96 protein-coding genes and 1 tRNA gene (1 of these 97 cut by a window edge) are annotated in these 107,387 nt (G+C 52.7%); 56 read left to right on the top strand and 41 right to left on the bottom strand.

The window, feature by feature from the left end:
- Positions 1–254: 254 nt before the first annotated feature.
- From AC2FNE_RS04925 to pyrH, 9 genes are all read right to left on the bottom strand, one after another.
- A tRNA-Ser gene (locus AC2FNE_RS04925) sits at positions 255–344 on the bottom strand.
- Positions 345–401: 57 nt separating this feature from the next.
- Positions 402–2,828, bottom strand: coding sequence for a DUF3772 domain-containing protein (locus AC2FNE_RS04920; protein ID WP_496804886.1), 2,427 nt, complete (start codon positions 2,826–2,828; stop codon positions 402–404).
- On the bottom strand, positions 2,828–3,862 hold the full coding sequence (locus AC2FNE_RS04915) for a cysteine synthase A (RefSeq protein WP_170608165.1): 1,035 nt from the start codon (positions 3,860–3,862) through the stop codon (positions 2,828–2,830). The genes AC2FNE_RS04920 and AC2FNE_RS04915 overlap by 1 nt, the downstream gene beginning before the upstream one ends.
- 195 nt (positions 3,863–4,057) lie before the next feature.
- Positions 4,058–4,210 (bottom strand): hypothetical protein, encoded by a 153-nt coding sequence (locus AC2FNE_RS04910; protein ID WP_170475416.1) that lies wholly within the window; start codon positions 4,208–4,210, stop codon positions 4,058–4,060.
- 696 nt (positions 4,211–4,906) lie between these two features.
- A complete protein-coding gene (locus AC2FNE_RS04905) occupies positions 4,907–5,347 on the bottom strand; it encodes a TrgA family protein (RefSeq protein ID WP_170475418.1) in 441 nt (146 codons plus the stop codon).
- A gap of 17 nt (positions 5,348–5,364) precedes the next feature.
- Positions 5,365–6,573 (bottom strand): class I SAM-dependent methyltransferase, encoded by a 1,209-nt coding sequence (locus AC2FNE_RS04900; protein WP_496804885.1) that lies wholly within the window; start codon positions 6,571–6,573, stop codon positions 5,365–5,367.
- 61 nt (positions 6,574–6,634) lie between these two features.
- The gene (locus tag AC2FNE_RS04895) at positions 6,635–8,068 is read right to left on the bottom strand and encodes a cryptochrome/photolyase family protein (protein WP_170608166.1); all 1,434 of its coding nucleotides are present in this window, start codon (positions 8,066–8,068) and stop codon (positions 6,635–6,637) included.
- A gap of 46 nt (positions 8,069–8,114) precedes the next feature.
- Positions 8,115–9,341 carry an aminotransferase class V-fold PLP-dependent enzyme gene (locus AC2FNE_RS04890; protein ID WP_170608168.1) on the bottom strand — a complete coding sequence of 409 codons (1,227 nt, stop codon included), beginning with the start codon at positions 9,339–9,341 and terminating at the stop codon, positions 8,115–8,117.
- 104 nt (positions 9,342–9,445) lie between these two features.
- Positions 9,446–10,198, bottom strand: coding sequence for a UMP kinase (pyrH, locus tag AC2FNE_RS04885; protein ID WP_170475426.1), 753 nt, complete (start codon positions 10,196–10,198; stop codon positions 9,446–9,448).
- 97 nt (positions 10,199–10,295) lie between these two features.
- On the opposite strand from pyrH, the gene miaA reads away from it, so the two are divergent.
- From miaA to AC2FNE_RS04860, 5 genes are all read left to right on the top strand, one after another.
- Entirely contained in the window at positions 10,296–11,189 is an 894-nt protein-coding gene (miaA, locus tag AC2FNE_RS04880; RefSeq protein WP_496804884.1) for a tRNA (adenosine(37)-N6)-dimethylallyltransferase MiaA, read from the top strand.
- A 336-nt stretch (positions 11,190–11,525) separates the two neighbouring features.
- Positions 11,526–13,196, top strand: coding sequence for an ABC transporter substrate-binding protein (locus AC2FNE_RS04875; protein WP_496804883.1), 1,671 nt, complete (start codon positions 11,526–11,528; stop codon positions 13,194–13,196).
- A gap of 120 nt (positions 13,197–13,316) precedes the next feature.
- Positions 13,317–14,363: an ABC transporter permease gene (locus AC2FNE_RS04870; protein ID WP_170608174.1), complete on the top strand. Its 1,047-nt coding sequence runs from the start codon at positions 13,317–13,319 to the stop codon at positions 14,361–14,363.
- Between the two features lie 13 nt (positions 14,364–14,376).
- Positions 14,377–15,840, top strand: coding sequence for an ABC transporter permease (locus AC2FNE_RS04865; RefSeq protein ID WP_496804882.1), 1,464 nt, complete (start codon positions 14,377–14,379; stop codon positions 15,838–15,840).
- A gap of 93 nt (positions 15,841–15,933) precedes the next feature.
- Positions 15,934–18,021, top strand: coding sequence for a dipeptide ABC transporter ATP-binding protein (locus AC2FNE_RS04860; RefSeq protein ID WP_170608178.1), 2,088 nt, complete (start codon positions 15,934–15,936; stop codon positions 18,019–18,021).
- A 95-nt stretch (positions 18,022–18,116) separates the two neighbouring features.
- Here the strand turns inward: AC2FNE_RS04860 and AC2FNE_RS04855 are convergent, their stop codons facing one another.
- The gene (locus tag AC2FNE_RS04855) at positions 18,117–18,695 is read right to left on the bottom strand and encodes a lytic transglycosylase domain-containing protein (protein WP_170475437.1); all 579 of its coding nucleotides are present in this window, start codon (positions 18,693–18,695) and stop codon (positions 18,117–18,119) included.
- Positions 18,696–18,901: 206 nt separating this feature from the next.
- Here AC2FNE_RS04855 and ssb point away from each other — a divergent pair, with 206 nt between their 5' ends.
- Both ssb and AC2FNE_RS04845 read left to right on the top strand, forming a co-directional pair.
- On the top strand, positions 18,902–19,381 hold the full coding sequence (gene ssb, locus AC2FNE_RS04850) for a single-stranded DNA-binding protein (protein WP_170475439.1): 480 nt from the start codon (positions 18,902–18,904) through the stop codon (positions 19,379–19,381).
- A 17-nt stretch (positions 19,382–19,398) separates the two neighbouring features.
- Positions 19,399–20,469: a site-2 protease family protein gene (locus tag AC2FNE_RS04845; protein WP_170475440.1), complete on the top strand. Its 1,071-nt coding sequence runs from the start codon at positions 19,399–19,401 to the stop codon at positions 20,467–20,469.
- On the opposite strand, the gene aroB is transcribed toward AC2FNE_RS04845, so the two are convergent.
- The gene (gene aroB / locus AC2FNE_RS04840) at positions 20,470–21,591 is read right to left on the bottom strand and encodes a 3-dehydroquinate synthase (protein WP_170608180.1); all 1,122 of its coding nucleotides are present in this window, start codon (positions 21,589–21,591) and stop codon (positions 20,470–20,472) included. It abuts the gene before it with no gap.
- Positions 21,592–22,179 carry a shikimate kinase gene (locus AC2FNE_RS04835; protein ID WP_170608181.1) on the bottom strand — a complete coding sequence of 196 codons (588 nt, stop codon included), beginning with the start codon at positions 22,177–22,179 and terminating at the stop codon, positions 21,592–21,594. It lies immediately after the preceding gene.
- 217 nt (positions 22,180–22,396) lie between these two features.
- On the opposite strand from AC2FNE_RS04835, the gene AC2FNE_RS04830 reads away from it, so the two are divergent.
- The 8 genes from AC2FNE_RS04830 to AC2FNE_RS04795 all read left to right on the top strand — a co-directional run bounded on the left by AC2FNE_RS04830 (position 22,397) and on the right by AC2FNE_RS04795 (position 33,795).
- Complete coding sequence (locus AC2FNE_RS04830) at positions 22,397–23,923, top strand: hypothetical protein (RefSeq protein WP_496804881.1); 1,527 nt, start codon at positions 22,397–22,399, stop codon at positions 23,921–23,923.
- Positions 23,924–23,925: 2 nt separating this feature from the next.
- Positions 23,926–24,876, top strand: coding sequence for a site-specific tyrosine recombinase XerD (locus AC2FNE_RS04825; RefSeq protein ID WP_496804880.1), 951 nt, complete (start codon positions 23,926–23,928; stop codon positions 24,874–24,876).
- Between the two features lie 69 nt (positions 24,877–24,945).
- Positions 24,946–26,253 (top strand): HlyC/CorC family transporter, encoded by a 1,308-nt coding sequence (locus AC2FNE_RS04820; RefSeq protein ID WP_170608187.1) that lies wholly within the window; start codon positions 24,946–24,948, stop codon positions 26,251–26,253.
- A gap of 100 nt (positions 26,254–26,353) precedes the next feature.
- Complete coding sequence (locus AC2FNE_RS04815; protein WP_170608189.1) at positions 26,354–28,771, top strand: GcvT family protein; 2,418 nt, start codon at positions 26,354–26,356, stop codon at positions 28,769–28,771.
- A gap of 31 nt (positions 28,772–28,802) precedes the next feature.
- Positions 28,803–29,402 (top strand): nucleotidyltransferase family protein, encoded by a 600-nt coding sequence (locus tag AC2FNE_RS04810; RefSeq protein ID WP_170608191.1) that lies wholly within the window; start codon positions 28,803–28,805, stop codon positions 29,400–29,402.
- Between the two features lie 750 nt (positions 29,403–30,152).
- Positions 30,153–31,589, top strand: a complete 1,437-nt coding sequence (locus AC2FNE_RS04805; protein WP_170608193.1) for a DegQ family serine endoprotease — start codon at positions 30,153–30,155, stop codon at positions 31,587–31,589.
- Positions 31,590–31,751: 162 nt separating this feature from the next.
- Positions 31,752–32,432, top strand: coding sequence for a response regulator transcription factor (locus tag AC2FNE_RS04800; RefSeq protein WP_170608194.1), 681 nt, complete (start codon positions 31,752–31,754; stop codon positions 32,430–32,432).
- Positions 32,433–32,469: 37 nt separating this feature from the next.
- Entirely contained in the window at positions 32,470–33,795 is a 1,326-nt protein-coding gene (locus AC2FNE_RS04795) for a sensor histidine kinase (protein ID WP_367648103.1), read from the top strand.
- Here AC2FNE_RS04795 and AC2FNE_RS04790 read toward each other — a convergent pair.
- The 3 genes from AC2FNE_RS04790 to AC2FNE_RS04780 are packed head-to-tail and all read right to left on the bottom strand — an operon-like array spanning position 33,792 to position 36,535.
- The gene (locus AC2FNE_RS04790) at positions 33,792–34,259 is read right to left on the bottom strand and encodes a CYTH domain-containing protein (protein WP_170608196.1); all 468 of its coding nucleotides are present in this window, start codon (positions 34,257–34,259) and stop codon (positions 33,792–33,794) included. The two genes, AC2FNE_RS04795 and AC2FNE_RS04790, sit on opposite strands and share 4 nt — an antisense overlap.
- Entirely contained in the window at positions 34,256–35,011 is a 756-nt protein-coding gene (locus AC2FNE_RS04785) for a ParA family protein (RefSeq protein ID WP_496804879.1), read from the bottom strand. Before AC2FNE_RS04785 ends, AC2FNE_RS04790 begins: the two co-directional genes overlap by 4 nt.
- A gap of 3 nt (positions 35,012–35,014) precedes the next feature.
- Complete coding sequence (locus AC2FNE_RS04780; protein WP_496804878.1) at positions 35,015–36,535, bottom strand: CHAD domain-containing protein; 1,521 nt, start codon at positions 36,533–36,535, stop codon at positions 35,015–35,017.
- 482 nt (positions 36,536–37,017) lie between these two features.
- Here AC2FNE_RS04780 and AC2FNE_RS04775 point away from each other — a divergent pair, with 482 nt between their 5' ends.
- On the top strand, positions 37,018–37,365 hold the full coding sequence (locus tag AC2FNE_RS04775; protein ID WP_170608200.1) for a TfoX/Sxy family protein: 348 nt from the start codon (positions 37,018–37,020) through the stop codon (positions 37,363–37,365).
- A gap of 51 nt (positions 37,366–37,416) precedes the next feature.
- Here AC2FNE_RS04775 and ndk read toward each other — a convergent pair whose 3' ends face one another.
- The gene (gene ndk, locus AC2FNE_RS04770; RefSeq protein ID WP_068334875.1) at positions 37,417–37,839 is read right to left on the bottom strand and encodes a nucleoside-diphosphate kinase; all 423 of its coding nucleotides are present in this window, start codon (positions 37,837–37,839) and stop codon (positions 37,417–37,419) included.
- Positions 37,840–37,957: 118 nt separating this feature from the next.
- Positions 37,958–39,160 (bottom strand): multidrug effflux MFS transporter, encoded by a 1,203-nt coding sequence (locus AC2FNE_RS04765; RefSeq protein ID WP_496804877.1) that lies wholly within the window; start codon positions 39,158–39,160, stop codon positions 37,958–37,960.
- Between the two features lie 108 nt (positions 39,161–39,268).
- Between AC2FNE_RS04765 and AC2FNE_RS04760 the strand changes: the two genes are divergently transcribed.
- The 8 genes from AC2FNE_RS04760 (at position 39,269) to AC2FNE_RS04725 (ending at position 46,603) form a co-directional block, all read left to right on the top strand.
- Positions 39,269–41,119 carry an ABC-F family ATP-binding cassette domain-containing protein gene (locus AC2FNE_RS04760; RefSeq protein WP_496804876.1) on the top strand — a complete coding sequence of 617 codons (1,851 nt, stop codon included), beginning with the start codon at positions 39,269–39,271 and terminating at the stop codon, positions 41,117–41,119.
- The gene (locus AC2FNE_RS04755) at positions 41,116–41,508 is read left to right on the top strand and encodes an ACT domain-containing protein (RefSeq protein ID WP_496804875.1); all 393 of its coding nucleotides are present in this window, start codon (positions 41,116–41,118) and stop codon (positions 41,506–41,508) included. Before AC2FNE_RS04760 ends, AC2FNE_RS04755 begins: the two co-directional genes overlap by 4 nt.
- A complete protein-coding gene (locus AC2FNE_RS04750) occupies positions 41,505–42,125 on the top strand; it encodes a MarC family protein (protein ID WP_170475477.1) in 621 nt (206 codons plus the stop codon). Before AC2FNE_RS04755 ends, AC2FNE_RS04750 begins: the two co-directional genes overlap by 4 nt.
- 41 nt (positions 42,126–42,166) lie before the next feature.
- A complete protein-coding gene (locus AC2FNE_RS04745) occupies positions 42,167–42,754 on the top strand; it encodes a retropepsin-like aspartic protease family protein (protein ID WP_496804874.1) in 588 nt (195 codons plus the stop codon).
- A 58-nt stretch (positions 42,755–42,812) separates the two neighbouring features.
- On the top strand, positions 42,813–43,433 hold the full coding sequence (locus AC2FNE_RS04740; protein ID WP_170475479.1) for an ImuA family protein: 621 nt from the start codon (positions 42,813–42,815) through the stop codon (positions 43,431–43,433).
- A gap of 61 nt (positions 43,434–43,494) precedes the next feature.
- A complete protein-coding gene (locus tag AC2FNE_RS04735; RefSeq protein ID WP_170475481.1) occupies positions 43,495–44,709 on the top strand; it encodes an MFS transporter in 1,215 nt (404 codons plus the stop codon).
- Entirely contained in the window at positions 44,706–45,302 is a 597-nt protein-coding gene (locus tag AC2FNE_RS04730; RefSeq protein ID WP_170608207.1) for a YceI family protein, read from the top strand. Before AC2FNE_RS04735 ends, AC2FNE_RS04730 begins: the two co-directional genes overlap by 4 nt.
- 80 nt (positions 45,303–45,382) lie before the next feature.
- Complete coding sequence (locus AC2FNE_RS04725; RefSeq protein ID WP_170475484.1) at positions 45,383–46,603, top strand: MFS transporter; 1,221 nt, start codon at positions 45,383–45,385, stop codon at positions 46,601–46,603.
- A 116-nt stretch (positions 46,604–46,719) separates the two neighbouring features.
- Here AC2FNE_RS04725 and AC2FNE_RS04720 read toward each other — a convergent pair whose 3' ends face one another.
- Positions 46,720–47,673 (bottom strand): hypothetical protein, encoded by a 954-nt coding sequence (locus AC2FNE_RS04720; RefSeq protein ID WP_496774660.1) that lies wholly within the window; start codon positions 47,671–47,673, stop codon positions 46,720–46,722.
- A gap of 281 nt (positions 47,674–47,954) precedes the next feature.
- On the opposite strand from AC2FNE_RS04720, the gene metG reads away from it, so the two are divergent.
- The 8 genes from metG (at position 47,955) to AC2FNE_RS04680 (ending at position 58,338) form a co-directional block, all read left to right on the top strand.
- Entirely contained in the window at positions 47,955–49,673 is a 1,719-nt protein-coding gene (metG, locus tag AC2FNE_RS04715) for a methionine--tRNA ligase (RefSeq protein ID WP_496804873.1), read from the top strand.
- A gap of 270 nt (positions 49,674–49,943) precedes the next feature.
- Positions 49,944–51,122, top strand: coding sequence for an efflux RND transporter periplasmic adaptor subunit (locus AC2FNE_RS04710; RefSeq protein WP_170475490.1), 1,179 nt, complete (start codon positions 49,944–49,946; stop codon positions 51,120–51,122).
- A 3-nt stretch (positions 51,123–51,125) separates the two neighbouring features.
- Entirely contained in the window at positions 51,126–54,275 is a 3,150-nt protein-coding gene (locus AC2FNE_RS04705; RefSeq protein ID WP_496804872.1) for an efflux RND transporter permease subunit, read from the top strand.
- A 206-nt stretch (positions 54,276–54,481) separates the two neighbouring features.
- Positions 54,482–54,637, top strand: a complete 156-nt coding sequence (locus tag AC2FNE_RS04700) for a DUF5993 family protein (RefSeq protein WP_170475493.1) — start codon at positions 54,482–54,484, stop codon at positions 54,635–54,637.
- Between the two features lie 15 nt (positions 54,638–54,652).
- On the top strand, positions 54,653–55,219 hold the full coding sequence (locus tag AC2FNE_RS04695) for a disulfide bond formation protein B (RefSeq protein WP_496804871.1): 567 nt from the start codon (positions 54,653–54,655) through the stop codon (positions 55,217–55,219).
- Positions 55,220–55,252: 33 nt separating this feature from the next.
- Positions 55,253–55,609, top strand: a complete 357-nt coding sequence (locus AC2FNE_RS04690; RefSeq protein ID WP_170475495.1) for a DUF3302 domain-containing protein — start codon at positions 55,253–55,255, stop codon at positions 55,607–55,609.
- A gap of 21 nt (positions 55,610–55,630) precedes the next feature.
- Positions 55,631–56,776, top strand: coding sequence for an HlyD family secretion protein (locus tag AC2FNE_RS04685; protein ID WP_496804870.1), 1,146 nt, complete (start codon positions 55,631–55,633; stop codon positions 56,774–56,776).
- A gap of 11 nt (positions 56,777–56,787) precedes the next feature.
- Positions 56,788–58,338, top strand: coding sequence for an efflux transporter outer membrane subunit (locus AC2FNE_RS04680; RefSeq protein WP_254442437.1), 1,551 nt, complete (start codon positions 56,788–56,790; stop codon positions 58,336–58,338).
- A 3-nt stretch (positions 58,339–58,341) separates the two neighbouring features.
- On the opposite strand, the gene mprF is transcribed toward AC2FNE_RS04680, so the two are convergent.
- Together mprF and AC2FNE_RS04670 are read right to left on the bottom strand one after the other, a co-directional pair.
- Positions 58,342–60,951: a bifunctional lysylphosphatidylglycerol flippase/synthetase MprF gene (gene mprF, locus AC2FNE_RS04675; protein WP_170608370.1), complete on the bottom strand. Its 2,610-nt coding sequence runs from the start codon at positions 60,949–60,951 to the stop codon at positions 58,342–58,344.
- A 107-nt stretch (positions 60,952–61,058) separates the two neighbouring features.
- Positions 61,059–61,487: an Lrp/AsnC family transcriptional regulator gene (locus AC2FNE_RS04670; RefSeq protein WP_170476567.1), complete on the bottom strand. Its 429-nt coding sequence runs from the start codon at positions 61,485–61,487 to the stop codon at positions 61,059–61,061.
- A gap of 86 nt (positions 61,488–61,573) precedes the next feature.
- Between AC2FNE_RS04670 and rocF the strand changes: the two genes are divergently transcribed.
- From rocF to ocd, 3 genes are read left to right on the top strand one after another with little or no spacing between them, the layout of a single operon-like run.
- Entirely contained in the window at positions 61,574–62,494 is a 921-nt protein-coding gene (rocF, locus tag AC2FNE_RS04665; protein ID WP_170608220.1) for an arginase, read from the top strand.
- Complete coding sequence (gene ctlX / locus AC2FNE_RS04660; protein ID WP_496804869.1) at positions 62,494–63,414, top strand: citrulline utilization hydrolase CtlX; 921 nt, start codon at positions 62,494–62,496, stop codon at positions 63,412–63,414. The genes rocF and ctlX overlap by 1 nt, the downstream gene beginning before the upstream one ends.
- Before the next feature lie 9 nt (positions 63,415–63,423).
- Complete coding sequence (gene ocd, locus AC2FNE_RS04655) at positions 63,424–64,464, top strand: ornithine cyclodeaminase (protein WP_496804868.1); 1,041 nt, start codon at positions 63,424–63,426, stop codon at positions 64,462–64,464.
- A gap of 135 nt (positions 64,465–64,599) precedes the next feature.
- On the opposite strand, the gene AC2FNE_RS04650 is transcribed toward ocd, so the two are convergent.
- From AC2FNE_RS04650 to AC2FNE_RS04640, 3 genes are read right to left on the bottom strand one after another with little or no spacing between them, the layout of a single operon-like run.
- Complete coding sequence (locus AC2FNE_RS04650; protein ID WP_170608226.1) at positions 64,600–66,003, bottom strand: TRAP transporter large permease; 1,404 nt, start codon at positions 66,001–66,003, stop codon at positions 64,600–64,602.
- Positions 66,004–66,006: 3 nt separating this feature from the next.
- The gene (locus AC2FNE_RS04645) at positions 66,007–66,636 is read right to left on the bottom strand and encodes a TRAP transporter small permease (RefSeq protein ID WP_170608228.1); all 630 of its coding nucleotides are present in this window, start codon (positions 66,634–66,636) and stop codon (positions 66,007–66,009) included.
- Positions 66,637–66,694: 58 nt separating this feature from the next.
- Positions 66,695–67,711 carry a C4-dicarboxylate TRAP transporter substrate-binding protein gene (locus AC2FNE_RS04640; protein ID WP_496804867.1) on the bottom strand — a complete coding sequence of 339 codons (1,017 nt, stop codon included), beginning with the start codon at positions 67,709–67,711 and terminating at the stop codon, positions 66,695–66,697.
- Positions 67,712–68,109: 398 nt separating this feature from the next.
- Here AC2FNE_RS04640 and acs point away from each other — a divergent pair, with 398 nt between their 5' ends.
- The 8 genes from acs to AC2FNE_RS04600 all read left to right on the top strand — a co-directional run bounded on the left by acs (position 68,110) and on the right by AC2FNE_RS04600 (position 77,545).
- Positions 68,110–70,074 carry an acetate--CoA ligase gene (gene acs / locus AC2FNE_RS04635; RefSeq protein ID WP_170608232.1) on the top strand — a complete coding sequence of 655 codons (1,965 nt, stop codon included), beginning with the start codon at positions 68,110–68,112 and terminating at the stop codon, positions 70,072–70,074.
- A 7-nt stretch (positions 70,075–70,081) separates the two neighbouring features.
- Positions 70,082–70,765 (top strand): adenylate kinase, encoded by a 684-nt coding sequence (locus AC2FNE_RS04630; protein WP_170608234.1) that lies wholly within the window; start codon positions 70,082–70,084, stop codon positions 70,763–70,765.
- 182 nt (positions 70,766–70,947) lie between these two features.
- Positions 70,948–71,232, top strand: a complete 285-nt coding sequence (locus AC2FNE_RS04625) for a DUF4212 domain-containing protein (protein WP_170475518.1) — start codon at positions 70,948–70,950, stop codon at positions 71,230–71,232.
- Between the two features lie 15 nt (positions 71,233–71,247).
- Positions 71,248–73,032 (top strand): sodium:solute symporter family protein, encoded by a 1,785-nt coding sequence (locus tag AC2FNE_RS04620; protein WP_170475519.1) that lies wholly within the window; start codon positions 71,248–71,250, stop codon positions 73,030–73,032.
- 109 nt (positions 73,033–73,141) lie between these two features.
- Positions 73,142–74,965 carry a DUF294 nucleotidyltransferase-like domain-containing protein gene (locus AC2FNE_RS04615; RefSeq protein ID WP_496804866.1) on the top strand — a complete coding sequence of 608 codons (1,824 nt, stop codon included), beginning with the start codon at positions 73,142–73,144 and terminating at the stop codon, positions 74,963–74,965.
- A gap of 60 nt (positions 74,966–75,025) precedes the next feature.
- A complete protein-coding gene (locus AC2FNE_RS04610; protein ID WP_170608238.1) occupies positions 75,026–75,544 on the top strand; it encodes a hypothetical protein in 519 nt (172 codons plus the stop codon).
- 2 nt (positions 75,545–75,546) lie between these two features.
- Entirely contained in the window at positions 75,547–76,959 is a 1,413-nt protein-coding gene (locus tag AC2FNE_RS04605; protein WP_170608240.1) for a 3'-5' exonuclease, read from the top strand.
- An 85-nt stretch (positions 76,960–77,044) separates the two neighbouring features.
- Positions 77,045–77,545 carry a flavin reductase family protein gene (locus AC2FNE_RS04600; protein ID WP_496804865.1) on the top strand — a complete coding sequence of 167 codons (501 nt, stop codon included), beginning with the start codon at positions 77,045–77,047 and terminating at the stop codon, positions 77,543–77,545.
- Here the strand turns inward: AC2FNE_RS04600 and AC2FNE_RS04595 are convergent, their stop codons facing one another.
- Genes AC2FNE_RS04595 through AC2FNE_RS04585 form a run of 3 tightly spaced genes read right to left on the bottom strand, consistent with a single transcriptional unit; the run spans position 77,546 to position 79,778 of the window.
- The gene (locus tag AC2FNE_RS04595) at positions 77,546–78,025 is read right to left on the bottom strand and encodes a DUF6505 family protein (protein ID WP_170476568.1); all 480 of its coding nucleotides are present in this window, start codon (positions 78,023–78,025) and stop codon (positions 77,546–77,548) included.
- Entirely contained in the window at positions 78,025–78,720 is a 696-nt protein-coding gene (locus AC2FNE_RS04590; protein ID WP_170608244.1) for a biotin/lipoate--protein ligase family protein, read from the bottom strand. Before AC2FNE_RS04590 ends, AC2FNE_RS04595 begins: the two co-directional genes overlap by 1 nt.
- Entirely contained in the window at positions 78,717–79,778 is a 1,062-nt protein-coding gene (locus AC2FNE_RS04585; protein ID WP_170475531.1) for an Mrp/NBP35 family ATP-binding protein, read from the bottom strand. Before AC2FNE_RS04585 ends, AC2FNE_RS04590 begins: the two co-directional genes overlap by 4 nt.
- A gap of 133 nt (positions 79,779–79,911) precedes the next feature.
- On the opposite strand from AC2FNE_RS04585, the gene AC2FNE_RS04580 reads away from it, so the two are divergent.
- Entirely contained in the window at positions 79,912–80,640 is a 729-nt protein-coding gene (locus AC2FNE_RS04580) for a hypothetical protein (protein WP_496804864.1), read from the top strand.
- Here AC2FNE_RS04580 and AC2FNE_RS04575 read toward each other — a convergent pair.
- On the bottom strand, positions 80,634–82,589 hold the full coding sequence (locus AC2FNE_RS04575; protein WP_496804863.1) for a 4Fe-4S binding protein: 1,956 nt from the start codon (positions 82,587–82,589) through the stop codon (positions 80,634–80,636). The two genes, AC2FNE_RS04580 and AC2FNE_RS04575, sit on opposite strands and share 7 nt — an antisense overlap.
- 259 nt (positions 82,590–82,848) lie before the next feature.
- Between AC2FNE_RS04575 and AC2FNE_RS04570 the strand changes: the two genes are divergently transcribed.
- The 10 genes from AC2FNE_RS04570 to AC2FNE_RS04525 all read left to right on the top strand — a co-directional run bounded on the left by AC2FNE_RS04570 (position 82,849) and on the right by AC2FNE_RS04525 (position 91,995).
- Positions 82,849–83,403 carry a DUF3305 domain-containing protein gene (locus tag AC2FNE_RS04570; RefSeq protein WP_170475536.1) on the top strand — a complete coding sequence of 185 codons (555 nt, stop codon included), beginning with the start codon at positions 82,849–82,851 and terminating at the stop codon, positions 83,401–83,403.
- Positions 83,400–83,975 (top strand): DUF3306 domain-containing protein, encoded by a 576-nt coding sequence (locus AC2FNE_RS04565; RefSeq protein ID WP_170475538.1) that lies wholly within the window; start codon positions 83,400–83,402, stop codon positions 83,973–83,975. Before AC2FNE_RS04570 ends, AC2FNE_RS04565 begins: the two co-directional genes overlap by 4 nt.
- A 4-nt stretch (positions 83,976–83,979) precedes the next feature.
- Positions 83,980–84,591 (top strand): TorD/DmsD family molecular chaperone, encoded by a 612-nt coding sequence (locus AC2FNE_RS04560; protein WP_170475540.1) that lies wholly within the window; start codon positions 83,980–83,982, stop codon positions 84,589–84,591.
- 58 nt (positions 84,592–84,649) lie between these two features.
- A complete protein-coding gene (locus AC2FNE_RS04555; RefSeq protein WP_170475542.1) occupies positions 84,650–84,838 on the top strand; it encodes a twin-arginine translocation signal domain-containing protein in 189 nt (62 codons plus the stop codon).
- 105 nt (positions 84,839–84,943) lie between these two features.
- Positions 84,944–87,838, top strand: a complete 2,895-nt coding sequence (locus AC2FNE_RS04550) for a formate dehydrogenase subunit alpha (RefSeq protein WP_170608251.1) — start codon at positions 84,944–84,946, stop codon at positions 87,836–87,838.
- Between the two features lie 11 nt (positions 87,839–87,849).
- Positions 87,850–88,443 carry a formate dehydrogenase FDH3 subunit beta gene (fdh3B, locus tag AC2FNE_RS04545; RefSeq protein ID WP_170475546.1) on the top strand — a complete coding sequence of 198 codons (594 nt, stop codon included), beginning with the start codon at positions 87,850–87,852 and terminating at the stop codon, positions 88,441–88,443.
- Between the two features lie 71 nt (positions 88,444–88,514).
- A complete protein-coding gene (locus AC2FNE_RS04540) occupies positions 88,515–89,720 on the top strand; it encodes a formate dehydrogenase subunit gamma (RefSeq protein WP_170475548.1) in 1,206 nt (401 codons plus the stop codon).
- The gene (locus AC2FNE_RS04535) at positions 89,721–90,983 is read left to right on the top strand and encodes a c-type cytochrome (protein WP_170475549.1); all 1,263 of its coding nucleotides are present in this window, start codon (positions 89,721–89,723) and stop codon (positions 90,981–90,983) included.
- A 13-nt stretch (positions 90,984–90,996) separates the two neighbouring features.
- Complete coding sequence (locus tag AC2FNE_RS04530) at positions 90,997–91,122, top strand: hypothetical protein (RefSeq protein WP_302477855.1); 126 nt, start codon at positions 90,997–90,999, stop codon at positions 91,120–91,122.
- Positions 91,123–91,995, top strand: coding sequence for a substrate-binding domain-containing protein (locus tag AC2FNE_RS04525; RefSeq protein WP_170475551.1), 873 nt, complete (start codon positions 91,123–91,125; stop codon positions 91,993–91,995).
- Between the two features lie 9 nt (positions 91,996–92,004).
- Here AC2FNE_RS04525 and AC2FNE_RS04520 read toward each other — a convergent pair whose 3' ends face one another.
- The 10 genes from AC2FNE_RS04520 to AC2FNE_RS04475 all read right to left on the bottom strand — a co-directional run bounded on the left by AC2FNE_RS04520 (position 92,005) and on the right by AC2FNE_RS04475 (position 101,323).
- Positions 92,005–92,820, bottom strand: a complete 816-nt coding sequence (locus AC2FNE_RS04520) for an ABC transporter substrate-binding protein (protein ID WP_170608253.1) — start codon at positions 92,818–92,820, stop codon at positions 92,005–92,007.
- Between the two features lie 23 nt (positions 92,821–92,843).
- Positions 92,844–93,578: an ATP-binding cassette domain-containing protein gene (locus tag AC2FNE_RS04515; protein ID WP_170608255.1), complete on the bottom strand. Its 735-nt coding sequence runs from the start codon at positions 93,576–93,578 to the stop codon at positions 92,844–92,846.
- On the bottom strand, positions 93,571–94,284 hold the full coding sequence (locus AC2FNE_RS04510) for an ABC transporter permease (RefSeq protein ID WP_170608256.1): 714 nt from the start codon (positions 94,282–94,284) through the stop codon (positions 93,571–93,573). Before AC2FNE_RS04510 ends, AC2FNE_RS04515 begins: the two co-directional genes overlap by 8 nt.
- A 152-nt stretch (positions 94,285–94,436) precedes the next feature.
- Positions 94,437–95,426, bottom strand: coding sequence for an ABC transporter substrate-binding protein (locus AC2FNE_RS04505; RefSeq protein WP_170475558.1), 990 nt, complete (start codon positions 95,424–95,426; stop codon positions 94,437–94,439).
- Between the two features lie 58 nt (positions 95,427–95,484).
- Positions 95,485–96,336 carry an ABC transporter permease gene (locus AC2FNE_RS04500; protein WP_170608258.1) on the bottom strand — a complete coding sequence of 284 codons (852 nt, stop codon included), beginning with the start codon at positions 96,334–96,336 and terminating at the stop codon, positions 95,485–95,487.
- Positions 96,333–97,250, bottom strand: a complete 918-nt coding sequence (locus tag AC2FNE_RS04495; protein WP_496804862.1) for an ABC transporter permease — start codon at positions 97,248–97,250, stop codon at positions 96,333–96,335. The genes AC2FNE_RS04500 and AC2FNE_RS04495 overlap by 4 nt, the downstream gene beginning before the upstream one ends.
- Positions 97,247–97,678, bottom strand: a complete 432-nt coding sequence (locus AC2FNE_RS04490) for a GNAT family N-acetyltransferase (protein ID WP_496804861.1) — start codon at positions 97,676–97,678, stop codon at positions 97,247–97,249. Before AC2FNE_RS04490 ends, AC2FNE_RS04495 begins: the two co-directional genes overlap by 4 nt.
- Positions 97,678–98,475 (bottom strand): ABC transporter ATP-binding protein, encoded by a 798-nt coding sequence (locus AC2FNE_RS04485; RefSeq protein ID WP_170608264.1) that lies wholly within the window; start codon positions 98,473–98,475, stop codon positions 97,678–97,680. The genes AC2FNE_RS04490 and AC2FNE_RS04485 overlap by 1 nt, the downstream gene beginning before the upstream one ends.
- 55 nt (positions 98,476–98,530) lie before the next feature.
- The gene (gene hydA, locus AC2FNE_RS04480; protein WP_170475567.1) at positions 98,531–99,985 is read right to left on the bottom strand and encodes a dihydropyrimidinase; all 1,455 of its coding nucleotides are present in this window, start codon (positions 99,983–99,985) and stop codon (positions 98,531–98,533) included.
- A gap of 87 nt (positions 99,986–100,072) precedes the next feature.
- On the bottom strand, positions 100,073–101,323 hold the full coding sequence (locus AC2FNE_RS04475; protein ID WP_170608268.1) for a Zn-dependent hydrolase: 1,251 nt from the start codon (positions 101,321–101,323) through the stop codon (positions 100,073–100,075).
- Between the two features lie 170 nt (positions 101,324–101,493).
- Here AC2FNE_RS04475 and AC2FNE_RS04470 point away from each other — a divergent pair, with 170 nt between their 5' ends.
- Positions 101,494–102,102, top strand: a complete 609-nt coding sequence (locus tag AC2FNE_RS04470) for a TetR family transcriptional regulator C-terminal domain-containing protein (RefSeq protein ID WP_496804860.1) — start codon at positions 101,494–101,496, stop codon at positions 102,100–102,102.
- Between the two features lie 105 nt (positions 102,103–102,207).
- On the opposite strand, the gene preA is transcribed toward AC2FNE_RS04470, so the two are convergent.
- The 4 genes from preA to AC2FNE_RS04450 all read right to left on the bottom strand — a co-directional run bounded on the left by preA (position 102,208) and on the right by AC2FNE_RS04450 (position 106,537).
- Positions 102,208–103,512, bottom strand: coding sequence for an NAD-dependent dihydropyrimidine dehydrogenase subunit PreA (gene preA / locus AC2FNE_RS04465; protein WP_496804859.1), 1,305 nt, complete (start codon positions 103,510–103,512; stop codon positions 102,208–102,210).
- A 17-nt stretch (positions 103,513–103,529) separates the two neighbouring features.
- The gene (locus AC2FNE_RS04460) at positions 103,530–104,366 is read right to left on the bottom strand and encodes a class I SAM-dependent methyltransferase (RefSeq protein WP_496804858.1); all 837 of its coding nucleotides are present in this window, start codon (positions 104,364–104,366) and stop codon (positions 103,530–103,532) included.
- 45 nt (positions 104,367–104,411) lie between these two features.
- Positions 104,412–105,746 carry an NAD(P)-dependent oxidoreductase gene (locus tag AC2FNE_RS04455; protein ID WP_496804857.1) on the bottom strand — a complete coding sequence of 445 codons (1,335 nt, stop codon included), beginning with the start codon at positions 105,744–105,746 and terminating at the stop codon, positions 104,412–104,414.
- Between the two features lie 158 nt (positions 105,747–105,904).
- Positions 105,905–106,537 (bottom strand): cupin domain-containing protein, encoded by a 633-nt coding sequence (locus AC2FNE_RS04450; RefSeq protein ID WP_170608276.1) that lies wholly within the window; start codon positions 106,535–106,537, stop codon positions 105,905–105,907.
- A gap of 153 nt (positions 106,538–106,690) precedes the next feature.
- On the opposite strand from AC2FNE_RS04450, the gene AC2FNE_RS04445 reads away from it, so the two are divergent.
- Positions 106,691–107,387, top strand: partial view of a GT-B fold glycosyltransferase domain-containing protein gene (locus AC2FNE_RS04445; RefSeq protein WP_496804856.1) — the 5' portion only. Its footprint extends 299 nt past the window's final position; only the first 697 of its 996 coding nucleotides appear in the window; its start codon is at positions 106,691–106,693; its stop codon lies beyond the right edge, outside the window.

Below are 107,387 nucleotides of genomic sequence, written 5' to 3'. Positions count from 1 at the left end.
TCAGTGGGAAATATCTGCGTCAGAGACAACTCAAAGAGCGCCAATGGGAGAAAATTCCCTGTAAATTCCCTGCTAGCAGGGAAATTCCGGGGCAAAACCGACCCCCGGTTTTTGCCGTGCAGAGACGCAGTAGGTCATACGAGAAAATACCGTCTCCGGGTGGCGTCTCCGCGCGTAGGACTACGGCGCAAGCCCCCGGAATAAAGGGACAAAATCCGAGGTCCGTATCAATGTCTCACGATGAATGGGGTGTGTGGCGGAGAGACAGGGATTCGAACCCTGGAGACGGTTTCCCGCCTACACACTTTCCAGGCGTGCGCCTTCGACCACTCGGCCACCTCTCCATGTCGGCGATACTTGGACCATCGAAACGAGATTTGCAAGGCCAGAATAAAGTCGAATTATGCTTCGTCGCCGTCGTCGGATTCCATATCAGTTTGGTTTAGGTCAACAGGCCCGGCTTGCCTATTAACTGCCGCACTTTTCGCAGGCACCTTGGGTTCTCCAACTGATCTTTCGTGAAGAACTTCGGCATTACGCAACCAAATATCGCGCTGGGCAAATGGGATTTCGATGCCTTCGTCGACGAACCTGCGGTTGATCTCATGGTTCATATCGGATTTGACAGATAGAACCCAGTTCACGTCCCGAAGTATCGCGCGGATTTCGAAATCAAGCGAGTCGGCCCCGAATCCTTGAAAGACTATGTTTGGCGCGGGATTGGCCAGAACCATGGGATGGTTGTTGGCAATTTCACGCAGAATATTCTCAACTTTTTTTGTATCAGTGCCATATGCAACACCCACTGGAACGATTACTCGACCAATTGTGTTACCTCGGGTGTAATTGGTTACGACCCCGCTTATCAGGTCTGAATTCGGAACAATCACGTCGGTCCGGTCGAAGGTTTCAATTCGTGTGGAACGAACGGAAATATCCCGAACGTAACCCATCATTCCGTTTACATCGATCCAATCACCCTTTGAGATAGGACGCTCGACCAATAAAATAATACCCGAGACGAAGTTTGAAACGATGGTCTGCAGTCCAAAACCGATCCCGACCGACAGTGCGCCAGCGACGATTGCAAGCGAAGACAGATCAAACCCAGCCACGATAATCGCAGCGAGTGCGGCAAAGAAAATGCCCACATACCCGGTTCCAGCGACAATGGCGTTCTGGCCGCCGGGATCGATACTCGTCTTCGGTAGAAGCGAATTGCGTAATCCGCTTTGCAACAATCGCGTCAGGGTATACCCGATGGCGAACACAGCGACGAATGTCAGAAAGTTGCTGGGGGAAATTGTGACACCGCCAATGTCAAAGCCCAACTTCAAACGTGACCAGGCCTCGCTTAAATCGGATTGTCGTGCGCCCCAATACAACGCGAGTATCGGCAGCGACAAAATTGCGAGTAAAAAGCCGACTAAAACAGAGAACAACGAATCCTGAGATTTTTCACCCTGACCAGTTATCCAACCGTAGATCGCGGTGATGAACCTCTGAAAAATTACGAGCGCTGCAATCAACACCAAAGTTTTGATGGTTGGAAAAACGATTGCCTCGGCAGCGTTTATAAATCCGGCAGCAGCAAGAACAGGCGTCGTAATACCAAGCAAAAACAAAGCGCGACGGATGAACTCAATCACTTGGCTAAAGCCAGCTGCCCTACCGGAATAGGCTTCGTTTTCCGCCATTTCTGTCGTCGATTGGCGAACCTGCCGAATTCGAAGCAAAAGCAGAGAGCTCAGAACAATTACTGGGAACCCGACAACGGCCCGCGTCGCATCCGAAATATTTTCGATTTGTTCGAATAAAACAGCCAGCTCATGCAAAATTAACATCGCAGCGAGCAGATCAATGTAAAGTCGCAATTCTTTGATTTTAGGGGCTGAAAGGCGCTTAAAGTTGTTGGACTGTCCCATCAAGAACGCTTGACGCCCGATCCAATCGAAGTAGAGGATTATCGCTGCCCAATACGGAATTTTCTCGAAAAGCAAGCTTCCACGCAGTCCAAGTACACCGGTCAGAACAACCGCTTCCACTAAGAAAACAACCCCGATCCACGGAAGAACTATACGCAACAGGGACACTATGAATGTCCACACACCGCTGCCCTTGCCACCAAAGCGCCTGAGATATTCGCCGCCTTTTTCGGACCATCGGCGACCATACAAAAGCAGTACCGCTGCGATAATAACCAAGATCAGAATTTGCGGTCCACGATCCTGCAACTGTTCTTTGAAAACGTCTGACCGAACGTTTTCAACTGTTTCATTGACCAAACTCCGCGCCGCTTCGGTCACGTCAATCCAGGCGGGTCCCCAATGAACCGGGTTAAGCGGTGAAGGCCCCCGCTCTAACAGTTCCTTTTTTTGGCGTTCGCGTATGATTTGGTCGATTTCGTTAATCAGACCGTTTGCTCTGCTGTATGCTTCTTCGGAAATAATCCGTGGGACCTTGAGACTATCTAATTGGGTTTCCAGATGGGCCCTCAGCGTGGCGATGTCTTCTGGTTCGGTTGTCCCTTCTTCAGGTTTGGGGCCCAAAGCCTTCAACTGGTTCTCAAGCGTCTGAATGCGATCGGTATTTGCACTGCGGGCGCTGTTAAAGTCTTCCCTGTAACTATTTATTTCTGAACGTAGATTTTCCAGTGAAGCGTTCGATGCTCGGTTGGCCTCGATCACTGCTTCGGCGCGATCCGCAGTACTTACCCACCCTCTATAATAATCGCTTTGCTTATCCGTTAGCTGGGCGAAAACCGGACCGCCCAGCCCGAACAGGCAAAGCATAACAAAGGCTAGGAACAGGCGAACCTGCTGCTGCATCATACGTCCTCAAACACGCCAGGTATGCTGCGAGGTGCTTCGGTCATCCAATCTGGAACAGGAAGCTCTTTTTCTCGCAAGAAGTCCGGATTGAACAATTTCGATTGATAGCGCGTGCCGTAATCGCAAAGGATGGTCACAATGGTGTGGCCCGGCCCAAGCTCACGTGCCAAACGCACAGCTCCGCCCATGTTTATAGCTGTCGAACCGCCCATAACCAAACCTTCCTCGCGCAGCAAATTGAAGATGTAAGGCAGTGCTTCGTTATCGGTCATCTGATAGGCGTAGTCCGGTTGGAACCCTTCAAGGTTTTTCGTGATCCGAACCTGGCCAATACCCTCGGCGATTGATCCGCCTTCCATCGCTATCTCGCCGGTGGTGTAGTAAGAATAAAGACCTGCACCCATCGGATCGACCAAACCGACCTTGACACCTTTTGGCTGTAGCGCCTCCGCCACCCCAGCAAGCGTGCCGCCAGACCCCACCGCGCAGACGAAGCCATCAACCTTACCGTCGGTTTGCTCCCAAATTTCTGGTCCGGTGGTTTCAACATGCGCCCGACGGTTGGCAACGTTGTCGAATTGGTTGGCCCAGATCGCACCATTAGGCTCAGTGTGGGCCAATTCCTCTGCCAAGCGACGCGAGTAATGCACAAAGTTGTTGGGATTGCGATATGGCGCTGCTGGCACCTGAACCAGTTGAGCGCCAGCTAGACGCAGCATATCTTTTTTTTCTTCGGACTGAGTTTCTGGAATAACAATAACCGTTTTAAAACCCATCGACGCACCTACCAGGGCAAGTCCGATGCCGGTATTGCCCGCTGTACCCTCGACGATCGTTCCGCCCGGTTTCAATTCCCCCCGCGCAATCGCATCCCGGATAATAAACAGTGCTGCGCGGTCCTTAACCGATTGACCAGGATTCATAAATTCGGCCTTGCCCAGAATTTCGCACCCGGTTTCTTCGCTTATACGGCGCAGACGGATCAGTGGTGTTTTCCCGACCGCGTCGGCAAGGTCTCGTGCAATGCGCATGGCACCCTCTTGTCGTTAGGTTCGCAGAAGATTTACAGGTGCCCTGCCCCAACCACAAGCTGTGATAGCCAAGTACGTTGTCGTTCTGAATGAGGTGCTGGCCAGTGAACCAACATCGGCAAGGGAGAACTCTTGTTTTTCGGCTGTGCATCTGATCCTTGAAACCCAAGAACAGCTCTATTTTTCGACGTCCTTTTAGTCTTCGGCAGTCAGTCCACTACCTACGACGGTACAGACCAATTCCGCCAAAACTACAAATAAATATACGATTTCTACCAAAGCCCCGCATTCCGACTGAGCATCCCCAACAAACTCAAGGGCTGTCAATGCAATAAACGCTTCTTCCATTGCATCGTATCGTAGTGAATGGTCAGACTGGATGCTGCACCTTGTTCGGTCAATCCGGCAAAAGCATCCGAAATCCGCGGCTTGGGATCTTTGACTAGAAATCGGCAAACGGATTTGGTCAATCAGCAGACCCGAATCGCGCACTTGGGTAAAAAAAGAACGGCATCTGCACAGACAAGAAATGGACCGACATGCTTTCGCAAGTTCCAATGTGTCATGACGCTTTTTGTGCAGAAGGTTGGTGCTTTGATAACAGCGGCTTAGATCGGTTATTGACCTAGGGTCGATGGTGCGAAAGTATCACTTTTTATTTATTTCAATAGGTTCGAAATCAAAGCTCATTTAATTTAAAAGAAAAATTTTTGGCAAATCATGTGTTACTTAAATTTTTTAACGCCAAAGTTTGCACAGTGCTTGTTTCAAGCCTGTAGCCTACAAAACCCGTTTTGAGGACAATCTGGCCCAAATCGTTGCAACTCCGATAGGGTCCACGATCGGCCCATGTTGCGGAACCCGCTTTGGGCGCAATCACTGAGAAAATTGCTCTTGAATCTCGTGATCGGCCTATTCAGCCTTTAAAATTCGTTTCTCAGCACATTTACGTACTGGCAACCCTTTCTAAAACCAGAACATGTGGAAACACGGAAGAAAATGCGATTGTCACACCCGAAAACCTGCTTGCAGGGCTCCACCAACCTAATTCCACCGACGAGCAGCAATCTCGGTCATTATACCAGATACTACGGCTCCAATTACCAGAGTTAGAATAATTTCGGATGCCCAGAGCTGCTCGGCAAACCCAACCCCAATTTCAAAAATCGCCAATATAGCCTCAAATGGCCCTTCGAAACGGTTACGCATGGCCTGCCTGACCATCTCATACGTACCCTGAACGAATAGCCCCCAGAACACCAACGAAGCAACGCCTGTCAGACCATTATTAACCGCAGCCGTCCAACCACGACCAGCCCGTTTGCCCATGACGGTCCAGCCACACGCGACGCCAAGCGCCATGTTCACCACGGGGAAATACCCGTAGGATTTACCTTCCTCGCCGTTGGCCATTATCATGGACGAAACCAAAAACCCTATGACCAACAGGCACGTGGCGGCAACAAGGCGTGCAGCGGTAGGCATTTTGCTTGGTCCGTCCTTTAACTGGGTTTCGCTATTGTGATCTGTGTCACATCGCAATTACCCGTGTCAAAGGCTGCGCCACATGCAGTCAAATAATAATTCCACATGCGGCGAAAACGCTCATCAAAACCCATTTCTGAAATCTGATCCCATTTGGAATTAAAAGTTTCGTACCACCTTCGCAGGGTCAAATCGTAGCTTTTTCCAAACTCTTTAGATCGGACCAGTTCCAAACCGGCCAGACCAATTTGCTCTTTCAGAATTTTAGGAGCAGGCAGCATCCCACCTGGAAAAATGTATTTCTGAATGAAATCGATCCCGTTTTTATAAACATCCCAACGATGGTCAGCTACCGTGATAATCTGCAATGTGGCTTGAGCGCCAGGTTTCAAGCGCTCGCGTACAGTATCGAAATATACCGGCCAATATCTTTGACCAACGGCCTCGAACATCTCAATCGAAGCAATTCCATCGTATTGCCCACGTTCGTCGCGGTAGTCCTGGAGCTTGAAGCTCACAAGATCTGAAAGCCCTTTTTTATCAATACGTTCTCTGGCGAAGTTAAGTTGTTCTTGACTAATAGTCAGGCCTGTGACACGCAATCCACGTTCTTTTGCTGCATACTCGGCAAAACCACCCCAACCACATCCTATCTCCAGAATATGATCCCCGGGCTTGGCACCCATCTCGTCCACAAGGCTGGAATATTTCGCAGTCTGCGCATTTTCCAAGCTTTCCTGCCCTGTTTCAAAGATCGCGCTGGAATACGTCATGGTGTCATCCAGCCATAGGCCATAGAAATCATTACCCAAATCGTAATGGTAAGAAATATTCTTTTTCGCCTGCCGTCGATTGTTTCGGTGTAACCAAAATCGCAGTCTTTCATACGCACGGACCAAAAACTTGCCAGTGAAATCGTCATAGACTGTCTCGGTACCCAAGTGCACAAGGTCCATGAAAGCCCGAAGATCAGTAGTGCTCCAATCGCCCTCCAGATAACCATCCGAAAAGCCTAGTTCCCCCTCGCGGATCAACCGCGAAAAGACCTCGGGATCGTGGATATCCACTCGGGCCACCGGCCCCGGTTCTGCACCCTCGGCTCGAAACACGCGACCATCTGGCAGCACTATATCAAGCCGCCCGGCCTTCATATGGCCCAGCATTTTGAAGACTTGCGTAAAATATCTTGGCAGGTTCTCCTGCCCATCAGTCGTCGTCAGAAACATCCGCTCTCCCCTTTGCGGTTGCGACGTAAGGCTAGGACGGGATTTCGTTTCTGGCAAGTTTTCAATTCCTTACCGGTGATTTTCTGCTTTCGTACGCGGCCAGCGCCCGTTCACGCCCTTCTTTCAATCCGACGATCGGTTGTGGGTAAGAATCACTAGGCTTAAGCCCCCATGATCGGGGTACTGCGTCGAAATAGGCTAGTGCCGTAGACGTTGGGCTGGTGCTGCCTTCCGCTATCCACTGCTTGAGGTACGTTCCCTTTGGATCAAATCTTTCCCGCTGTGTCTCTGGATTAAAAATTCTGAAGAAGGGCGCCGCATCCGGACCAGACCCGGCAACCCACTGCCACCCCATTGCGTTAGCTGCCGGATCCCAGTCCGTAAGGCATTCAGCGAACCAATCCATTCCGATCTTCCAGTGAACCATCAGATGTTTAGTGAGGTAACTAGCAACAATCATTCTTGCGCGGTTATGCATCCGACCGGTCACGAACATCTGCCTCAAACCGGCATCGACAATCGGAACACCGGTACGTGCCTGTTTCCAGCAAACAGCAGACTTCGCAATTGTGCAGGTTTCCCACGGAAATTGTCCCCAGTCAGGCTTCCAGTTGTCAGTCAGCATGTGCGGAGTGTGGTACATCAGGTGATATGAAAACTCGCGCCAAATTAGTTGCCTCAGAAACGCATCAGTTCCTGACGCACCTAGCCTCGCTGCATTCTGAACCCTATGCCAAATTACGCGAGGGCTAATTTCTCCCAGCGACAAATACTCCGATAAATCAGAGGTTCCGGCCTGGCCCAAGTTGTCGCGTCGACCTGCATAATCACTGACGCGCCGCAAGAACGCGTCTAGCCGATCAAGCGCGGCCGCCTCTCCCGCTTTAACAAAGGAACGAACTACGTCAGCACCACGATTCATTTTACGATCAAGATGCCAATCACCCAGCCGATCAGATCGGGGCCATTTCGACATGGGCCGCAATGACCTGGGTTCTGGCCGCGGCGTCGCGACGTCGCGACCGCTTACCGCGCGCCACATAGGGGTAAACACTCGAAAGGGCTGCCCTGCCTTTGTCGCGACCTCCCAAGGTTCGAATAACAAATGACCAGCAAACGAGCGCGCCTCAATGCCCCGCTCTGCTAATTTTGACTTAATCAGAGTATCCCGGGTAATCGAAGTTGGGTCGTAAGAGCGTGTCCAAAAGACACTCGTTGCTCCAGTTTCGGCTATCACCGCTTCAAGAGCCTCCAGCGCAGATCCGCGACGGAAAATTAGGCGACTGCCGCGTGATTTTATTGTTTCGGCGAAAACTTCAAGGCCTAGACCCAACCGGAATTTTGGCGCAGCACCCAACTCTTGCACTGGGTCGTCATAGATAAACAACGGCAGAATTGGACGACCCGACGCTGACGCTGCCTCCAATGCAAAATGGTCATGCAGGCGTAGATCGCGCCTGAACCACAATATAATTGGAGAAAGCCCGTTGTTCATTTTCTAACCCGCTTTCCTACTGGTACGAAAACGAGCCGACGCTGGATCACAAAACGCTATCAAGCGCCTCAAGCAACTGATCAATTTCCTGTCGCGAAGTATAGTGCGTGAAGCTTAGCCTCAACACACCCTGATCTGGGTCAACACTCATCGCCTGAAGCGGACGAACGGCATAAAAATCCCCTCCGCCAGCCATTATGCCGTGCCCTGCAAGTTCTGCGGCTACCACCTCTGCTTTCCTATTTAGCGCCAAAGCTACGGTTGGCGCGCGCCGCCCGGCATCACTCGGTCCGATCAACCTCACAGCATTTCTGTTTTTCACGGCATCCAAAACAGGTTGCAGCAGAGAGATTTCGTGTTCGCGCATTAAATCGTGAACGAATGCTCCGCTTCCCGCCGCACTGTCTTTCGGCCCATTGTGATGATCGCAAAGTAAGTCAACATAATCCACCATTCCGGCGCTTGCAGCGATCTGAGCATGATCCGGACCGGCAGGTGTGAAGCGTTTATAAAGTATGTCACCGTTAAAATAATGGGCCTGATTGGGCAACAGATTGCCTAACGCTCGTCGAATAACCATGCAGCCTTGATGAGGGCCATAAGTTTTGTAGGCCGAAAACAAATAGATATCTGGGCCAAGCTCACCCACGTTCGGAAACCCATGCGGTGCATAGGACACTCCATCAACGCAGACGAACGCCCCAGCCGCATGAGCAATCGCGGTTATTTCGGTTACAGGATTGATTTCGCCCACAACGTTGGAACAATGGGGAAAACATACAAGACGCACACGCTCATCGAGTAGATTTTCAAGGTCTCGCGGGTTAAGCGACCCAGTCTCTGGGTCGATTTTCCATTCTCTGACTTCGACACCTTCTTCCGCTAAACGGCGCCATGGACCCGAGTTCGCCTCGTGATCTTGATTGGTGACGATAATAGCGTCACCCGCTTGCATCCATTGCCGGAAAGCTTGCGCCAGCACGTAAGTGTTTTGCGTTGTCGATGGCCCGAAAGACAATTCATCCGTGTCCACTCCCAACACTGCCGCAAGACGCTGACGAGCTTCATCCATCTCTTCACCGCCCAATCTGCTGGCTTCGTAGGCCGAATAGGGTTGAACTTTGCGCTGCGTGTAAAAGCGAAACAGACGATCAATCACAGGCTTGCAGGTGTACGAACCACCCGCATTCTCAAAAAAAGCCTGCCCGCTGAGACTGGGTTCCGCGAAGGCCGGAAATTGAGTCCGAACGAAGTCAATATCTAAATTGCTCATGCCTCTACTCTCCTCGGATTTGCTTCTTTGACAGACCGTAGTCAAAACAATGTGGAACGAAGGTTGTTCATTTGCGCGGGACTTTTTGCTATAAGATCAGAAGCTTATCCCTGAACCTTGGTGTACGTGCCCTCGCCCGCCAAAATACCTCGGAAGCCGCCGGGCTCATCAAGTCCGAATACGATCAGCGGAAGATTATTGTCTCGCGCCAGCGCTATAGCCGAAGCATCCATTACTCTCAGGCGTTTTGCGAGAACGTCGTCGTAGGTAACAGTTTTTAATCGCACAGCATCCGAGTTCGTCTTAGGATCTTTGTCGTAAACACCGTCAACGCCGTTCTTGCCCATGAAGATCGCTTCGCAAGCCATCTCATTAGCGCGCAGCGTTGCAGCAGTGTCCGTAGTGAAATAAGGGTTTCCGGTGCCTGCCGCAAAGATACAGACCCTGTTTTTCTCTAGGTGTCGCACGGCGCGACGGCGTATATACGGCTCACAGACCTCGTCCATACGAATGGCTGAAATGACGCGGGTAAAAACACCAATGCCTTCCAGTGCAGACTGCATTGCAAGCGCGTTCATTACGGTTGCTAGCATCCCCATATAATCTGCCGTGGTTCTCTCCATCCCTTGCGCTGACCCCGATAGACCACGAAAAATGTTGCCGCCACCGATGACCATGCAAATTTCCACGCCCAGATCGTGAACTGATTTAACTTCTTGCGCAATACGTTGGACTGTCGGGGGGTGCAGTCCAAAGCCCTGATCCCCCATCAGCGCCTCGCCTGATATTTTTAGCATCACACGCCTGTACTTTGTGTTTGGGGATTCATCTGTGTCTGTTGGCGGGGAAAGGGTCATATTGCGCTCCGGGCTGGCACGGGTTTATTTTCCGGCGCAAAATGGAGCAAAACTTCCGCAGGTTCAATGCGGATAGTCACGATTAAGGCGCACTTGAATGGCCGATACTACCAAGAACCGGCTGTTGGAACGGCTACCCGACCTTTCGGATGACAAACCTGTCCTAATTGCCGGGCCAACCGCATCAGGAAAGTCCGAACTGGCCTTGCAAATTGCCGAATGCTTCGGTGGTGTGATCGTCAACGCGGACGCCAGTCAGGTTTACGATTGCTGGCGCATCATTTCGGCGCGTCCGTCAGAGCAAGACGAAATCAGGGCGCGGCATGCACTGTACGGCCATATCGCGTTTGACCAAGTCTACTCCACTGGCCATTGGCTACGTGAAGTCATTCCTTTGCTTTCACGCAACACGCGCCCGATCATAGTCGGGGGCACCGGCCTGTACTTTTCCGCACTTACCGAAGGGATGGCCGACATTCCCACAACGCCACCGTCTGTAAGGGCTCGAGCGGACGAAATGGAGCTCCATGAGTTGATCCGTGGGATCGAAACCAAAACCTTGCAAAGGCTAGATGCTAACAATCGCGCCCGCGTTCAGCGCGCTTGGGAGGTACAGGTCGCGACAGGTCGCTCATTGCGCGAATGGCAGGAGGAGACCCCTCCCCCGGCCTTATCACCGGATAACGCGGTTCCGATCGTCTTTGAAACGGACAAGGCTTGGCTGAACGAACGCATCACACGCAGATTTGACCAGATGGTGCAAATGGGTGCGCTGGATGAGGTTGCTGCTATGCGCGGTAAATATGATCCGGCTCTTCCATCTTTCAAAGCCATCGGTGTGCCGGAATTGATGGCACACTTGGACGGTCTATGTTCTTTGGAGGAAGCAACCGAAAAAGCCACTATCGCTACCCGGCAATTTGCCAAACGCCAGCGGACTTGGTTTCGCGCTCGTATGAAAACTTGGCATCGCTTCGACGTCGCCAATTAGTCAAATTTCAGTACTGAGCAATTCAGGAAAAAGAAGCAATGACAAAACATTATGGCACCTTCTTTGTCGATGATTGATTCTTGTTCGTTCGATCATTCAATATCCGTTTGTTCACAAATGGTTCAAACCACAGTTCGCCGACTTTCTAAACGAATGTCGTTTTTGTACTCTGGATGACGATTTCGAACATTGACGCGAGTCGAAAACTGGTGCCGAATACCCGCATGGGGATGTACAGTATCCGAAATCAAAAACCCTTCGCTTTACGGACCGGCCCTCAAAGGGTCGCGTAACGCATCGAACAATCAATAAAATACGTGTCACAGGGAGACATCTATGAGTAATCAACTATCCACCAAGAATAAGGTGCACTGGGCGGCAGAGATGCACGCGCAAGAGTACCGCGATGGCAAACTTAGCCGTCGTGAGTTCATGGCACGCGCCACAGCGCTGGGCGTCGCGGCTCCGGCGGCTTACGGTCTGATCGGACTGAAATCGCCTGCAGCCGCGCAGGAGCCTCAGCGTGGCGGCACTATTCGCTATCAGATGGAAGTACGCGCACTTAAAGATCCCCGTACTTATGACTGGACACAGATCGCCACGTTTACTGCAGGTTGGCTGGAATACCTAGTCGAGTACAACAACGACGGTTCGTTCAAGCCGATGCTGCTAGAAAGCTGGGAAGCCAACGATGACGCGACCGAATACACTTTGAATGTTCGCAAGGGCGTCAAGTGGAACAACGGAGACGATTTTACTGCAGAAGACGTCGCCAGGAATATCACGGGATGGTGCAACACAGCGCTCGAAGGAAACTCGATGGCGTCGCGTATGGCATCTTTGATTGACGAAGGGACGCAGCAAGCTGCGGGCGGCGCAATCACTGTTGTCGACAGCCACACCGTTAAGTTGAAGTGTAACGCGCCTGACATCACCATCATTCCAGGTATGGCCGACTATCCAGCAGCTATCGTTCACAGCAGCCATGATGCCAACAACATGTTGGACAACCCTGTCGGTACAGGCTTCATGATCCCAGAAAGCCACGAAGTCGGCGTAAAGGGAGTACTGGTTCGCAACGAGGGCTTCGAATGGTGGGGCTACGAAGCGGGCAAAGGTGGTTATATCGACCGCATCGAGTTCATTGACTACGGCACTGACCCAGCAGCTTTCCTCGCTGCTTACGAAGCCGAAGAAATCGACATGAACTGGGAGTCAGTTGGTGAATTTGTCGACATCTTCGACGGCATCGGTCTGGTTCGGTCGGAAATCCCATCCGGGTTCACTATTGTTATTCGTCCGAACCAGTTGGCGGAAGACGCAAACGGCAACAAGATCTATGGCGACAAGCGTGTACGTCAGGCTCTGGCCATGGCTGTGGACAACGAAGTCTGTCTGGAACTTGGCATGTCGGGATACGGTATTCCCGCTGAAAACTGTCACGTTGGACCAATGCATCCGGAATATGACTCGGCAGTGACTCGCATCCCTTATGATCCAGCGGGTGCAAAAGCATTGATGGACGAAGCCGGAATGGGCGATTTCGAACATGAAGTGCAGTCAATTGATGATGACTGGCGTCGCAACACGACGGCGGCGGTCGTTGCCCAACTGAACGACGCGGGCATAAAGGCAAAGCATACAGTTCTTCCGGGATCTACCTTCTGGAATGACTGGACCAAGTATCCTTATTCCTCAACCAACTGGAACCACCGGCCGCTTGGCACGCAGGTACTTGCTTTGGCCTACAAGTCAGGTGTCGCGTGGAATGAGTCCGGTTTTGCCAATGATGAGTTTGATAAGCTCTTGGCTGAAGCAAACTCCATTGCTGACGTTGACATGCGTCGGGAAGTAATGGCCAAGCTTCAGGCCATCATGATCGATGAGGGCGTGGTCATACAACCGTATTGGAGGACGGCAATGCGCCATCACCGTGACAATATGGTTGGCGTCGAAAAACACATTGCGGACCTTCCGCAGCTGTATAAATTCGGCATCGTTTCCTAAGCTGAAAAAGATAGGCCGCGCCAATCAGGCGCGGCCTTTTCGTCCTGATTGCGGCGAACATAAAAACAGCTAATCGTAAAGCCTTAAGGCATTTACGCAAGCCTACCAACAGGGGCTAACATGGGACTATTTATTCTAAGGCGCGTCGGCATCATGCTGCTGACTGCATTATGCCTAACTTTTTTGGTCTTTTTCCTTACAAACCTCTATCCGAACCTCGAAAAGCTCGCCAAAACGCAGGGCAATTTCAGAATGTCGGATGAGCAGGTCAGCAGTTACCTTGAGAAAAACGGGTACCTTCAGCCGACGCCTATCAAATATGGCGAATGGCTGGGTGTCCTTCCATCATACCGTCATACAAATGAAGACGGTACTGTTCAGGGTAGATGCATTCTTCCCGGTCAAGCAGCGGACGAAGCGCCTAAGTTTTGCGGTATACTTCAAGGATATTGGGGATACTCTACTGTTTTCAAAGAAGAGGTGTCGGTCGTTGTTGGCAACAGATTGGCGTTAACCGGACGATTGATGTTTTGGGTTATGCTGCTGATGGTCCCGTCGGCGCTTATTCTGGGCATTCTTGCTGGTATGAAAGAAGGTTCAGCCACGGATCGTACTTTGTCCACCTTCGCTATTACGACTACGGCTACACCTGAATATGTGTCAGGTGTTATCTTCATTGCGATTTTCACATCATCTGCCGTGGGCTTGAAATGGTTCAAGGGTACGGCAACTCAGGCGATGGAAAATCCGACGTTTGAGAACTTTTTCCTGCCTGTTCTAACAATTGCGCTGTATGGAATGGGCTATATCGCCAGGATGACCCGCGCCTCGATGACCGAGGTCATGACGGCACAGTATATCCGAACAGCGCGGCTTAAGGGTGTATCGTTTCCGAACATTGTAATGAAACACGCACTGCGTAACGCTCTTATCGCGCCTTTCACCGTCATCATGCTGCAGTTCCCATGGCTTCTGAACGGCGTGGTGATCGTAGAGACCCTTTTCAATTACAAAGGGTTTGGTTGGGCGCTGGTTCAGGCGGCGGGGAACAACGACATCCAGCTATTGCTGGCAATTTCGGTCGTGTCTGTCTTTGTGGTGCTGGTTACGCAGCTGATCTCGGATATCGGCTATGTTTACCTCAACCCACGCATCCGTATTTCATAAGGGAGGATAGGACATGGAACCTCTTACCTGGACCGGCTCTATCGCCTTTCTGAACCCGCTGCTGGCCGTCGCTCTTGCTCTGATGGCTCTGTCGATTGTCGTGTGGATCCTGGCGAGCATCATCCTACCCGAACCACAGATGACCGTGAACCCGGATGGTACTCTGACATCAGGCTCTGGTGTACGGAACCTCATTCAATCGGTGCTGCGTTACAGCTTTTTGGCAAGCGTGGGTCTAGCGGTCGCTTATATCGTGCTGGGCATTCTGTTGGGAACCGGCGCTGGAATTATCGGAGCGATGTCGCAGCAATTCCTACCTGTCTGGCTATCGCTGATCATACTTTATGCCATGTCTATTGCGTTCAAACGCAAACTTGGGCTTTACGGTAAACTATTCGACAGCCCCATAGGGATGATCGGATTTGGTCTTGTGATGTTCTGGGTCTTCACCGGAATATTCGGTGCGCTGGACCTAATCGTCACTCACGATCCATTGGCTCAGGTTTCGGGAATGAAAAACAAGGTGCCCGGAACACCGCTACCCGGCTCGGAAGAAGGTGCCTATTCCTGGTACTTGCTCGGCGGCGACAATCTGGCTCGTGATGTTTTCAGTCGCATGGTCAAGGGTGCTTGGATCGTTGTCCAAATTGCGCCTCTTGCGACGATGTTTGCCTTCATGGTCGGGATCACGTTGGGTTTGCCTGCCGGATATTATGGTGGACGTCTTGATACGCTTTTGTCGTTTCTGGCGAACCTGATTTTGGCATTCCCGGTGATCTTGCTGTTCTACTTGCTGGTCACTCCCGAGATCGTCGCAACCGGCGTGCCGAACTATATGGCAGCCGTGCTATTCGTCTTTCCGATACTGTTCTTGGGCGTTTTGCTGAATTCGCGTTACTACACCCGCCCAAAATTCCGGACGCCTCTGTTGATCGGGGTTCTTGGTGTCTCGATCTGGCTCTACCTATCGCTAATCTCGACAGGCGGTTACATCATAAATACCGATAGCTACCGTATCTGGGGATTGCCGACCTATCTGGACCTGTTTGACATCCCCGGTGGTATTCTTGTGGTGTTTGTATCGGTTGTCTTTGTAAACTCGCCAACCGTGTTCCGTATTGTGCGTGGCCTGGCACTGGACATCAAAACCCGAGATTACGTTGCTGCAGCTCAAACCAGGGGCGAAGGTCCTTGGTACATCATGCTGTGGGAAATTCTGCCGAATGCGCGCGGTCCGCTGATCGTCGATTTCTGTCTACGTATTGGGTACACCACCATCCTTTTAGGAACCTTGGGTTTCTTCGGTCTTGGCTTGCCACCGGAAAGCCCGGACTGGGGCTCAACGATCAATGAGGGGCGTAAGCTTCTTTCGATTTATTTGCACCCTGCCCTTCCGCCTGCTTTGGCCCTTCTGTCGCTGGTTCTTGGCTTGAACCTTTTGGCAGACGGATTGCGAGAAGAAAGTCTGAAGGATTGACGTGATCAAATCCGGGGGCCAGCGCCCCCGGGTGCATGACGTATTTTTAGCAAGATGACGGGAAAACCCCCGACTCTCGCGAGGAGATAGAAGATGAACAAACTGGCGGACTACGACGGCCCAATACTAGAGATCGACAAACTGTCCATTTCATTTTTCACTCGCCTCAGGGAAATTCCCGCAGTAATGGACTTTTCAGTCAGTGTTGAACCCGGTGAGGCTGTTGGGCTGGTCGGTGAATCTGGTTGCGGAAAATCCACTGTCGCGTTGGGCGTGATGCAGGATCTTGGAAAGAACGGTCGCATTGTTGGCGGTTCGATCAAGTTTAAAGGCCGCGATCTATCCGAGATGACGACAGAAGAACTGCGAGACATTCGCGGTAATGAAATTGCGATGATCTATCAGGAGCCGATGGCTTCGCTTAACCCTGCGATGAAAATCGGCAAGCAGTTGATGGAAGTGCCGATGATCCACGAAGGAGTCGGTGCAGAAGAGGCTTATGCGCGGGCCTTGGAAGTGGTCACTGACGTTCGCCTGCCTGACCCCGAGCGTATGCTGAACTCTTTCCCGCATCAGTTGTCCGGCGGACAACAGCAGCGCATCGTGATCGCGATGGCACTTATGTCCAAACCCGCCTTGTTGATCCTAGACGAACCGACGACCGCTTTGGACGTGACAGTCGAAGCGGCAGTAGTAGAACTGGTAAAAGATCTGGGCAAGAAATACGGCACCTCGATGCTTTTCATTTCGCACAACCTTGGCCTGGTGCTGGAAACCTGCGACAGGCTGTGCGTGATGTATTCAGGCGAAGCGGTCGAACGCGGATCAATCCATGACGTTTTCGACGAAATGCAGCACCCCTATACTCAGGCGCTCTTTCGGTCTATCCCATTGCCCGGCGCTGACAAGAATTCGCGGCCGCTGGTGGCAATTCCCGGCAACTTCCCCCTGCCGCATGAACGCCCGCCAGGGTGTAACTTTGGCCCACGCTGTGACTACTTCGAAGAGGGTCGTTGCGATGCGCAGGATGTATTAATGCAAGCTGTGCCGGGGAATGATCGCCATCACACGCGCTGTTTGAAATTCCAGGAAATCGATTGGAATGCGCCAATCGCAGCGGCGGAACAAAAAGAAAAAGGTGCCATCGGTCGCACGGTACTTAAGATGGACAACCTCAAGAAATATTACGAGGTTGCGGCAAACGCCTTGTTCGGCGGCGGTGAAAAGAAAGTAGTCAAAGCCAATGAAACGTTAAGTTTCGAGGCACACGAATCAGAAACTCTGGCAATTGTAGGTGAGTCAGGATGTGGCAAATCAACCTTTGCCAAGGTCCTGATGGGGCTTGAGACAGCTACCGACGGACAAATTTTGCTGGATAATCGCAATATCGAAGACGTGCCCATCGAAGAACGGGACGCCAAAACCGTGGGCGAGGTTCAGATGGTTTTCCAGAACCCGTTCGACACATTAAATCCCTCGATGACAGTTGGACGTCAGATTATTCGAGCACTGGAAATCTTTGGTGTTGGAAATTCGGAAGCCGAGCGCAAAAAACGCATGCTAGAGCTGCTGGACCTTGTCAAGCTGCCACGTGCCTTTGCGGATCGGATGCCGAGACAGTTGTCAGGCGGTCAAAAGCAACGTGTTGGCATCGCGCGTGCCTTTGCGGGCGACGCCCGTATTGTGGTCGCTGACGAGCCGGTTTCAGCCTTGGACGTTTCGGTGCAGGCTGCAGTCACGGATTTATTGATGGAAATACAGCGCGAACAAAAAACCACGCTATTGTTCATTAGCCATGACCTTTCCATTGTTCGCTACCTGAGTGACAGGGTCATGGTTATGTATCTGGGTCACGTGGTCGAGCTGGGCACCACCGATCAAGTGTTCAGCCCCCCTTATCACCCCTACACCGAGGCCCTTCTGAGTGCGGTTCCTATTGCGGATACTTCAGTAGAAAAACAACACATCGTTTTAGAGGGCGATATCCCGTCGGCTATGAACCCCCCACCCGGCTGTCCGTTCCAAACCCGGTGCCGTTGGAAATCCGAAGTTCCGGACGGTCGTTGTGAATCCCATGTACCCCCAGTGCAAACCCTCGCTGACGGCCATCAGGTCAAATGCCATCTGGCCGAGGACATTCTGGCGCGTATGGAACCCGTCATCAAAATTGCGGCCGAATAGCGTATTTTTTGACGCAGAAAAGGGCTGGTTGATCAAACCAGCCCACAATGCGCCTTGGGTTTGCAATTTGGTCAATCCAAACGTTGTTTGGAATTTTAACCGCCCCAGATGACTTTCACGTAATTCTGGGTTTCGGCATATGGTGGGATGCCATCATACTGCTCAACCGCCTTAGGTCCGGCATTGTAAGCAGCCAGCGCCAATCGCCAAGACTTAAACTTGCGATATTGCCAAGACAGATATCGAGCGCCACCTTCGAGATTTTGGATCGGATCGTACGGGTCAACGCCAAGCAATCGTGCGGTCTGGGGCATCAACTGAGCCAACCCAAGTGCGCCTTTATGGGACACCGCACCCGGATTCCATCCGCTTTCTTGTTGCACAAGGCGCAGAAACAGCTCCTCTGGCACGTCATGTTTGCGCGCAGCCTTTCGCGCATGATTCAGAAACTGACCCCGGTAACTTCCGGTGTACCGCTTGGAGAAGCCGGATGTTTCGGACTTTGGCTTCAGGCGTTCGGAATCGCGATACTGCGTCGCAGCGCGATTATCTAACACTCTGGCTTGCTTTAGAAAAATCGCCTTGCGATTCTTGGTAGATAGCACCTGCGAATGCACCGGAACGGACGTCAGGCACAGACATAAAGCCGCAAAACCACTCACCAGAACACGCATTAAAGGCAATCCCGTTCGCATATCAACCAGACCAATTATAAGTATCAGACCCCAAAATGAAAGCTTGGTTAACGCAGTCCTAAAATTTTTGCAGCGAAAGTTGCATGATCATCGATGTTTTAACCCTGGCACAGGCCGTATAGGGTCGATTCCAGAATTGGGCGCCAGATTCGGGTGTCCACAAGTCAGAAAAGAACGAGGTTTAAATGGCGGGTTCAGTCAACAAGGTCATTCTGGTCGGCAATTTGGGCCGCGATCCTGAGGTGCGGACTTTCCAGAACGGCGGTAAAGTCTGCAACCTGCGGATCGCGACATCGGAAACTTGGAAAGACCGCAATACCGGGGAACGCCGAGAACGTACGGAATGGCATTCGGTCGCGATCTTCAACGAAGGTCTTGTCAGGGTCGCTGAGCAATACCTGCGCAAGGGCTCGAAAGTTTATCTGGAAGGGCAATTGCAAACTCGAAAATGGCAAGACCAGTCCGGGCAGGACCGCTACTCGACCGAAGTCGTCCTGCAGGGCTTTGGTTCAACGCTCGTAATGTTGGATGCACGCGGTGAAGGCGGCGGAGGCGGGTTCGGCGGCGGTCAAGCCGGTGGTGGCTATGGCGACCCATATGGCGGATCGTCCAACGCACCTGCACCTGCATCGGGCGGGATCGACGACGACGAGATTCCATTCTAAGAAAAGCGGAGATAGAAATGGCATGGTCCTTCCCTCTTGGGCGATTGTTCGGCTCAGAGCTTAGGGTGCATGCCACCTTTTTCCTGCTTCTTGCGTGGATCGGGTTCGCTGCTTACTCCGAAGGCGGATGGCCGGCGGCGATAAACAATCTCATATTTGTTGTGGCCCTGTTTGCCTGCGTTGTCGCTCACGAATTTGGCCATGCGCTAATGGCACGTCGGTATGGCATCCGTACACCAGACATTACCTTGTTGCCGATTGGCGGGTTGGCCCGGCTGGAGCGGATGCCTGAAAATCCTATCCAAGAAGTCTGGGTCGCTTTAGCCGGACCTGCCGTAAATGTTGTCATATGGGCAATTCTTATGGTGTTAGGCTCGGGTACGCAGGTCGATACACTTGCTCAGTTGGATTCAGGCCACGGGAATTTGTTGGGACGCCTTGCGTTCGTGAACCTGCTTTTGGCCGCATTTAACATGATCCCGGCATTTCCAATGGACGGTGGACGTGTGTTTAGGGCGCTGTTGTGCCTGAAAATGGACCGCGTCAAAGCCACACACATAGCGGCTGTTAGTGGCCAGATGGTTGCTGTTGGCCTCGGGTTTCTCGGATTGACCACAGGTAATCCAATTCTCGTCTTGATTGCAGTATTCGTTTTCATTGCAGCAAATGCTGAAAGTCAGGATGTAGCGTTGCGCGCCGTAACCCGCAAAGTATTGGCACGTGACGCAATGATCACCGAATTCCAATCGCTATCACCAAATGACACTCTGAATATGGCGGCGCAGGCAGTCATTCATACGACACAGCCCGAGTTTCCCGTTTTAGATGGACACGGCCGTCTTCTTGGGTTCCTCACGCGCAATCGCCTTTTGAGCGCTCTTGCCAGCGAACATCCAAGATCCGATCCGATCACCTCGATCATGGATGTCGATATCCCGCAAGTCGCTTTGACCAGTGGGCTAAACGATGTTCTTGACGGCTTGCACATGGGCGCTCCAGCAATTGCAGTCAAAACCAAAGCTGGAAAGATCGTCGGCTACATCACGCGCGAAAACATCGGTGAGCTGATGGTGATAAGCGGACGTTGATCAATTCGATCTGCGATTGGCCAACGCGTCTTGAAGAACCGAAGCGACTGCTTCTTGCGGAACATCCGATGTCACGAAAGCTTCCCCGATACCGCGGGCCAGAATGAACCTTAACTGGCCGTCTACTACTTTTTTATCTTGTGCCATTAGGGCGACCAAAGCCGCCGCATCGGGCAAATCACCAGGTATGTCTGCCAAATCCGTTTTCATTCCCATCGCACGCAGATGCGCGCGCACTCGGCTTGGGTCTTCTTGTGCGCAAAGTCCCAGCCGCGCAGATAACTCAAACGCCAAAGCATATCCGATTGCCACGCCTTCACCATGCAGCAAACGGTCAGAATAGCCGGTTGCTGCCTCAAGAGCATGACAAAAAGTATGGCCAAGATTCAGTAAGGCGCGATCCCCTTGCTCGGTTTCGTCTCGCGCGACAATATCGGCCTTCATCTGTACCGAACGGGTAACAGCTTGCACCCGTGCTGACATATTACCAGATGACAATGCTGGACCATTCGCCTCAAGCCACTCAAAAAAATCCTCGTCGCCCAGCAATCCGTATTTCACCACCTCCCCATAGCCAGCCAGAAAGTCTCGGGCGTTAAGTGTGCTGAGAACTGAAGTATCCGCAAGTACCAGAGACGGTTGATGGAAGGCTCCGATCAGGTTTTTGCCCTGCGGCGCATTGATCCCGGTCTTGCCCCCGACCGAGCTATCAACTTGAGCCAGTAACGACGTAGGGATTTGTACAAAACGAACGCCACGGCGAAGAACCGCGGCCGCGAAACCTGCTAAATCGCCAATCACGCCACCGCCAAGTGCCACAACAACATCGCGCCGCTCGACCTTTTCTGACAGCAACCATTCAACGGCACGTTCAAATTGTGGCCAACTCTTAGTAGCCTCCCCCGCAGGTAAAGCAAGCGACGTCATTTCAATTCCAGCCGAACCCAACCCATCCCGCAGAGCTTCCAAATGCAATGCTGCAACTGTCTCGTCGGTTATAACGGCAACGCGAGGGCGCGGTAATAGTGGGGCAATACGCACGCCGGCCTGCGGCAACAGATCTGGTCCGATTTCCACGTCATATGAGCGCTCGCCCAGCTCTACATGTACTGATTGATGCATTTACTTTAGTTCCAAAACATCCGGGCGCGTCGCCAACGCTTCCAATACCCGATCGACCATGTCCTCGATTGCGGTTTCACCGTCGGATTCCGCCACCAAATCGGCCTGCGAATAAACCGGAATCCGGTCTTCATACAGCGCGCGCAAGGTCGCATGTGGATCTGAGGTGCGCAAAAGTGGACGCGTATCCTTGTGGCGTACCCGGTTCCATAACACACTAAGATCGGCTCGCAGCCAGATCGAAACACCTCTGTCTGAGATCATCTTGCGGTTTCTTTCCGATAGAAAGGCACCGCCGCCAGTTGAAAGAATACATTTTTCTTCATCCAGCAGCCGGCTTATGACTTGGCTTTCCTTTTCACGAAAGAACGCCTCTCCATCTCGTGCGAAAATTTCTGGAATGGTCATATTAGCGGCCGATTCGATCTCGGCATCGCTGTCCAAAAAGGGGACACCCAGACGCATGGCCAGCGATCGACCTACTGCTGTTTTACCTGCGCCCATCATACCGACCAAAACAACCGTTTTGCGCAGGTCAAAACGCTGCGGCGGCTTATCCAAAGGTGCATTTTGCTGTAATTCGCTCATTTCATCTTGAATGACGTGATCTTGGAGAAAATGCCAGTTATAACTTGGACAAAATGAAAAAATGAGGCAGCGTTTACCATGGGCCGCATAATAAAGTTCTTCCTGTACCTAATTTGCCTGTGTTTCATCGGGTTGGTGGGCTACGCATACCTAGGTCCGTTTTTTGGCGCGGACTTTTCGGCACCTCAAAGTGAAATTCGCGAGCCGGTCAACTTGAATGCCGATTAGGACTGCCCTTTTAGCAATGTCTCTGGCGGGGGCAGCGCAAGCTCAGAGTGTAAAACCGCTGTCGGTGATCGACTGGTTGACTAATCCGCCGGAAAACTTGCCGGGTACCGTTCTGCTTGAGCCTCCAGTGACCGAGACAGGATTGCAGCCTGACGTTCAAGTGACTCCACTCGAATCTTTGTCGCCACCTCTGGGGCTAGTTTCTTCTTCTGTCACGGGACTGCCTGTAACCATGTGGCAAGGCAGCGATCCCAATCGATTGGATGAATTGATCCGGCGTGTACCTGTCAAGTCTATCCCAGCCATGCAACGGCTCCTGTTTACGCTGCTATTATCCGAAGCCCGCCCACCCTCTGGGCCCGATACGCAAGATCAACTTTTAATGTCCCGACTGAACCGTTTGATGCAGCTTGGAGCTGCCGATCCGGTTCAATCGCTCGTTCAGTTGGCGGGTCCAACCGATACGCAGTCGCGGTTTCAGAAATGGTTTGACGCAACACTACTGACCGGGGACGAAGACCGAAGCTGCAGTGCCCTAATCGCGCAGCCCAGTCTGTCGCGAGATTACTCCGCGCAAATTTTTTGCAAGGCACGAAGGGGTGACTGGGCGTCGGCAGCCCTGACGCTTGAGGCTGCTCACGCATTAGAAATTTTGCCGCCAGAGGAGCTGGCTCTTTTGGATCGTTTTCTCAGTCCCGAACTGTTTGAGGGAGCAGATTACCTTCCGGAACCCGAAAGCCCGGATCCGCTGACCTTCCGGTTGTTTGAGGCGATTGGAGAGCGTCTGCCAACCGCATCTTTACCGCGCGCCTTTGCAAATGCAGATTTGCGCGATGTTGCGGGGTGGAAAGCTCAGATTGAAGCGGCGGAACGCCTGACCCGAATTGGGGCACTGACACCCAATCAATTGCTTGGGTTATACACCGAAAGATCTCCGGCGGCATCAGGCGCCGTCTGGGACAGGGTATCTGCTGTTCAGAAGTTTGAGTCGGCCCTTCAATCGACCGACCGGCAGGAAATAGCGAAGCGCCTCACTATTGTTTGGCAGCAGATGCAAAATATTGGACTCGAAGTGCCTTTTGCTGAACTGTTCGCTGAAAGACTGGCAAACTTGCCATTGTCGGACCCGGAAGCAGAAAATTTACGGTGGCGCGTTTTGTTGCTGTCCGAAATTTACGAAGATGTGGCTCGCACAGTGCCGGAAGGACCAACCGAGAACCAGTTTCTGGCAGCGTTGGCACTTGGAGACCCAAGTGGTGCTCAGTCCCCTTCACCGCTTGCGGACGCAATCTCTGAAGGTTTTGTGTGGTCAGCGCCTATCCCTTCCGAAATCGAAGCTCTGTTGGACGACGGCCAATTAGGTGAAGCAATTTTGGAATCTATGACACTATTTGGTCATGGTGCCCGCGGAAACTTGGTCGATTTGACTGCTGCAATCGCCGCATTCCGTCGAGTGGGGCTTGAAAACACGGCAAGACGCGCGGCTTTACAATTGATGATCTTAGGCGGAGCCTGACCATGCCTTCACCGGCCTCTCAGGACTTATGGATTTCAACATTCCTGGAAGCGCAGGCGGCCGAACTTGGAGCGGCCACCAACACGCTTCTGGCGTATGGCCGTGATCTGCAAGATTTTTCGTCTTGGCTGGATCGCCACAAATCTGAATTTAATTTGGCCAGCAGAGACCAGATCGAAGGCTATCTAATTGACTGCGATGCCCAGGGGTTATCCCGCTCCACGCTGGCACGTAGGCTATCCGCGATAAAACAACTTTACCGATTTGCATTCGAGGAAGGCTGGCGCGAAACGAACCCCGCCATTCAGATAAAAGGTCCGGGGCGGCAGAAACGCTTGCCGAAAACGCTAGATGTAGCCGAGGTAGATCGCCTGCTTGAGGCCGCTCGTCGAACAGGTCGCAGTACGAGCGACAAAATCCGAAATACGTGCTTGATGGAGCTTCTTTACGCAACCGGAATGCGCGTGACAGAGCTGGTGTCGTTGCCAGTTTCATCTGCACGCGGCGATCCACGCATGTTGCTTATTTTGGGTAAAGGCGGCAAGGAAAGGATGGTTCCTCTGTCTCCGCCAGCCCGGGACGCGCTGGCCGCCTGGTTGATCTTGCGGGATGAGGCCGAAGATCAGGCAGTTGCCAAAGGCGTTCAAAGATCCCGTTTTCTGTTCCCTTCGCGAGGAAAATCAGGGCACCTAACGCGCCATCGTTTTTTTCTGTTGGTGAAGGAATTGGCGGTCGAGGGCGGCGTTTCACCTGAGAAAGTCACCCCTCATACCCTTCGTCATGCCTTTGCTACCCACCTCTTAGCAAATGGCGCGGATCTGCGATCCATTCAGACCCTGCTGGGTCACGCTGACGTGGCTACCACTGAAATTTACACCCATGTTCTGGACGAGCGCCTGTCCAAGCTGGTGCTGGAACACCACCCTTTGGCCAAAGATGGTGGGTCGAACTAGGGCTAAACCCTTGATTGCACGAGGCCGCACCCCCATAACGGATGCAGAAACAGTAATTATCAAGGACCGATGGAACCCACTCCTTCTCTGCTAGATGGCGCTTTTTGGATCACTTCCTGCTCCATCCTCCTCCTGCTAGTGCTCTCGGGCTTTTTTTCCGGATCGGAAACCGCGCTTACTGCTTCATCCCGAGGCAAGCTGAGGGCGCAGGCAGATAAGGGATCGAGGGGTGCTAAAAAAGCTTTGGACATTACCGACGACAACGAACGCCTGATTGGATCGGTTCTGCTAGGCAACAACCTGGTGAACATCCTTGCGGCTTCGCTGGCAACAGCCCTATTCACACGGCTGTTCGGTGAAAGTGGCGTCGCTTTGGCCACCCTTGTCATGACTTTTCTGGTGTTGATCTTCGCGGAAGTGTTGCCCAAGACCTACGCTATTACGAACGCGGAAAAGGCAGCGGCAGCAGTCGCTCCGGTCATCAGTATCGTTGTGACCGTTTTCTCACCCATCGTTGCTGCGGTGCGTCTTTTGGTACGCGGTGTATTACGTATTTTTGGCGTGCAAATCGACCCTGACAGCAACATTCTGGCAGTACGAGAGGAAATTGCTGGAGCCTTGCAACTGGGCCACTCCGAAGGCGTCGTTGAAAAAGAAGACCGGGATCGCATTCTTGGCGCGTTGGACCTAGGAGACCGCGCCGTTGAAGAGATCATGCTGCATCGATCAAACATCGAGATGATCGATGCTGACGACGAACCCGAAGCCATTCTAAAACAGTGTCTCGAAAGTCAGCATACTCGCCTGCCGGTGTTCCGGGACGAACCGGAAAACATCGTAGGGGTTGTTCATGCTAAGGACCTGTTTCGAGCGATGTACGCTCAAGCCGGGGGAGCAGATGGCGACACAGAGCGATTGAAAACATTTGATATCTCAAAAGTGGCGAACGATCCCTATTTCGTACCCGAGACGACAACGCTGGATGACCAGATGCGGGAGTTTTTACGAATGCACAGCCACTTTGCCCTTGTGGTTGACGAATACGGATCGTTACGCGGTCTGATCACGCTGGAGGATATTCTGGAAGAGATCGTTGGCGAAATCGCTGACGAATTCGACATTGACGAAGAAGTACCTGTCACCCGAACGGAAGACGGCCAGTATCTTGTCGAAGGTGCCATGACGATCCGCGATGTAAATCGCGCGCTCGAGTGGAACTTACCCGATGAGGAGGCAAACACGGTTGCCGGACTTGTCATTCACGAAGCTCAGATGATCCCTACCGTCGGTCAGGTATTCTCATTTCATGGATTCCGTTTCGAAGTGACAGCCCGCGAGGGCAACCGGATTACTGGCCTGAAAGTCAGGCCCTTGTAAACGATGTTTCTCGCTTGGTGAAAACGACAATTTCGGTCGTTCCTGCGACAGAACAGTATCGCTCTGCCTTGCACCGTCTCGGCAACAATTGGAGGCGCAGATGAAAAACGCATGTCAGGTGGTCGTCATTGGCGGCGGAGTAGTAGGGTGTTCCGTATTGTACCACCTGACTAAGTTAGGTTGGTCGGACGTGATGTTATTGGAACGGTCCGAGCTGACTTCGGGCTCAACATGGCACGCGGCAGGAGGTTTCCACACGCTTAACGGCGACACTAACATGGCCGCGCTCCAAGGATATACGATCCGATTATACAAAGAGCTGGAAGAGATTACCGGAATGTCCTGTGGGCTGCACCATGTCGGCGGTATTACTCTGGCTGACAACCAAGACCGCTTCGACATGTTGTTGGCCGAGCGGGCCAAGCATCGGTTTATGGGTCTTGAAACTGAAATTGTCGGGCCCGAGGAAATTAAGCGGATCGCGCCCACAACGAACACCGATGGCATTATTGGAGCGCTATATGATCCATTGGATGGACACCTTGATCCGTCAGGCACCACTCACGCTTATGCCAAGGCTGCCAGGATGGGTGGCGCAGCAATCGAAACTCATTGCATGGTGGTCGAAACCAATCAGCGCGCCGATGGCACATGGAACGTTGTAACGGACAAGGGAACTATTCATGCAGAACACGTTGTAAACGCGGGCGGGCTTTGGGCACGCGAAGTCGGAGCAATGGCAGGCATCTATTTCCCCCTGCACCCCATGGAACATCAATACCTAGTAACTGACGCGATTCCAGAAATCGAAGCTATTATCGACGCCGGTGGAGAGCATCCACACGTCATGGACCCAGCCGGAGAAAGCTATTTGAGGCAAGAGGGACGCGGCCTTTGCATCGGCTTTTACGAACAGCCTTGCAAACCTTGGGCAGTTGACGGAACGCCGTGGAGCTTTGGGCACGAGTTACTGCCTGACAACTACGACAAAATCACTGACAGTATCGAGTTCGCTTATCGTCGGTTTCCGGTTCTTGCCAAGGCAGGCATAAAATCGGTCATTCATGGCCCGTTTACCTTTGCGCCTGACGGAAACCCACTGGTTGGGCCAGTACCGGGGATGAGAAATTATTGGTCCGCCTGCGGTGTGATGGCCGGGTTTAGTCAGGGCGGAGGCGTGGGTTTAACCCTTGCTCAATGGATGATCGAAGGCGAGCCGGAACGAGACGTCTTCGCCATGGACGTAGCTAGATTTGGAGACTGGATTAGCCCTGGCTATACACGGCCCAAGGTGATTGAAAACTATCAGAAACGTTTCAGCGTCGCTTACCCAAACGAAGAACTGCCCGCCGCGCGCCCCAATCGAACAACGCCCATGTATGATATTTTCAGCGAAATGGGCGCAGTATGGGGACAGCAATACGGGCTGGAAGTGCCCAACTATTTTGCTCAGTGCGGTGAACCGGGATATGAAACACCGTCATTTCGCAGGTCAGACGCCTTTGACGCGACCGGGCGTGAGGTGCGAGCCGTGCGAAACGGTGTCGGCATCAACGAGGTCCACAACTTCGGTAAGTACCTTATCACCGGTCCGGGTGCCCGTGCATGGTTGGATCGGATCATGGCAGGCCGGATGCCAAAGCCTGGCCGCTTGTCGCTAACTCCAATGTTGTCTCACAAAGGCAAGCTGATTGGGGACTTCACTGTGTGCTGCCTTAGCGAGACCGAATTTCAACTGACTGCATCATACGGCAGTCAGGCTTTTCACATGCGTTGGTTTGAGCGGAATGCTCAAGAAGACGTCGTTGTCGAAAACGTTAGTGACCGTTTGAATGGTTTTCAGATAGCAGGGCCGAAAGCCGCAAGTGTATTGGCCGAATGCACGCGAGATGACATCAAGGATTTCAAGTTTCTTGATGTCCGCCGCATGATCGTTGGCATGACCGACTGTACCGTTCAAAGGGTAAGCTACACCGGCGACCTTGGCTTTGAGATTTACTGCGATCCGATGGCTCAGCGCCAACTTTGGCAAACATTGTGGCAGGCTGGAAAGCCGCACAGTATGCAACCGTTTGGAATGCGGGCAATGATGAGCTTGAGACTGGATAAGTTCTTTGGGTCATGGATGCGGGAATTTTCGCCGGACTATACAGCGGCTGAAACCGGCTTGGATCGTTTTATCGCGTTTTCCAAAAATGCGGATTTCATTGGTCGTGCACCTGCGGAGGCTGAAAGAGACAAGGGGTTGACCAGAAAACTCGTCTCATTCGAGGTGGATGCCGCCGACGCTGATGTGAATGCTTATGAACCGATCTGGTTGGATGGAAACGTTGTCGGTTTCTGTACTTCGGGCGGGTATTCACATTATGCTCAAAAATCCGTGGCGATGGGATTTCTACCTATCGAACGAGTAAGCGATGGCTTGGAAGTTGAGATCGAAATACTGGGGCAGATGCGAAAAGCGCGGGTAATATTGGAGCCTCTTTTTGACCCAGGCGGAGACAGAATGCGGGGATGACATAACCCCGCTTGGGTTACATGGTAACGACATGAAAAAGATACCAGTCATTCTGTTGGCCGCTGGCCAGTCCCAACGTATGGGCGGCGCAGACAAATTGATGCAAAAGATTGACGGTGTTCCGCTGCTTCGCCGCATGGCGCAGATTGCCGAACCAGTTGGGCCGGTTATAGTTGCCCTTCCTCCAGCGCCCCATCCCAGATACGAGGTTCTGAAAGGGCTGGACGTGTTGGCAGAACCAATCCCAAACGCCTCAGAGGGGATGAACGCTAGTCTGCGAGGCGCTTTGACCAGAGTGCCCCAAAAAGCAGATGCAGTTATGGTTCTGTTGTCGGATTTGCCGGAACTGACAAGTGATGACCTATTGGCGGTTTCACAGTCGATGATATCGCATCCACACAACCTGATCTGGAGAGGAGCCACTAACGATGGAAAACCCGGCCATCCGGTTATTTTTCATCATTCTCTGTTTCCCCAGTTATCCGAGTTATCCGGCGATAGCGGAGCGCAGGCGGTCGTTAGAAACAACATCGACAGGCTACATTTGCAGATACTGCCCAACCAAAACGCATTGATGGATCTGGATACGCCGGAAGAGTGGGCAAAATGGCAGGCAAAGCGGGCAAAGTGACTTAACGTAAGTTTCAAACAAAACACAGCCCGGTCTTTTCAGACCGGGCTGCTGCCCAAAACAGGACTACCACTTTCACCAATCTCAACGAGCGCAGCCATTCAGCCTAATAGGCTTACTGACCATTCCGCTGCCGAACCTAAACAAGACCCCCTCGTTAACATGCCGCTCCGCGCTATGGAGACTGAGATGTGCCTTCAACACCCCCTAGTGTCTCAGGCCCCTCACTTGGGCAAGATCATCGTCGCCTATCAGTCGCCTACAAACAATCTAAAATTGGACAAAAGGGTTAATTTTGACGCCTTCAGGTTGGCAATTTCGCAACAACAAACCAACTCCGTTTCTACTTTAAGTAGATTCTAAAAACCTGCCCGCAGATCAACTATCTATCCAATAAAATAGCTGTGCAGATATCGATTTGAATTGTCAGAACTAGATCGCCAGACCACACAACGGCTACAACAAAGAGAACAATTTTAAGTTGATTGCCTTGACAGAGCGAGCTTGTTCGACTTGATCGTTAACAAAATTGAATCAAATCCGCACTTGCGGCCAATAAGCATTTAAATCGACACCAAACGACCGATTCGCCACACGGCGTCGGCATGATTCGTTTCTCATCCTGTATTAGAAACGCGAAAAGTGGCAAAATTAAGGTATCTTAATTTTTTGATCAGAATCCACCAACACTCGGATGTCATTTCCTGACCATAAGCGCGGATCAAACCGCCCAAACAGACAGGAGTCATAATGAGCATCCGTAAATCTTCACTGCTTTTCCCTCGCACTTCCAATTGGGTCGGAGTCGGCGCACTTGGTGCCGCCTTGCTGGCGACGACCGCCCTGCCCTCTTTGGCAGACGAGGCTCTGGCCGACCTTGTGGAATCCGTTTCACCATCGGTCGTAACAATCATCGCTGAACAAAAATCTTCCCCAGTGCAAGCTCGTGACCAAGACTTTGATTTCAAAGGCCATCCATTCGGTGAGTTCTTCGAGCGTTTTGGCGGGCCCGAAGGCTTTCAAATGCCCGACCGTGGTCCTGGACAAGGGTTGGGTTCCGGTTTCGTCCTTGATGAGGATGGCTACATCGTAACCAATCATCACGTGGTCGACAACGCCAGTTCCGTAACTGTACGTCTCAGTGACAACCGGTCATACGAAGCGGAAGTCGTTGGCACTGACGCATTAACCGACATCGCCGTTTTGAAGATTGACGCCGGTGAAGACCTTCAAGCCGTGCGGCTTGGCGACAGCGACGTAATACGCGTTGGCGAAGATGTTGTTGCGATTGGTAATCCGTTTGGGCTTAGCTCGACGGTGACCACAGGGATCGTTTCGGCCAAAGGCCGCAATATCTCTGAAGGTCCTTACGCTGAATTCATCCAAACAGATGCAGCTATAAACAAAGGCAATTCAGGCGGTCCGCTATTCAATATGGAAGGCGAAGTGATCGGCGTGAACTCGGCCATTTATTCACCCAGTGGTGGTTCTGTGGGCCTTGGGTTTGCTGTTACTTCGAACATCGTTGAACACATCACCGCAGATCTTCGGGATGATGGTCAGGTAAGCCGCGGCTGGTTGGGTGTCTCTATCCAGAATGTCAGCCCTCAGCTGGCAGCAGCTCTCGGTATTGACGAAACCTCGGGAGCGTTGGTCTCGGATGTTGTTGACGGCAGCCCAGCGGACGGAACTCTTCAACAGGGCGACGTTATCCTGAGCTTTAACGATGAAGCCATCGACTCCAGCAGCGATTTGCCGATCCTTGTCGGCACGACCAAGGTGGGATCTGACAGCGTTCTAACCGTTCTTCGCGATGGCAAAGAACAAAAGATCGAAGTGACTATAGGTCAACACCGATCGGCTGAAGCCCAGATCGACAACATCGCCGACGACAAGGTTGAAGGCACGTCATTGGGCGTTACCGTGGCACCACTGACAGAAAGCACCCGGACTGAAATGGGCATGTCCGAAACAGTGGATGGTGTGGTTGTAACAGAATTGCAACCTGAAAGCCCAGCAGCCAAAGCCGGACTTCAGCGTGGCGACGTCATCGTTCGGATTGGAAATCAGGACACAGTGACGCCAGATGCCCTGAAAGCAGCGCTGGAAAGCGAAAAGACTGACCCTGCGTTGCTGTTGATCAACCGTGGCGGGAATCAGATCTTTGTCGCAGTCGAGATAGCCTGACACCAAGCCCAAGTGCGCCACGTGATGGGGAGATCTGGCGCACTATTCCGACCAGCGCGGTTTGTCCACGTGCTGTCGGAAAGGCCGGGTGCGGCTATGCACCCGGCCAGTTTTTTTTAGGAAGAGACTATGTTTATATCGCGAGTAAAGGGAGCCCCGACCATGAGCAGACGGCTGTTGATCGTTGAAGATGACGAAGACACACGTGACTTCATCGCCAAAGGTTTTAGCGAAGAGGGCTATGTAATCGAGGCCGCTTCTGATGGTCGCGAAGGACTGTACCATGCCACTGACGGCGGGTTCGATGCTGTTGTGCTGGACCGAATGCTGCCTGGGCTGGATGGCTTGTCGTTGATCAAGTCGATGCGAGCTGCAGGAGTAAAAACCCCTGTATTGATGCTTACGGCCATGAGTGCGGTCGACGAGCGTGTCAAAGGCCTACGGGCCGGAGCAGACGACTACTTGGTTAAGCCGTTTTCATTTCAGGAACTCCATGCCCGTATCGAAGCCCTCTTGCGCCGCCCTCAGGAGTCGGAAGAAACTGCCACCTTGGGGTGTCGCGACCTTGAGATGGATTTGCTGACCCGCAAAGTGACACGCAATGGTCGCGAAATCACGCTCACGCCGCGCGAATTTCAAATTCTCGAGTTTTTCTTGCGCCGCAAAAACCGCGTCGTTTCCCGCACAATGTTGCTGGAAGGCGTATGGGATTATCATTTCGACCCCAACACGAATGTCGTCGATGTCCATATTTCTAAACTGCGCCGACAGCTGGACGAAGGTGGCGACGATCCGATAATTGAAACCGTCCGGGGCGCCGGATATATGGTTTCGGATGCATAACGTTCTGCTTTCACTAAAGAATTCCCGGACAAGATTAGTGCTGGCCAGTATGGTGCTCAGCACATTGTTGACTGCGGCCATTCTGGCAATGGTATACGTCACGGCCAACCGAACTATCGCCAGTGAAACCAGGTCCGTTGTCTCCGCAGAATTGACCGGGTTATCAGACGAGTATGAGCGGCGCGGTTTGATCGGCCTGATGAACGCGATAGAGCGACGACTTCCCACCGCCGCGGATCGCGACGCGCTTTACTTGCTTACCGGTCGGCAAGGAACCAAGTTGGCCGGAAACCTTGTGAGTTGGCCCGACGATGTAATAGCCGGCAGCGGTTGGGTCGAGTTGCAGCTCCGAAAAGGCGAAACTGACGAATACGTGCCGATCTCTGCTGCATCAATTCGCCTTCCCGGTGGTGAGCGTCTTTTGGTCGGGCGCGACGCCCTGGCGCGACAGCAATTTGATCGTATCTTATTCAGAACGGTCGGACTGGCGCTTTTAACAGCATTTGCGCTCAGTTTATTGACCGGCTGGTTGCTTACAAGGCTGGTTTTCTCGCGCCTAAAGGACTTCGCTGATACTGCAGACAACATAGTTTCGGGCGATCTTTCGCTTCGAATGCCATTGCGAGGAACAGGAGACGAGTTCGATCAAGTGGCCGGAACGCTTAACAACATGCTGGATCGAATTGAAGAGCTGATTAGTAATCTACGTACCACATCAAACTCCATCGCCCATGACTTGCGCTCGCCTCTGTCGCGGCTGCGCCAACGTGTCGAAGCGCTTAGTGAACCAGAAAAGACCGACGAAGAGCGCGAAGTCGACATGGCGCGGGCAACTGGCGAGATCGATCATGTTCTGCGTGTTCTGACACAATTGACCGAAATATCACGCGCCGAAGCAGGATTGGGCCGAGAGCAATTCGAACCGATAAACCTTCGCCAACTAGTCGAAGACGTAGTGGAACTGTATGAACCTGTGGCGTCCGATCAAGGCATACAACTTGAAGTAGTAGGTGCTTCTGAACCAATTCAGGGCCATCGCCCACTGCTGTCCCAAGCTCTGTCCAATCTGCTGGAGAATGCGATGCGATATGCGCCGCACGCCTCAAAAATCACCATCGGAATCCGCGAAAATGGCCCATACACTCTATTAAGCGTTCGAGATCGCGGACCCGGGGTGCCTGAGGCCGATCTTCCACGCCTGCAAATGCCTTTTGTCACACTGGACCCAGCCAGAACACAACGGAACGCAGGTTTGGGGCTGGCTTTAGTCGCCGCCATTTCACACATGCACGGCGGAGCTTTCATGGCACGTAATTGCCAGCCGGGGCTTGAAACTATCTTGAAACTGGCGCGGACTCCCTAATTAGGAATGCCGTTGATCGCCAAAGTTTTGTTTTTGTAGCGTTTATCCTCGGTCACATCCGCACCGAACCAATCAGGAGGTGAATAAGCGCGCGCGGCTTCTTCGGAGTTGAACTCAATCTCGACCAAACACAAAGAAGAAAGAGAGCCCAAGAATACATCTAACTCAAATGTCCGCCCGTCAGGCAGTAAGCCAGTGTAGCGCTCTTTCTCTACCCTTCTACCCTCTGTTTCAGGCCAAAAGATTTCGAACTGCGCACCTGAAATTTCAGCCTCACGCTCGACCCGTGCGATGTCACCTCCTCCCTTAAGGGTCATAAAATATTGGTCATTTTTTTGTCGAAGTCGCAATTCAGTCGAATCGTCAGGGTGGGTCAAATAGCCTTGGCGCACGAACGCTTTGCGGGTCTGCGAAAGGTCAGGCATCGTCGCGACCAAAAATTTGCGTTCAATTTCTAAGCTCATCTTTTTGAATCCAACCCTTTGTTCAATTCCTTGAACAGTTCCCTGTAAGCCAATCCGGCAACGCTCCGACTGGCGTAAGTGACGACCGGAGCGCGATATAGACCCATTCGTTCAATATCAGCTGAAAAGGGGATGCTCGTACTCATAAAACGCTTGCGGTATTGCTTGCGCATGGCTGCTATCGTTTCCACGTGCAGTTTTTTACGCCTCTGCACCATAGAGAAGAAGGCGCGTAGTTTTTTCTTGGGAAGTTTGTGTTCATCAAAGAAACCGACCAATTGGTCGAACGTTCGTTCAGACAAGGTACTTGGAATAACCGGAACCACAATAGTATCAGCGGCCTTAAAGATGTTTTCGGATAGGGTCGAAAAGTTTGGCGGGCAATCCAAAACAATCACGTCGTAGTCCCCACCAACAGACTTCAGTGCCTTTTTCAAACGCGATCTTTTATTGCGCATTCGGGATAGAAAGACGTCAAAATCGCGATACGTCATATTTGCCGGTAATACGTCCAAGTTCTTAAAATCACTGGCTCTTATCGATTTGGTAAAGCGTTTGACGTCTTCGAAAAAACGCGCTTCGGTAAGTTCCTTTGAAGGTTTAACCCGAAGGTAAAACCCAGATGCCCCTTGCGGATCGAGATCACACAGTAAAACATGCATTCCCGCCTGTGCACAGGCATAAGCCAAGTTAACCGAAGTTGCAGTTTTTCCAACACCGCCCTTATTGCTGTAACAGGCAATGATTTTCATTCCTCAGTCCCCCGGTGTTTGAAACAGGATACAGAACAGCTCTCGGATGTCCGGACTGTCGAAATGTTGGAAGTTAGAGACTACCCTTTCCCTCTCAGCCTGTTGCCTTTGGTTGAGAATTGCTATCAATCCTCCAACCGACAATCCAAGATTCGCGTCAACTTGACCCGAGCTGGAACTTTGTTGGACAGCAAAAGCCAACAAAGCGTCTTGCTGAACCGAACAATCATTGAAATCTCCAAGATTGTCCTGTAGCCGTTTCAAAGGTTTGATAATTGTTTTGAATGCCTTAGCATCGAAAAGCTGGGCAAAAAACTCCATGAGGTACCGCAGCTTTTTGCAGTGAATGCGCAACTCATGAACTGCCTCGTCAGGGGTTTCAGGATCGATACTACGAGCCAGCTTGCAGACCTTTCGGTAGCGTTTCCAGATCAGAGAGCAAGCATATTTATAAGCACCAAGGTCGGCATTTTGGCCAAATTCCAAACGCGTTGGATCGTCAAATTGAGCTGCCAGCTCTTTCATCGACTGGTCGTAACTGGCACTCCGAAACCTGCGAGACAACTTCTTCTGCTCACGTGCGCGTTCTGTTTCAAATTGATCAAACATCTTGCCCAATCCGGCGTGAAGAGACGGCGGCACAAGTTTGAAGTAACTTTCTCTTTCCAGCAGATAGACATCAAGATCCCTTAGCCGACCGGTTGGAGACATCAGATCGGAAAAGATGCGTTTAAGTTCGGCAGTCTCTTGGTCGGAAAAAACTCCTTTGAAAAGGCTCAATACGGACCGGACTCGGCGCAAGGACACGCGGTAATCGTGAAGAAACTCGGTGTCGATGTCGGCAATCACGCCTGCTTCATTTTTTCGCGCGACGGCAATGAAAGTTCGGATGATTTCCGTCGCAGCCTCGGACGCCGGTTCCAACTTGCCAAGGTGTATGGTCGGCTTGGCTTGATATTGTTCCACATTCGGGAATAAAGCTCCGAACACGGTTTCTAGGCCGTGATGCGATCCGGCCATTGAACGCAATGAGCCCTTAACGGTCTCAAAAGCGCGGTCGTAACCACGCAGTCTTTGGATCGAAGCCAATGAAACCTGCCCGGCATCGGACCTTAGTACTACAAAAGAGCCTCTGACCACTGTTTTCTGCAATTCGTCAAGCGCGGCTAAAGAGCCGGTTTCGATGATCCCCCTGCCTATCTCTGTCAACGCGCGCAGCGGTGGAAATCCAGCCAAGGAGTCCCGAACGGGTCCATCAGGCAATTCATTCACAAACTTGCCATAGCCTTTGCCGGCCTGCGAAACCCACACTTGGTCCGGCTGCAGCAATTGTAATCTATTTCCGGATTCGATCAGAAGACATCCAGAATTTCGAAGGGACTGGCCATGATCATCAAGAATGACAAATGGTTTTTTCTGCTGATGCAGTTCAGCTTGCAGCGTCAGGTTACTGTCAGCTTGCAGAGCAACATCCAAGTCGAACGCGCCGGGAAATACTACCAAATCGTTATCTGCATCCGACATGCTCAACCCTTTTTCGCCTTATTCAGGTAGTCTTGAACCAATGTCTCAACGATTTTTGAACGCTGCTGCCTTCCTCGATGGCCCTGATCTTTAATGCCTTTGGAGTTTTTCCGTCCAACCTTAATGAGGTGTTCTTTTTCACTTTGGACATCATCACCCCTATGACAGCATGACGTCATGAAATCTCAACTTATCTATACGATCAAGGTTCCTTAAAGAATAAGTCGGAATTAATTGACAAATGTAGCCCTGTGTTCGCCAATTCGAATATGTGCCCGGTTTTAAGAACAGAAAAATAATCTGACCGTGTTTTGACTTAAAATTGACCGCTTGAGAGACGGTCGTCTTTACGTCGATTATGGTCCGCTTTGAACCACTGCCATACGGCATGAGTTGGCCACGATTTCAATGTGAGCGTAAGTGTTTAAGTTTGATGAATAAACCAGGGTGACAGATTGGCAGCGTCCAGATAGAACGGCGCCATGACCGATCCTGTCTCCTCCATTCGCAACCTTGGCCCTGCCTATGAGGACGCTTGCGCCCGCGCGGGAATTCATTCGGCGCAAGAGCTTCGAGATTTGGGAGCAGACGAAGCATACGCTAGGCTATTAACTGCTGGCACCAAACCGCACTTTATCGGTTATTACGTTCTGGTCATGGGCTTGCAGGGCCGCCCGTGGAACGATTGCAAAGGCGATGAAAAGAAAGCTTTGCGCGAGCGGTTCGACTTGATCAAAGCAAATGCGCAAAGCTCTCCGGCGAGCCAGATGATTTCAGAACTGGATGCACTTGGCGTTCGCGTTAATGTTCAAGACTTTGAACAAACTTAAAGTGCCGCGCCACAAATCGGGCGCGACGTCTTTACATTTTCGGTTGGCCCACTAGCCGACCAATTCAATTCCGGAAAAGAAGTAGGCAATCTCTACCGCGGCAGTTTCAGGAGCGTCTGAACCGTGAACCGAGTTTTCCCCGACGGACTCGGCGAACTCAGCTCGGATGGTTCCGGGTGCCGCGTCAGCGGGATTGGTCGCGCCCATGACTTCGCGATTTTTCGCTATGGCACCTTCGCCTTCCAGAACCTGAACAACGACCGGAGCTGAGGACATAAATTCGCAAAGCTCGTCATAAAAAGGGCGCTCGGCGTGGACTTCATAAAACTTGCCAGCTTGTTCCTTTGTCATATGGATACGCTTTTGCGCGACGATGCGCAGACCGGCTTCTTCAAATTTCGCGTTAATTTTGCCGGTCAGGTTGCGGCGTGTCGCATCCGGTTTGATGATTGAGAATGTGCGTTCCAGTGCCATGTAGGCCTCTCCTTAAGTTGCCAGCGCGGATTGCACCACGCCAAAATCCATCGCGCGCCGCGTAGCATGGTATTTAACTTAAGAAAAGCGTTATGATGGCTGCTGTTCACTCAGGTGATCAGATTGCGTCTGGCAAAGGGTCAGTCACATCCACCCATCGTACATAGAGCACGGCAAGCAGCCCCACAAAACTACTTGCGCACATCATTCCCAGTACCAGAAAGGGCCCATTTGCTGGACTAACAAATGCACCTGTCATCGAGGTGAGCACCGCCCCAAGTGCGACGATCATAGCACCAGATAAACCTGCAGCACTTCCTGCCAATTTCGGGCGAACAGACATTAATCCCGACGATGCATTGGCGTTCGTTAGCCCGTTTCCAAAACCTACGAAAATTGCCGAACCAAAGAAAACCCACACGGAGCCTTGGCCGGCAAGGAACAAAGATAGTCCAACAAACGGGCCAACAGATGCGAATATCCGGCCTATCAGGATCATTGTCGTCAACCTAGTTCGCGTGGCTATACGTCCCGTTATGAAATTGCCGACCATGAACCCGCCCGTAATGATGCCTATTCCCAAACCCAACATTGCCGGAGTCAGATCAAACCACGCCTGTGCGACCAGCGGCGCCCCGGTAATAAAACTGTAGAACCCCCCAATTGAAAACGCCATGCAAAGCGCATAACCCCAAAACCTGCGGGCCCGAAACAAATGCGGGTACTCGCTTAACTGTGCGCTAAAAGTAGACGAGCGTTCTGAATTGGTTTCCCCCATGTCCGCCCACAAAAGTGCCAGCAATCCTGTGCCTGCTAGCGAGTAAAAAACAAACCCCGCCCGCCAACCAAACAACATATCAAGTGCACCGCCCAGCATTGGCCCTAACATCGGGGCAAGCGCCATGGCCATAGCAACGTACCCCAACTTACTGGCCGCCTCGTTCGGCGGGTACATATCCCGGATCGTGGCACTGGATAAAACTGATCCTGCAACCACAGATGCCTGCAACAAACGAAATCCAAGAAATACCCAAATCGTCTCGGCCAGAACGCAGCCGAACGAAGCACATGCAAAAAGCCCCATGCAAATCAACAACACCGGTCTTCGACCAAAACGATCTGACAGCGGCCCAATGATCAGTTGTAATACGGCTGACACCGCTAAATATCCGGCTACAGATATGTTGATCAGCGAATAGTCGACCTGGAAATCTTCGCTCATTCGAGCGAGCGAAGGCAAAAACAAATTCAGGGACAAAACCGACAGCGCCGTCGCAAATACCAGTGTTACCAACGATGGGGGCGTCCGTGCCGCGCGCATGATATGAACCGAATTAAAAATTTTGCCGGGTCAGCGCTAGCACATTGAACATCCGTTGAACACGTCAAGCTGCTGGCGGCTACTTTATTGCTCTGGTAATAGCGCGTCATGCTCAGGATCCAGAACATAAATTATGCCATCGAAGGCCGTCCGCTGTTTGATGGGGCCAGCGCAACAATACCCGCTGGTCACAAGGTCGGCTTGGTTGGTCGCAACGGGACCGGAAAAACTACGCTTTTCCGCCTGATCCGAGGGGAATTGGCACTGGAGTCTGGCGAAATCACGCTTCCAAAACGTGCTCGTATCGGTGGTGTCGCGCAAGAGGTGCCATCGTCAGAGGTATCACTGATCAACACGGTATTGGCCGCCGATACCGAACGCAGCGAGTTGATGGCCGAAGCCGAGAACGCGTCGGACGCAGATCGTATTGCCGAGATACAAACCCGGCTTGCCGATATCGACGCTTGGTCGGCCGAGGCTCGGGCAGCTTCGATTCTCAAAGGACTGGGGTTCGATGATGATGAGCAGCTAAAGCCATGCTCGGACTTTTCTGGTGGTTGGCGAATGCGGGTTGCTTTGGCGGCTGTCTTGTTTTCGCAACCAGATCTTTTGTTGCTGGACGAGCCAACCAATTATCTAGATTTGGAAGGCTCATTGTGGCTGGAAAGTTACCTGGCCAAATACCCCCACACTGTGATCATCATCAGCCATGATCGCGATTTGCTAAATCGCGCAGTCGGGTCGATCCTACATCTGGAAGACCGCAATTTAACGTACTATTCGGTGCCCTACGATAAATTCGCCGAACGCCGCGCTGAGCGGCTGGCACAAGCGGAATCAGAGAACGCAAAGGCCAAAGCGCGCATAGCACACCTACAAAGCTTTGTAGATCGGTTTCGGTACAAGGCATCCAAGGCAGTTCAAGCTCAATCCCGGCTGAAAATGATTGAGCGAATTCAACTAATTTCGACCCCGCAAGAGGCTGCACTTCGCGCATTCTCTTTCCCAAAGCCCGAGGAACTGTCACCGCCAATCATACAGCTCGAAGGAGGCGTGACCGGCTACGGCGAAACTGAGGTGTTGCGTAAGTTGAACCTCCGCATTGATCAGGATGACCGGATCGCGCTTTTGGGCAAGAACGGACAAGGCAAATCGACCCTGTCAAAGCTGCTTTCGGACAGGTTGCCTTTGATGGCTGGTAAAATGACACGTAGTTCGAAAATGCGGATAGGGTATTTCGCTCAGCATCAGGTGGATGAATTATATGTCGATGAAACACCGCTGGATCATTTGCGGCGACTTCGCCCGGAAGAGGCACCTGGAAAGTGGCGATCGCGGCTGGCTGGTTTTGGGTTAAACGCCGATCAGGCGGAAACCAAAGTTGGTCGACTATCAGGTGGACAAAAAGCGCGGCTTTCACTGTTGATCGCAACAATCGATGCGCCGCATATGCTGATTTTGGACGAACCAACCAACCATCTTGACATCGAAAGCCGTGAGGCGTTGGTCGAAGCGTTAACTGCTTATTCAGGAGCAGTTATTCTAGTCAGCCACGACATGCACCTGCTGTCACTAGTTGCAGACCGCCTGTGGCTGGTCTCGGATGGCACTGTAAAAACCTATGAAGGTGATCTTGAGACTTATCGTTCAATGCTTTTGGCGCGGGACAAACCAATCAAAGAAAAACCTTTGACACCCAAGCTCAAACGGCCCTCCCGCGATGCAGTGTTGGCTATGCGCGCGGATCTGCGCAAATGCGAGGACCGGATCGAAAAGTTGACTGACATGCACGAAAAACTGTCAACGAAACTGGCCGACCCTGCGTTGTACCAAGACGACAGGATCGACGATTTGGAAACCTGGAACCGCAAATTTGCAGAAGTGGTCGAAGCAATGCAAAAAGCCGAGGCACTGTGGGTCGCGGCGGCTGAACGGCTGGAACAGGCGGAAACCACATGAATGATCCCGTTTTTGAAACCAAAGCCATGATCGCAGGCATGCGCCCCGCAATCCAACCGGGCGAGTTCGCATTTGTGATCTGGCCTAAAGATAAGGTGTGGCCCAAAGGAACACGTGCAAGCATTGTCGAAGCGGAAGGTCTTTCGCTTGTGGTGCCAATCGATGCAGCCCCGTCGGACGCGCTCGCAATGCGTTGCATAACGTTGCAAGTGCACTCCTCATTAGATGGTGTGGGCCTTATGGCCGCCGTATCTGACACCTTGGCGAAATCAGGAATTCCAGCAAATGTGATTGCGGGCTATCACCACGACCATGTCTTTGTACCTACCCATCAGGCGCAAACGGCGTTGGACCTTCTGATGACACTGCAGCAGAGCGCAACGGAATGATGGAATTTGCGTTCTTCGTAACTGCATTCACTACATTATTCGTGGTCATCGACCCGTTTGGCACAACGCCAATCTTTGTTGCAATGACGCAGGATATGGACGCTCGCGACCGTCGTCGAACGGCGCTGCGAACGTGCCTGACGGCATCCTGTATATTGATTGCATTTGCCGCCTTTGGCGAGGCAGTGCTTGGTTTTGTCGGCATCTCGATGGAGGCGTTCAGAGTGGCCGGCGGGGCGCTGCTGTTTCTGACCGCTCTCGACATGCTGTTTGAACGTCGGACTAAGCGGCGGGAAGATCGTGCTGAGCAGGAGGAGCATCCTGATCCTTCGGTTTTCCCATTGGCCATTCCATTGGTCGCCGGACCGGGTTCAATCGCGACGATTATTCTGCTTGCAGGAGAGCACCCAGGAATTCAGGGAATTGTCACCGCCTGCGTAGTCATGCTTGCGGTCATGGCTGTCGTTCTAGCGTTCTTTATGGCGGGGGGCTTGATCGGCCAAATTCTTGGCAAGACTGGGCTGAATGTCCTGACCCGCCTTCTTGGCATGTTGCTTGCGGCACTGTCAGTTCAGTTCATATTGGACGGGCTCAAGGCCTTTGGTTTTGCGTCATAAATACCCATATAGGGCACACGTGAACTTATCTGGGTGACAGCATGGGATTGGATGGCGACAGTTTAGCAAGATTGGCTTACCTGAGCCTGCTGGGCGCGGCCTTGCTTGCGTGGTTCTTTACACAGAACCGGCAGTCGATTGGTAAGACTATGCAGCAGGCTTTGGCTTGGGTTTTCATTTTTATCGGCGTCATAGCTATTGTCGGCCTGTGGGAAGATATCCGCACGACTGTTGGCCCTTCAGCGCATCTTTCCGTCACTGAAAGCTCGATTGAAGTTCCTCGTTCCGTTGATGGGCATTATTACCTTCCAATGCTGGTGGATGGAGAACCCATAACGTTTCTGGTCGATACAGGTGCCAGCCAAATCGTTCTAAGTTCGCAGGATGCAAAACGGGTCGGGATCGACCCCGATCAACTTGATTATATTGGCCGTGCTTTTACAGCTAACGGAGAAGTCCGTACTGCTCCGGTACGTCTTCAAAGTTTAACGCTGGGACCAATTTCAGATAAAAATGTTTCCGCCTGGGTCAATGAAGGTGAATTGCACCAATCTTTGCTGGGTATGGATTATCTACAGCGTTTTTCCGCGGTTCAATTCTCTGATGGCCGCTTGATCTTGTCCCGTTAAGCGGCCTGCTGTCACTTTACAGATTGAGAACAAAATAGGAAAATGTTAATCTTTCAGTATGTCTACGCATCTTCTTGGCCGCAAACCTGCGCGTGAAACGCCGGGGGTTGCTCTTCATCCGCAGATCACACTGCAACTAGCCCGCGTGCACGAGGCCTGCGGTCCAGCCAGGCGCAGCTTTGCCATGTGGTTGGCCGGTCAGACACAAGGTCCGGTCCTGTGGATTTCTCCTGCATGGGAGCCCGGCCAGCTAAACCCAGACGGGATGATGGCCTTTGCCGATCCGGCCCGCTTCCTGTTTGTCCGCCCTACCCGCGCCGAAGATCTGCTGTGGTGTATGGAAGAGGCGCTGCGGAGCGGGGCGATTCCATTAGTCATTGGCGACCTACCTGGCGCACCGGGGCTGACACCGGTGCGTCGCATGCACTTGGCTGCCGAACAAGGCGGCACGATGGGGCAAGCCCCACTAGGGCTTTTGCTGACACCCGGAAACGGTGGCGCACAAGGGGTCGAGACGCGCTGGCACATGGCTGCGGTCCATAAAGGCGAGGCAAGGCGCTGGACTCTAACCCGCCGCCGTGCCCGCGCACTGCCCCCGGTAAGTTGGCGCGCCACCCAAACCGAGTCGCGCGCCGGACTGAACCTGCAACGCATCGCCTCAAAAAACGCAACCAAATAAACCTAAAAAAACGCGCAACTTTTGACTGGCCAAAACATAAGGCGAGTCATAGCGTCCCGCCATGACCCATCCGATTCATGATAGCCGCTACGCTTGGACCCGCCTCGCGATCACCCTGATAATTGCAACCGTAGCGAACGTCGGAATGTGGGCCGTAATTGTCGTAATGCCGGCAATCGAAACAGAATTTGGTGCAGGACGCGCCGAGGCGTCCATGCCCTACACTCTGGCGATGATCGGCTTTGCCCTGGGAAATATGTGGCTGGGGCGGCTTGTAGACCGGATGGGAGTTACCAAAGCCCTGATCGGGGCTGCAGTGTTAAGCGCCATCAGTTATCTACTGGCAACACTCGCGCCAAACATGATTTTGCTTGCAGCAGCACATCTCCTGCTGGGTCTCGGTACGTCGGTCGGCTTTGGCCCACTAATTGCCGATATATCACACTGGTTCATGCGTCGGCGCGGGATTGCAGTGGCTCTCGTCGCAAGTGGGAATTACCTGTCCGGCGCAATCTGGCCGACTTTGCTGTCGGGAATTCTGGCGCGCGACGGTTGGCAACTGGTTTATCTGACGCTGGCGGCGATGACACTGATTGTTGTAATCCCACTGTCTCTGCTTCTGCGTCGCCAGGTCCCGATCGAGGCCCACCAAACCGCTGCTGTAAACGCACAGACAAATGCGCGCAGTGTCGGGATTTCACCCCGGGCGCTGCAATACATCCTAGGACTCGCGGGGATAGGTTGCTGTGTCGCCATGTCTATGCCGCAAGTCCATATCGTCGCGTACTGCGTGGGTCTAGGATATGGTCCGGCTGTGGGCGCCGAGATGCTGTCGCTGATGCTGTTGGGTGGTGTGGTCAGCCGGGTCGTGTCGGGGTTAGTTGCAGACCAACTGGGCGGAGTATATACACTGCTGATTGGCTCAACCCTCCAATGTATAGCGCTTTTTCTTTTCTTGCCCTACGATGGGATGGTGTCGCTGTATATTATCAGCCTCCTTTTTGGGCTGGCTCAGGGAGGTATCGTGCCAAGTTACGCATTGGTTGTACGCGAATACATGCCACCACAGGAAGCCGGCGCCCGGGTCGGTTTTGTTATGATGATGACAATCATGGGCATGGCACTGGGCGGGTGGATGTCCGGATGGATTTACGACTTAACCGGAAATTACCAATTGGCCTTTATTAACGGAATTCTGTGGAATGGCCTGAACATTGCGATACTTCTATTCTTGCTCGGCCGCTCACGGCCCAAAAAGCAAGAGGTTTTGGCTTGAAACACCTGACACGGCGGTCCGTTATCGCGGGCATAGCAACGTTACCGTTGGCACGTTCCGCGCAAGCAGCGCTGGTCCCATATACGTTATCAAAACAAAGCACTTCAGTTGGTTTCACCTTTAACCTGTCGGGGGTTGCCCAAAGCGGTACGATGCCGATTAAGGCAGCAAATATTGAAATTGATACGTCGCGTCTGCAAAACAGCCGTGTCAGCGTGACACTCAATGTAGCAGCTGCGCGCACCCGATTGCCGTTTGCCCGTGGGCCTATGCTAGGTCAAAGCGTTCTAGATGCAGAGGCCTACCCTACGATCACTTTCAATTCGACCGATATTCAGCTGAGTCCTTCGGGGCACATTTCCAACGGCGCTCAGATAACCGGAGAATTAACCGTCCGAGGAGTGACAAAGCCTGTAACTTTACTGGCGGACCTTTATCGCCGGCCAGAAAGCAAAGTGGACGATCTGAACACCCTTTCGATCCGTCTGGCCGGTGCACTGGATCGTCATGCTTTTGGTGCTTCGGGATATCCAGAACTGGTCGCTGACGAGGTCGGGCTTAACATTCGCGCAGAGATAATCCGTACGCTCTAAAGCCCGAAGGACGAAAAACGACGCGACAAAGTCGAATTGTTACGCGCAATGTCGAAAGATGCCGTCATTCTGCACCCATTATGCGCACGATCATTTCCTTTGCTGCTCTTTTTCTTTCCGTCATTCTGCTGCAGCTCTCAACTGGCGGCGTAGGTCCTTTGGACGCCATTTCAGGCCTGACTCTCGAATTCAGCACTGAACAGATCGGTTTATTGGGGTCAGCGCATTTTCTTGGCTTCTTTATCGGTTGCTGGTGGGCCCCAAGGTTGATGGGCAACATCGGTCATTCCCGCGCTTTCGCCGTTTGTACCGCGCTTGGCGCGATGGGGCTGATTGGCCATACCCTTACCGACAACGCCTATGTCTGGGCGTTGTTGCGCGTTGCTTCGGGTACCTGTGTCGCAGGGGCTTACACCGTAATTGAGGCTTGGCTAAACGCAAAGGTTACCAACGAAACCCGCGGGCGTGCCATGGGAACTTATCGGATCGTTGATATGGGCGCCTCATTGGGCGCGCAGCTGATTATTGCAGTGCTGCCGCCCGCCTCTTACGTATCCTATAACTTACTGGCGATCTTGTGCTGCGCTTCTCTGCTTCCGCTTACGCTTACCAAAGCCAGCCAGCCGAAAACGCCCGATGCTCCGCGCCTGCGACCAAAACTTGCTTGGCGCAGTTCCCCATTGGCTGTTGCTGGTGTGATAGTGGCGGCGCTTAGTTCCGCCTCGTTCAGAATGGTCGGCCCCGTTTATGGACAAGAGGTCGGTTTAGACGTCGATCAAATCGCGTTCTTTTTGGCTTCGTTCGTTTTAGGCGGGGCATTGGCGCAGTATCCAGTGGGTTGGTTGGCCGACAAATACGATCGCCGATGGGTATTGATTTGGCTTTCAGCTGCTGCAGTTCTCAGCAGCTTTGTTACGATGGCCGCGAGTGGCACTGGCACTGTGGGAGTGATGTTGACCGCCGGGTTCTTCGGGCTGACGACATTTCCGATCTTCTCAGTCTCCTCTGCCCATGCCAATGACTTTGCCACGACTGAGGAACGGGTCGAACTTTCTGCTGCTTTGATGTTCTGGTTTGCACTAGGGGCAATTGCATCGCCCTATGTTTCATCCACCTTGATCCAGAGTTTCGGCCCCGGCGCACTGTTCGCGTTTGTGGCCCTGGGGCACTTAGGCTTAATTGTTTTTGGCCTTGCCCGCATGCGTTCTCGCCCTACACCGGAAGAACGTACCAATTATGTCTACGCCCCGAGAACGTCGTTCACAATCGGGCGCCTGCTAAAGCGTGCGCGAGAGGAATAGTCCCGGGTCAAGAACATCCTAGCCTGACAGTGTTTGCGGGCCGGACATTAAACGAAAGAACCGCTTGTCAAAGTTGGAACCAGAACGATCAAGCAGAGTTTGACACAGACATATTTTCATTCGTCGATCGCAAACACTGACGGTGACACAGGGATCAATTCATCCAGAATTGAACCGGCCTCATAGCCCAAAAGGTCGACCTCCATCCGAGCCGGGTCACCAAATGCCCAGGCACCCACAAGCCTTTGCATCTTTGCATAACCCGCATACTTTGCCATTGCGTCAGTCCCGTGGGCGCTTTCTGCGAACAACACCTGCCCGGCAGTCACCTTTTCAGGCATCACCCTCTGCAAGTACAAGAGTACAACATTGACGTTTTTAACGTTAGATCCACCGTGGTGTACCACGTACATTTTATTCCAATCGTCTTCGTCCATTTCCGAACGCGCATCTGATACTGCTTTGTGTAATGCCTCAAGCTCGGCCCGAGCTGCATCGCGCATGTTGGCCGACCATTCCGGCCTCATATCGTTAATAACTTTAATAACCGCCTCGCGGGTCAGCTTTTGCTCGGACAATGCTTGGTCGACAAATGCCTTAGCCGTTTCCAGCATTTTTTTCTGACGAACCATAGCGGACTCGGAAATTTTGAGGCCGTCAATCAATGGAAGAAGCTTTTCTATTTCTTCAGAAATAGTTGAGAACTCGTTCTTCCAGAGCTCACTGGCCGCATTCCCCTGTGGCCACGGCGTGACGGCGCCGATAATGCCCAGCAAAATATGCGATGTGGACTTGAAGACTAGGTAATGCGGGGCGTCTCTGGAATATGTTGCTTGCCCGCCGTCGTCTGAAAGAACCGTAACGTCACGCGCAATGATCATAACAGGACGCGTAGTAGCTGTTAGTGCATCTTGCCCCCGACGAAAAATCGAAAGCATGGCGTGATCGAAGTCTTCGATTGCATTTATCGCATCGCTTTGATCGGCTTTCGCGTAAGGTGTTAAATTAAAGAAAGCTGCACAAAACATGGCAAAGATAGTCAGACCGTGCCTGAACCATGGTGTAAGCATTCACCCCTCCCAATTTGAGCCGTGGAATTATGATACATTATTGGCTCATTTGCGCGAACAGAGTGATACGGCGGTGAAACTGGGGCGTTAAGCAGCCGCAGCTGAACGCATCGACTGGCAAGATTCACCTGTTACAGAGACCTAAGGTCAATCCAAAAGGTTTTTTAACGTTGGATACGCTTTTCCAGATTATTTATAGTCGTTTGGTTGCGAAACCGGGCTTTTGCTGGACGGTGACATAAGGTAGACGGGCGCGCAGACAGATACGTGGAAACGCAAAAATGGCCCGGATACTCATCACCTCGGCGATCCCTTACATAAATGGGATCAAGCACCTCGGAAATCTCATCGGATCGCAACTTCCGGCCGATTTGTACGCGCGGTATCAGCGCGGCCGCGGGAATGAGGTCATGTTTCTTTGTGCCACCGATGAACACGGGACCCCTGCAGAACTAGCTGCGGCAAAGGCAGGCAAGCCGGTCGCCGAATATTGCACCGAGATGTATGGAATACAAGCAGACATCGCCAATCGTTTTGGACTTAGTTTTGATCATTTTGGTCGATCTTCGAGTGAACAGAACAAACATCTTACGCAACATTTCGCAGGAAAGCTGGACGAAGCTGGTTTAATCCGCGAAGTCAGCGAGAAACAAATCTATTCTAATGCGGATGGCAGGTTTCTTCCCGACCGCTATATCGAAGGTACCTGCCCCAATTGTGGTTACGACCGAGCGCGCGGTGACCAGTGTGAGAATTGTACTAAACAGTTGGACCCCACCGATCTAATCGAGCCACGCTCGGCCATTTCGGGCTCAACGGATTTAGAGGTGCGTCAGACTAAACACCTCTATTTACGACAATCCGCCATGAAAGATCAGTTGGATGAGTGGATTGACAGTAAGACAGACTGGCCGATCCTGACCACATCTATCGCGAAAAAATGGCTTCATGACGGCGACGGACTGCAAGACCGAGGGATAACTCGCGATCTGGATTGGGGTGTACCGGTCAAGAAAGGCGATCAAGACTGGCCTGGCATGGAAGGAAAAGTCTTCTACGTGTGGTTTGACGCACCTATCGAATACATCGCCTGCGCAAAAGAATGGGCCGACGCAAATGGCAGAACAGACGCAGATTGGCAGCGTTGGTGGCGTACTGACAAAGGGGCCGACGATGTGCGCTATGTTCAGTTTATGGGTAAGGACAACGTCCCGTTTCACACCCTGAGCTTCCCCGCGACTATTTTGGGATCAGGCGAGCCATGGAAGATGGTCGATCACCTAAAGTCGTTTAACTATCTCAATTATGACGGAGGCCAGTTTTCTACTTCGCAGGGACGTGGCGTATTCATGGACCAAGCGCTTGAGATTTTGCCGGCCGATTATTGGCGTTGGTGGCTACTAAGCCACGCACCGGAAAGCAGTGACAGCGAATTCACATGGGAAAACTTCCAGCAATCGGTGAATAAAGATTTGGCAGACGTTCTGGGCAACTTTGTAAGCCGTATCACCAAATTCTGCCGCTCGAAATTCGGGGAAACCGTTCCCGAAGGTGGCGACTTTGGTGAAAGGGAACAAACGCTAAATTCAGAACTCACGCGCCGCATTCGCGCCTATGAAGGCCATATGGAAGCGATGGAGGTTCGTAAATCGGCACAGGAACTGCGCGCCATTTGGGTCGCTGGAAATGAATACCTGCAAGCGGCCGCACCTTGGTCAACCTTTAAGGAAGACCCGGAACTTGCCGCTACGCAAGTTCGTCTGGGTTTGAACTTGATCCGTCTTTACGCAGTCCTGAGTGCACCATTTATCCCGGAAACTTCCGCCCGAATGCTCAGCGCAATGAACACGCTGGATACAAGCTGGCCCGACGATGTGGCGGTCGCTTTGACGTCCCTACCCGCTGGGCATGAATTTTCTGTACCTGACGTTTTATTCGCCAAAATTACGGATGAGCAACGCGAAGATTGGCAAACTCGGTTCGCCGGGACACGCGACTAAAATTTCGCATTTCAAAAGGCAACCGATGTCCTTGACGTATTTGGAGCGCCATCAGAGGTTGCTTATGTTTAAAATCGGAGGAAGGACAACAGGGCACTTGGCTAAGTTGTCCAACCGATAGGAAAATTAATGATCTTTTATCCATGACTTCTCATTCAAGAAGCTTGAGATATGAAAACAAAACGGCCATCCTGACCAAAAATTAAAACGACTCGTCCGGACAAGTTCGATGTCTGGAACGAATTCTTTGGTCTGAATGGGGCGCGTGCCATGTCTTTTGCTTTTATCAATACGAATTTCTTTGGAAGAGAGTCGGCTCGCGGGATCGGAACGAAAATCGCCTTGATCTTCTGCCTCAGCACTGCACACGCAGCGCTCGCCCAAGATCAAGAAAACGCGCCGCCGCCAAAGGTTTCGATCGCCGCCGCCTATACCGAAGAGATCACCGATGAAGCAGTGTTCATCGGCCGGGCCGAGGCAATTGATAAGGTCGACATAGTGGCGCGTGTCAACGGGTTCCTCGACAGCCAGGCTGTAGAAGACGGAGCTTTGGTCAAAAAGGACGACCTGCTGTTTACAATCGAGCCTGACCTTTATGAGGCCACATTGGAAGCTCGCAAGGCCGATCTGGACAGAGCCGAAGCCAACCTTGAGCTCGCGAAAGTCGATCTGGCGCGTAAGGAAGAACTGTACAAGCGGGATGCAACACCCGAGTCCGAGCGCGACATAGCTCGCGCCAATGAGCTCGTCGCCGAGGCCGAAGTCAAAGCGGCAAATGCTGCCATTCAACAGGCGCAACTTGACCTAAGTTATACTCAGATACACGCCCCTTTTGACGGTCGTATCGGACGCGTAACAACCAGTGTTGGCGACGTCGTTGGCCCAACCAATCCACCATTGGTGAATTTGGTCCGCGAAGCGCCGATCTACGTAAATTTTTCTTTAAATGAGAAGCAGTTCACTACGGTTCTGGAGCAGGTAGGGGAGAACCCGGCCTCCTTAGCAGAAAGTAATAAGAGCCCGAATGTGCACGTCACGCTTCCAAATGGGACAGAACTGGACGAAACCGGGGAAATCGTTTTTGTGGACAACCGAATTGACCCGTTGACCGGTGCCATCACTGTACGGGCCGAGTTTGATAATGCTGATCGTCTGATAGTCGACGGGGCTTTCCTTAGCGTCCATATCGAAGCACTGGAACCGACGCTTCAAGTCCTCATCCCGCAGGCCGCCCTACAGCGTGATCAAAGGGGTGAATTCGTTCTGGTTGTTAACGATAAACAGATGGTTGAACAGCGATATATAACTACCGGTGATGTGGTTGGGTCGGCGATAATCGTTTCGGAGGGGCTGCGAGAAGGGGAAAGTGTGATTGTCGAGGGCCTCCAAAGGGTGCGTCCAGGAGTGGCCGTCGACGCGGTTGTTGCCACTGAACAGCCGGGAGAATAACTGATGTTCTCAGCCCTGTTCATCAGCCGGCCAAAGCTGGCGCTTGTAATCTCGCTCGTACTCACCATCATGGGTGGGATTGGCTATCTGGTGTTGCCAGTGGCCCAATTCCCGGACATTACGCCGCCAGTTGTTAGTGTCTCGACAACTTACACCGGGGCTAACGCGGAAACCGTTGAAAATACCGTTGCCGCGCCAATCGAAGCCCAGGTAAACGGTGTGGACGACATGATTTACATGACGTCGACCTCGTCGGACAACGGCAACTATTCATTGAATATCACCTTCGAGGTGGGCACCGACCCTGACATCGCCTCGGTAAACGTGCAGAACCGTGTGGCTCAGGCAATGTCTTCGCTGCCGACTGAAGTAACATCTTCGGGCGTAGTGACTCAAAAGGCATCCACAAATATGTTGTTGCTGGTCACTCTGACGTCGCCCAACGGCACATACGACAGTGTATTTCTTTCGAACTATGCCTCGATAAACCTAAAAGATGCCCTTGCCCGCATTCAAGGCGTCGGTAAGGCGGACGTTTTGACCAACCTGGAATATGCCATGCGTATCTGGATGGACCCGGACAAAATGGCTGCGCTTGCGATTACACCCGGGGACGTCATCAACGCCATTCGGGAACAGAATATCGAGGTTTCAGCAGGCTCGATAGGTGCGCCTCCAGTTCCTGAGGGGCAAACATTTCAGTACACGATCAAAACCAAAGGTCGGCTGACCTCGGCTGCAGAGTTTGGAGAAATCGTCATCAGAACCGGCGATGCAGGATCAATTGTGCGAGTTCGCGATATTGCGAGAGTAGAACTGGGAGCCGAATATTATCAGGCATCTGGATATTTCGACAGCGTTCCTGCAACTGTGCTTGGCATTTATCAAGCTCCAGGCGCAAACGCATTGGCGGTGTCGGATAGAGTCGAAGCCGAACTTGAACGCTTATCACGTGCATTCCCGACTGATGTGGAATATCAGGTGCCGTTCAACACCACTGATTTTGTCGAACAATCGTTGAGCGACGTGGTTTCAACACTGATCCTAACATTCATCCTTGTGATCTCGGTTGTCTTTATCTTCTTGGGCAGTTGGCGAGCGACAATTATTCCAGCAGTTGCCATTCCGGTATCATTGATCGGCACATTCGCTTTCTTACTTGCTTTCGGCATGTCGCTGAACACGATTTCTCTTTTCGCACTGGTACTAGCGATTGGTATCGTCGTTGATGATGCGATCGTTGTGGTCGAAAACGTTGAACGCATTATCGCCGAAGAAGGGCTGGCACCTGCCGAGGCTACGCGCAAAGCTATGGGCCAGATCACTGGACCTGTTATAGCAACCACTTTGGTTTTGCTTGCGGTCTTTGTACCAGTCACTTTCATGCCGGGTATTTCTGGTCGATTGTATTCTCAGTTTGCCGTTACAATCTCGACCGCGGTTGTTATCTCGTCGATCAACGCGCTGACACTTTCGCCTGCTCTTTGTGGCTTGGTGTTGCAGGCTCGTTCCGGACCTCCAAAGGGTCTTCTGGCCGTTTTCGAAGGTTTCATAGGTGGATTGCGTAACGGCTATGTCGCAATCGTTCGAAAATTGCTTATCGCACCTATCATATCGTTGGGCATCATCGCGGCGTTTGCGTTTGGCGGCGTGACTATTATGTCAAACACTTCCAGTGGCTTCCTGCCTTTAGAGGACAACGGATATTTGTTCGTGGATATCCAGCTACCGGATGCCGCCACATTGGAACGAACCGAGGCGGTTTCTGAACGGGTGGATGCACAGATACAACAGATCCCCGGAGTTGCGAGTACTGTTCTGATCAACGGTTTCTCGCTTCTAAATGGGACGATCACAAACGGATCCGCTATTTTTGTTAACCTCGATAATTGGGACGACCGGCAAGAGGACGATCTGAGCGCCGATGCAATTCTGGGAAAGGTCCTAACAATCGCAAACGGGGAGTCGGCGGCCTCGATTGTGGCCTTCAACCCTCCGCCTATTCAGGGTCTCGGAATGTCTGCTGGTGTTGAAATGGAGGTGCAGCAAACCGGAGGAGGAAGTCCGCAAGATCTGGCCTCTGCCGTTGGGTCTTTCGTCTACTCGGCCAATCAAAGGCCTGAAATCGGTCAGGCCTACACAACTTTCCGGGCAAATGTCCCTCAGTTATTTGTCGATCTGGATCGAGAAAAAGCGAAAACACTGCAAGTTTCCGTGGCCGAGATTTTCCAGACCATGCAGGCGCAGTTGGGGTCGTACTATGTCAACGACTTCAACCTATTCGGTCGGGTCTATCGTGTAATGATCCAAGCCGAAGGGTCATATCGCGATAATGTCGAGGATATCTCAAACCTGTACGTGCGATCGACGAAGGGCGAAATGGTGCCACTTGGAACATTAATTGACGTCGAAAATGTCTTGGGGCCCGTTCTGCTGAAACGGCATAACCTTTTCCGATCCGCCACAGTTACTGCGGTTCCGGCCGAAGGGTTGTCTACAGGCGATGCTATTAACGTGATGACAGAGGAATCGGCAACCGCCCTCCCGCCCGGATATTCGTTTGAATGGACTGGAACGGCGCAGCAGCAGCTTGCTTCTGGCGGCCTTGTGATCATTATTCTGGGACTTGCTGTTCTGTTTGGATACCTCTTTCTGGTTGGACAGTACGAAAGCTGGACCATGCCGGTTTCGATCCTGCTATCTGTGATCGTTGCACTGTTTGGGGCCGTTTCAGCCGTGGCCATCGTTGGTAGCGACATCAACCTCTACACACAGATCGGGATGATAATGCTTGTTGGCTTGGCCTCTAAGAACGGCATTTTGATCGTAGAATTCGCGATGGAGCAACGCGCGAATGGACTGTCGATCAAAGACGCGGCAGCTGAGGCCGCTCATCAACGATTCCGAGCCGTGATGATGACAGCCTTGTCATTCCTTCTTGGCGTTGTGCCGCTGCTTGCCGCCAGCGGTGCTGGCGCTGCCAGCCAAAAGGCAATTGGAGTTGCGGTATTCGGCGGAATGCTGGCTGCAACTTTATTTGGCGTCATCTTGGTGCCTGTGCTCTACGCCGTGATGCAGGGCTTGCGCGAATGGATCAAAGGCTCCAAAGGTGGCTCCGACAAGGAAGCCAGCGACGCTTTGACAGACGCATAGGGCTATAAATTCTTGGCGCCCCGTCCAGATGACGGGACGCTCGCCCATTTTTGGGCAATTGCTATTCGCAATGCTAATAAACGCACCAACCCAAAGGTTCAAAAGCATTTTCCGCCAGTCAGTTCCGTTGCGACTTGTCAGGTATTGATCCAACTGACACTATCCATGTTATTCAGAACTGGCACACGGAAGGGGAGAACCGGGCCATGATCGCTCTTTTGTTTGCGTTATTTGTCGCCACAATGGGCCTTAATTATTATGGCCGTACACAAGCAGGCACGACGCTTTTCCTGATAACGCTGGCGATGAGTATTTATTGGTTAAAGTATCACGCCACTAGTCAGCTATCCATTCAACTTTAGGGTCCGAGCATTACCATGACACCTGAACTGTCCCGAACACTCAACGCCGTGGGAATGCTGGCTGTATGCTTGGTACTGGCGCTGGCTTACGGCTACCAAATTGCGCTTTATGAACTCCCCTGCCCGCTATGCTTGCTACAGCGCGTTGGCTTTGTCGCCGTTGGCGTCGGGCTTGGATTGAACCTGCTATATGGCTCTCGGCCACAACACTATGCAATCATGCTGCTTGCAGCGCTTTTTGGTGGCAGCGTAGCAATTCGCCAGATTCTTCTGCACATCGTGCCAGGTACCGGGCACTATGGCTCTCCAGTTCTGGGTCTGCATTACTACACTTGGGCGGCGATTTGTTTTTTTCTGATCCTTGTTGGAACAGCTGTCATGTTGATGTTCGAACGCCAGTATGCGTCCGAACCAAACACGGAACGATTTGGCGGAAACAAACTCGCACGTTTTGCATTTTTCACAATGTTGGGTTTGGCGGTGCTGAACGCCGCGTCAACCCTGATTGAATGCGGCCCAACTGTTTGCGCGGACCCACCAACCAGCTACAGATTGATTGACGAATTGGACAGCAACAACTGAGGATAGAACAACTTCCCAACAGGAGGCGCGAGCATGGGATTATTGGGGCAGCCGCTTGGCTACTATGACTACCTGACGTTTGTGGCGCTGATACTGCTGTTGGCGGCGGTTATGGCACTGTTTCTTTTCCTAATGGGGCTGCCTGGTCGAATTGCTATAAAACGCAACCATCCGCACGCCGAGGCCGTCAAAATCATGGGTTGGATGGGGTTTTTAGCAGTTGTCCCATGGGTGCACGCCTTTATGTGGGCATTTCATGATGGTGTAACCGTCGACATTCGCCGAGGTCCGGACGAAGAAAAGGACGCGATCCGCAAAGATATTGAACGTATGGGTGGCACCGTAAAAGAAGAGTACCAGCGCAAGTCCGGTGAAACCGAAAAGGGCTGAGGCTATAGAAAGAAACACACAATGCTTGTCGCCCTTGGCATAACCCTTTTTTATATCATTTTCGTCTGGTTCATCTTCTTCAAGATGCAGTGGCTGAAATTCAACATCACTTGGGGCATCGTTTCGTTCTGGGTTGGTGCCCACTTGTTGTTGATTTTTCTGGTTGCGCTACGGTTTTTCCAACCCTTTTCAGCCGACAGTCACGTCGTTCGTTCGACAATACAAATTGTTCCAAAACTGACCCAACCCACGATCTTGACCGAGGTTCTGGTCGAGCCCAACACTCAAGTCACCAAGGGAGATCCGCTCTATCGCTTCGACGACACTGTGTTTTCGTTGGCCGTCGACAACGCCAAAGCGCAATTGGTCGCCGCAGAGCAAAACGCAAAAATTCTTGAACAGGATGTGATTTCTTCAACCGAAGCGGTTGAGCGTGCCAACGCGCAACTGGCGTATGCGCAAACGCAACAAGCTCGGTATGAGAACCTTGTACCGGCTGGAGGAGCTCGACAAGACGAACTGGATCGATGGAATGAACAGGTCACCGAGGATCAAGCGGCCGTAAAACAAGCGGAAGCAAACTTGCAAAAAGCTAACCTCGCGCTGGAATCTCAGATAGACGGCGTTAACACGGGTATATTGCAAGCGCAGGCGCAATTGTCAGAAGCTGAGTATTTCCTTGAAAACACTACGATTTACGCACCCGAAAACGGCATGATCGTTTCGCAGCAGGCCCGCCCCGGCTTGGTCGTGGGCGACGTCAGGCTTGGCGCAATCGCCAGTTTTGTAACTGAGGACGAGCCATACATTCTTGCTACATTTCGCCAGCAGAACCTGAAATTTGTCGAGCCAGGCCAACCCGTCGAAGTAGCGCTGGATCTATACCCCGGAGAAATTTTACCTGGCAAAGTCGAGGCGATTTGGTGGGCTACCCGCCAAGGTCAGTACCTTCCATCGGGCCGCCTTCCGGGTTTTGAAGTGCCGAAACTGCCAGGTCGGATAGCGGTACAAATCACGGTTGATGTGCCCGAAGGCCACACATTTCCAGCGGGCGGCCATGCCGCCGTAGCAATTTATACCGGTCAGGGGAAAAGCTTTGAATTTCTGAGACGCATTAACATCCGTCTCTATTCTTTTGCAAACTTTATCAGACCACTGGATATTTGAGGATGCGCTCCATGAAACTCCATTGGCTGATGGGCTCTGCAATATGCGTAGCTTCTCTTGTTGCCTGTGCCCCGGTTGGGCCAGATTTCGTTCGACCAAACTCTCCGGTTGTAAAACAATGGATCGAAGTAAACAGCCCAAACGCAAATGCCAGTGGTTTAACATCACGCAGCGCGCCGGTCGTCAAATGGTGGGAGACTTTTAACGACCCGACCCTGAACAAACTGATTGCGCAGGCATATTCACAGAACCTGAGCCTTCAGGTCGCCGGAGCCAGAGTTTTGCAGGCCCGCGCCCAGTTGGGCATAGCATTTGGAGAGCTGTATCCGCAGTCGCAAGCCATAGGTGGCTCGTTACAGCAGCGTCGGATCAGCGAAAACTTAGGACCGATCTCGGACATTCGACGCATTATCCCGTTAGACACCGAATTCTCAACTTCACAAGTTGGTTTTGACGCTCAGTGGGAGTTGGACGTTTGGGGCGCGCAAAGGCGCGGTGTTCAGGCGGCAAGATCCAACTTGGCCCTACAAGTTGCAAACTATGACGATGCTCTTGTAACGCTGACTGGCGACGTCGCCGCGCTTTATATTAATATTCGTTCATTACAAGAGGCACAGCAGGTCGCGCGCGAGAATATCAAACTGCAACAAGAAGCGTTGGACCTTACCGAGTTGCGCTTTAACAACGGAGTTACAACCGAACTTGATGTTCAGGAATCCACTGCGCTGTTAAACAACACTCAAGCTTTGGTGCCAGAGTTGGAAAGCGATCTTCAACAAGCAAAAAACACTCTGGCGGTTCTTCTGGGCACGACCCCGTCAAACATGTCGGGCATGTTGGGCGGTTCTGGTCGTATTCCGACTGCACGATCTAACGTAGCGGTTGGTGTTCCTGCTGAATTGTTAAGACGGCGCCCGGACGTCAGGGCCGCTGAGCTGGCTGCGGCAACACAATCCGCGGAAGTGGGAATTGCCATGGCAGATCTTTACCCGCAGTTTATCTTGTCTGGCGCTGTAGGATTGCAGGCTTCAGGCGGGCGGGACCTGTTCAGCTCTGGCAGTGGAACAGGGTTGGCCAACGCGGGTGTGGTCTGGAACGTGCTGAATTATGGCCGGATCAAGAATAACGTTCGCGCGCAGGATGCAGCATACCAAGCGTTGATAGCCAATTATCAAAACACCGTTTTAACCGCGTATTCCGAAGTCGAAAGCGCGATGGTCGCGTATAGCGAGGCTCGTAAACAAGTCGCTTTTTATCAGCGCAGCGTCGAGGCCTCACGTCGGGCTGCGGAAATTGCCGTGGATCAGTACCGCGACGGCATCGCCAGTTACTCGCGAATATTGAACACCCAAACCGCGCTATTAAGGTCACAGGCGAATTTAATCGAAGCCCGCCAACAGGTGTCGACCAATTTAGTTTCAATTTACAAGGGGTTAGGAGGCGGCTGGCAAATCAGGCAAAATCAGGAGTTCTTACCTGAAACTGTTCTTGCAGAAATGGCGTATCGCACGGATTGGGGAGATCTTCTGGAAAATACACCAACCCGCGCGAGCCTGAATTAACAACTATTTTGTCAAACCTCTAAGCCCACCCGAGATCAATATGTTGACCTCGTACAGAATGCGAGGCGCGGCCAGCCCGCCGGGGCTGGCCAAATAGTTGGGGCTCCATTCCGGGTCAAATTTCTGCTTAAAGGTTCGCAGTCCTTCGAAGTGATAGAATTGCTCACCATGATCGTAAACAAACCCGCCGATCCGGTTCCAGATCGACGCTAGCTGCCGATTTTCGATCCCCGAAAACGGGGCCGCCCCAAGTGAAAACCAGTGGAACCCTTGCTCTGCTCCCCAGGCCATCATTTCGGCAAAAAGAGCGTCCATGACAAAACTTGGGCTGTCTGGCTCGTAACGCATTAAATCCAAGGAAAGTTCGGATTTGTGACCACCCTGAAAGAGGTTGGCAAAAGCCAAGATTTGGTTGGTTTCCCGATCTCTTAATACCGCAAAATCAAAGTAAGATAAGTAATCATCATCGAACCCTCCCAGCGCAAATCCCTTCTCTTCTCCTGCTTTATGCTCAAGCCAGTGATCGGAAATTTTGCGCAGTTCCGGCAGAATTGGCGCCATCCGCTCTTTAGGAATTATTTCAAATACATAGCCTTCGCGTTCCGCCCTGTTCTTCGCCTGCCGAAAGCGTTTGCGAGACTTGCCGTCCAAAGAAAAATCTTTAAGCGGGACGCGGGCGACTTCTCCTATCTTTAAGATTGAAAGCCCGAGGTCCAGAAAGGTTGGAAGATACTTGGTCGATACACTATAAAACGCGCATAGTTTACCCTCTCGATCAGCGCGCTCACGCAGTTGCCAGATTAGTTGAACACCTGCCGTCTCGTCTCCGACCGGTTCGCCTTTTGTGATCAAGGCATTGCCAGTATCGGCATATGCTAAAAACGCGGTTTCGTCCGAGGATATCAGAAACTGTTTGTCTCCGGTCAGGGCAATCTGAGCTTCGGTATCTTCGCATTCCAATGCAAGCCGCTCTACAACCGCAGGAATTTCCGTGCGCGCGGGTGTTGGAATTTCTCGCCCGAAAAGAGAATTTATGGCGACCACACCAAGGATCACGGCCACCGCAAGGCTGGATCTCAGGAACCGAGACGCATCCCCGTTCCAAGCAAAGTCCCACCAAAGCGCATTTTCGTATTCAACGTGAGAGTAAGCAAAAAGCCCAATCCAGAAGATCACCGCTAACAGGGCGACAACGCTGACAAGCCAAGGGATGTTCAGGCGAAAGATGGACGCTCCACTGACTCGATAGAACGCGCTTCGAAACATTGCAAGCAGACCAATCGTGGCCAGCATCGACAACGCCTCATGCGTGTCCAAGCCCTTGGCAAGCGACGCAAAAAAACCAGCGACCATTAGCAGCATGGCAACCACCCACGCGCGATACAGCTTGCGGAACAGCCCACGTGACACCAACAGCAGCAGCAAACCTATTGCACTGCCTGCCAAATGTGACGCCTCTACGAAGGACAACGGCAAAACTTCACGTAAAATTCCAAGGTTTTGTGAACTGGATGGCAACGCTCCGGACACGAGCATGATAGCGCCTGCAACAGCCGCGACACCGGCAGCGACCATTGGAACAATCGGGCGGATAACACGGTAAATCCAAGTCGCCGCTCCGCCGATGCGATGCCGTTGAGTCAGAGCGGATGCGATAGCTATGGACAACGTCGCAATAGCGAAAGGAAGAAAAGTATAGACAACCCGATACAACAACAGAGCTGCAATGACGTCCGATCGACCCGACGCGCCAAGGCCCGCGATCAAGGTTGCCTCAAACACACCTAAACCACCCGGAGCGTGACTGAGAATACCGATTGCGATTGCAGCAACGAAAATCGTGAAAAAATAGGGATAGCCTACACCGAGATCATCGGGCATCAGTACATAGAGCGTCATTGAAGCGCCAAAGATATCACCCAAAGCAGCAAGCGTGAGCAGGCCGGCCAGTTTGCCGCCGGGCAAGTTAAACCCGAGCCCAGCAAAACCGAACCTTCGCCCACCACGTGAAAGCCAGACGAACAAAACAGCGAGGCCAGTCAGCAATATTAGGCCTATCACGGTTTCCACCGTCTCACTAATGGGCAGGACCTTGGAAATACCGTCAGGATGCAGCGTCAGCAAAAGCCCCATTATCAGGACCAAGCCCATCCAAAACGCGATCCAAGAAGTTGCAATGACACCGGCTACTCGGCTCAGATCCAAGCCTAAAGACGCGTAAATTCTGTATCGGATTGCCGTGCCAGTTATGTATGAAAACCCAACACAGTTCGATACAGCATAACCGGTTGCGCCAGCCATTCCTGCCACAGGTAGAGGAACCTTTCCGTCCGCAACGCTCTGCACGGCGAAGACATCGTAAAGGGACAGTGAAAGAAAACTAAACGCGGTCCAACAGAGAGCAAAAAAAAGTGTTTGCCACCGTGTATTTGCAACGTCCGCGGTAACTTCGGACCATTTCACGTGTGCCGAAAGTTCGTGCAAAACAGCCAGCGCAATTAGAGTTACAAGCAAAGGTACAGCAACCCGGACAAGAGGCTTTTCAAGCAGGCCGGATGCTTTGTTCACCCAATCCGTTGATTGCGACTCGTCGGGTGCTGCTTGAGTGGTCATCGCAATAGTCCCGCCTTTGTCCCGTCCAACTGCCAGACGGTAACGACCCGCCAACAAGGTAAGTTTTGCACAAATCTCAAGGCCGTCAAAGCGTTACCATTGGTTCATCAAGATCGGCCCTTGCGAGTCGACAAAAGCAGATTTGTTTCTGACCGAGTGATCCCTTCCATCCGGCGAATTTGAAACAAAACTCCATCCAGTTCAGCCAGCGTATCCGTTCCGATCTCGGCGATTAGATCCCAGCTGCCGTTAGTAGAATGCACTGCCCGCACCTGTTGCATTGCAGCGATACGTGACATTATTCTCTCTGTCCCGCGACCTTCGATCCCCAACATCATCAGACCTCGTACCGGGCTTTCCGCAACATTCTTGCGTGTCACCACTGTAAATCCTACGATTTCCCCAGACTGCTTGAGCCGATGTAGACGACTGCGCACAGTTGTGCGCGTTACCCCAAGCGTTTCGGCAAGTTCCGACAAGGACGCGCGGGCATCTCGATGTAGCGCATTTAGCAGTTTATTGTCCAAATCGTCCAAGATTGACTTCCATATCGGTTCATCCAGCTTCTTTTTGAGCACTTTGTTGTCTTCTCGCAACCCGCATTGCGTCGATAAAAGAACATATGGACAAAAAATCGCTGATCTTAGTTGGTGCGCCGATGGATTCCGGAAAACGGCGTCAAGGATGTCGCATGGGTCCAGATGCATATCGTGTGGCCGGGCTAGGGCAAGCCTTACGTGATCTTGGGCATGAGGTGGATGACGTAGGCGATACCGTACCGGACCCAGTCGAGATACCTTCCCACGAACATTTATACGCCTTGCCAGAATGTGTTGGTTGGACTCAAGCTTTGGGTCGAGCGGCACAAAATTCTGCCGTCCGGGGAATGCCAATTTTTATGGGTGGAGACCACGCTCTGTCTATGGGAACCGTCTCGGGGATGGCAGCGTACGCCAACAAGATTGGGCGACCCTTGTTTGTGTTGTGGCTTGATGCGCACAGTGATTTCCACACCCCTGACAGCACCAGCAGCGGCAATCTGCACGGCACACCCGTAGCTTATTTCACGGGGCAGTCAGGCTTTGAAGCCTTCCCTGCCCCTGCCGTACCTGTCCCCACTGACCGTGTTGGTATGATCGGGCTTCGATCCGTCGATCTGGAAGAACGAACCATTCTGGAACAGGCGCGCGCAATGCTGGCGGATATGCGCACGATAGATGAGCATGGGATAAAAGCTCCCTTGATCGCCTTTCTTGACAAAGTTCGTACGGCAAATGGCATCTTGCACGTTTCACTGGACGTTGACTTTTTAGACCCTGCCATAGCGCCAGCCGTCGGGACCACTGTACCCGGAGGCGCAACGGAACGCGAAGCGCATTTGGTCATGGAGCTACTACACGAAAGCGGTCTGGTGTGTTCGCTGGACCTTGTCGAGTTGAACCCGTTTCTCGATGAACGCGGTCGTACCGCAAAACTGATGGTCGACTTGGCAGCCTCACTTATGGGTCGCCGGATCTTTGATCGCCCGACCCGGAGTTTCTGATGCACTCGCTTCAATCACCGTCCGCAGTTGTTATGATCCGACCTCATGCATTTGCTTCCAATCCTGAAACCAGCCACGACAACGCGTTTCAAACTCTGGCGCAAACATCATCACAAGCAACTTCCTCTACTGCCTTGCAGGAACATGACGAGGCTGTGTACCAGTTGAGAGCTGCTGGCATCACTGTTCACGTTTTCGATGATCATGGGAATCTTGATACGCCAGACAGTGTTTTTCCCAACAATTGGTTCTCAACACATCCTGGCGGCCATGTGGCTATCTATCCAATGTTCGCGCCATCTCGCCGACGTGAACGGCGCGATGACGTAATCAAGCTGCTCAAACAAGAATACCGCGTTCAGGATGTGATTGACTACTCTGGTTTGGAACAGGACAACCTTGCGTTAGAAGGTACTGGCGCAATGGTTTTGGACCATGTCGGTCGCATTGCTTACACAGTTAAATCCAACCGTGCGGACCCTGTTTTGCTAGAAAGGTTTTGCACGCATTTCAACTATGAACCCATTGCTTTCCAAGCCAAGGACTCAGCCGGGCGCGACGTTTACCATACCAATGTTTTGATGGGTATCGGCACTCAATACGCGCTGATTTGTCTAGATATGATCCCGGACCAAGAACGACGGGCCACCGTTCGGGCAAGGCTTGAGGAATCTGGTCGCAAAATCGTCGAACTTTCGCACGCGCAAATCGCAGAATTTGCAGGCAATGCCATCGAACTTAATGGGAAAAATGGTTTGGTTCTTGCCTTGTCCAGCAGAGCCTTGTCGTCACTTACGCCCGAGCAGCTCTCTATCATTGAAAACAGCGCAAGACTGCTTCCGTTGTCCGTGCCAACAATCGAAACCGCCGGCGGTTCCGTTCGCTGCATGATCGCAGGCATCCACCTTTCCCGCCGATAGGAGTCAAATATGCAACCTTCCGATAAGGCTCTTGTCCCCTTTGTCTCCGTAGACAACATGATGCGGTTGGTACACCACATCGGTGTCGAAAAAATGATCATCGAGCTTGCCGCCGTGATTGAAGCGGATTTCAAACGCTGGGAAAGCTTTGACAAAACGCCCCGGATTCCCGCCCATTCGCCCCATGGCGTGATCGAACTTATGCCGACTTCCGATGGCGAAGCATATGGTTTCAAATACGTCAACGGCCATCCCAAAAACACATCCGAGGGCTTACAAACCGTAACAGCCTTTGGCCTACTGGCTGACGTTTACACTGGTTATCCTAATCTGCTGACAGAGATGACAATTTTGACCGCATTACGAACGGCAGCCACCTCTGCGCTAGTTGGCAGCTACCTGGCTCCTACAAACGCAAAAACCATGGCCATGATCGGCAATGGCGCCCAATCCGAATTTCAATGTCTAGCATTCAAGGCAATGTGCGGCATAGACACGGTGCGCCTTTATGACATTGATCCGAATGCGACCGTGAAATGTGCTGCAAACTTAAGCGGCAAGGGTCTCTCAGTGATATCCTGCAAGACACCCGAGGATGCTATTGAAGGTGCGCAGATCATCACCACCTGCACAGCGGATAAGAAATACGCCACAATTCTAACAGACAACATGGTTGGCCCAGGGGTTCATATCAACGCTATCGGTGGAGACTGCCCTGGCAAGACCGAACTGCACAAAGACATTCTTTTACGGTCGGACATATTTGTAGAGTACCCAGAGCAGACCCGCATCGAAGGTGAGATTCAGGCATTGGATGACGACTATCCGGTAACCGAGATGTGGCAAGTCATGGCAGGACAGTCGAAAGGCCGCACAGATGACCGCCAAATTACCCTATTCGACAGCGTCGGATTCGCGATCGAAGATTTCTCGGCCCTGCGCTACGTCAAACAGGCTATAGACGGAACGGAGTTCTTTGAACATTTGGACATGCTGGCCGACCCCGACGATCCTCGCGATTTGTTTGGCATGGTAATGCGAGCTGTCTGATCTGGCAGAAACCGCTACTTTGTTATCTCGTCAAACGCTGTGCTTCCTGCGCGAGGCTCTTACAGACCAAGAATTTGGTCCAATCCAATCTGGCGACTTTTTTGATAGACGCCTGACTTCGTGTGCTTTCTCTAACTAGCCTGCGAGCGACGGTAGATAGAGCACGATGCCAGGGAAAGCGACGAGCAACGCTATTGTAACGGCATCTGCAACAAAGAAAGGCGTCACGCCTTTAAAAACGTCCTGAACGCTAAGGTCGGGACGAACGCCAGCCACAACAAAACAGTTGAGACCTATCGGCGGCGTGATCAAGCAGAACTCGGCCATTTTCACAACCAGTATACCAAACCAGATCGCACACATCGGTCCTGACATGCCAAAAGTGCTGTCTGCGGCACTTACCGCTTCACCTCCATTTAGGGCCATAACTGCGGGGTAAACAACGGGCAGTGTAAGCAGCAGCATCCCGATTGCATCCATGAACATGCCCAACACTGCATAAGCCAACAGTATGCATATCAGGATCAGCATCGGCGACATCTCTAACGACGTGATCCAATCCGAGAATGCGCCCGGCAGATCAGCGAAGCCTAGAAACCGGACGTAGATGAGCACGCCCCAAATTATAGCGAAAATCATAGCCGTTAACTTTGCGGTCTCAAGAAGGGCAGATTTGAACTCTTGCCACCGCATACCGTGGATCAAAGCGAAACAGAAGACGATGAAGGCACCGATCGCTCCGCCTTCGGTTGGAGTGCCCCACGCATCTTCGCCAAACGGGTTGTATACGAAACAAATTATGATCAGGATCACGGCGACGATTGGCAGTGCTCCGGGCAACGCCGCAAGACGTTGTTTCCAGGTAAATCCGGTCACAGGAGGACCCACGGTTTTGAAAATCACAGCTATGCCCACGATCAACAAGCCGTAGATTACCGCCGAGAATGCACCTGGTATAAAGCCGGCGAGCAACAATTTTCCCACATCCTGCTCGACAATAATGGCATAGATCACAAGTATCGCAGAGGGTGGAATAAGCGAAGCCAGCGTCCCACCTGCGGCGACAACGCCTGCGGCGAAACGTTTGTTGTAGCCGACAGATAACATCTCGGGGATAGCTATACGCGCAAATACTGCGGACGTGGCGACAGATGCCCCTGAAACAGCCGCAAATCCTGCGGTGGCAAATACAGTAGATACGGCTAGTCCGCCCGGGACCCAGGCGACCCAACGTTTCGCCGCCTCAAACAACGCGCGAGTAAGTCCGGCGTAATAAGCGAGGTAACCGATAAGGATAAACGTCGGGATCAAACTGAGCGTGTGAGAAGCGACCTTGGAATGTGGTACCTGCCCCGCCGTTTTCACAGCCACGGTCAGAGCCTTGCCAAAACGTTCTGGGTCATAGCCGAACTTTGCCCAAAAAATCCAGATTAGTCCGACAAGCCCCGCCAGAGCCGCAGCAAAAGCCACACGCATCCCCGTGACCACCAGAACCAACAGACCACCCGTGACCCAAAGCCCGATATCTATCGTGTCCATGAGTTACGAGCGCCTTTCAAACTGTTCAGCTTCGGCAGCTGCCTGAGCTGCTGTGTCCTGAATCAAGGGCACTGCAACTGGATGCTCCAGACCCAGAACCAACGCCTTTCCATACCCCCAGATTTGTAAGATCAGACGCAGGCAAAGCACTGAAAAAGCTATCGGAGCCAGAAGCTTGGCGGGCCAGAGTGGAATGCCGATGTCGATTGAGCTATCGCGGCTCCAAAAAGGTGCACTGAAATCAAAGGACCGTTCAAAATGCGACCAGCTGCCCCAAACGAGGGCAAGCATAAGAAGCAGGATCAGAACAACCGAGATAGTCTCAAACAGCCACAGAGAACGCCCGTGCAATCGTGAGATCACGATATCCATACGAATATGCCCGCCGTCGCGTTGCACAAATGAAATGCCGAGGAATGCTATCAACGGCATAGCCTGCTCGATCCAGTCAACATAGCCAGGCAGCGGCGCGTTCAGCGCATTTCGTCCACTGACCGACACAACTGCCAGCGCCATAAGGCCAAACACAGCTATACCACTTAGCAGAGCCAGAAATCGTTCAAGCTTCAATAATTTTTTATCCAGACGGCTTATCAGGCTGCCGTCTTCTAACACCGTTGCCTGTCCCGCCATATAAGGTGATCCCTCAAGTCCAAGTGGCCGGGCGTTAAAAAACGCCCGGCCCTTACGGTCAGTTACCGCCGCGTTGCTGTTTCAAGGTCGCTTGAACAAGATCATACAGGTCTTGCGCCGGTAGTCCTTGTGCCGACATATCAGCAATCCATTGCTCGCGGATTGGATCGGCCGCCTTGGCGCGGAATTCTTCGATCACAGCGTCATCAATGGTTACTTTCGTAACGCCCTTCTCCTGTAGAACACTGTCCCATTTTTCAAGCAGGCCAGCGTAATTAGCCAAGTAATGATCAATTGCCTCATCTATAGAGCTATCAAGCGCTTCACGATGTTCAGCCGGCAACGCTTCATAAGCATCGATATTGACGACGACGGGACAGTTGACTGTGCCAGGGTTTAAGTTAGCGGTCCACCAATCAGCCTCGTTGATCGTGCCAAATGACAAATGCGCGTGCTGCGCAAAAGCAACTGTGTCGACTACACCAGACTCCATAGCGTTAAATGCCTCGGTCGCAGGTACAGAGGTCGGAACGCCGCCAACGGCTTCGAAAGCTTTCCCGAGCCCTCCTGTCGCGCGGACGCGCATGCCGTCAAACTCGGCAAGTTGATCCCTTGGGTCGCCGGTACCAACGAGGTTGTACTGTGGCATTGGCGAGGTCATAATAATGCGGGCATTCCACTGGGCCATCTCGTCTTTGACTGCTGGGTGGTCATAAACCGCATGGCTGACCGCCACTTCTTCGTCCAGATTATTCACGCCCAGAAATGGCAACTCCAAAACAGTAATCGCGCGGTTCTTGTCTCGGTGGTAGCCTGCGCAGAACTGCGCCATTTCAAATGCACCAATTTCGATGCCATCCAGATTTTCACGCGGTTTTGAAAGCCCACCATAGCTTACGTTGATGGTGAAATCCCCGTTGGTTTTCTCGTTAACCAGTTCAGCTAATCTCTCCACATGCTCAGTAAAAGCACGCCGCTTGCCCCATACCGAAGCGTTCCATTCGGTGGCTGCGGCCTCTGTAACGAACGCCGTTACTATGACGCCCACGGCAACACCGCTAAACATCCTGTTCATATTGGTCTCTCCCTTATGTGCGCCCCTTCTTCGGGACGCTTATATTCGAAGCTAGCGCTTAGTCTGGAATCTGCCAACCCCCGCTCGTTTCAGCGTGTATTCGACCTCATCACCGATCAAGAGTCAGTCAAGATTGGACGGTCGAGTCAACAGAGCGCAAAATTCATGACATCTACCTCGTTGTTTTTTATCGTTTTTTCAAATATTTCTATGATTTTTTTACAAAATTGACTTAAATCAAAAAACTTGTTTACAAACTAATCCAAGGATTACCGCAATTTATTTATTTATTTTCACAATCCCGTATTATTCGAGTAGGGGAGAAACGGCTCGACATTGCCTGATCGGGGGGCAAAATCGAACCGATATATTCCAAATCAGAGGGAGGAGCCTCAGAAATGAACACCGCTGCCCAGGCAGATGCCAAGACCTATCCGCCATCCGCAGAAACTATTGCGCGCGCGCATGTCAATGCCGAACAGTATGCAAATATGTACGCTGCATCCGTGAGTGACCCCGCGACTTTTTGGGGAGAACACGGCAAACGGATCGATTGGATCAAGCCATATACTCAAGTCAAAGACGTCAACTATGACTTCGGGTCGGTAAAGATCAACTGGTATGCCGACGGCACATTGAACGTTTCGGCCAATTGCCTGGACCGCCACTTGGAAACCCGCGGTGATCAGACAGCGATAATTTGGGAGCCAGACGATCCCAATGACGCAGCCCAGCACATAACCTACGCTGAGTTGCACCGCCGCACCTGCAGGATGGCTAACATCTTGGAATCGCTTGGTGTTCGCAAAGGCGAGCGTGTTGTAATCTATCTTCCCATGATACCAGAAGCAGCTTATGCAATGCTGGCTTGTGCCCGAATTGGCGCAATACATTCGATCGTTTTTGCCGGTTTTTCACCCGATGCACTGGCTGCTCGGGTCAACGGTTGCGACGCAAAAGTTGTCATAACTGCGGACGAAGCTCCTCGCGGGGGGCGCAAGACTCCTTTAAAATCGAATGCGGACGCTGCATTGCTGCACTGCAAGGACAGTGTGAAATGCCTTGTGGTCAAACGGACAGGCGGGCAGACGACTTGGATCGATGGCCGGGACTACGACTATAACGAAATGGCTCTGGAGGCTGACGACTATAGCGCTCCGGCTGAAATGAACGCCGAAGATCCGTTGTTCATTCTATATACGTCCGGTTCAACTGGTCAGCCAAAGGGTGTTGTGCACACCACAGGCGGATACTTGGTTTACGCATCCCTTACACACGAAATCACATTTGATTACCAGGAAGGTGATGTCTACTGGTGCACGGCAGACGTAGGTTGGGTTACTGGACACAGTTATATCGTCTATGGCCCACTGGCCAACGGCGCAACGACGCTGATGTTCGAAGGGGTCCCGACTTTTCCCGACGCGTCACGGTTCTGGCAAGTTTGTGAAAAACACAAGGTAAATCAATTCTATACGGCTCCAACCGCAATTCGAGCCCTGATGGGACAAGGGAACGAATTTGTCGAAAAGTGCGACCTGAGCGACCTCAAGGTTTTGGGCACCGTCGGTGAACCTATCAACCCTGAAGCCTGGAATTGGTACAATGAGGTCGTTGGTAAAGGGAACTGCCCGATCGTAGATACCTGGTGGCAGACCGAAACCGGCGGTCACCTGATGACCCCCCTGCCCGGTGCACACGCGATGAAGCCCGGCTCGGCCATGAAACCATTTTTTGGCATCGTGCCCGTCGTTCTGGACCCGCAATCCGGCGTCGAGATCAGCGGAAATGGCGTCGAAGGAGTGTTGTGCATTAAAGATAGCTGGCCCGGACAAATGCGCACCGTCTGGGGTGATCATGAGCGGTTCGAAAAAACCTACTTCTCGGACTACAAAGGTTACTACTTTACAGGAGATGGGTGCCGTCGGGACGAAGACGGTGATTACTGGATCACTGGCCGCGTTGACGACGTAATCAACGTCTCAGGCCACCGCATGGGCACGGCCGAGGTAGAAAGCGCGCTGGTTGCACATGCCGCCGTTGCCGAGGCTGCCGTTGTTGGTTACCCCCATGAAATCAAAGGACAGGGTATCTATTGCTATGTCACTTTGATGAATGATCGAGAGCCAAGTGATGAGCTTCTGAAAGAACTTCGCACTTGGGTGCGAACCGAGATTGGACCGATTGCCAGCCCAGACGTTATTCAATGGGCCCCGGGCCTTCCCAAGACCCGTTCAGGTAAGATCATGCGCCGCATTCTGCGGAAGATTGCCGAAAACGACTTTGGCTCGCTTGGCGATACGTCGACCCTCGCTGATCCGTCGGTTGTCGAGGACCTTATCGAAAACCGAGCAAGCAAGTGAGGGCGCGATGGAAGCTGCTGCGACCATAACACCGGCCGTTCTGATCCTTCTCGGCCCTCCGGGTGCCGGGAAGGGAACACAGGCGCGAATGCTCGAAGACGAATTCGGGCTGGTGCAACTCAGCACCGGTGACCTGCTGCGAGCGGCTGTTGCTGCGGGAACAGAGGCTGGAAAAGCAGCGAAGGCCGTGATGGAGGCTGGCGAGCTTGTAGGCGACGAGATTGTCATCGCAATTCTGCGCGACCGCCTGGCGGAACCGGATTGCGCCAAGGGCGTCATTCTAGACGGTTTCCCTCGCACCACGGTTCAAGCCCAAGCACTGGATCAGTTGCTGTCGGAAACCGGACAGAAAATTAGTGCAGCTATCAGTCTAGAAGTCGATGATGCCGAAATGGTTACGCGTATCTCGGGTCGCTACACCTGCAGTATGTGCGGAGAAGGCTACCACGATACGTTCAAAGTACCGGTGGCCGAAGGCAAATGCGACAAATGCGGCCACGCAGAATTCACGCGCCGTGCCGATGACAATGCAGAGACCGTCGCGTCACGTCTTGCAGCGTATCACGAGCAGACGGCGCCGTTGATCAGTTATTACCAAGATCATGGCGTTCTGAAAGGCCTGAACGCCAGGGGAAATATCGAAGAAATCGCTGGCAATCTCAAAAGGATAGTGAGCGACGCGATGAACTGAGGGAATAACGCCCGCCCTGAATGAGGGCCGAATTCCTAAACGAATACTTCAACGGAACCGCCTCGGCGGATCGGAGAAGTTATGCCTGATGCCGGTCAGCAACCGGCACAACGAAATGCGGCCTCGCGCGTAAGAGTTTGAGACGCGGGCCGCCCAAGGAGGAAGCGAAGGAGGAACCCGCAATGGCGGATCAATCAACAAACTCCGCGCAGAGTGCCGAAGCTGACAAGGGCTATTGGCAGGCAAATCTGCGTCTCATTTACATCAGCCTCGCAATATGGGCGCTGGTTTCGTTTGGATTCGGCATACTGCTGCGTCCGTTGCTGTCCGGCATTGCCGTGGGCGGCACCGATCTGGGCTTTTGGTTCGCCCAACAGGGTTCGATCCTGGTCTTTCTGGTGCTGATCTTCAACTACGCCTGGCGCATGAACAAACTCGACGCCGAACATGGCGTTGAAGAAGAATAAGGGAGCGTCGGGACAATGGATCAGTTTACCATCAACCTGCTGTTTGTCGGTGCGTCTTTTGCGCTGTACATCGGCATCGCGATCTGGGCCCGCGCGGGCTCCACATCGGAATTCTACGCCGCCGGCCGCGGTGTTCACCCGGTCACCAACGGTATGGCGACAGCGGCAGACTGGATGTCTGCGGCCTCTTTCATTTCGATGGCGGGCCTTATCGCCTTTACTGGCTACGACAACTCGACCTTCCTGATGGGGTGGACCGGTGGCTACGTGCTGCTGGCTCTGCTTCTTGCGCCTTACCTGCGTAAGTTCGGCAAATACACCGTCTCGGAATTTATCGGCGACCGTTTCTACAGCCAGACCGCACGCGTCGTTGCCGTGATCTGTCTGATCGTTGCATCGGTGACCTACGTGATCGGTCAAATGACCGGCGTTGGCGTGGCCTTTGGCCGCTTCCTTGAGGTTTCGAACACATCCGGTCTGCTGATCGGTGCCTGTGTCGTGTTTGCATACGCGGTGTTTGGCGGGATGAAGGGTGTGACCTACACCCAGGTTGCTCAGTACTGCGTGCTGATCACCGCCTACACAATCCCGGCAATCTTTATCTCTTTGCAGCTGACCGGCACGCCAATCCCAGCGCTGGGTCTGTTCGGTGACACCGCCAGTGGAGAGCCCCTGCTGACCAAACTGGATGCGATTGTGACCGAGTTGGGCTTTGCGGACTACACTGCCCACCACTCGAACACTTTGAACATGGTGCTGTTCACACTTTCGCTGATGATCGGTACGGCTGGTCTGCCGCACGTTATCATGCGCTTCTTTACCGTACCTCGCGTGTCGGACGCGCGCTGGTCGGCTGGATGGACGCTGGTTTTCATCGCTTTGCTGTACCTGACCGCCCCCGCGGTCGGCGCAATGGCGCGGCTAAACATCACCGATATGATGTGGCCCAACGGTGGGATCGATGGCGGCGCTGTTTCAGTAGAAGAGATTGACAATGATCCTCGCTATGACTGGATGGCCACATGGCAGAAAACCGGCTTGCTGGATTGGGAAGACAAAAATGGCGACGGCAAGATCCAGTACTACAATGACAAGAACGCCGACATGCAGGCTCTTGCAGAGGAAAAAGGCTGGGTCGGCAATGAGCTTACAAAGTTCAACCGCGACATCCTGGTTCTGGCCAACCCCGAAATCGCCAACCTGCCCGGTTGGGTGATTGGTCTTGTTGCTGCTGGTGGTCTGGCTGCCGCGTTGTCAACCGCGGCTGGACTGTTGCTCGCGATTTCGTCTGCCGTGTCTCATGACCTGATCAAAGGTGCTATCAATCCGCAGATCTCAGAAAAAGGCGAGCTTTTGTCAGCGCGGATCGCAATGGCTGTGGCTATCCTTGTCGCAACATATCTGGGTCTGAACCCACCCGGGTTTGCGGCGCAGACGGTTGCGTTGGCTTTCGGTCTGGCGGCAGCCTCGATATTCCCGGCACTTATGATGGGAATCTTCTCGACCCGCATTAACAACACAGGCGCGGTATGCGGTATGCTGGCGGGTCTGGTCGTGACCTTGGTCTACATCTTCCTGCACAAAGGATGGCTGTTCATTCCGGGCACCAACTCGTTCACCGACGCCGACCCACTGCTTGGTCCAATCAAATCGACCTCGTTCGGTGCAATTGGTGCCATGGTGAACTTTGGGGTCGCGTATGTTGTGGCTGGTATGACCAAAGAGACTCCGCAAGAGATCAAGGATCTTGTCGAAAGCGTTCGCATTCCCCGTGGAGCAGGCGCTGCTCAGGATCATTGAGCGTGACGCGGCAGCGAGGTATCCTTGTCCTGCCGCGTCCATCGACTGACTGCTCCCGCCCGGCACCCACCCGGGCGGGACTTTTGTTTCTGACACACGGAGAAATCTGATGCCCCTGTCCCAAGACGAGATCACCCGATTTCTAAAGTCCGTTCACCCCTATGATGCCCTGCCTGACAGCGCAATAGAGGATGTAGCGAAGCAAATTGAAGTTTGGGAAACAGACGAGGATTTCTCGGTTTACGAGTTGGGCCACACCCTGCCCGGCTTGTTTCTAATTTACGAAGGACTGATTGAAATCACGGACGAAAACGGTTCGGTGGTATCGCGTCTCGGTTTGCGGAATTCGTTCGGAGAGCGTGGACTTATCAAAAACGGCAAGGCAGCGACCAACGCCCGGGCACATTCGCCGTCAGTATTAATCGTTTTGCCATCTAACTTGGTGAGCGAGTTGATTGCCAATCATGATGTGGTTGCAAAGTTTTTCAATCGATCGCGCAGTCAGCGTAGCGGCCCACAAAGTCTGGCGACCAGTTCCATCGATGTGTTGATGGCACGCGATCCGGCCACGTGCCCACCAGATACGCCCGTGCAACAGGCCGCAAAGATTATGAGGGACAAACATATCTCTTCAATGTGCGTGACTGATAGCGGTGACTTACAAGGCATCGTGACACTACGTGATATCGCTGAAAAGTTCGTAGTCGACGCAATGGATCAAAACACTCCAGTATCCTCGATAATGACACCCGACCCTGTCACTTTGTCCCCATCTGATATTGGCTCTGATGTCCTGCACGTGATGATGGAACGCGGGATCGGCCACATCCCGATTTCTCAAGCTGGCCAACTTGTTGGCATTGTGACACAAACCGATTTAACGCATTATCAGGCCGTCAATTCAGCCGAGTTGGTTCGGCGCATCGCGCGCGCCGATACAGCCGAAGAAATGGCGAAGGTCACTGAAGAAATACCTCAATTGTTGGTTCAATTGGTGGCCGGTGGAAACAGGCACGAAGTCGTAACGCGCCTGATTACAGACATTGCTGATACCACGACTCGCCGCTTGCTGGCATTGGCCGAAGTTGCATTGGGCCCACCACCCGTGCCGTACTTGTGGCTGGCTTGTGGCTCGCAAGGGCGGCAGGAGCAGACCGGCGTTTCTGATCAAGACAATTGCCTAATATTGGATGATGCCGCAAATGAATCCGACTTTCCTTATTTCACAGCGCTCGCAAAATCAGTCTCCGATGGGCTGGACACTTGCGGTTACTTCTTTTGCCCGGGAGACATGATGGCAACAAATCCACGCTGGTGTCAGCCTCTTGGAGTGTGGAGGGAGTATTTCAGAGGCTGGATCAAGACACCGAACCCAGAGGCGCAAATGCTGGCCTCGGTCATGTTCGACCTACGTCCTATTGGAGGAGCCTTCGAGCTGTTTGCAAATCTTCAGGCTGAAACGCTTGAGGCGGCAAACAGTAATTCGATATTTGTGGCCCATCTGATCTCGAACTCGCTAAAACATACTCCACCTTTGGGTCTTTTACGTGGCTTTGCCACCGTTCGGTCAGGCGAACACAGAAACACTTTGGATTTAAAGCACAATGGTGTCGTTCCCGTGGTCGATCTTGCACGCGTATATTGCCTGCAAGGTCAATTGAAAGAAACCAATACCCGTGCACGGCTGAAGGCTGCTGAAACTGCTGGAGTGCTTAGTCATTCGGGTGCGCGGGATCTACTGGACGCCTATGATTTGATTGCTCAAACCAGACTGGAACATCAAGTCAGACTGGTAAAATCAGGTGAGGCGCCAAACAATTACCTGCCCCCATCGGATCTGTCGGACTTTGAGCGAAGTCATCTTCGAGACGCATTTGTTGTGATAAAAACCATGCAATCCGCTGTCGGGCACGGAAAAGGGATGCTGGGCTGAGCCGTTCAAGGATCAGCCAATGCATTTGGGTCGCGCAGACCCGGAGAATGGAGAAATAGGATGTTTTTGGAACTGATTGGCACAATTTTTGCAGGCTTTGCGTTTGCGGGCGTGGTGATGGTTCTGAACAAGTTCACAGGCGGACGATTGCCTCGGTGGGCAGCTCCTGTCGCTGCCGGAGCGGGAATGATCGGAATGACGATCACCAGCGAGTACTCTTGGTATGACCGCACCCTCGAATCGTTGCCCGGCAGTCTGGCTGTCGTGCAGGAAGTTGAGAGCAAAGCATTTTATCGCCCATGGACTTATGTTGCGCCATTTGTAGACCGTTTTGCGGCAATCGATAAAGATTCTGTAAAGACCAATGAAAACGTTCCTGAACAGCGGCTTGTCGATCTCTATTTCTTCGGACGGTGGGCGCCTGTTTCGAAGATTCCCGTTGCAGTCGATTGCGCGCAAAACAGCCGTGCCAACCTGGTCGATGGAGCTGAGTTCGCAAGTGACGGGCGTTTACTGAATGCCGCTTGGATCAAAACCAGTGATAATGACCCGTTGATCGAGGCGACCTGCGGAGTTTGAATATGCTGAACCGTCTTAGCCTCCGTTTAAGAATTTTTCTGTTCTTTTGTCTGCTGGCCGTCGGAGGGTTGGTCGTAAGCTCACTAGCACTATGGATAAGCTATCAACGAGTTGACGATCCCGAATTGATTGATGCCTACATATTTGCGGAAATCCTAATCGCTTTTGGTTTTCTGGCTTTGATCGTCGGAGTCTGGCTTTTGTTCGACGACAATGTCGCCAAACCGATCGAACGATTGTCTGCACAACTGCGAGCCCGTGCTCACGCTGGCGTAAACACCGAGATGGATGTAAGGGCCACCCGTTATTTGGGTGATTTGGGTCCGGCCGCCGCAGGGCTGGCCGAACAATTTTCAGACACCGCAATAAACACAGCCGAGGCGGTTGCAGCAGAAACGGCGCACCTCGCTGCCGAGAAAAAACGCCTGACCGCGTTATTGAGCGAGATACCCGTGGCAATGCTGTTGGCGGGACCAAAGCACCAGATTGTTTTGTATGATGCACAGGCAGCAGAGGTTCTGGCGCAGATCGCCCACCCGCGACTGAACGCGTCCCTTTTTGATTATCTCGAAAGTACAGGTCTAACCGATGCCTACTCTGAGATGAGCAAGACCGGCATGGAAGTCGAATGCAGTCTTACCAGTGTGGACGGCACCCAAGCTTATTTTGCGCGCATGAAGCCGTTAGGAGACGCGCCGGGATATATGCTGATTTTTGATGATAGCACCCTGCGCATTCGACCAGACGAAGCCCGGCCACTTATCTATGACTTCGATCTTCTCGACACGTCGATAGACGAAGAGTTTGAGAACCGTCGCCTGACCGACTTGTGTTTTGTTGTATTCGATACCGAAACGACCGGGCTTCTTCCTCATAAAGACGAAATTGTACAAATCGGCGCAGTTCGCGTGGTTAAAGGAAAAATCGTAGCAGGAGAAAAACTGGATTCCCTGGTCGATCCGGGCATCCCAATTCCGGCTGCTTCAACCCGTGTACACAAGGTAAACGATGCCATGGTCGCAGGAGCGCCGGACATTGTTGATGTAGGTCGCACCTTTCACCAATTCGCACGTGACGCCGTCATTGTTGCCCACAACGCACCATTCGATATGGCATTTCTGCGACGCCACGCGGCTCGTATCGGCGTCAAATGGGATCACCCAGTGTTAGACACGGTGTTACTTTCAGCGGTTCTTTTCGGCGCGAGTGAAACGCATACACTGGATGCCGTGTGCGAGCGACTTGAGATCACAATTCCAAACGATTTACGCCATACTGCATTAGGCGACGCAGTGGCTACAGCCCAAGTTTTGGTAAAAATGCTGCCCATGCTAAGTGCGCGCGGCATGGTGACATTCGGGAAAGTTGTCGCAGAAACACGCAAACACGGGCGGTTGCTGGAAGACCTGAATTGACCGCAAAATTTGGATCGGATGCAGCTTGCCATAGACAATCTCTGCAGCGCATGGCACCCCAGACATACCTTTAAACGAGTGTGCGATGACCGAAACGACATTCACTCCCGGTCCAGACCAAAGCCTGAACTTCCGCGAAGCGCTGGGATGTTTTGGGACAGGTGTCACGGTGGTTACAACCAACACAGCTGGCGGGCCGGTTGCAATCACGGTCAATTCCTTTGCTTCGGTATCACTGGATCCGCCGCTGGTATTGTGGTGCCTTGCCAAAGACTCCAATCGCTACGACGCATTCAGCAATTGTCAGCACTATGCAATTCACGTGATGGCACAAGAACAGCACGATCAAGCATTGCAATTTGCCCGAAATGGTTTCGATTTTTCCCATACGAAATGGCATTGTGACGAAGCTGGCCGCCCTCGATTATCCGACTGCCTCGCCCGATTTGATTGCCGGTTGTCCGACATACACGATGCAGGCGATCACCTTATTCTGGTCGGACACGTTGAAACAGTTATGCACCGCCCGGGACAAGGACTGATTTTCAAGCGCGGGCAATTTGGTGGATTCGCTGATCTGATCTGATCAATCGTCTAAAGAACCGTGTACAGCCAAAGCTTCAAGTTGGGTTTCTTGCGGCGTGATCACTCGAAAAGCCTCATGAACACCTGCACCCGTAAGTTCTCGCGCGACTGTAAGCAATGTGTTTGGCGCGTGGTCCTCGCACATTTCTGTCATATGATCTATCTCGGCCTGAGCAACCTCCATAGCCGTCTCAATCGAAGGGGCGCCGTAAAGTCGTACAAAGTGATCAGCCAAATTTTGTTTCATCTGTTCCAATTCAGCAGGTTCGATTTGTGTCACGGCCACAAAAGTAACTCGGCCAAATGTCTCCAAACCCAGCCAACCATTTGCAAAAGCCTGTCGTGCCTTGCCCTCTAAATCGCCCTCGCCCCAGTTCGAAAACTCGAAGCCGCCAGAAATACACCATTCTCCGGTACGCGCCGGCGAATGAAAAACGTTCATGTCACTTTCATCAAAGTGAATAGCGCGCGCCAACTTCATCATGCGTTCTCCAACAATTGAGTCAGAGGGCGCAGTTGCGTATCGGAGCCTTTCCGAATTAGCATCCCGAACCTCTCGTCCGTACCAAGGAACACGCCCTGTTCTCCAATTGGTTCTCCGACATCACGTATCAACCCCATCCACTCGCTGTGCAATGAAGCGTTACCTTCTTCCTGCCAACGATTGAGCCACGTCAGCATATGACGGGACCAACTTTCAACCAGCTGCTCAGGCGATACATCGGCACAACCCTCATCATAGAGCGCGGTAATATCAGGCGTTTCGCCTGGATCACCACTGGTCTGCAACAACGCCAGTTCCCAACCTATCACGATCCAATCAGGTATGGTATCCGGGTCCGAAGACGAGGCCGCGGCATGAAACGTGCCACATTTTGCGCCATTCACGAAAATCGGTCCATCCCAGCCCAGATGTACGGCAACTTCGGGCGGGGCCAAAGCGCCCAAGGCGTTCTGAAACCCTACTGCACACAACGGCAGCATGGCCATGGCATCTTGCAGCGGGACTTCGGGCGCGAAAACGATTGCCACACGCAGCCTGTTCGCCTGAATGTTGTAAACAACCGTTCCCGCATCGCAGCCGAGCGCTGACATGGCCTGAGCACGCTCAAACGGGTTTTCCCCACCCGACACTGAATGGCCGGTCAATAATGGCGGAAAAACCGGCTGGCTCATGCGTTACCTTTAGCAATCAATTCACGGGCAATTTTACGGAAAGATTCTGCCTGCGGACTATCTGGTTTGCTGACCACGATCGGTGCGCCACCGTCTGCTGCAACGCGAATATCTAAATGTAAAGGAATCTCACCAAGCAAAGGAACGCCCAGCGACACAGCCTCGGACGCAACGCCACCATGACCAAACACGTGTTCCTCGTGTCCACAGTTCGAACAAATATGCGTGGACATGTTTTCGATCATTCCAAGTATTGGTGTCTTTAGCTGCTGGAACATGTCGATACCCTTTCGAGCATCAATCAGTGCCACATCTTGCGGAGTTGACACAACGATCGCTCCGTCCACTTTAAACTTCTGGCTCAGTGTCAGTTGCACGTCGCCCGTTCCCGGTGGCAAGTCAACGATCAAAACGTCCAATGCGCCCCATTGCACCTGACCCATCATCTGTTGCAGTGCCCCCATCAGCATCGGACCCCGCCAAACGACTGCCTGCCCTTCGTTGGTCATCAGACCCATCGACATCATTGTAACCCCATGATTTCGAAGTGGCAGGATCGTTTTGCCATCAGGACTTGCCGGCCTTCCGGAAACTCCAAGCATTCTGGGCTGCGACGGACCATAAACATCTGCATCCAGCAAGCCGACCCGTCGACCTTCGGCCGCAAGTGCACATGCGAGGTTAGCAGAAACCGTGGACTTACCAACGCCGCCCTTTCCCGAGGCTATGGCGATAATCCGGTCCACACCAGGTACGGCTTGCGGTCCAGTTTGCGAGGGCTTGGGCTTGGGCTTGAGATCCGGTGGAGCCTTATCAGAATGTGCCGTCAGCATAGCCGAAACCTTTGTCACGCCTTCAACCAACTGAGCCGCCTTTTCTGCCGCAGCGCGCACAGGCTCCATACGTTCGGCCTGTTTCGGATCGATCTCAAGCACAAAGCGCACTGTATCACCTTCGACATTCAAGGCACGCACAACTCCGGCGCTGACAATGTCCTGACCAGAAACTGGGTCCGTGATCTTTTTCAGGTTTGCAAGAACTGCGTCACGAACACTCATGCGTCATTACCTATATTTTGCCCTGTCTGATGGGCGCTGCGTTTCGCCAGTTTCTGGTCGCCGCTCATTGCACGTGTCTCCGTCCTAAGTTTGTTCATTTGACGCAATCGGTCCCGGGCCGTTAGGCTGAGCCATGCGCTTTGTCTTGTTGTGCCTGAGCTTGACGCTCTCTGCTACCCCCTCTTGGTCACAAGAGGCGATTGGCCTTGCCGCTCCGGATGAGATTTCAGACTCGGGTCTTTTGCAACATATTCTTCCACGCTTTTCTCTCAAGACCGGGATCAAGGTAGTAGCTGACGAAAATGGCAGAATGTCTATTTCCACAGCCCCCTCGGGCGACCCGGTGTTCCAACGAGACGGCATTGTCTACCACCTGCAGATCGAAGATGATGCCAAGCATTCGCGATTTCGCGAATGGATTTTGTCGGATATCGGGAAACGTACAATCGAGAGCTTTGCGCCAGCACAAGGTGATCCGTTTAACGCAGACATTAAAGTTGAGATTAAACAAGCCGAGCAGGTGATAGACGGAGATGCCGCCCTTGGTCAAAAGCTCTCGCTTAGTTTGTGCGGCCGCTGTCACATTATCGGCCCTCAAAACCGAATGAACGGCCTTGGTTCGACACCATCCTTTGCGGTACTTCGCTCCTTACCAGATTGGTCCGAACGTTTTGAAGCGTTTTTTGCTCTTAACCCGCATCCCTCGTTTACGCAGGTCAAAGACATTACCCCGCCTTTCGCAATAGATCGTCCACCCCCTATCCATCCAGTCGAAATGACAATTGAAGATCTCGAAGCAATCTTGGCTTTTGTCTCAGTTATGCAAGCTGCAGATTTGGGCGCCCCGCTGGAACTTCAGTGATCCTTTCGTTTTGAAAAGTAGTCCTCGGTCGTCACTACGCGCGGCTTTGGCGCAGCCTGAAAAGGATTGTCCTGGCTGTGAAACTGCGCATTCACTCGACAATCGTCACACATCTGGATCAAACGAGCCTGTTCCGAAGTGGCGAACATCGGGTGACTGCCTGAAAGTTTTTCCATAATCCTCTCAATAGCAGATTTCACGCCAAAGGCCGCTCCGCACTCTACGCAGGCGAATGGCTCTTCTTCGTTCAGCACTTGCTGGGACAAGGCAGCGTCTGAGAGGTCGAGTTGGGGCACCAGAGTGATGGCATCCTCAGGACAAATCGTGCTGCACATTCCGCATTGCAGACAGGCGTCTTGCTGGAAATTCAGCTGCGGCTTGTCCGGGTTGTCCATCAACGCACCTGAGGGACAAAGAGACACGCAACTTAAGCAAAGCGTACAGCTGTCCAAATTCACTGAAACTGCACCGTAGGGTGAGTTTTCAGGCAAAGGAAGCGGCGCGGTGGATTCAGGGTTCAGTGCTTGGGCCGCTAGTCGGGTAATTTGACGCCGGTTTCCGAGGGGCAGAACCGGGTTCGACAACGGTTTAGGCACGGCCTGTGTGTAAAGTAGGTCGGAAAAAGCATCTGGGTCAGTCTCGTCAATTAGCCCAAACGCTGTTTTCCCTGCAATCGCCTCAGCCAAAACTAATTCGCGGTCCAGAGCATCTCTTTCAGTTCTCGGCGCCAATAACACGTCAACTCGGGCAAATCCGTGGGCCAGACCTGCCAGCATTTCAGCATGACCAAAACCAGAGATAGTATTCAACTCCAATGGGATCACGTTACCTGGCAGGCCTTGGCCAAAGCGAGCAGCAAGCCTGATCATGTGTGCCCCATGGGAATCATGCACCAAAAGTCTTGGGTTAGACCCGCCTGCGCTGCGATAGGTGCGCGCAAGAATATGCATCCGAGACAGTAATGCGGAAACAGGCGGGTCTTCGTACGTAATGGCAGTGGACGGGCAAAGCGCCGCACAAGCTCCACACCCGGCGCAAACCATAGGATCTATCGTTATGTGATCACCGGCCGGAGTAATCGCCCCGGTAGGGCAAGCATCAAGACAGTTTGTGCATCCAATCTGTTCCGCCCGCGAATGGGCGCACAACGACTCGTCCACTCGAACATATAAAGGTTTTTCAAATGTACCGACGAGCTGAGCAGCATCAAAAGCCAAGTTTGCAACGGCCACAGCATCTCGCGGATCGGCCCGCAAATACCCTTCGCGCTTTTCAGGGGCTGTCACGAAAGGTGTATCGCCCGCAACATCTATTAATATATCGCAGCGAGAAGTTGCTCCGTCGCGAGGTTCAGTCCAGCCGAACGCTCTTCGTCCTCCGGGTTCCAGTTGTTCAACTTGATCAAGACGCAAGACAAAGCCACCTAATGCGCCCGACACACTGCGCAAATTTGCTCGGACAACGTCATATGACCGGTCCATGAGTTCGGAACGGTCCGTCACCAAAACCGTCACAGCCAAGGTTTGTGACAATCGTTCCGCCAAACCGAAAGCGACTGAGCCGGGGCCAATTATACAACAAGTGCCCTCGCTTACGACGTCAACGCCCGGCGTAACTGGGATCGGCAAAGTCGCCTCGGCGGCCAACGCTGCCATCTTGGGCGTAGCATCCTGACCCTCAGCTGACCAACCTGCACGATCACGCAAGTCCACAAATCCAGGACGTTCCTCACCGAGTTCGGCGGCCAGATCGACAAAAACCGCAGTTTCCTGTCCGCAGGCGATTACCAATTGATCGCCTTGCTCCATCGCTTCGGCAGCTGCTTCCAATTCGTGTGTGCACAACGCCGTGTGAACCCGAGAGCACACCAATTCGCATGACCGGGAAATCTGTTCCCTATCCATTTTTTGCGAACCAGCGCAATCGCACAACATCAGCTTGCCGGCCATAATCTCCCCCCGGGCTGCAATCTCTTGCTCAGCACATTAGACTTAATCAAGCGAGTGGCAACGCAAACACCGTCGAACACAGTGGAATTGTGCATTATTTTTCACACTCTCTTTCTCCTGTTTGCTTTCCGAGTTTAATATCGAATGCTTTCTTTGAAAAAACGACACTCAATACTCACTGTGGACTTGGCACAAGGCCAATTTATGTACCATAGTACATCAATGGGAAGGCAGGGGAGAGCCTTCTGGGGAGGACTAAGTGGCTGGGGCCGCAAGCCAGATTGAAATGCCCGTTGGCATTATTGTTCGAAAAACGCCAGGTGTGACCCGATGGGCTCGCTGGAATTGGCGCGCAGTCGCTGCTTTGCCCGGCGCTGGTCCGGCCAATTGGCAGGAGCTGCGACGCGAAGGTGAAGCCGTTGAATACCACGCAGCGACCCTTCCCTTGACCCTATGGGTAGATGAAACAGAAGCGTACATGGTGAACCTGTCAGACGGACAGCCATCTTTATACTTGGTTCTGCGAGATGAGCTTGTTGGAGATCATCCCTTGAATGTCGTTCTAGTTACAGCTTCTCCGTTTGAGGGTCAGGACTATGCCGACACCGGCGAAGAAATTGTCGAAAAAATTCCCATGAGCGAAGGATTGATCGCTTGGGTTCGCGACTTCGCGCTGCAACATCACAAGGACGAGATCTTTGTGAAGCGTCGCCGCGACAAAAAACGCACCGACTTGGTAGAGGATGGACGGGGCGACGGACGTATCCGTCAAGACTCGGACGTTTATCGCGCTCCTCGGAGGCTACTGCAATGAGCGAGAACCGTGATTTCTGGTCCCGCCGGAAAGCTGCTGTTCAGGCCGAAGCAGAGGCAGAGACTGCAGCGGTCGAAGCGCAGGAACTTGCTGCGCGCCATTCCGAACTGGAAGAAAAGACTGACCAGGAAATTCTGGCTGAATTCAATTTGCCGGATCCCGATGCGTTGGAACCAGGTGACGACGTCTCAGGCTTCATGTCCAAAGCCGTTCCGGATCGACTGAGACAACGCGCGCTTCGAAGGTTATGGAGACTTAACCCTGTATTGGCCAATGTGGACGGATTGGTGGAGTACGGTGAGGATTACACCGACGCAGCATGCGTGATTGAAAACCTCCAGACCGCATATCAGGTCGGCAAGGGAATGCTGGCTCACATCGAGGCACTTGCAGTGTCCGAAGAGGAAGAAACAGACGAACCTGTCGAAGAGCTTAGCGACCAGCCCCCACCCAGCGAGCCAATTGACGAACCGCTCCAACCTCCCGTGCAGATGGTCGAACTTGGCGAAACAGAAAGTGACGCGGACCTACCCCCCTCCCCGCGCCGCATGATATTTGAATTTGAAGGATGACTGAATGACCGCCAACAACGCGCAAACAGTGGATATCTCGGCAGAGGATCGGCTACGCGCGGATTTTTATAACTTTCTGGGTCTTCTTATGGCTGGCCCCCCCGATCAATTACTGCTGGACCAAATGGCCGGGCTGAGCGGTGATGACACGGATTTGGGTCAGGCGATTCAAGCAATGGCGAGGGTGGCCAAGATTACCAAACCTGCAGCCGCCGAGCGGGAATTTAATGCCTTGTTCATAGGGCTGGGACGTGGAGAGTTGCTGCCCTACGCCAGCTTTTATCTGACTGGGTTCTTGAATGAAAAGCCGTTGGCGCAACTGCGCAACGACATGGCAGCGCGCGGGATAACAAGAGCAAAGAACGTTTTTGAACCCGAAGACAATATCGCCTCTTTAATGGAAATGATGGCCGGTATGATTGTCGGGCGATTTGGCACAGTGGCAACTTTGGACGAACAGCGGGCGTTCTGGAACAAGCATATCGGTCCCTGGGCGGCCCATTTCTTTTCTGATCTGGAGGCTGCTGAAAGCTCAGTACTCTATGGTTCGGTTGGAACAGCCGGACGGATATTTATGGAAATCGAACGTGAAGCATTCCGAATGACGGCGGCCTAGTCCGCCATTCGCCGGTGCCCAAATGGGCATCAAACCGCAATTGGGACAGGAGGAGACCATGAGCAAGACCAAGGAAGAAGGCGCAACGCGCCGCAACTTCCTCAAACTGGCCGGAACCGCAGCGCCTGCTGCAGTCGCCGCCGCCAGCCTGAGCGGGAAAGCCGAGGCATCAGAGTTGCCGACGGACGAAACCCGGATGCAGGATACAGCGCACACACGCGCATACATAGAAAGCACCCGGTTTTAGAATCGGACGCCTTCACACCCGACTGAAGGTTGCGATTGGCCCTGACGTCGGTTTCAGCAGTACCAAGCCAGCCATGGGTTACATGGCCAGCAAGGGAGGAAAGAAATGCTTAGGAAAAAGACCAACGGGGTTGCGAGACGCCCCCAGCGGACAAGTATCCTGTCCCAGATCGGCGAAAAAACCGTCGATCGCCGCGCGTTCCTGCGCGGGTCGGGCCTGACGATTGGCGGTCTTGCCGCGATCAGCGCCACGGGTGGAACCGTGACGCCAGCCAGTGCCCAAACAGCGGCCAACCAAGCCGTTGAAAATGTGAAATCCGTTTGCACTCATTGTTCAGTCGGATGCACGGTGATTGCCGAAGTGCAGAACGGCGTATGGATCGGCCAGGAGCCCGGTTGGGACAGCCCGTTCAATCTGGGCGCCCACTGTGCCAAAGGTGCAGCGGTACGTGAACACGCCCATGGCGAGCGCCGCCTGAAATACCCGATGAAAAAGGAAGGCGGCGAATGGAAGCGCATTAGCTGGGAAGAGGCGATCAACGAGATCGGCGACGGCATGATGAGCATCCGCGAAGAATCTGGCCCCGATAGTGTCTATTGGCTGGGTTCTGCGAAGCACAACAATGAACAGGCCTATCTGTTCCGCAAATTTGCTGCCTACTGGGGCACCAACAACGTGGACCATCAGGCCAGAATTTGCCACTCAACCACGGTTGCGGGTGTTGCGAATACATGGGGCTATGGCGCCATGACCAATTCGTATAACGACATCCATAACTCCCGTGCCATCTTTATCATTGGCGGCAACCCTGCCGAGGCGCACCCCGTCTCGCTGTTGCATGTTCTGCGCGCGAAAGAGCAGAATAACGCCCCGCTGATCGTCTGCGATCCACGCTTTACGCGCACCGCGGCGCATGCGGATGAATATGTCCGTTTCCGTCCCGGAACAGACGTTGCGCTTATCTGGGGCATCCTGTGGCACATCTTCGATAACGGCTGGGAAGACAAAGAGTTCATCCGTACCCGTGTCTGGGGAATGGACCAGATCAAAGAAGAAGTCGCCAAGTGGAACCCGGACGAGGTCGAGCGTGTTACCGGCACACCCGGATCGCAGCTCAAGCGCGTTGCGCGCACTATGGCCAACAATCGTCCCGGTACCGTGATCTGGTGCATGGGAGGTACGCAGCACACCAACGGCAACAACAACACTCGTGCCTACTGCGTACTTCAGCTCGCCTTGGGCAACATGGGCACTGCTGGTGGTGGTACAAACATCTTCCGCGGCCATGACAATGTGCAAGGCGCGACAGACCTAGGCGTATTGTCCCACACCCTGCCCGGCTACTACGGCCTGTCCGCAGGTGCCTGGGGTCATTGGGCCCGGGTTTGGGGTGAAGAACCAGAGTGGCTGGCAGGTCAGTTCGCAACGATCAAAGATAAGGAAGGCAAGGACAAGTCGCTTCAGAATGAACGCGGCATCCCTGTCTCCCGATGGATCGACGGCGTTCTGGAAGATCCTGCAAACATGGACCAAGACAACAACGTCCGTGCAATGGTCCTGTGGGGCCACGCGCCCAACTCACAGACCCGCGGTCCGGAAATGAAGACGGCGATGGAGAAATTGGACATGCTGGTCGTGATCGACCCGTATCCCACAGTATCCGCCGTTATGCATGACCGCACTGACGGTGTTTATTTGTTGCCCGCTTGCACGCAGTTCGAAACCCGTGGCTCGGTCACGGCCTCGAACCGTTCCCTGCAGTGGCGTGACAAAGTGGTTGATCCGCTGTTCGAAAGTCTACCGGATGAGGTCATTATGGCCAAGTTCGCGAACAAGTTCGGCTGGGCGGATCGGTTCTTCCGCAATATCGAAATGGAAGACCCTGAAACCCCGAATGTTGAAAGCATTACACGTGAGTTCAACTCGGGCCTCTGGACTATCGGCTACACTGGTCAGTCTCCTGAGCGGATCAAAAGCCACATGGCCAATCAGCACACGTTCGACAGAACAACGCTGCAGGCAGTGGGCGGTCCAAACGACGGTGATTACTACGGTATGCCTTGGCCCTGCTGGGGTACAGCCGAGATGGGTCACCCGGGAACACCTAACCTTTACGACATGTCCAAACCGGTTGCCGAAGGTGGCCTGACTTTCCGTGCCCGTTTCGGCGTGGAACGCGATGGCGACAACCTGCTGGCCGAAGGGGTCTACAGTGTCGGATCGGAAATTCAGGATGGTTATCCAGAATTCACGATGCAGATGCTGATGGATCTTGGTTGGGACGGTGATCTGACGGACGAGGAACGCGCAGCAATCGACGCTGTGGCCGGTCCGAAAACCAACTGGAAGACAGACCTTTCGGGCGGTATCCAGAGGGTTGCGATCGAACACGGCTGTGCGCCCTTCGGGAACGCCAAAGCCCGCGCGGTCGTGTGGACCTTCCCGGATCCGATCCCACTGCATCGCGAACCGCTTTACACGAACCGGCGCGATCTGGTGGATGACTATCCGACCTACGAGGACCGTCAGGCTTATCGCCTACCTACCCTCTACGCTTCGATCCAAAAGAACGACTTTTCAAAGGATTACCCAATAATCCTGACGTCGGGTCGATTGGTCGAGTATGAGGGCGGCGGTGATGAGACACGGTCGAACCCTTGGCTGGCTGAGCTTCAGCAGGACATGTTCGTCGAGATCAACCCTCGCGATGCCAACAACCTTGGTATTCGTGACGGAGCACAGGTCTGGGTCGAAGGTCCTGAGGGCGGTAAAGTCAAAGTTATGGCGATGCTGACCAACAGGGTCGGTGCCGGCGTAGCCTTTATGCCATTCCACTTTGGCGGCCATTTCCAGGGCGAGGACCTTCGGGACAAATACCCCAAAGGCGCCGATCCCTATGTGCTGGGCGAAGCGACAAACACCGCTCAGACCTATGGCTATGATTCAGTGACCCAGATGCAAGAGACCAAAGCGACTCTCTGCAAAATCTGGGCAGCGTAAGGAGGACGATAATGGCTAGAGCAAAGTTTCTCTGCGACGCTGAACGCTGCATCGAGTGCAACGCCTGCGTAACCGCGTGTAAGAACGAACACGAGGTGCCGTGGGGCATTAACCGCCGCAGGGTGGTGACGATCAATGACGGTAACCCGGGTGAACGCTCGATATCGGTGGCCTGCATGCATTGCTCGGACGCTCCGTGTATGGCGGTTTGCCCAGTCGACTGCTTCTATCAAAACGAAGAAGGAGTCGTTCTGCACTCGAAGGACTTGTGCATTGGTTGCGGTTATTGCTTCTATGCGTGCCCGTTCGGCGCACCGCAATTCCCACAAGCGGGCAACTTCGGATCGCGCGGCAAGATGGACAAATGTACCTTCTGCGCCGGTGGACCCGAGGAAACGCACTCGACCGCAGAGTTCGCCAAATATGGTCGTAATCGGATTGCCGAAGGCAAGCTGCCTATCTGCGCCGAAATGTGTTCTACCAAAGCCCTGCTCGCCGGTGACGGCGACGTGGTGTCGGCAGTTTACCGCGAACGCGTTGTGGCGCGCGGTTTCGGCTCGGGCGCCTGGGGTTGGGGTACCGCATACGACCAGAAAGACGGATAAGGTTCCGTCCTAATGTTGTCAGATGACCCGCCAAAGCGGGTCATCTGCTTGGAATTTTGACTGAGGTTCAGATGTTCCGTTTATTCATCGCACTGCTGCTGTCATTCGTTATGGTCAATACGGCCATGGCACAATCAGGCGAGGCCGAGGCCCCAGCAACAACTGACAGAACCGCCACTGGAGGCGCCACGACGCTTGAGGACATTCTGGCTCGGCAGCGTGGCGAGAAGATCGACAACAGTTATAGATCGGGAAACACAGGTCAAGGTAACGCAGAAGGCCTATTAGGGCAGCTGGGTACCCGAGGCGTGGCGTCAGACAGCGACGTTTTCCGCGCTTTACGTTACGGTTCGGCTGACGTCACAGTTTCGTCCAAGGGACCTGCAGCAAGCGTATTGATTCAGGATGGCGGAATGTGGTGGCTGAATTTCCGCACCGGTCCCCTGCGCGACTACGGCAACTACATAATAGGTGGGATGCTGATCGTGCTGTTACTGTTTTTCGTGCTACGAGGCCGCATTAAAATTGACGGCGAAAAAACAGGCCGGACGGTCACCAGGTTTAATGGCTTTGAACGTTTTGGGCACTGGCTATTCGCCGGATCTTTCCTCGTATTGGGTATTACCGGGCTGCTGACGCTGTACGGTCGTGATTTTCTAATTCCGCTTTTTGGCAAAGAAGGATTTGCCACAATAGCGCAGGGTTGCAAGTGGCTACACAACAATCTGGCTTGGGCATTTATGCTGGGTCTTGTGATTATTACAGTCAATTGGATTGCGCATAACATTCCCAATCGCGTTGATCTGAAATGGCTGGCTGCAGGCGGCGGATTGTTTACCAAAGGCAGCCATCCTCCCGCCAAGAAATTCAACGCCGGACAAAAGATAATTTTCTGGCTGTGCATCTTGTTGGGTGTCTCTATCAGCCTGTCTGGTTTGTCCCTGCTCTTCCCGTTCGAGATGCCGTTGTTCGCCAAGACGTTTTCGATTGCGAATTCGACTGGTATCCCGCAACTCATGGGACTGGACTTGCCTGTTCAGATGTCGCCCCAGGAAGAGATGCAATACGCGCAAGTCTGGCACGTCATGGTCGCCTATGCGTTCATCGCAATCATCCTCGCCCACATTTATCTGGGTTCTGTCGGAATGGAGGGCGCATTTGACGCCATGGGAACGGGCGAGGTCGAAGAGCAATGGGCGCGTGAACATCACTCGCTGTGGCTGGAAGAAGTCCAGGAAAAGGAGGCTGGGAAAGCCACGGCCTCACCTGCTGAATAAATGAGAGTTTTAATCATTGCGCTGGCGCTCTTGCCTCTGCGTGCAGAGGCAGAGTTTTTTACGCTAAAAGGCCATGGTGGGCCCATAATGGGAATTGCTACCGCCCCGGATGGACGTATCGCCACTGCCAGTTTTGACAACTCCGTGGGGTTGTGGACTCAGCAGTCACCGGAATGGTTGGAAGGCCATGAGGCCGCAGTTAATTCTGTCATCTTCAACGGATCAACAATCTATTCTGCAGGAGACGACTTCACCTTGCGCCAATGGCCCGGCGGTGAGGTTATCGGCCAGCACAAGGGCAAAATTGTGGGCTTAGCGATCTCAAAAACCCATGTCGCAACAGCCAGTTGGGATGGAACGATCGGGTTGTGGCCTGTCGACGGTTCGACCCCTTCTGTGCTGGGGCCCACTGGAAGCGGTGTCAGTGACGTGGAATTTACGCCAGACGGATCACATCTGTATTCGGCCGGGGTTGATGGTTCACTGCGTCTATGGGACTTGACCACTGGGCAGGAAGTTGATCGCCTGATTGAACATGGATTTGGAATCAACAAACTAGTTCTTAATGCTCAGGATAATTGGATCGCTTATGGCGCAGTAGATGGGGTCACGCGCATCCTTGATCTGACGACGAGACAAGAACGTGACTATACGCTAGGCCGCCGCCCAATTCTTGCCCTTGCCCTTAGCCCTGACCGAACCAGATTGGCTGTCGGCGACGGCGAGGGATACATAATGCTGATCAATACAGTCAATTGGCGTATCGCTCAGGATTTTCGCGCAACTTTGCGTGGCCCGGTCTGGGCATTAGCCTTTTCTTCCGACGGCCAAAACATCCACGCAGGTGGGATTGATGAAGCTATGTACAGTTGGCCTGTCGCAACACTGTCAGAACAGGAACGGATGGCCACCGTTGAACCGAGCTTCTTGAAAAAGCCCGAGGAAATGGAAAACGGAGAGCGCCAATTCGCCCGCAAATGCTCGATATGCCATAGCCTTACAACTAACAGCCAAAGGCGCGCTGGTCCGACGCTGCATAAAATATTTGGGCGCAAGGCGGGAACTATTCCCGGATATTTGTACTCGGATACATTGCAAGACTCTGATATCATTTGGAATGATGAGACAATAAACGCTCTTTTCGACGAGGGCCCCGATCACTACATTCCTGGGTCCAAGATGCCGATGCAACGTATCACTGGCGAACAGGATCGCCTTGATCTGATCGAATTTTTGCGCGTCGCTACGGCGGACGAAAACTGAGCCGGAGGAGACCATGAAAGCTTTTCTAAGCGCCGTTGTTGTTATGGTTCTGATTACTATTGCTGCTCCTTACGCGCTGGATCAGATCGGGTTCAGCGCCGCCGACGCGGGGTCCGGGTCAGCCGTTCGACTTGACTGAATGTCACAATACCTGACCACACGTGAACTGGCCGATTTGTTGCGCATTGGCGAGCGTAAAGCCTATGATCTTGCGTCATCAGGCGAAGTGCCCTGTGTTCGGGCCATGGGAAAGCTATTATTTCCCAAGGATGAAATTGTCGTTTGGCTGAATTCATCTCGAACTGGGCCGCAGGTCGCTGAACCGCCCTTGCCACCAATCGTCGCAGGCAGCCACGATCCCCTGCTAGACTGGGCGTTACGCGAAAGCGGATCAGGCTTGGCCACCTATTATGACGGCTCGTTTGATGGGTTGCGCAGGCTAAGCGACCGAAGCGCGCAAGCCACTGTATTGCATATTCATGAAGATAACGGATTCAACGTGAAATCCCTTAAGGACACTGTTGGCGAAGCGCCCGTCGTTCTTTACGAAGTTGCACAGCGTCAACGTGGATTGTTGTCGGCGCCAGACATTTCCGACATTTCCGGATTTTCTGACTTGAAAGGCCGACGTGTTATTTTGCGTCAGGATAGCGCGGCCAGCCAACGATTGTTCGACGCCCAATTGGAAGAACATGGATTGACCAGAGCCGATCTAAATACCCTGCCTGATTGTGCCCGCACCGAAGAGGAACTGGCCATCGCACTGCGGGATGGCAAGGCAGAAGTCGGGTTCGGGCTGGGCGCACTGGCCGGATTTTTGGGGCTTAATTTTCATCCCACTCACAATGAACGATTAGATCTTGCCATATGGAGGCGCGCCTTTTTTGATCCCCCTATGCAGACTCTGATCGGTTTTTTGAACGGCCCACGTTTCATTCAGCGCGCCGATGAGTTGGGTAGCTATGACCTTTCAGGCCTGGGTCGCATCCACCACAACGGCGCCAGTGGCTAAATCAGAAATTTAATTTGCGTTTGGGAAAAATAGCTGTACGCCGTCCTGCGTGTATGAGCCTATCGCAGACTGTCCATCTGGCCCAGTCAACCATTCGATGAACCGTTGCCCTGCGGCTGATCGAACGCCAGGGTGTTTCTCCGGGTTCACCAAGATGACTCCGTATTGATTGAACATTCGAGGATCCCCTTCGATCAAAACCTCAAGATTCCCTCGGTTTCCGAAAGTTTGCCAGGTTGCACGATCGGTCAACGTGTAAGCATTCATGCCGCTCGCCACGTTCAATGTCGCCCCCATGCCGGAACCAGTTTCCCGGTACCATGTTCCCGACACGTCGGTCAGATCAATCCCGATTGGTTGCCAAAGACGCAACTCTGCTTTGTGGGTTCCACTATCATCGCCACGTGAGGCAAAGGTAGACTCGGTCTCCGCGATCGCGGTCAATGCAGCAACGATATCATCGCCCCCTTTAACTGCGGCCGGATCAGATTTTGGGCCCACAAGAACAAAGTCGTTGTACATCACGTCAAAACGTTCCACGCCCCATCCGTCTGACACGAACTGTTCCTCTGCAGGTTTTGAATGCACCAATAAAACATCCCCGTCCCCATTGATTGCATTCCTGATCGCCTGCCCCGTTCCAACGGCGACCACACGAACATCGATGCCAGTTTCAGCCTCGAAACCCGGAAGAATATGGTCAAACAGCCCAGAATTCTGGGTAGATGTGGTGGATTGAACCACGATAAAAGGTTCTTCCGCTGCAACAGACAGTGCTGACAGGCCAAACAAAAGCACATTGGCCCGGATCAGATTTAGGATCATCGCCAATCTCCGTGAAATCCAACTTATGTGACGAGCCTGCCTGCCAAATAACGGCGCGAGGCCTCGCTTGCAGGAGAGTCTAATACCTGTTTCGCAGCGCCGTGTTCCACCACATAACCGCCCTGCATCATAACCACATCCGAAGCTAACCGCCGAGCCTGACCAATATCGTGCGTTACCATCACGATGCGCACCCCCTGGGACGAAGCACTAAGGATCATCCGTTCTATTGCTTGCGTCGCGCCTGGGTCCAATGAGCTGGTCGGTTCGTCGAGAAACAATGTCTTTGGGGAAAGAGCAAGTGCGCGCAATACTGCCAAACGCTGCGCCTCACCCCCAGAAAGATATCTGGCGGATTGCCGCGCTTTCTCAGACAATCCGCCTTCAGCCAGCAGATCCGCGATTTTCTTCTTACGTTCGGCGCGCGCCAAACCCACTCGTTTGAGCGCAAAATCCAGGTTCCCTGCAACAGACCGCCTTAGGAGAACTGGTTGCTGGAACACCATTGCCTGTTGTGACTTGTGAACCGCATTCAAAGGGACGCCACCTTGTGTGACCCGCCCACAGTCTGGCGAAATAAGTCCGTGTAGACAACGCAACAGGAGGCTTTTTCCTGCGCCGTTCGGCCCTAAAATCAAAGTAGGACCCGGGCCATTCAGACTTAGTTGAGGCACATCCAAAAGGACCGAGCCTTTTCGGGTGATATGAACACCGCTTACTTTCAAACCGGCTGTTTCTTCAATCATGAGGTCACGCATGGCGCAGGCCTTCTTGTTCAGCCCGCAATGTCAGTGTGCTGACCATTGCGTTAACCGCGACTGCTATTCCTATCAAGATCGCCCCTAGCGCCAAAGCCAACGCCAGATTGCCTTTAGAGGTTTCAAGCGCGATGGTTGTTGTCATCACCCGGGTTACATGGTTGATATTTCCACCCACAATAATGACCGCACCGACTTCGGCGATCGCCCGCCCGAAACCTGCTAACAAGGCCGTCACCAACGCCAATCGTGCATCCCACAAAAGAACGGGCACAGATGCCAGCCGCGACACGCCTAGCGACCGAAGCTGTTCGGCATATTCCTCGGCCAACATTTCAACTACTTGCCGGGTCAAAGCCGAGATGATTGGTGTAACCAACACGACCTGAGCGATAATCATCGCGGTTGGCGTATATAGCAGTTCGAAAACCCCAAGCGGCCCAGAACGAGACAGCATGAGATAGACTAGAAGGCCGACAACAACTGGAGGGAGCCCCATTAGTGCATTCATCAGAATAATCAGGACCCGACGCCCAGGAAATCTTGCCACAGCCAGCGCGGCACCCAGTGGCATTCCTATGACAGCCGAAATCAAGACCGCCAGAATTGAAACTTCCAGAGACAACAGAACAATTGACCAAAGCTCTGCATCTCCCCGAAAGATCAAAGCCAAAGCCGTACTGAATTCTGATGTAAATCCCTGCATTTTCTCCTCATAACGCAAAAATCAGAATGATCTGCGCTGAATTACAGTGAAATATGAAGCCGAACCGACGTCAAGTGCGGTTAGCCGACCGGTAACCACAAAAAAAACGCGGCCTCAAAGAGGCCGCGTTCGTTACCTTCACGTGCGTGGGGTTAATTTAGCGCTGCATCTGTAATCTGATGCGTCCAGGCGCCTTCTGGTTGTTTTGTAATGACCGGATCGGATCCACCCGCCAACAAAGTCGCAACTGTGCGATCAAAATCGGCCGGGTCCAACGCTCCATTCGAGCCTGCCGTCAGTTTGGCGATTTCGCCCATCATACGGTTTTGGTGCTCTTCAGTCTGTGCGCCGGTCGCATCATTTTCCAGCACAATTTCTGCGGCTTCAGCCGGGTTTTCCTCAGCGTATTTCCAGCCTTTCATCGAAGCGCGAACAAAGCGTTCCATTTTGTCGACAAATGCCGCATCGCCCAGGTTTTCTTCCAGCACATAAAGGCCGTCTTCCAACGTTGCTACGCCTTGATCTTCATACTTGAAGGTGACCAGTTCATCCGGGTTTACCCCCGCGTCGATGACTTGCCAGTACTCGTTGTACGTCATAGTGCTGATGCAATCTGCCTGACGCTGCAAAAGAGGGTCGACGTTGAAGCCTTGCTTCAGAACCTCAACCCCGCTTTCGCTTTTTCCGTCTGTGTCGATGCCAAGCTGGCTCATCCAACTCATGAACGGAAACTCGTTTCCAAAGAACCAAACGCCCAAAGTACGGTTTTTCAGATCCTCAGGTGAGGAAATACCCGCGTCTTTCCAGCAGGTCAGCATCATGCCCGAACTCTTGAAAGGCTGCGCGATGTTAACCAACGGTAGACCTTTTTCCCGCGCAGCTAAGGCCGCAGGCATCCATTCGACAGTTACATCCGCGCCTCCGCCTGCAATCACTTGAGTTGGCGCAATGTCAGGGCCTCCGGGAAGGATCGTAACATCCAGCCCCTCTTCTTCGTAGAAACCCTTGTCCTTAGCCACGTAGTATCCAGCAAATTGCGCTTGCGTGACCCATTTCAATTGCAATGTCACCTCGTCCGCTGCAAGAGCCATACTGGCCGCCATACCGAAGGCGGCAACCGCTCCGCTAAGTAGCATTTTCATTTTGATATCTCCTAGTTGCTTTTTTGTTGCCCCTTGACCGGGGTCTGTTGAATTATTCTCACTGTTTTTCACGTTGCGACGGGTGCCAAAACGTAACCGCTTTCTCGATACCGGCGACAAGCCCGTAGAACGCTGTGCCGGCCAGTGCCGCGACGACGATTTCGGCCCAGACCATGTCCAACGACAGTTGCCCAACGCTGGTCGAAATCCGAAAACCCATACCAAGAGTTGGCGAACCAAAGAATTCCGCCACAATAGCGCCGATAAGGGCCAGTGTCGTCGAAATCTTCAACCCATTGAAAACGAAAGGCATCGCAGCAGGCAAACGTAATTTCAAAAAGCTTTGCCAGTAGGATGCGGCATACGTCTCCATAAGATCCCTTTGCATCGCAGTCGCCTCTCGCAGTCCTGCTACAGTATTCACAAGCATCGGGAAGAAAACCATCACCACGACCACGGCGGACTTCGAGTGCCAATCGAATCCAAACCACATAACCAGTATGGGCGCGGTCCCAACAATCGGCAAGGCGGCCACAAAATTTCCAACCGGTAAAAGACCGAGACGAAGAAAATCCCACCGATCCACCGCAATAGCCGTCAGAAATGCCGCGCTGCATCCAATGACGTAACCACTCAAGGCGCCCTTGATGATTGTCTGAACAAAATCCTCCCACAGAATGGGCAGGCTATTTACAAATCTCAGCCCAATGACGGAAGGAGCAGGCAGGATGACCAACGGCACCTCTAGCCCCCGGACTAACAGCTCCCACACAAAAATAATGGTCAAGCCGAATATCAACGGCGCCAGAAAACGAACCACTTGGCTGTCCGCCTGCGGGCCACTTGCCAGGCGATTGTTTAGCCACCAGCCAAAGATCCAAACAAGCAGCGCAAGAAATACCAGCGTCATCGGGCCATCCCCATTTTCCGGAGAACAGTCCGTTCAATTAGCCCCAACAAACCTACCAGGCAGGCCGCCAATACGGCTGCAGCAAAAAGCGCCGACCAAATTTGCACGGTCTGGCCATAATAACTGCCGGCCAACAGACGAGCCCCCAAACCGGCGACCGCCCCTGTCGGCAACTCGCCAACGATGGCCCCGACCAGAGACGCCGCAACGCCGATTTTGAGCGATGCAAAAAGGTATGGCATCGAGGCAGGCAGACGAAGTTTCCAAAATCCTTGAGACTGACTTGCGTTATAGGTTCGCAGAAGATCAAGTTGCATCGCATCCGGACTACGCAAGCCTTTGACCATGCCGACAACAACAGGGAAAAAGCTTAGGTAGGCTGAAATGATAGCCTTGGGAATAATTCCCTGAACGCCTACCGAATACAGAACTACGATGATCATCGGCGCCAGCGCGATGATCGGTATTGTTTGGCTGACGATAGCCCAAGGCATAACCGAAAGGTCCATGACGCGACTGTGAACGATCCCAACGGCCAGCAAAATGCCGAGGCCCGTACCAATTACGAAACCTAACATCGTTGCACTGAGCGTCACCCAGCCGTGATAAATAAGCGAGCGTTTTGAAGTGATCTTTTTCCCCACCGTCGTGTCCCATAGTTCTGCTGAAACTTGGTGCGGAGACGGAAGGCGCGGTTTACCCTGCGCCCAAGTGGACGGAATTGCAAACCCGTTGTCCAATACCAGTCCAATCTCGCTCATGTCCCGACGCGCGCTGGCAGAGGGCGGTTGCACCTCTGCGCCCCCGCGTTCCAGCTCGGTCAGAACACCCTTGATATTCATCGGAACGCAAGCGGCGTACCAAACGAGAACGATCACAACAATGACTGTCAGAATGGCAACGACCTGTTTCATGCGCGCCACTCCATCCGAATGACTGGCAGTGTCTCGGGCGGTGTAGGCGGTTCTATGCCTGTCGCTTCGAATCCTTCACGGCGATAGAATTTTTGCGCGGCCTTGTTGGGTTCGTGAGTTGTGAGCCAAAGATAGTCACGCCCTGATTTTGCATGATCCAGTAAACGTTTGCCGATACCTTGCCCCGTGCGCAGGCAATACAGTGCACCGACTTTTTGTTCCTTTGGGTCAACGGACATGTAACAATCCACGGGATTTCCAGCGACCCAAATCTCGCGTGCAGGAAACGCCTCGCGGATCAGCGCTTCCAACTCGTCTTCTGACAATTCTTCGGGCATCCAGTCAGTTTGCGACATCCAAACTGCAATAACATGCGCGCAAGCCCGCACATCTTTTGTCTCTGCCCTTCTGATGGCATCCGATGACATCAGACTTCATCTCCGTGGCCAGCTCGCAACCCTTCGCGAACACGATGGGCAACATCGATGAATTCCTGTGTATCGCGGATATCCAGCGGGCGCTCTTTGGGAAGCGGGCTTTCAATAACATCTGTAATCCGCCCTGGGCGAGGACTCATGACCACAATTTTGGTGCTTAGATAAACGGCCTCAGGGATCGAATGGGTCACGAAACCAATGGTCTTTTTTGTCCGTGCCCACAGCGCCAAAAGTTGCTCATTCAAATGATCGCGCACAATTTCGTCCAGTGCACCAAAAGGCTCGTCCATTAAAAGGATGTCCGCGTCGAACGCCAGCGCGCGCGCGATGCTGGCACGTTGCTGCATGCCGCCTGACAGCTGCCAAGGGAACTTGCCGCCAAACCCTTTTAAGTCAACTAGTTCCAGAACCCTATCTACACGCTCATCTTGGTCGGCTTTAGAATAGCCCATGATCTCAAGCGGTAGTTTTACGTTTTTGGCAATCGTCCTCCAAGGATACAACCCGGCGGCTTGAAACACATAACCGTACGCTCTGTTTCGTCTGGCTTGATCCGGCGACATTCCGTTGACGGTCAAATTGCCTCCGGTTGGTGTTTCCAGTGCGGCTATGCATCGTAGAAAAGTCGTCTTCCCGCAACCCGATGGCCCTATAAAGCTGACGAACTCACCTTTGCTAATTTCCAGATTCACATCTTTTAATGCGTGAACCGGCCCGTCATTGGTTTGAAAGGTGAGATCCAGCTGTCTTGCCTCGACGACAGGCTGGGTAGTGCTTTCAGTATTCATTCCACCGCCCTGAAAAAATTCGATATTTAGCCGCCGGTGCGACGGCCTGGCTGCGTCATACACCCGTTGCCGGAATTCCGCTACGTTTGATCGGTTGAGGTGCTGTCAATTCTTTCCAGGTACTCAGCGCTTTGTTTACATGGCTGTTGGGTTCCCGCGCGACGAATTCTCCGTGACCTTCCTGTGTACGTATTTCCCCATCGTGAACAGCAATCTGACCTCGCGACAAAGTAAACCGAGGCAGTCCTTTGACTTCTTTGCCCTCAAAAACGTTGTAGTCAATCGCAGATTGCTGGTTTTTAGCGGAAATAGTTTTGGTTTTTTCAGGGTCCCAAACTACGATATCAGCGTCAGCACCGACGAGAATTGCGCCCTTTTTCGGATAACAATTCAATATCTTAGCGATGTTTGTCGAGGTAACCGCCACGAATTCGTGTGGCGTTAGTCGCCCTGTGTTAACGCCATGCGTCCATAACATAGGCATACGATCTTCCAAACCGCCAGTACCGTTGGGAATCTTTGTGAAGTCACCCACTCCGTAACGTTTCTGATCGGTTGTGAAAGCACAATGATCGGTGGCCACAACGCTGAGCGTTCCAGAATGAAGACCCGCCCACAAGCTGTCCTGATGCTGCTTGTTTCGGAACGGCGGGCTCATTACACGGCGGGCAGCATGATCCCAGTCGGGATGAAAATACTCACTTTCGTCCAATGTCAGATGCTGGATCAACGGTTCACCCCAAACACGCTTGCCCTGCATCTTGGCGCGTCGGATGGCCTCATGTGCTTCTTCGCAGGAAGTGTGGACGACATACAACGGCACACCCGCCATATCGGCAATCATAATGGCTCGGTTGGTCGCCTCTCCTTCGACCTGTGGTGGTCGCGAATAGGCATGTGCTTCTGGTCCCGTATTTCCTTCCGCCAGCAACTTTGCACTGAGTTCGGCGACAACATCCCCATTTTCCGCGTGGACCATGGCGATACCGCCTAATTCGGCCAGGCGCGTAAATGAGGCAAACAGCTCGTCATCGTTCACCATCAGAGCGCCTTTGTAAGCGAGGAAGTGTTTAAACGTATTTATTCCACGCTCTTCAACGACAGTCTTCATGTCATTGAAAACCTGTTCTCCCCACCATGTCACGGCCATATGAAAGGAATAGTCACAGTTTGCACGTGTTGATTTGTTGTCCCAGCGCTTCAAAGCGTCCAGCAGGCTTTCTCCCGGATTTGGCAACGCAAAATCAACAACCATCGTCGTACCACCAGCCAAGGCCGCGCGCGTTCCGCTCTCAAAATCATCGCTGGAATATGTGCCCATGAAGGGCATCTCAAGATGGGTGTGGGGGTCGATCCCGCCCGGCATGACATAACAACCGGTCGCGTCCAATTCTTTATCACCTTTCAAATCAGGGCCAATTTCGGTGATTACTCCGCCCTCGACCTTTACATCCGCCTTGTATGTCAGGTCGGCTGTCAGAACGGTTCCGTTTTTGATAACAGTGCTCATATTAATCTCCCTGCGCGGTTTGTCCCGCTTACTTTATCTGGCCAAAATATCTGGTACCTCACCTTAGGGGCGAGGGAACAGCGCCCTTTATTCCACTATTTCGGCTGTCTCGACGACCGCATGGAACAGAACATCCGCTCCTGCCGCGGCCCAATCTTTGCTGATTTCCTCGGCTTCGTTATGGCTTAGCCCATCAACACATGGGCACATGACCATTGCGGTAGGAGCCACGCGATTGATCCAACAAGCATCGTGGCCAGCACCAGAAATAATATCTGTGTGGGAATAGCCTAGCCGCTCGGACGCTCCACGAACCGCCGCAACGCAGTCTTCGTCGAATTTGACCGGATCGAATCCACCAACTTTCTCAAATTCGATCTCCAGCCCCATTTTATTTACTATTTCTTGTGCCGAAACCCGCAGGCGATTTTCCATGTCTTCAATGACTGATAATTCGGGCGAGCGAAAATCCACCGTAAATACGACTTTGCCCGGGATAACGTTTCGCGAGTTTGGGTAAACATCGATATGGCCCGCCGCACCAACAGCATGCGGTGCGTGCGACCACGCAATTTCATCCACCTTTTCCAAAATTCGGGCCATTGCCAAACCCGCATTTTTTCGCATCGGCATTGGTGTTGAACCGGTATGCGCGTCCTTGCCCGTCACGGTGATTTGCGTCCAGCTTAGTCCTTGCCCGTGCGTAACAACGCCAATGTCCTTTCCTTCGGCTTCAAGGATTGGTCCCTGTTCAATGTGTAGTTCAAAGAACGCATGCATCTTGCGCGCGCCCACTTCTTCGTCGCCGCGCCAACCAATGCGCTTCAGTTCATCGCCAAATTTCTTACCATCAGCATCTTCACGATCATAAGCCCAGTCCTGTGTATGCATTCCCGCAAATACGCCGGACGACAACATTGCAGGCGCATAACGCGTACCTTCTTCGTTAGTCCAGTTGGTGACGACAATCGGGTGCTTGGTCTTTATACCAAGATCATTGAGCGTTCGAACAATTTCCAAGCCGCCCAAAACACCAAGGACACCATCGTATTTTCCGCCGGTAGGCTGAGTATCCAGATGCGATCCCACATAGACTGGTAGCGCTTCAGGGTCACTGCCCTCTCGTCGCGCAAACATGTTGCCCATTTGGTCCAGCCCCATCGAACAGCCCGCGTCTTCGCACCAAGACTGAAACAACGCTCTTCCTTCTGCGTCCTCATCAGTCAAAGTTTGCCGGTTGTTTCCTCCCGCAACGCCTGGGCCGATCTTCGCCATCTCCATCAGGCTTTCCCAAAGCCTGTCGCCATTAATCCTGAGGTTCTGAGCCGGAGCTGACATGTTGTTTTCCCTGTTGCTTGCGATTTGGCTCGCTTTTAACGTCTTGATTTGACCATCTGGTCAAACTCACGCTATCACGGGTTCGACATCAGTCAAGAAATTGCATAGTGACGCAAGAGTTTTCGGCATATTTCTTGCTCGTCAGGTGAAAAAAGAGACGACCGGAGAACATGCCTAAAGACCGCGCCCCGACCCGCATTCAGAAAAAGAACCGCGCAGCGATTCTCGAGGCCGCGTTAAACGTGTTTTCAGCACATGGGTTTCGAGGCTCGACAGTTGATCAAATCGCATCCGAGGCAGGCCTGAGCAAACCGAACCTTTTGTACTATTTTCCCTCAAAAGAGGCGATTCATACGGCCTTGTTATCTGGTTTGCTTGAAACTTGGCTGGCGCCGCTAAACGACTTGGACGAAGAAGGAGATCCCCTGCAGGAAATCCTTTCCTATATTCATCGCAAGCTGCAGATGAGTCGCGAACTTCCCCGCGAAAGCCGCCTTTTCGCCAATGAACTGGTCCAAGGGGCACCACGAATTCACAACGCGCTTTCAAACGATCTAAAAGTACTGGTCGACAAAAAATCAGCGGTTTTATCCAAGTGGATGGATCAGGGAAAAATAGCTCGTGTTCATACCCATCACCTCATTTTTTCAATATGGGCACTAACCCAACACTACGCCGACTTCGACGTACAAGTGCGAGCGATTTTGGGGGAAGAAGACCCATTCGAAGGCGCAGAACAGTTTATCGACACCCTATACCGTAAGTTGCTCACGCCATAGGCAGCGCAATGCCAATCTTACTTGCGCAGCACTCGGATATTTAGAGAACTTAAATTTGTCACGGTTGTAACGAAACCGCTGGGAATTTTTCTGCGATGTCTCCCCCTACTCGGCCGCTTTGACCATCGGGTTGTTCGGATGCGTCGTCCAATTCGCATAGCCTGGCTGCACTACGTCGCCGGTGCGCGGGTCGACCTCGCCTGCTGCCATCGGCACCATTGTGATACATCCTTCGACCGGACAAACGTCGACGCACAGGTTACAGGCCACACATTCTTCGTCTTTCACCTCGAACACCCGATCCGCGGATATCGAAATCGCCTGATGGCTGGTGTCTTCGCATGCGGCATAGCAACGGCCACACTTGATACACTGATCCTGATCAATCTTGGCTTTGGCAACATAGTTAAGGTTCAGGTATTGCCAATCGGTGACGTTCGGAACCGCTTGCCCAACAAAATCTGAAACCTGACTGTAGCCTTTCTTGTCCATCCACTCGGAAAGCCCAGCCGTAAGTTCGTCAATGATCTTAAAGCCGTATGTCATCGCTGCTGTGCAAACCTGAACGTTTCCGCAGCCCAATGATATGAATTCAGCCGCATCGCGCCATGTCGTAACACCGCCAATACCAGAAATCGGTAGACCACGAGTAGTTTCGTTGCGCGCTATTTCGGAGACCATAGACAAAGCAATCGGTTTCACCGCTGGTCCGCAATAACCCCCGTGACTGCCTTTGCCGTCAATCGATGGTTCAGGGCTAAAGGTGTCAAGGTCAACGCTGGTGATAGAGTTGATTGTGTTAATTAACGATACTGCGTCTGCGCCACCATTTTTAGCAGCTGCCGCGGGTTTTCGAATGTCCGTGATATTCGGCGTGAGTTTAACAATGACGGGACGGTCATAGTACTTCTTGCACCAGCGTGTGACCATCTCGATATATTCCGGAACTTGGCCAACGGCCGAACCCATGCCGCGCTCACTCATTCCGTGAGGACAACCAAAATTAAGTTCAATGCCGTCCGCTCCTGTTTCCGCGACGAGAGGAAGAATGGCTTTCCACGCTTCTTCCTCGCACGGAACCATAATCGAGGCGATGAGCGCGCGATCGGGGTAGTCTGCCTTGACCCGCGCCATTTCTTCCAAATTCACCTCAAGCGGACGGTCGGTGATCAGTTCAATGTTGTTTAAGCCGAGTAAACGGCGATCTGCGCCGTATATCGCTCCATAACGGGGGCCGTTAACATTTACGACCGGTGGCCCTTCTGAACCTAGCGTTTTCCATACAACGCCGCCCCATCCTGCCTCAAACGCCCGGCGAACGTTGTATTCCTTATCGGTCGGGGGCGCAGAGGCCAGCCAAAATGGGTTCGGACTGGAAATCCCCAGAAAATCTGTTGTCAGGTCTGCCATGGATCCTCCTCACCGGCTCAGCCAGTTTTCTTGAATATCATTTCCGTCGGGCGGATTCGCCCGGCCCTTAGATTTGCGAAATAGTTCTTGAACTTCTCGGGTGCAGTTTCACCCATCATCAGGTGGATGCCCATCGGGGCAGGCCCATCCTTCGCCGCCTTGGCGAATGCCTCTTCAAAAAAGGCCAAAGCAAATTCAGTACGGTCGTTCTCTGAAACCAGACTTAACCCCGAGTGTTCGGCCGATTTTTTGTAGAATTCCGGTTTGTCCACAAAAGACGTGTCCGGTTGCGTCGACCATGGCAAAGGAAAAGCCATAGGCTCGTCTACGTGTCCGCGCATAACGTCAAAAAGCGCAAAAGTGCCATCTTTAGCGAGTGCACGGGATACTTCCGAAAATATCCCCTGCTTGTCTTCAATATTCATTCCCACGTGCAACATAATCGCCAAGTCAAACCCGGCATCAGGTACAGGCATATCCAGCGCGCTGCCTTCTAGGAAACTGACCTTATCTGAAAGCCCTACAAGCTCGCTTAATGACTTTGCGGCTTCAACAAACTCGGGCGTCAAATCAAACCCGGTTACCTTCGCTCCAAACCGATCGGCAACGTAACGCGAGGTACCGCCTATGCCGCAGCCGATATCCAAAACTCTGGTTGCGGGCGTCAAAGAGAGTTGATTGAAAAGATGATCAGTCGCCGCGACGCCACCCGTGTGGAATTCGTCGCTGGCTTTCAAGTCAGCAGCAGTCGCAGAATCGGGATTTACTCCGCTGGCTTTCAACGCGTCGCGAACACGCGTGGTTAAAGCTCCGGTTGTGTAGTGACGTGCAACTGCGTCTTCTATGTCAGACATTGCAATTCCCCGATGACACTTATGCGGCCTTGGTGCCTGAACATATCACGAATTGAGCATTGCGTGGATGTCCAACGCGGCATCTCGCCCTTCGGCAACAGCGGTAACTGTTAAGTCGTCGCCTCCTGCAGCGCAGTCTCCGCCAGCCCAGACGCCCGGCATTGACGTACGTCCAGCGCCAGATACCGCTATCTTGTTGCCGTCCAGCGAAAGATCTTCAGGTGCGCCGTCTAGCGATTGGCCAATCGCTTTTAGAACCTGGTCCGCGGGAATCCGAATGGTTTCACCCGTACCTACTAATTGCCCATCCCGACTGGAAGTATATTCCAGTTCGATTTCGGCGGCGGCGCCGTTGCCGTGGATGGCAACAGGCTGAACATTAGCCATAATCCGGACGCCATGAGAGGCGGCCAAATCCTGTTCATAACGGCTCGCCCCCATTGCGTCGCGCCCACGCCGATATGCGATCGTTACATGCTCTGCTCCCAATAACTTGGATTTCACAGCAGCATCTACTGCGGTCATACCGCCACCAATAACAACAACATTTCTCCCGACCGGCAAATGCGCAAGATCAGCCGCCTGGCGAACATCCGAAATGAAGTCGACCGCGTGGCGAACGCCTTCTTTATCTGCACCAGAAGTACGAAGAGCGTTCACGCCAGTAAGACCAATGGACAAAAAAACCGCATCGTAGTTTTCAAGTAGCCCGTCCAGCGAGATTGTCTCGCCAAGCACAGAACCGGTTTCGATGGCAATTCCACCAATTTTCAATAGCCAGTCCACCTCGGCCTGAGCAAAGTTGTTTGTCGATTTGTAGGCCGCGATGCCGTATTCGTTCAAACCACCAGGTTTGGGCCGAGCCTCGTGTATCACCACATCGTGGCCAAACATCGCCAACCGATGTGCACAGGCAAGACCGGCCGGCCCTGCCCCGATCACTGCCACCGTCTTTCCTGTAGGTGTCGCGCGATCGAAAGGGTGTTCTCCTGTGACCATCACTTCGTCAGTTGCGTATCGCTGCAGACGTCCAATCTCGACCGGTTTACCTTCTGCTGCTTCGCGCACGCAGGCTTCTTCGCAGAGCGTTTCAGTGGGACACACGCGCGCGCACATTCCGCCGAGGATATTTTGCTCGAGGATCGTGCGCCCAGCGGATTGCGGCTGACCAGCCTGAATCTGGCGGATGAAAAGTGGAATGTCGATATCCGTCGGACAAGCTGTAACGCAAGGAGCGTCATAACAGAAATAGCATCTATCGGCCGCGACAGCCGCCTCATGCGGTGCAAGCGGCGGATGCAGATCTGAAAAATTCGAGGTCAGCTCATCGCTGGAAAGCCGCCCGGATACTATGCCGGGTGCCATCTGGCCCTGTGCCATCGCTCTACTCCCTGTTGATATGTTTGTTATGGACCTACATTGCCACAACCTCATTTTTTATCAAATGGTAAAATTTGCCAAATGGTCAAAAAAATGAAAATCTGGGCGCGACGACCCGAATTCGAAAGTAAAATGCCTGAAATTGCGGCGCTGGGGGCCTAGACCATGCCGCTCAAATGCCCTGACTTTATCCAAACACGCGCACCGACTTCGCCGGCAATGGCGCTGGATTGCGTCCCCGGCGGAAGTCTTAGCCAATCCCATTCTTGAAACTCTTCACCCTTTTCGGTGAACGAACCACTTAAAACAAAAACCTCGAGACCATTGCTTGAATTTAGTGGCATCGATTCTCCTGCAGACCAATCCTGAACCCGAACATCTTCGTATTCGTCTCGAAACAAGTTCACACTTCCCGCTCCGTTGATCGATCTGCGAACTTGGGTTCGGTCGTTCGGATCAAATTGATGCAGCTTGACCAAGATAGTCGCGCCTTCGCTGGCCGAAGGGGTGTGCGAAGACGTCGGCGGATTGCGCACATAGCTGCCAACCGGAAAATCCCCGGTTTCATCCTGAAAGACGCCATCAAGCACTAAATACTCTTCTCCACCGTCATGAGTGTGTGCTGCAAAGACGCTTCCGGGCGCAAAGCGTACGATCGTTGTGGCGCGTGCGACCTCTTCACCGATACGGTCCAGCATCTTACGTTCTACTCCCGCAGATGGGGACTTGACCCACTCAGTATCGTTGAAATGAACCGCTACACGTTTGCTGAAATCGGCATTGACCCTCATCGCTTCGCTCCTCGGTTGCAACTGAATTGTCAGATGGTTCAGCCGGATAAATTTTCAAACCTTCTGTCTCATCGGGTTTTGACGGCCCATCCCAGTTACTGTAAGCCCGAAAGAGCTGAGCCATAAACAGACCTACAACCAGAAAGCGAAAATATGCAGGCGAAGCGCCCGGAATTCAACGTTGTCGTTATCGGACAAAATAATCGCATTCAATTTGAAGCGGTACTGTTTGCTGCTTCGCTTCGACATTCGTCACCAAGATTTTCAGGACGCTTGATTGTAGCTGTTCCGCAGGAAGGACCCCTATGGGAAAACGATCCGAGTATTCAAAACCCGGATGTACTTAGGGCACTAGATCATTTTGGGGCAGAGATTTTGCCCTTCAACAACGAAGTTTTCGGTGAGAGTTATCCTCAAGGCAACAAGATTGAGGCATTACTGAGTTTACCGTCGGGTGAACCCTTCGTCTTCTTCGACAGCGACACACTGATAACCGGCGAATTGGCTGAGGTACCGTTTGACTTTGACCGCCCCAGCGCTTCGCGCAAAGTAGAAGGAACCTGGCCCAAGCCAACACTATATGGCCCGGATATAGGGGGTATATGGCGTGCATTGTACGATCGGTTTGGCTTGGATTTCGAAAGCTCCTTAGACACAAGCCAGCCGCAAGGCTATTGGCGGCGCTTTTTGTACTTCAATGCCGGTTATTTCTATTACAAATGCCCACGTCTGTTCGGTGAACGATTTCTGAACTTAGCACGGACGATTCGCGATGAAGACATTCCGGAATTGACCGGGCAGAAGCTGGATCCCTGGCTGGATCAGGCGGCATTGCCGCTTGTTATTCACT

The sequence above is a fragment of the Ruegeria sp. YKSD179 genome, assembly GCF_059612885.1.
This window is presented reverse-complemented; position numbering and strand designations above follow the sequence as displayed.

Excerpts from the sequence above, each read along its gene's own strand:
- AC2FNE_RS04920 (WP_496804886.1), bottom strand. The coding sequence starts at position 2,828 with ATGCAGCAGCAGGTTCGCCTGTTCCTAGCCTTTGTTATGCTTTGCCTG.
- AC2FNE_RS04915 (WP_170608165.1), bottom strand. The coding sequence starts at position 3,862 with ATGCGCATTGCACGAGACCTTGCCGACGCGGTCGGGAAAACACCACTG.
- AC2FNE_RS04910 (WP_170475416.1), bottom strand. The coding sequence starts at position 4,210 with ATGGAAGAAGCGTTTATTGCATTGACAGCCCTTGAGTTTGTTGGGGAT.
- AC2FNE_RS04905 (WP_170475418.1), bottom strand. The coding sequence starts at position 5,347 with ATGCCTACCGCTGCACGCCTTGTTGCCGCCACGTGCCTGTTGGTCATA.
- AC2FNE_RS04900 (WP_496804885.1), bottom strand. The coding sequence starts at position 6,573 with ATGTTTCTGACGACGACTGATGGGCAGGAGAACCTGCCAAGATATTTT.
- AC2FNE_RS04895 (WP_170608166.1), bottom strand. The coding sequence starts at position 8,068 with ATGAACAACGGGCTTTCTCCAATTATATTGTGGTTCAGGCGCGATCTA.
- AC2FNE_RS04890 (WP_170608168.1), bottom strand. The coding sequence starts at position 9,341 with ATGAGCAATTTAGATATTGACTTCGTTCGGACTCAATTTCCGGCCTTC.
- pyrH (WP_170475426.1), bottom strand. The coding sequence starts at position 10,198 with ATGACCCTTTCCCCGCCAACAGACACAGATGAATCCCCAAACACAAAG.
- miaA (WP_496804884.1), top strand. The coding sequence starts at position 10,296 with ATGGCCGATACTACCAAGAACCGGCTGTTGGAACGGCTACCCGACCTT.
- AC2FNE_RS04875 (WP_496804883.1), top strand. The coding sequence starts at position 11,526 with ATGAGTAATCAACTATCCACCAAGAATAAGGTGCACTGGGCGGCAGAG.
- AC2FNE_RS04870 (WP_170608174.1), top strand. The coding sequence starts at position 13,317 with ATGGGACTATTTATTCTAAGGCGCGTCGGCATCATGCTGCTGACTGCA.
- AC2FNE_RS04865 (WP_496804882.1), top strand. The coding sequence starts at position 14,377 with ATGGAACCTCTTACCTGGACCGGCTCTATCGCCTTTCTGAACCCGCTG.
- AC2FNE_RS04860 (WP_170608178.1), top strand. The coding sequence starts at position 15,934 with ATGAACAAACTGGCGGACTACGACGGCCCAATACTAGAGATCGACAAA.
- AC2FNE_RS04855 (WP_170475437.1), bottom strand. The coding sequence starts at position 18,695 with ATGCGTGTTCTGGTGAGTGGTTTTGCGGCTTTATGTCTGTGCCTGACG.
- ssb (WP_170475439.1), top strand. The coding sequence starts at position 18,902 with ATGGCGGGTTCAGTCAACAAGGTCATTCTGGTCGGCAATTTGGGCCGC.
- AC2FNE_RS04845 (WP_170475440.1), top strand. The coding sequence starts at position 19,399 with ATGGCATGGTCCTTCCCTCTTGGGCGATTGTTCGGCTCAGAGCTTAGG.
- aroB (WP_170608180.1), bottom strand. The coding sequence starts at position 21,591 with ATGCATCAATCAGTACATGTAGAGCTGGGCGAGCGCTCATATGACGTG.
- AC2FNE_RS04835 (WP_170608181.1), bottom strand. The coding sequence starts at position 22,179 with ATGAGCGAATTACAGCAAAATGCACCTTTGGATAAGCCGCCGCAGCGT.
- AC2FNE_RS04830 (WP_496804881.1), top strand. The coding sequence starts at position 22,397 with ATGCCGATTAGGACTGCCCTTTTAGCAATGTCTCTGGCGGGGGCAGCG.
- AC2FNE_RS04825 (WP_496804880.1), top strand. The coding sequence starts at position 23,926 with ATGCCTTCACCGGCCTCTCAGGACTTATGGATTTCAACATTCCTGGAA.
- AC2FNE_RS04820 (WP_170608187.1), top strand. The coding sequence starts at position 24,946 with ATGGAACCCACTCCTTCTCTGCTAGATGGCGCTTTTTGGATCACTTCC.
- AC2FNE_RS04815 (WP_170608189.1), top strand. The coding sequence starts at position 26,354 with ATGAAAAACGCATGTCAGGTGGTCGTCATTGGCGGCGGAGTAGTAGGG.
- AC2FNE_RS04810 (WP_170608191.1), top strand. The coding sequence starts at position 28,803 with ATGAAAAAGATACCAGTCATTCTGTTGGCCGCTGGCCAGTCCCAACGT.
- AC2FNE_RS04805 (WP_170608193.1), top strand. The coding sequence starts at position 30,153 with ATGAGCATCCGTAAATCTTCACTGCTTTTCCCTCGCACTTCCAATTGG.
- AC2FNE_RS04800 (WP_170608194.1), top strand. The coding sequence starts at position 31,752 with ATGAGCAGACGGCTGTTGATCGTTGAAGATGACGAAGACACACGTGAC.
- AC2FNE_RS04790 (WP_170608196.1), bottom strand. The coding sequence starts at position 34,259 with ATGAGCTTAGAAATTGAACGCAAATTTTTGGTCGCGACGATGCCTGAC.
- AC2FNE_RS04785 (WP_496804879.1), bottom strand. The coding sequence starts at position 35,011 with ATGAAAATCATTGCCTGTTACAGCAATAAGGGCGGTGTTGGAAAAACT.
- AC2FNE_RS04780 (WP_496804878.1), bottom strand. The coding sequence starts at position 36,535 with ATGTCGGATGCAGATAACGATTTGGTAGTATTTCCCGGCGCGTTCGAC.
- AC2FNE_RS04775 (WP_170608200.1), top strand. The coding sequence starts at position 37,018 with ATGACCGATCCTGTCTCCTCCATTCGCAACCTTGGCCCTGCCTATGAG.
- ndk (WP_068334875.1), bottom strand. The coding sequence starts at position 37,839 with ATGGCACTGGAACGCACATTCTCAATCATCAAACCGGATGCGACACGC.
- AC2FNE_RS04765 (WP_496804877.1), bottom strand. The coding sequence starts at position 39,160 with ATGCGCGCGGCACGGACGCCCCCATCGTTGGTAACACTGGTATTTGCG.
- AC2FNE_RS04760 (WP_496804876.1), top strand. The coding sequence starts at position 39,269 with ATGCTCAGGATCCAGAACATAAATTATGCCATCGAAGGCCGTCCGCTG.
- AC2FNE_RS04755 (WP_496804875.1), top strand. The coding sequence starts at position 41,116 with ATGAATGATCCCGTTTTTGAAACCAAAGCCATGATCGCAGGCATGCGC.
- AC2FNE_RS04750 (WP_170475477.1), top strand. The coding sequence starts at position 41,505 with ATGATGGAATTTGCGTTCTTCGTAACTGCATTCACTACATTATTCGTG.
- AC2FNE_RS04745 (WP_496804874.1), top strand. The coding sequence starts at position 42,167 with ATGGGATTGGATGGCGACAGTTTAGCAAGATTGGCTTACCTGAGCCTG.
- AC2FNE_RS04740 (WP_170475479.1), top strand. The coding sequence starts at position 42,813 with ATGTCTACGCATCTTCTTGGCCGCAAACCTGCGCGTGAAACGCCGGGG.
- AC2FNE_RS04735 (WP_170475481.1), top strand. The coding sequence starts at position 43,495 with ATGACCCATCCGATTCATGATAGCCGCTACGCTTGGACCCGCCTCGCG.
- AC2FNE_RS04725 (WP_170475484.1), top strand. The coding sequence starts at position 45,383 with ATGCGCACGATCATTTCCTTTGCTGCTCTTTTTCTTTCCGTCATTCTG.
- AC2FNE_RS04720 (WP_496774660.1), bottom strand. The coding sequence starts at position 47,673 with ATGCTTACACCATGGTTCAGGCACGGTCTGACTATCTTTGCCATGTTT.
- metG (WP_496804873.1), top strand. The coding sequence starts at position 47,955 with ATGGCCCGGATACTCATCACCTCGGCGATCCCTTACATAAATGGGATC.
- AC2FNE_RS04710 (WP_170475490.1), top strand. The coding sequence starts at position 49,944 with ATGTCTTTTGCTTTTATCAATACGAATTTCTTTGGAAGAGAGTCGGCT.
- AC2FNE_RS04705 (WP_496804872.1), top strand. The coding sequence starts at position 51,126 with ATGTTCTCAGCCCTGTTCATCAGCCGGCCAAAGCTGGCGCTTGTAATC.
- AC2FNE_RS04700 (WP_170475493.1), top strand. The coding sequence starts at position 54,482 with ATGATCGCTCTTTTGTTTGCGTTATTTGTCGCCACAATGGGCCTTAAT.
- AC2FNE_RS04695 (WP_496804871.1), top strand. The coding sequence starts at position 54,653 with ATGACACCTGAACTGTCCCGAACACTCAACGCCGTGGGAATGCTGGCT.
- AC2FNE_RS04690 (WP_170475495.1), top strand. The coding sequence starts at position 55,253 with ATGGGATTATTGGGGCAGCCGCTTGGCTACTATGACTACCTGACGTTT.
- AC2FNE_RS04685 (WP_496804870.1), top strand. The coding sequence starts at position 55,631 with ATGCTTGTCGCCCTTGGCATAACCCTTTTTTATATCATTTTCGTCTGG.
- AC2FNE_RS04680 (WP_254442437.1), top strand. The coding sequence starts at position 56,788 with ATGAAACTCCATTGGCTGATGGGCTCTGCAATATGCGTAGCTTCTCTT.
- mprF (WP_170608370.1), bottom strand. The coding sequence starts at position 60,951 with ATGACCACTCAAGCAGCACCCGACGAGTCGCAATCAACGGATTGGGTG.
- rocF (WP_170608220.1), top strand. The coding sequence starts at position 61,574 with ATGGACAAAAAATCGCTGATCTTAGTTGGTGCGCCGATGGATTCCGGA.
- ctlX (WP_496804869.1), top strand. The coding sequence starts at position 62,494 with ATGCACTCGCTTCAATCACCGTCCGCAGTTGTTATGATCCGACCTCAT.
- ocd (WP_496804868.1), top strand. The coding sequence starts at position 63,424 with ATGCAACCTTCCGATAAGGCTCTTGTCCCCTTTGTCTCCGTAGACAAC.
- AC2FNE_RS04650 (WP_170608226.1), bottom strand. The coding sequence starts at position 66,003 with ATGGACACGATAGATATCGGGCTTTGGGTCACGGGTGGTCTGTTGGTT.
- AC2FNE_RS04645 (WP_170608228.1), bottom strand. The coding sequence starts at position 66,636 with ATGGCGGGACAGGCAACGGTGTTAGAAGACGGCAGCCTGATAAGCCGT.
- AC2FNE_RS04640 (WP_496804867.1), bottom strand. The coding sequence starts at position 67,711 with ATGAACAGGATGTTTAGCGGTGTTGCCGTGGGCGTCATAGTAACGGCG.
- acs (WP_170608232.1), top strand. The coding sequence starts at position 68,110 with ATGAACACCGCTGCCCAGGCAGATGCCAAGACCTATCCGCCATCCGCA.
- AC2FNE_RS04630 (WP_170608234.1), top strand. The coding sequence starts at position 70,082 with ATGGAAGCTGCTGCGACCATAACACCGGCCGTTCTGATCCTTCTCGGC.
- AC2FNE_RS04625 (WP_170475518.1), top strand. The coding sequence starts at position 70,948 with ATGGCGGATCAATCAACAAACTCCGCGCAGAGTGCCGAAGCTGACAAG.
- AC2FNE_RS04620 (WP_170475519.1), top strand. The coding sequence starts at position 71,248 with ATGGATCAGTTTACCATCAACCTGCTGTTTGTCGGTGCGTCTTTTGCG.
- AC2FNE_RS04615 (WP_496804866.1), top strand. The coding sequence starts at position 73,142 with ATGCCCCTGTCCCAAGACGAGATCACCCGATTTCTAAAGTCCGTTCAC.
- AC2FNE_RS04610 (WP_170608238.1), top strand. The coding sequence starts at position 75,026 with ATGTTTTTGGAACTGATTGGCACAATTTTTGCAGGCTTTGCGTTTGCG.
- AC2FNE_RS04605 (WP_170608240.1), top strand. The coding sequence starts at position 75,547 with ATGCTGAACCGTCTTAGCCTCCGTTTAAGAATTTTTCTGTTCTTTTGT.
- AC2FNE_RS04600 (WP_496804865.1), top strand. The coding sequence starts at position 77,045 with ATGACCGAAACGACATTCACTCCCGGTCCAGACCAAAGCCTGAACTTC.
- AC2FNE_RS04595 (WP_170476568.1), bottom strand. The coding sequence starts at position 78,025 with ATGAAGTTGGCGCGCGCTATTCACTTTGATGAAAGTGACATGAACGTT.
- AC2FNE_RS04590 (WP_170608244.1), bottom strand. The coding sequence starts at position 78,720 with ATGAGCCAGCCGGTTTTTCCGCCATTATTGACCGGCCATTCAGTGTCG.
- AC2FNE_RS04585 (WP_170475531.1), bottom strand. The coding sequence starts at position 79,778 with ATGAGTGTTCGTGACGCAGTTCTTGCAAACCTGAAAAAGATCACGGAC.
- AC2FNE_RS04580 (WP_496804864.1), top strand. The coding sequence starts at position 79,912 with ATGCGCTTTGTCTTGTTGTGCCTGAGCTTGACGCTCTCTGCTACCCCC.
- AC2FNE_RS04575 (WP_496804863.1), bottom strand. The coding sequence starts at position 82,589 with ATGGCCGGCAAGCTGATGTTGTGCGATTGCGCTGGTTCGCAAAAAATG.
- AC2FNE_RS04565 (WP_170475538.1), top strand. The coding sequence starts at position 83,400 with ATGAGCGAGAACCGTGATTTCTGGTCCCGCCGGAAAGCTGCTGTTCAG.
- AC2FNE_RS04560 (WP_170475540.1), top strand. The coding sequence starts at position 83,980 with ATGACCGCCAACAACGCGCAAACAGTGGATATCTCGGCAGAGGATCGG.
- AC2FNE_RS04555 (WP_170475542.1), top strand. The coding sequence starts at position 84,650 with ATGAGCAAGACCAAGGAAGAAGGCGCAACGCGCCGCAACTTCCTCAAA.
- AC2FNE_RS04550 (WP_170608251.1), top strand. The coding sequence starts at position 84,944 with ATGCTTAGGAAAAAGACCAACGGGGTTGCGAGACGCCCCCAGCGGACA.
- fdh3B (WP_170475546.1), top strand. The coding sequence starts at position 87,850 with ATGGCTAGAGCAAAGTTTCTCTGCGACGCTGAACGCTGCATCGAGTGC.
- AC2FNE_RS04540 (WP_170475548.1), top strand. The coding sequence starts at position 88,515 with ATGTTCCGTTTATTCATCGCACTGCTGCTGTCATTCGTTATGGTCAAT.
- AC2FNE_RS04535 (WP_170475549.1), top strand. The coding sequence starts at position 89,721 with ATGAGAGTTTTAATCATTGCGCTGGCGCTCTTGCCTCTGCGTGCAGAG.
- AC2FNE_RS04530 (WP_302477855.1), top strand. The coding sequence starts at position 90,997 with ATGAAAGCTTTTCTAAGCGCCGTTGTTGTTATGGTTCTGATTACTATT.
- AC2FNE_RS04525 (WP_170475551.1), top strand. The coding sequence starts at position 91,123 with ATGTCACAATACCTGACCACACGTGAACTGGCCGATTTGTTGCGCATT.
- AC2FNE_RS04520 (WP_170608253.1), bottom strand. The coding sequence starts at position 92,820 with ATGATCCTAAATCTGATCCGGGCCAATGTGCTTTTGTTTGGCCTGTCA.
- AC2FNE_RS04515 (WP_170608255.1), bottom strand. The coding sequence starts at position 93,578 with ATGCGTGACCTCATGATTGAAGAAACAGCCGGTTTGAAAGTAAGCGGT.
- AC2FNE_RS04510 (WP_170608256.1), bottom strand. The coding sequence starts at position 94,284 with ATGCAGGGATTTACATCAGAATTCAGTACGGCTTTGGCTTTGATCTTT.
- AC2FNE_RS04505 (WP_170475558.1), bottom strand. The coding sequence starts at position 95,426 with ATGAAAATGCTACTTAGCGGAGCGGTTGCCGCCTTCGGTATGGCGGCC.
- AC2FNE_RS04500 (WP_170608258.1), bottom strand. The coding sequence starts at position 96,336 with ATGACGCTGGTATTTCTTGCGCTGCTTGTTTGGATCTTTGGCTGGTGG.
- AC2FNE_RS04495 (WP_496804862.1), bottom strand. The coding sequence starts at position 97,250 with ATGAAACAGGTCGTTGCCATTCTGACAGTCATTGTTGTGATCGTTCTC.
- AC2FNE_RS04490 (WP_496804861.1), bottom strand. The coding sequence starts at position 97,678 with ATGTCATCGGATGCCATCAGAAGGGCAGAGACAAAAGATGTGCGGGCT.
- AC2FNE_RS04485 (WP_170608264.1), bottom strand. The coding sequence starts at position 98,475 with ATGAATACTGAAAGCACTACCCAGCCTGTCGTCGAGGCAAGACAGCTG.
- hydA (WP_170475567.1), bottom strand. The coding sequence starts at position 99,985 with ATGAGCACTGTTATCAAAAACGGAACCGTTCTGACAGCCGACCTGACA.
- AC2FNE_RS04475 (WP_170608268.1), bottom strand. The coding sequence starts at position 101,323 with ATGTCAGCTCCGGCTCAGAACCTCAGGATTAATGGCGACAGGCTTTGG.
- AC2FNE_RS04470 (WP_496804860.1), top strand. The coding sequence starts at position 101,494 with ATGCCTAAAGACCGCGCCCCGACCCGCATTCAGAAAAAGAACCGCGCA.
- preA (WP_496804859.1), bottom strand. The coding sequence starts at position 103,512 with ATGGCAGACCTGACAACAGATTTTCTGGGGATTTCCAGTCCGAACCCA.
- AC2FNE_RS04460 (WP_496804858.1), bottom strand. The coding sequence starts at position 104,366 with ATGTCTGACATAGAAGACGCAGTTGCACGTCACTACACAACCGGAGCT.
- AC2FNE_RS04455 (WP_496804857.1), bottom strand. The coding sequence starts at position 105,746 with ATGGCACAGGGCCAGATGGCACCCGGCATAGTATCCGGGCGGCTTTCC.
- AC2FNE_RS04450 (WP_170608276.1), bottom strand. The coding sequence starts at position 106,537 with ATGAGGGTCAATGCCGATTTCAGCAAACGTGTAGCGGTTCATTTCAAC.